The organism is Achromobacter mucicolens (genome assembly GCF_029866465.1).
Classification (GTDB): Bacteria; Pseudomonadota; Gammaproteobacteria; order Burkholderiales; family Burkholderiaceae_B; genus Achromobacter; species Achromobacter mucicolens.
In genome coordinates this window covers 2,776,650-2,888,338 of record NZ_CP123364.1, presented here as the reverse complement: position 1 = coordinate 2,888,338, position 111,689 = coordinate 2,776,650, and the positions used below count along the sequence as shown (strand labels likewise).

Sequence of the window (111,689 nt, the reverse complement as noted above, 5' to 3'; positions counted from 1 at the left end):
GGGCGTCTCCCGGCTTCAGGAAGTCGTTGTTCGCGCCCGCCTGGATGCCGTCCGCCATGACGGCGTCGATGTCCCCGGTCTTGGTCAGCACCCAGTTGTGGCCGGCCTTTTCCTTGCTGTTCTTGCCCGTGTGAATGAGCCGCACGGTGAATTCCTGGCAGCTTGCCGGCACGACGATGTGGTCAGGGCCGAACTGCTTGCCGGGCCGGCCTTCGACGTCGATGCTGCACTCGGCGGGCGCGGCATGGGCCGTGCCGGCGATCATCAGGGCCGCGAGGGTCAGCGTCAGGCGGAATTTCATCGGGGTGTCTCCTTGTGCGATGGGTGCCGTCAGGCGCGCTTGAGCGCCCGCACGACGATGGTGAGAAAGAAGGGAATGCCGACCAGCGACGTGACGATGCCCACGGGAATGAGCGCGCCGGGCAGCACGGTCTTGGAGGCGACGGACGCAAGCGACAGGATCAGCGCGCCGGCCAGGGCGCTGCCCGGCAGGTAATAGCGATGGTCTTCGCCCAGCAGCAGCCGCGCGATGTGCGGCGCAACCAGGCCGACGAAGCCGATCGTGCCCACGAACGACACGGCCAGCGCCGCCAGCGCGCTGACGCGCAGCAGGCTGACCAGGCGCAGGCGCTTGACGTCGATGCCGAAGCTGGCCGCGCGTTCCTCGCCCAGGCGCACCGCGGTGAGCTTCCAGGCGTCGCGCATCGAAAACGGGATGGCGAGCGACAGGGCCGCCGCCATGACGCCGACCGTTGTCCAGTTGGCGCGCGCAAGGCTGCCCATGGTCCAGAACACGATGCCTTGCAAGGCCTCTTCGCTGGCGACGAACTGCAGCAGCATCACCAGCGCCTGAAACGAATACACCAGCGCGATGCCAAAGAGCACCACGCCCAGTGTCGATCCGCCACGCCAGCGCGCCACGCGCTCCAGCACCAGCACCGAGAGCAGCGTGCAGGCGAAGGCCGATACGGACACCGTCATGCCGGCCGGCAGCGCCGGCAGATGCCAATCCAGCGTGATGGCAAGCGACGCGCCGAACGCTGCCGCGGCCGAGACGCCCAGCGTGTAGGGGCTGGCGAGCGGGTTGTCCAGCATGGTCTGCATCTCGGCGCCGCCCAGGCCCAACGCAACGCCGACCAGCAGCGCCATCAGCGCATAGGGCAACCGGAACTGCCAGACGATGACGCGCGTGCCGGTGTCCGACACATCGGGGTGCAGCAGCGTGCGTAGCAACTCAGGCAGGGACAGCGATGCGGGTCCGCTCGCGATGTCGGCCAGCAGGCTGGCCACGATGGCCAGCACCAGCGCGGCGGTCAACAAGAGGCGCTTGCGCACCGCGCGCCGATACGTGGCGATGGGGTCGCCGGGGACGGAAGCCGTGCGTAGTGGCGTCGCTGTGACAATATCGGTCATGTCGGTCTACTTCGCAGGCGCGGCCGGGGTCGTCCAGAAGGCACCGGTGCTGTCCAGGTCCAGGAACTGTCTATACAGCGCGTCCAGCGTGCCTTGCGGATCGAGCGCCGCCGCGCGCTCGGGGTAGAGCCACTTGGCCATCGCCTCGATGGCGGCGATGTTGTAGGGCGAGTTGTAGAAGGCGTGCCAGATGCCGAAGGCGCGATGTTGCGTGACAGCATCCAGGTCGCGGATGCCGTCGCGGGCCAGCAGCGTGGACAGGCTGCCGGCAGAGACCTTGGGATCTGCGCCGGGCCCGGCCAAGAGGCCTGGACGGCCCGGCTCCGACCGGCTGCCCGTGGCGATGTAGACGTCGGGCTTGGCGTCGATGACGAACTCCAGGCTGACGTCGCCGATGGCGCCGGGCAGCACGGGCGCGGCCACATTGACGCCACCGGCTGCTTCCAGCAGGTCGCCAAAGCTGCCGTTGCCGGTGGTGTGGCAGCACGCGGGCCACACGCCCGCCAGCATTTCCACGAAGACGCGCGGCCGCTGCGCCTGCGGCACCGCGTCCACCACCTTGCGCACGCGGGCCAGGCGATCTTCGTAGAACGCGATGTAGGCCTCGGCCTGCGCTTGCCGGTCGAGGGCTTGGCCCAGGATGCGCAGGCTGGGCACCGTGTTGCGTACCGGGTGCTGGCGGAAATCGATGAACACGATCGGGATGCCGGCTTCCTGCAGCGCGGGAATCATGGGATTGTTGCGGCCCGGACCGTGGCCGCTGACGCTGAAGATCGCCACGTCGGGCCGCAGCGAAACGATTTTCTCCGGGCTGACGCTGGCTTCCGACGTCTTGCCGATCAAGGGAATCTGGGCCGCTTGCGGGAAGCGCTTGACGAGCTGGTTCCAGGAATAGGGATCCTGCTGCTTGAGCTCGCCTTGCCAGCCGACCACGCGCGCGACGGGATCGTGCCGGTCCAGCAGCGCCATCGCGAAGACAAAGCGGCCTTCACCCAGCAGAATGCGCCGCGGGTGGTCGGGCACCGTCACGACGCGGCCGGCCAGGTCGGTGACCTCGCGTGCATGGGAGGCGGGCAGGGCGCAGAACAGGGCGGCGGCGGTCACGGCCGCACGGAAGAGGGCAATCGGGCGCATGGCGAATCCTTATGGGGCATTGGCCGCGCGTTGCGGGTAACGCGAACCATTCTTATCGCCGGGCAGTGTCCGACAACCTGTCTCAAGAATTCGTTAAGACGCGCCGAGCCTGTGGTGCAGGCGCTGCACACCCGGCATCCGATGCCCGGCATCCCACGCCTCGGCCTCTACAATGTGAGATTGATTGTTGTTCTCCGAGCTGTCTCGCCATGCGCGTTCTCGTCATCGAAGACGACCCCGACATTCTTGCCAATATCACGCATCACCTGACGCGCCGCGGCTACATCGTGGATTGCGCCGAGGATGGCCAGCGCGGCTATGCGATGGCGGCCACGGGCGAATTCGACCTGATCGTGCTGGACCTGATGCTGCCGCGGCTGGACGGTTACGCGCTTTGCCGCCGGTTGCGCACCGAGGCGGCGTGCAACACGCCCGTCATCATGGTCACCGCGCGCGACACGCTGGACAACCGCCTGACGGGATTCGACGCGGGTGCCGACGATTACCTCGTCAAGCCATTCGCGCTGGCCGAACTGGCGGCACGGGTCAAGGCGCTGCTGCATCGCGCCAGCGGGGCGGGCGCGTCCCGAATCCTGCGCGTGGGCGACCTGACGCTGGATACCGGCACCCTGGCGCTGGCGCGCGCGGGTCAGGCGCTGCGCCTGCCTCCGTCGCCGCTGCAATTGCTGACCTTGCTGATGCGCGCCAGTCCGGCGGTGGTCCATCGCACCCGGCTCGAAGAGGCGCTGTGGCGCGACTCCCCGCCCGACAGCGACAGCCTGCGCACCCACATCCACCAGATCCGCCACGTGGTCGACAAGCCCTACGACACGCCGCTGCTGCACACCGTGCATGGCATCGGCTACCAGTTGCGGCCCCCCAGCGATGGCTAGCCGCGGCGCACGCCCGGTGCGGCGCGGGCTGGCCCGCCACCTCGTGCTGACTTACCTTGCGCTGGCGCTGCTGGTGGCGGGACTGTTGACCTGGCTGTCGGTCTGGAGCGTGGGCAAGCTGGAGGCCCACCTGCAACGCATCGACATGGGCATGGCGGTGGAGCGCGTGCGGGGCGATTTCCTGGCCGGCATCGACCCGGGCCGGCCGAACCGGTTCTTTTATGGCGATCCAGGCGGTGCGGCGTTTCCCGACTGGCTGCGTCCGCTGGCGCCGGGCTTTCACAAGATCGAGCGCAATGGCCGCGTGTGGCACGTGATGGTCGACGACCTGGACGGACAGCGCTATATGCTGCTGCGCGACTACACCGAGTACGAGCAGAACCAGTCGGCCTCGCACCTGACCGCGGTGACGGGGCTGGCGGCCAGTCTGGCGCTGGCGTTCGTGCTGGGCATCGTGGCCACCCGCCGCCTGCTGCGCCCGCTTGCGCGGCTGGCCGCGCAGGTCAACACACGCGGCGCGCAGCCGCCGCAGACCCGGCTGGCCGAAGACTATCCGCCGGACGAGATCGGCCAGCTCGCGGCCGCGTTCGACTCGACCTATAACCAGCTTGAGCAGGCGCTGCGGCGCGAGCAGCTCTTTACCGCCGATGTGGGGCATGAGTTGCGCACGCCGCTGATGGTGATTTCCAGTTCGTGCGAACTGCTGCGCGAAGAACATGGTCTGGACGCGGCGGGCCGGGCGCGGCTGGCGCGCATCGAAGCGGCCGCCGCCGACATGGGTGAACGGCTGGACACGTATCTGATGCTGGCGCGCGGGGGAGATGCCGCCGGCCTGTTTCCGCGCGAAAGCGCCGCGGATACTGCGCGCGGCCAATTGGCAGCCTGGTCGCCCGTGGCGCAGCGGCGCGGCATGCAGTTGACGCTGGAGACCGCCGGCGGCGACGAGCCCGCCTTGCTGTTTCCGGCGCCGCTCTTGCGCGCCGTGCTGTCCAATCTGATCCGCAATTCGCTGCAATATGCCGGGCCGCAGGCACGCGTCGCCATCACGGCGGGGCCTGATTTCGTGCAAGTCAAGGACGACGGTCCGGGAATTCCCGTGGAACGGCAGGCGTCGCTCTTCCAGCCATTCGTGCGCGGCGGACAGCCTGACGATGGCAACCTGGGGCTGGGGTTGTCGCTCGTCCAACGCATCTGCGAGCACCAGGGCTGGCGCGTGTCGCTGCATTCGCGGCCCGGGCAAGGTAGCCAGTTCCGCGTGGACTTGGCAGGACCCGCACCCACCCCGGCCCGCTAAACGGCGGCGCCGGCCTGCGCGAGGGAGCGGGCAACACGCCAGCGCGTCAAACAGGGACAAAAAGTCTTGGAATAGTAATGTTATTACATTACTATTCTGGCTTTTTTCGCCCGCCGCGCGTTGCCGCGAGTTCCGCATTCCCCATGACTTCTTTCATTTCCCAACCCGCGGCCGCCCGGCTGCGCTCCATCGACGCGCTACGCGGCCTGGTCATCGTCATCATGCTGCTCGACCACGTGCGCGAGACCTTCTTCCTGCACCACCAGGTCGGCGACCCGATGGATGTATCGGCCACGCCGCCCGACCTGTTCTTCTCGCGCCTGCTTGCGCATCTGTGCGCGCCGGTGTTCGTCTTTCTGACGGGCCTGTCGGCCTGGCTGTATGGCGCCAAGGCCGGCAACCGAAGCGCCACCGCGGCGTTTCTGGCCAAGCGGGGCGCGTTTCTCATTGCGCTCGAAGTCATCGTCGTGAACTTCGCGTGGACCTTTCAGTTTCCGCCCGCCGTTGTGTACCTGCAGGTGATCTGGGTGATCGGCCTGTCCATGTTGTCGCTGGCGGCCTTGCTGTGGCTGCCGCGCTGGGCGCTGGTGTTGACCGGCGTGGCGCTGGTTGCCGGCCATAACGCGCTCGATGCCGTTCACTTCGCGGCAGGTCACGCCCTGCACGTGCCGTGGGCGGTGCTGCATGACCGCGGCTGGATCGAGGTAAGCGACACGCTGCGCCTGCGCACGTCGTACCCGTTGCTGCCGTGGATCGGCGTGATTGCGCTGGGCTATGCCGCGGGACCGTGGTTCCAGCCGGGCGCCGATGCGGCCGTTCGTCAGCGCCGTTTGTGGGCGGCGGGGCTGGCGGCCGTGGCGGGTTTCGTGGTCCTGCGGGCAATCAACGGGTATGGGCAGTCGCAGAAATGGTCGATGCAGGACGACGCGCTGCATACCGCCATGAGCTTCCTGAACATCACCAAGTACCCGCCGTCGCTGATGTTCCTGCTGCTGACGCTGGGCCTGGGACTGTGCCTGCTGGTGCTGATCGAGCGCGCGCAGTCGGCGGCGTGGGTCCGCGCGCTTTGCGTCTTCGGCGCCGCGCCCATGTTCTTCTATCTGCTGCACCTGTATGTGCTCAAGGCGCTGTATCTGGGCGGCGAAGCCATCTGGGGCCTGAACCAGGGCAAGTACTTTGGCGTGGACGGCGTGGGCGCGGTGTGGCTGATCTCGATCCTGCTGGCGGTGGCGCTGTTCTGGCCCGTGCGCTGGTTCGGACGCTTGAAGGCGGCGCGCCGCGATATCGCCTGGCTCAAGTACCTGTGAGGCCGGCGATGGCGGTACGCAAGTGGGCCGCAGGCATCGTGGCATTGATGGCGCCGTGGGCTGCGCACGCCCAGCAGAACGCCGTGACGCTGTATGGCGTCGTGGACCTGAGCATCGCGGGCTTTTCCACGCAGGAGCGCGGCACGGCCATCAACATGCAGTCCGGCGTGCAGTCCGGATCGCGCTGGGGCCTGCGCGGCAGCGAAGACCTGGGCAATGGCCTGCGGGCCAACTTCCAGCTTGAAAGCGGCTTTCTTGCCAACAACGGCAACTCGGCGCAGGGCAGGCGCCTGTTCGGGCGTGCGGCGTGGATGGGCGTGTCCGGCGGTTTTGGCGATCTTCGGCTTGGCCGGCAGACCTCTGTGTCGTCGGCCACGCTGGCCGACTACGATGCGTTCCTGGCGTCCTACCTGATCACCGGCGCGCAGACCGCGCTGCTGCCGTACAACGCCAATCGCGCAGACAACATGGTGGCCTACTGGAGCCCCTCTGTCGGCGGGCTGCGCGCGGGCGTCGATGCCAGCCTGGACTACGACGGCGGGGGCGGGTTCCAGACCGCGTCCACCAACAAGCTATACAGCGCCGCCGTGGTGTTCGACCAGCCGGGCTATTCGATCGCCGCCACCTACGAAGGCGCAAGCTGGGCGGACGGCACGGCGCAATCGGCCGCCATGACCCGGGCAGGCGCCGACCGCCGGCCCTACGCCTACACGCTGGCCGGTCGCGCCACGGTGGATGCGTTCACGCTTTATGCCGGCTGGTCGGTGATGCGCAACGGCTCAACCATCCCGGCGGTACAGTCACCCGGTCAGCGGGTGTACTTCCCGGGCAGCACGGTGCACGGCGTGATGGCGGGCGCTGCCTGGCGCAATGGTGCGAGCACCGTGATGGCGTCGTGGCAGGGCAGCCTGCCGGGCGGCGGGTCGCTCGAGCGCGATGGCGCCACGCATACCCAGCAGATCTATTCGGCGGGCTACGTCTACGACCTGTCCAAGCGCACCAACGTGTACGCCATCTACGGCTACATGCGCGGCGCCTGGGACGATCCGTCCTGGCATCAGTCCCAGTACGCGGTGGGCATGCGCCACCGCTTCTGATCGCGCCCGGCGCACGTCCACGAAAAAGCCGCCTGATGAAGGCGGCTTGAGGATCTGACGGAGCGACTATCCGTCGCCTCAGTGCAGGATCTGACTCAGGAACAGCTTGGTCCGCTCGCTCTGCGGATGATCGAAGAAGTCGTCGGGGTTGTTCTCTTCGATGATCTCGCCGCGGTCCATGAAGATGACGCGGTTGGCAACCTTGCGCGCAAAGCCCATCTCGTGCGTCACGCAGATCATCGTCATGCCGCTCTCCTGCGCCAGCGTCACCATCACGTCCAGCACTTCCTTGACCATTTCCGGGTCCAGCGCCGACGTGGGCTCGTCAAACAGCATGACCTTCGGGTTCATGCATAGCGAGCGCGCGATCGCCACGCGCTGCTGCTGGCCGCCCGAGAGCTGGCCGGGGAACTTGGCGGCCTGATCCGGGATGCGCACGCGCTCCAGATACTTCATGGCGGTGGCCTCGGCCTGGGCGCGCGACTGCTTGAGCACCCACATAGGCCCCAGCGTCAGGTTTTCCAGCACGGTCAGGTGCGGGAACAGGTTGAAGTGCTGGAACACCATGCCGACCTCGCGGCGGATGGTCTCGATGTGCTTCAGATCGCTGGTCAGCTCGGTGCCGTCGACGATGATCTGGCCCTTCTGGTGCTCTTCCAGCCGGTTGATGCAGCGGATCATCGTGGACTTGCCCGAGCCCGACGGGCCGCACACCACGATGCGCTCGCCCTGGGCGACGTTCAGGTTGATGTTGCGCAGCACGTGGAACTGGCCGTACCACTTGTTCACGTCATGCAGACGAATGATGGCATCGGACATGCCTGTTCTCCTTCGGATTTACCGGGCGTGCCCGGTGGCCAGGCGCTGCTCGAGCGCGCGGCTGTATTTGGACATGGAATAGCAGAAGACGAAGTAGATGAGCGAGATGAAGAGATAGGCCTCCACCCCGAAACCTCGCCATGCCGCGTCGGACAGGGCCGCCTTGGCCGCCAGCGTCAGGTCGAAAATGCCAATGATGACGACCAGCGACGTGTCCTTGAACAGGCTGATGAAGATGCCCACCAGCGGCGGGATCACGATCTTGAGCGCCTGCGGCAGGATGATCTTGCGCATCTGCTGCCAGTAGTTCAGGCCCAGCGAATCCGCGCCTTCGTACTGGCCCTTCGGAATGGCCTGCAGGCCGCCGCGCACCGTTTCCGCGATGTAGGCCGCGGCGAACATGATGATCGCGATCTGCGCGCGCAACAGCTTGTCGATGGTGAAGCCTTCCGGCAGAAAAAGCGGCAGCATGACCGACGACATGAACAGCAGGCTGATGAGCGGCACGCCGCGGATCAGCTCGATGTACACGACGCACAGCGCCTTGATCGCCGGCATCTTGGACCGGCGGCCCAACGCCAGCAGCACGCCGACCGGAAACGCGAAGGCGATGCCGAAGGTGGCCAGGATCAGGGTCAGCGGCAGGCCGCCCCAGCGGGCGTTTTCGACGTAGGTCAGGCCAAACACGCCACCCCACATCAGCACGGCGACGGCCGCCAGGCCCAGCGTCCAGATGAGCGCCAGCTTGCCGTTCCAGAAACGGCGCATGCCGCTTGCCACGATCACCGCGATCAGGATACCGGTGGCGATCAGCGGCCGCCATTGCTCGTCGAACGGATAGGTGCCGAACAGGATGAGGCGGTGCTTCTCGATGATGAACGCCCAGCACGCGCCGCCGGCCGCGCGGCATTCCTGCGCATTGGTGGCGTCAAAACTGGCCTTGATGAAGGCCCATTCCACCAGCGCCGGCAGCGCCATCAAGAGGCACCATGCCAGCAGCACAGTGATCAGGATGTTGAGCGGCGAGGAGAACAGGCGCGACCGCATCCAGGCCCAGGCGCCGCTTTGCGCGCCGGGCGGGGCGAGGTCGGCGCCCAGGGTTTGCGTAGTGCTGCTCATCTCAACGCTCCACCAGCGCGATGCGCTTGTTGTACCAATTCATGAATATCGAGATCGACAGGCTGACCGTGAGGTAGGCGGCCATGATGATGAGGATGCCTTCGATGGCCTGACCGGTCTGGTTCAGCGTGGTGTTCACGACAGACACGATGTCCGGATAGCCGATCGCCACTGCCAGCGAACTGTTCTTCAACAGGTTCAGGTACTGGCTCGTCATCGGGGGGATGATGACGCGCAGCGCCTGCGGCAGGATCACCAGGCGCAGCACCAGCCGGCGCGGCAGGCCCAACGATCCGGCGGCTTCCCACTGGCCGTTGTTGACGGCCTGGATGCCGGAACGCACGACTTCGGCGATGAAGGCGGACGTATAGACGGTCAGGCCCAGGAAGAGGGCGACGAACTCGGGCGTCAGCGTCAGGCCGCCGACAAAGTTGAAGCCCTTGAGCGCCGGCATGTCCAGCGTCAGCGATGCGCCGCTGGCCAGCCACCCGATGACGGGAAACCCGATCAAGAGACCGATGGCCACGCGGCCCAGCCGGAAAGGCTGCCCCGTCGCTTCCTGGCGCTTCGTGGCCCAGTGGCTCACGGCGATGATTGCCACGATGGCCAGCGCCAGTCCGCCCAGCACCCAGTCCAGCGAGGCGCCTTCCAGCCCCGGCACCTTCAGGCCGCGATTGGAGATGAAGACGCCCGGCAATGGGTTGTGCGCCTGGCGCGGCCCGGGCATGTTCTCGGTGATGAGCGCATACCAGAAGAAGAGCTGCAGCAAGAGCGGCACGTTGCGCATCACCTCGACGTAGACCGAGGTGATCTTGTTGACCAGCCAGTTCTTGGACAGCCGGCCGATGCCGATGAACACGCCCAGGATGGTCGCGGCCACCAGCGCCAGCAGCCCCACGCGCAGCGTGTTCAGGATGCCGGCGAAGATGGCGCGCCCATAAGTATCGGCGGGCGAGTAGGCGATGACGGTTTCGCCGATGGCAAAACCGGCCTCGCGATTCAGAAAGCCGAATCCTGTCGCAATGTTGCGCAGCGACAGGTTGTGCAGCGTGTTGTGCACCAGGAACCAGACGGCGGCCCCGACCAGCGCGAGGGCCAGCGCCTGGTAGACGACCGCCCGCGTGGCTGGATCGTTCCAGGAAACCCGGCGGGGCGGGCGCCGCACCGGGTGTTGAGCGGAGTGCTGCGCCACGGTTCAGCCCGCCATCAATGCGCCGACGGCGGCGGCAAGGCGGTCCATGCCCTGTTCGATGACCTCGGTGGAGGTCGCGAACGAGAAGCGCACGTACGGCGACAGCCCATACGAACCGCCGTCGATCACGGCCACGCCGGCCTCGCGCAGGAAGAACAGGCTGACGTCCAGGTCGGTCTTAAGTTCGCCATCGGGGCCTTGACGGCCGATCAGGCCCTGCACGTTGGCGTACACGTAGAACGCGCCGTCCGGCATGGCGCACGAGATGCCGGGGATGGCATTCAGCCGGCTCACGATGAGATCCCGGCGCTTCTTGAAGATCTCGACCATTTCCGTGACGCTGGACTGGTCGCCTTCCAGGGCTGCCTGCGCGGCCGCCTGCGAAATCGCGCTGGGGCACGACGTGCTTTGCGACATGACGGTGCTCATGGCCTTGATCAGCTCGGCCGGGCCGGCGCCGTAGCCGACGCGCCAGCCGGTCATTGCGTAGGACTTGGACATGCCGTTCACGATGAGCGTGCGGCCGATGAGGTGCGGTTCGACCTGCACGGGCGAAGCGTGCGCCTGGCCGCTGTAGGTGAAGGGCGCGTAGATCTCGTCGCTCAGGATCCACACTTGGGGATGGCGCACCAGCACGTCGGTCAGCGCGCGCAGTTCGTCCGCGCTGTAGACGGCGCCGCTGGGGTTGCTGGGCGAATTCAGGATCAGCCAGCGCGTGCGCGGCGTGATGGCCGCTTCCAGCGTGGCCGCGTCCAGCTTGAAGCCTTGCGATTCGGGGCCGGTCACCACGACCGGCTTGCCTTCGCCCAGCAGCACCATGTCGGGGTAGGACACCCAATACGGCGCGCAGACGATGACTTCGTCGCCCGGTTCCAGGCTGGCCGTCAGCGCGGCCGCGATGATCTGCTTGGCGCCCGCGCCCACGGTGATCTGGTCCATGCCGTAGCGCACGCCCAGGGTCTGTTCGAGGCTGTTGGCAATGGCGGTGCGCAGGCCCACGGTGCCGTTCGGGCTGGTGTAGCGGATGTCGCCGCCCGCGATGGCTTCCTGGCCGGCGCGCGCGATATGCGCGGGCGTGGGCATGTCGGGCTCGCCCAGCGTGAAGTCGGCGATCTCGCGGCCCTGGCGGCGGAGTTCGTCCACGACGATCTTGGCGGCCATGCTGGGCGAGGGTTTGATCTGTTTGAGTCGGGCGTTGACGATGCTGTTCATGGTGATGCTGCGTAAAGAGTGATCTGGCGCGGGGCGGGCCCGCGCGCCGGGGAAATGAAAGACGGCTCCGCGCAAGGCGGAGCCGGGTAGGCCGCGGGTTAGCGCACCGGCCAGCCGTACATCAGGCCGCCTTGCGTCCACAGCTTGTTCAGCCCGCGGTCCAGCTTGAGCGGGCTTTCCTTGCCCATCGCGCGGTCATAGCTTTCGCCATAGTTGCCGACCTGCTTGATGATGTTGTAGGCCCACTTGTCGTCCAGGCCCAGGTTCTTGCCCATGCCGGGCGTCACGCCCAGGATGCGTTGAACATTGGGGTTGGTGCTCTTCAACATTTCATCGACGTTCTTGGACGTGATGCCGTATTCCTCGGCTTCCAGCATCGCGTTCAGCGACCAGCGCACGATGTTGAACCACTGCTCGTCGCCCTGGCGGACCATGGGGCCCAGCGGTTCCTTGGACAGGTTCTCGGTCAGGATTTCCCAATCGTCGGGGTTGGCCAGGCGCGTGCGCATGTTGGCGGCGGTGTTGGACTTGTCGTTGGTGTAGGCATCGCAACGGCCCGATTCCAGCAGACGGAAGTTTTCGTCGTAGTTCTCGACCAGCACCGGCTTGAAGATCAGGCCGCGGCTGCGGAAGTAGTCGGCCAGGTTCAGTTCGGTGGTGGTGCCGGGCTGCACGCAGATGGTGGCGCCGTCCAGTTCCTTCACGCTCTTGACGTTCATTGCCTTCTTCACGATCAGGCCCTGGGCGTCATAGAAATTCACGCCCACGCCGATCAGGCCCAGCGTCGTGTCGCGGGTCAGCGTCTGCGTGGTGTTGCGCGACAGCATGTCGATCTCGCCGGACTGCAGCGCCGTGAACTTCGCCTGGGCGGTCAGCACATTGCCCTTCACCTTGGAGGCGTCGCCGAACATGGCGGCGGCGACCGCACGGCACATATCTACGTCCAGGCCGGTCCATTCGCCCTTGCTGTCGAGCACCGAGAATCCGGGGATGCCGGCAAAGCCGCACTGCAGGAAGCCCTTTTTCTTGACGGCGTCAAAGGTCACGCCGGCTTGCGCGCCGGAAGCAACGCACAGCAGGGTCGCCGCAATGGCGGAGCTCAGAAACTTGCGCATGGAGATTTCTCCTGGAGATCGAAAAAAGTTAGGAAAAGCGGAAGGGACGGAAACGGCCAAGCGTGCGGGGGCCGCCCCGGCAGGCCGGGGAGGGCGCGTCGCGCATTCGGACGGGGTAAGGCAATAAGGAGGAAGGGTGGCCGACGGGGCCGGTCAGGCGGTGCGCCGGTGGATGCGCGTGGCGTAAGGGAGATACGTACTGCGGAGGGTAGGAATCGGGCTCATCGGCGGCACTGGCACGGCAGGTCTTACAGTCGCGGAAGACGCCGGCGGTCACGAGGCCAACGTCGTATTACGTTATGCAATAAGACGTATGATGGCAGCCGTCATACAAGTAAACAAGTAAGGGGATTCCCGTAATTGGCATTACGGGCAGGGACTAAACGTCGGGCTTACGCCGCCGGAGGATGCGACAGCAGCTTGCGGTAGCGCGCAATGCTGTCGCCCAGATGGCGGGCCATGGCGGCCCGCGCGGCGCCGGGATCGCGGCGCATGATGGCGGTCAGGATGGCTTCGTGCTCGCGCACGTTGCGGGTTTCGTACGTTTCAAGTTCTTCGGGCGTCTTGCCGCCGTGCTTGATGTTCAGATCCAGCATCACGTCGCGCACCGCAGCCTTGAGCAGCGCCGGAAAGTGCGGGTTGTTCGACGCGCGGGCGATCGACAGGTGGAATTCGTAGTCGGCCTTCACGGCCGCTTCCATGTCGCGCGTGGCGCGATTGAAGGCATCGAAGGCTTCGACGATGCTGCTCAGGTCCGAGGCGCTGCGGCGCTCGGCCGCCAGGCCACAGGCTTCCACTTCGAGGCCCGCGCGCAATTCCATGATGTGCAGTGCCCAGCGCGGATCCGTCGCGGGTTCGACGACGAAATCGATGGGTTTTTCACGGTCTTCGGTGACGAAGACGCCGATGCCGGGTTTGCTGACCAGGCGCCCGCTCAGGCGCATGGAGGCCACGGCTTCACGAATGACGGTGCGGCTGACTTCGAATTCGTCGCAGAGCGCGTGTTCGGAAGGCAGCTTGTCGCCGGCGCGGTACTGGCGCGCATCAAGGCGCTTGGTCAGTTCCTCGATGACGAAATCGGTCAGGCGCGAGCGGGGAGGCCGGGCGGGAGTTTGCATTGTCTCTCTTATGGGAAATCGCTGCGGGCAAGGCGTGGCAGCCTTGGCGCAGCCGCAAGTTTACGCGTTCCTGGAATGCCTCGCGGGTGTCCGGCCCAGCGGGATTGGCCGCGCGCAAGGTCGCGGCCATAGGAAAACGAGAGGGCCATATGACAACATACGGGGCGCATTCCGCCAACTTTTCTTTGCATCAATAAGCAAAACGCCCTCCATGGGAGGGCGTTTGGGCAATCAGGCAAGCATGGGCTTACTCGGCGCCGGACTTCTTGATCAGGGCGGCGAGCATTTCCATTTCTTCGCCGGTCAGGTCGGTCAGCGGCGCGCGCACGGGGCCCGCGTCATGGCCCACCAGCTTGGCGCCGGCCTTGACGATGCTGACGGCGTAGCCGGCCTTGCGGTTACGGATTTCCAGGTACGGCAGGAAGAAATCGTCCAGCAGGCGGTTGGTGGTGTCGCTGTCGCCGGCGGCGATGGCGTTGTAGAACTCCATGGCCATCTTGGGCACGAAGTTGAAGACGGCCGACGAGTAGACCGGCACGCCCAGCGCGCGGTAGGCGGCGGCGTAGACTTCGGCGGTGGGCAGGCCGCCCAGGTACGAGAAGCGGTCGCCCATCTTGCGGCGGATGCGGACCATGGACTCGATGTCGCCGATGCCGTCCTTGAAGCCGACCAGGTTGGGGCAGCGGTCCGCCAGGCGGGCCAGGCTGTCGGCCGACAGGCGCGATTGGGCGCGGTTGTAGACGATGACGCCGATGTTGACCGACTTGCAGACCTGTTCGACGTGGGCGGCGATGCCATCCTGCGAGGCTTCGGTCAGGTAGTGGGGCAGCAGCAGCACGCCCTTGGCGCCTTGGCGCTCGGCTTCCTGGGCGTAGGCGATGGCGGTGCGGGTGGGGCCGCCGGCACCGGCCAGGATGGGCACCTTGCCCTTGCAGGTCTGGACGGCGGTGCGGATGACGTCCGAGTATTCCTCGGGGGCCAGCGAGAAGAACTCACCGGTGCCGCCAGCCGCGAACAGGGCGGTGGCACCGTAGGGCGCCAGCCATTCCAGACGAGCCGCGTAGCTCTTGGCGTTGAAATCGCCGTTTTGGTCGAAGTCGGTCACGGGGAAGGAAAGCAATCCTTCCGAGACGATGGCTTTGAGTTCCTGGGGAGTCGTCATGGCTGTCTTCCAAATAAGAGAAAGGGGTATGAAAAGGCGGTGATGCCGTGGCCGCGGCGTTATCGAACCCGCGATGTATGTCATCGTACAACATACAAGGTCGTACTACAACGGCTTCGTGGAGAAGATGTTGTCGTACAACAAGTCTACCGTTCACACCGGATATAGGAATTTCCCTAGATTGATCGCCAAAAGCCGCCAAGCTATCCTCGCGATTAATTGTTGTACGACAACGTACAAGAACGACGACAATTCCATATCTCTAGGAGACAAGTTTGAAGGCATTTCCCCTGTTGAGCCGCCTGTCGGCCGTCCTGGCCGTCGCCACCGCGTTTGCCGCACCCGTCCACGCCGCCGATGACTGGCCGTCCGCCAAGGCCATCACGCTGGTCGTTCCGTTTGCGGCCGGGGGCACGTCCGACATCCTGGGCCGCCTGATCGCGCAGGAACTGGGCACGACGCTCAAGCAGACCGTCGTCGTTGAAAACAAGGGTGGCGCCGGCGGCGTGCTGGGCGCCGACGCGGTTGCGCGGGCCAAGCCGGACGGCTACACGCTGCTGTTGGGCACGATCGCCACGCATGCAATCAACCCGTCGCTGCTGCCCAGCATCAACTACAACGCCGCCAAGGATTTCTCGCCGGTCATTCTGCTGGGCAGCATCTCCAATGTGCTGCTGGTGGGCGCCAACCAGCCGTATAAGTCCGTGCAGGACGTCGTGGCCGACGCCAAGGCCAATCCCGACACGATCGCGTTCGGCTCGGCCGGGCAGGGCACGTCGCAGCATCTGTCGGGCGAAGTGTTCAAGCAGCTGACGGGCGCGCACCTGACGCACGTGCCATACCGCGGCAGCGCGCCGGCCATTTCGGACCTGATCGGCGGCCAGATCCCCAGCTCGTTTGAAACCGCCCTGGTCGCGCTGCCTTACGTGCAAAGCGGCAAGGTGCGCGCGCTGGCCGTGACGTCGGCCAAGCGCACCGCCGTGCTGCCCGATGTGCCCACCATGCAGGAAGCCGGGGTGCCGGGCTTCGACGTGAGCAGCTGGCAGGCCATCTACGCCCCGGCCAACACGCCGCCCGCCGTGGTCGACAAGCTGAACAAGACCATCGCCGAGATCGTGGCCAAGCCGGAAGTGGCTGCCAAGATGCAAGGCCTGGGCCTGGCCTACACGCCGAACACGCCCGCCGAGTTCACCGCGTTCCAGACGGCCGAGCAGGCCAAGTGGGCAAAGATCATCGCCGACGGAAAACTCAAGCCGCAGTGATCGCGTGGCGTGTCCCGAAGGCCTGGTGCCGGGAGAGATCCGTCACCAGGCTTTTTTTGCGCTGCGCGACGCCGCAGCATCTCTTTGCGCTCAGCACTTACCGAGACCCGCTGGCCGCCGCCAGCAGCACGCCAAACGCGACCAGCAGCCCGCCAAAGATCCGGTCTATCCAATGGCGCACGGCCAGCAGGCGTTGGCGCACGCCGTCCGACGAAAAGCACATCGCCACCAGGCAGAACCACGTCACGTGCGCCAGCGAAATGAAGGCGCCATAGCCAACCTGCACCGCCAGCGGCGTATCGGGCCGCACGACTTGCATGAAGAGACTCACGATGAAAACCGTGGTCTTGGGATTCAGCGCGTTGGTCAGAAAGCCCGTGCGCAGCGCCGCCAGGTCCGACATTGCCGCCGCGGGACGGCTACTGTTGCCGATGCCCGGCCGCGTGCGCAGCATTTTCATGCCCAGATACACCAGATAGGCCGCACCCGCCAGTTTGATGGCGTTGAACAACCATAGCGATTGCTGGATCAGCAGCCCCACGCCGACCAGCGTGTAGCCGACGTGCACCAGCACGCCCATGCCGATGCCCAGCGCCGTCAGCACGCCGGCGCGCCGGGACAGCATCAGGCTGTTGCGGGTGACCATCGCAAAGTCCGGCCCCGGACTGATGACGGCAAGCACCGTGATTGTGATGACAGCTATCAGTTCGGTCATGGCGTATCCTGTCGCGAAATATCAATGGCGAGCATCCTAGCAACGCGACTCAAGGACGTATAACGATGGTTTCTGACAGCAATGGTGAGCTGGAATCACCATCCTTAGACGCGCGCCTGCCGTCGCTGCTGGCGCTGCGTTGCTTTGAGGCCGCGGCGCGCCACGAAAACTTCAGCCGTGCGGCCGCGGAGCTGCATCTGACGCACGGCGCGGTCAGCCGGGCGGTGCGGTTGCTGGAGGACGACCTGGGCGTGGCGCTGTTCGAGCGGCGTAGCCGCCGCGTGTTCCTGACGGACGCCGGGCGCACCCTGTCCGGCGCAGTGGGCAGCGGCCTGGACTTGATGCGGCAGGCGGTGGGCGAACTGCGCGCCCGCGCCCGCAGCGGGCGTCGTTGGGTGCTGTCATGCGAGCCGACCTTGCTGATGCGCTGGCTGATCCCGCGCTGGCCCGATTTCCAGGCCCGGCATCCGGACATGGAAGTGCACCTGGTCGCGGGCGGCGGGCCGTTTTCATTTGCAAGCGGCATCGACCTGGCTATCCGCCGCGACGACTTTACCTGGCCGGTCAGCCATCACGTCGAGCCCCTGTTTGCGGAAAAGGTCGGCCCGGTGTGCCATCCCGGCAAGCTGGCGGAATGGTTCGACGACAACACAGCCGGCGGCTCGTTGAAGTCTGGCGCGCCGCTGCTGCACACACGCACGCGGCCAGACGCATGGCGCGAATGGGCGGCCGCGGCCGGTAAACCGGCGCCAGATGCGCCCGGCCAGACATTCGATCATTTCTATTTCAGCCTGCAGGCGGCGGTCGCGGGCCTGGGCGTGGCCATCGGCCCGTGGCGGCTGGTGCGCGACGATCTGGAAAGCGGCGTGCTGGCCGCGCCCATGGGGTTCGTCGAGGATGGATCGCGCTATTGTCTGTTTGCTCCGCAGCCGCTGCCGCCGGGCAGTCCGCAAGCGGCGCTGCTGGACTGGCTGCGCAAGGCGGCGTAGTGCCGAAGGGGCTGGGAATGGCGAAAGGCCCGAGGGGGACGTCCGAAAGCCGGACGTCCCCCTCGGGCCGGTGTTGTCAGTCGGACCTTGCGGTCCGGCCCAGCGTTACGGCGTCACGCGATCAGGCGTTGGCCAGCTTGCCGTCGACCATGCGCGTCAGGCCCAGCGGGTTGGCGCGCTTGATGCCGTCGGGCAGCAGGGCGTCGGGCAGATCCTGATAGCAGACCGGACGCAGGAAGCGGCGGATGGCAGTGGCGCCCACCGAGGTCGAGGCCGGGTTCGAGGTGGCCGGGAACGGGCCGCCGTGAACCATGGCGTGGCTGACTTCCACGCCGGTCGGGTAGCCGTTGGCCAGGATGCGGCCGGCCTTGCGCTCCAGCACGGGCAGCAGCGCGCGGGCGGCGTCCACGTCGGCGTCGTCCACGAACAGCGTCGCGGTAAGTTGGCCTTCAAGATGCTCGGCCACGGCGCGGACCTGCGCTGCGTCCTTGCACGCGACCACCAGCGAGGCGGGGCCGAACACTTCGGCTTCCAGTTCGTGCGAGGCCAGGAACTGGTCCGCGCTGGCGCCAAACACCACGGCGCCCGCGGCGTTGCACGCCGGGTTGGACGGCTCGCCGCGGCCGACGGTCGACACGCTGGCGTGGCGCGCCAGTGCGTCGGCGCCTTGCTCGTAGGCCGAGAAGATGCCCGGCGTCAGCATGGTGGCGGCGCCCTTGGCTTTCACGGCTTCGGCGGCGGCCTGGCGGAAACGATCCAGTGCCGGGCCTTCGATGCCGATCACCAGACCCGGGTTGGTGCAGAACTGGCCCACGCCCATCGACAGCGAATCCACGAAGCCCTTGGCGATGGTCTCCGCACGGGCTTCCAGCGCGGCCGGCAGCAGGAACACCGGGTTGATGCTGGACATTTCGGCGTAGACGGGAATCGGCACGGGGCGGGCGTTGGCGGCGGCCACGAGCGCCAGGCCGCCGCGGCGCGAGCCGGTGAAGCCGATGGCCGTGATGGCCGGATGCGTCGCCAGCGCGGTGCCGATTTCATTGCCGGCGCCGAACAGCAGCGAGAAGGTGCCTTCGGGCAAGCCGTGCTTGGCCACTGCCTGCTGGATGGCGCGGCCGACCAGTTCGGACGTGCCGGGGTGCGCGTTATGCGCCTTGACGATTACCGGGCAACCGGCAGCCAGTGCCGAGGCGGTGTCGCCGCCCGCCACCGAGAAGGCCAGCGGGAAGTTGCTGGCGCCGAACACGGCTACCGGGCCGAGCGGAACGTTGGCCAGGCGCAGGTCGGCGCGCGGCAGGGGCTGGCGTTCGGGCTGGGCCGGATCGATGGTCGCGTCCAGGAAGTAGCCGTCGCGCACCACGCGGGCGAACAGGCGAAGCTGGCCGACGGTGCGGCCGCGCTCGCCCTGCAGGCGGGCGACGGGCAGGCCGGTTTCCAGGTGCGCGCGCTCGATCAGCGCGTCGCCCAGCGCCAGGATGCCTTCGGCGATGCTTTCGAGGAATTGGGCGCGCGTCTCCAGCGGCAGCGCGCGATACGGATCGAAAGCGGCACGGGCCAATTCGGCCGCGCGGGACACGTCGTCGGCGGAGCCGGCGGGGTAGGCGGGGTCCAGGCGTTCGCCGGTGGCGGGGTTGATGGCGTGCTGGGCAGCGCCCGCGCCCAGCACGGCGGTCGAGCCGATCAACATCTGGCCGGTCAGGTTCATGGTCATCTCCAAAAATTCATAGGCGCCGATCCAGGGGATGGGCGGTTTCGCCCCCGACGGGTCCGGGGAAAAAAATGCCCCCGGACCGGGGGCAGACAGAAGGCGTCGGTGCAGACCGATTATTCGGCGCCGGACTTCTTGATCAGGGCGGCGAGCATTTCCATTTCTTCGCCGGTCAGGTCGGTCAGCGGCGCGCGCACGGGGCCCGCGTCATGGCCCACCAGCTTGGCGCCGGCCTTGACGATGCTGACAGCGTAGCCGGCCTTGCGGTTGCGGATTTCCAGGTACGGCAGGAAGAAATCGTCCAGCAGGCGATTGGTGGTGTCGCTGTCGCCGGCGGCGATGGCGTTGTAGAACTCCATGGCCATCTTGGGCACGAAGTTGAAGACGGCCGACGAGTAGACCGGCACGCCCAGCGCGCGGTAGGCGGCAGCGTAGACTTCGGCGGTGGGCAGGCCGCCCAGGTACGAGAAGCGGTCGCCCATCTTGCGGCGGATGCGGACCATCGATTCGATGTCGCCGATGCCGTCCTTGAAGCCGACCAGGTTGGGGCAGCGGTCCGCCAGGCGGGCCAGGCTGTCGGCCGACAGGCGCGATTGGGCGCGGTTGTAGACGATGACGCCGATGTTGACCGATTTGCAGACCTGCTCGACGTGGGCGGCAATGCCGTCCTGCGAGGCTTCGGTCAGGTAGTGCGGCAGCAGCAGCACGCCCTTGGCGCCTTGGCGCTCGGCTTCCTGCGCGTAGGCGATCGCAGTGCGGGTGGGGCCGCCGGCGCCGGCCAGGATGGGGACCTTGCCCTTGCAGGTCTGGACGGCGGTGCGGATGACGTCCGAGTATTCCTCGGGGGCCAGCGAGAAGAACTCACCGGTGCCGCCGGCCGCGAACAGGGCGGTGGCGCCGTAGGGGGCCAGCCATTCCAGACGAGCCGCGTAGCTCTTGGCGTTGAAATCGCCGTTCTGGTCGAAGTCGGTCACGGGGAAGGAAAGCAATCCTTCCGAAACAATGGCCTTGAGTTCCTGCGGAGTCGTCATGTTGCGCTCATCCCAAAATGGCCGTCGCAGGCGGGGAGGGTGCTTGCGAACGGGATGCGGTGGTAAAAGGTGAGTCATCGTACAACACGATTTTGCCGGATTCAAGGTGTCCACCCAGCTGAAGCGGCATTTACAAGGGGAAACCCGAAATTCCTTTCCGATGCCTTTCAGCGATATTCTCTTGGTTGTACGATAACGTACGGTGCCCGCAGCGGGGCATCCATCAGGCAAAAGGATTCAGCATGCAGGTTGCAGTCGAGCAGACGCCCGTTCTCATCAAGATTCATCCCGACGACAACGTCGCCATCGTGGCCAACGACGGCGGCTTGCCGGCCGGAACCGTTCTGCCCGACGGGCTTCAGTTGGTGGACGCCGTGCCGCAAGGCCACAAGGTGGCCCTGACCGATCTGGCCGAAGGCGATGAGGTCAGACGCTACAACGTGGTGGTGGGCTACGCCGCCAAGTCCTTGCCGCGCGGCAGCTGGATCAACGAGCGCGTCACGACGATGCCGACCGCGCGCACGCTGGAAGACCTGCCGGTGTCCACGCGCGTGACGCCCCTGCCGCCGCTGGAGGGCTATACGTTCCAGGGCTACCGCAACGCGGACGGCACCGTGGGCACGCGCAACATCCTGGCCATCAGCACCACGGTGCAGTGCGTGCAGGGCGTGGTCGAACATGCGGTCGCGCGCATCCGCCGCGAGCTGCTGCCGCTGTATCCGAACGTGGACGACGTGGTGGGCATCGAGCACACCTACGGCTGCGGCGTGGCCATCGACGCGCCTGGCGCCGCGATTCCGATCCGCACGCTGCACAACATCGCCCGCAACCCGAATTTCGGCGGCACGTCCATGGTGGTCAGCCTGGGCTGTGAAAAACTGCAGCCTGAACGCCTCTTGGCGCCCACCGCCATTCCGATCCGTGCCGGCGAAGGCATGGGCGGCAACGGCGTGGAGACGATCGTGCTGCAGGACGAAGAGAACATCGGCTTCGATTCGATGATCCAGCTCATCATGCGCACCGCCGAGCGCCACCTGCAAAAGCTCAACGCCCGCCAGCGCGAAACCTGCCCGGTATCCGACCTGACCGTCGGTGTGCAGTGCGGCGGCAGCGACGCGTTCTCCGGCGTGACCGCCAACCCGGCCGTGGGTTTTGCGACCGACCTGCTGGTGCGCGCCGGCGGCACCGTGATGTTCTCCGAAAACACCGAAGTGCGCGATGGCATCGACCAGCTCACCGCCCGCGCCGAAACGCCCGAAGTCGCCGACGCGCTGATCCGGGAGATGGCCTGGTATGACGCGTACCTGCAGCGCGGCATGGCCGACCGCAGCGCCAACACCAGTCCGGGCAACAAGAAGGGCGGTCTGTCCAACATCGTCGAAAAGGCGATGGGGTCGATCGTCAAGTCCGGTTCCTCGCCCATCCACGGCGTGCTGTCGCCCGGCGACCGCCTGACACGCAAGGGCCTGATCTTTGCGGCCACGCCTGCCAGCGACTTCATCTGCGGCACGCTGCAACTGGCCGCGGGCATGAACCTTCACATCTTCACCACCGGCCGCGGCACGCCTTATGGGCTGGCGCAGGTGCCGGTCATCAAGGTCGCCACGCGCTCCGCGCTGGCCCGCCGCTGGCACGACCTGATGGACGTGGATGCAGGCGTGATCGCCACCGGACAGGCCTCGATCGAGGAAGTGGGCTGGCAGCTCTTTCAGATGATGCTGGACGTCGCCAGCGGCAAGAAGCAGACCTGTGCGGAAAAACTCAAGCTGCACAACGCCCTGGCGCTGTTCAATCCGGGCCCCGTGACCTGATCGCGGATCCGTCCCGTCCGTAGCGCCATCGCAGAAAAAAACCACCGAGAGGAGACAGCCGATGGAAATTGACCCGCAAGTCCAGGCCGGCCGGCGCCGGCTGCTGGGCGCCGCGCTCGCACTGGGGCCCGCCAGCCTCGTGCACGCACAGTCATTCAGTTTCACCCCGCAGCAGCGCTATCCGGATCCCTCGGTCCGGATCCTGGACCCGGAATTCTCCAAGTACCGCATCTACAGCAGCAGCGTGGAGCAGCTTGCAACCGGGTTCCGCTGGCTGGAAGGGCCGGTGTGGTTCGGGGACGGGCGTTATCTGCTGGTTTCGGACATTCCCAATAACCGCATCCTGCGCTGGGACGAGACCACGGGCCAGATCAGCGTGTTCCGCCAGCCGTCCAATTTCAGCAACGGGCTTGCCCGCGACCGCCAGGGCCGCCTGCTGACCTGCGAGCATCTGACGCGCCGCGTCACGCGCACGGAGTACGACGGCAGCATCACAGTGCTGGCCGACCGCTTCGACGGCAAGCCGTTCAATTCGCCGAACGACATCGTCTGCCAGCGCAATGGCGCCATCTGGTTCACGGATCCGCCGTTTGGGATCGGCGGGCACTGGGAGGGCGACAAGGCCACGCCTGAGCTGCCGCATTCGGTCTATCGCATCGATCCGGCCAATGGCCGCGTGACGCTGGCGCTGGCGGATCTGGCCGGGCCCAATGGCCTGTGCTTCTCGCCCGACGAAAAGGTGCTCTACATCGTCGAGTCCCGCCACCAGCCCAACCGCGTGATCTGGGCCTTCGATGTGGGCACGGACGGCGCGCTGACGAACAAGCGCCTGCACGTCGATGCGCAGGGACCCGGCGCCATCGACGGCATCAAGTGCGACGAGGCCGGCAACCTGTGGTGCGGCTGGGGCAGCAACGGCTCGGCCGACGCCAAGCCCGAGGAGCTGGACGGCGTGATGGTCTTTAACCCCGCCGGCAAACCCATCGGGCACATCCGTCTGCCCGAGCGGTGCGCCAACCTGTGTTTTGGCGGCGCCAAGCGCAACCGCCTTTTCATGGCGAGCAGCCATTCGCTCTATGCCCTGTACGTGGAGACCCGCGGCGCGGCATAGGCATATCCCCACCGCGGCCTCACCTGGCCGCGGGACACTTCAACACACATACCAATCAGTGTGGAGACAGCATGAACCCGAGCAAAAGACAGTTCCTGGGCAGCGCCGCGGCGCTTTGCCTGACGCCGCTGGTGCCGGCGTGGGCCCAATCGGCGCAATGGCCGACGCGCCCCGTGCGCATCGTGGTGCCTTACCCGCCCGGCGGCTCGTCGGACATCATCGCGCGCATCCTGGCGCCCCGGCTGGCCGAAGTGCTCAAGCAGACTGTGGTCGTCGAGAACAAGCCCGGCGCCAACGGCAACCTGGGCGCCGGCCTGGTGGTGCAGTCGGCACAGGAAGGCCATACGGTGCTCCTGTGCGACGTCGGCGCGCTGGCGATCAGCCCGTCCGTCTACACCAAGCTGACCTTTGATCCGTCCAAGGACCTGCGCGCGGTGGGCATGCTGGCGTATTCGCCGCACGTGCTGGCTGTGCATCCCGACGTGAAGGCCAACACCGTGCAGGATCTGGTCGAGCTGTCCAAGAAAGAGCGCATCAACTTTGCCGTCACCGCAATCGGCAGCGCGCCGCACCTGGCGGCTGTCGCGGTTCAGCAGGCGACCGGCGCGCAGTGGGAATACGTGCCGTACAAGGGCGGTTCGCAGGCGGTCACCGACACCATCGGCGGCCAGACGCAGATCATCATGAACGGGCTTCTGGCCACGCTGCCGCACATCAAGTCCGGCAAGCTGCGCGCGATCGCGATTTCCAAGAGCGAGCGCATGAAGCTGGTGCCGGACATTCCGACCATTTCCGAGCAGGGCGTGAAGGGCTTCGAGTCGGGCACGTGGCAGGGCGTGATGGCCCCGTCCAACATGACCGACCCGGTGGCCGCACAACTGCAGACGCTGATGGCGCAGATCGTCACCCAGCCGGACGTCACGGCGCAGTTGAACGAGCAGGGCGCCGAGATCGTCACCAAGAGCCCCGCGGAACTTGCGCAGTTCTTCGGCAGCGAACGCGCCCGCTGGGCCAAGGTCGTTGCCAGCACCGACATCCGCCTGGATTGATCGGCCCGGCCCGCGCCTTGCTAGGGGCGGGCGTTCGGGGGCACACTGGGATCGTGTCCAGGCTTCGGTCTGGACCGATTCCCGTGGAGCCTGACGATGAAATCCCTGTTCGCCGCAGCGGCCTTGGGGTCGTTGACGGCGCTGTCCGCCTTGGCAAGCGCGCCCGCAATCGCGCGCGATCCGCTGCCCACGGCGCCAAAGCCGCCCGCGTCGGCGCGCACCATACCAGACGCGTGTCTGGGCACCGACTGCCCGCGCATCGTGGACCCGGGCAAACTCAACCGGGACTGCCTGGGCACGTCATGCCCGGGCTCTCGCTATCCTCCCGCGACGGAATCGCCGGTGCGGCCTCAGAATCAACCGGGGCTGAAACCTCCCACGCGGACATGGCTGCCGCCCATGCCGCCGCGGCCTGGCCAAGCCCCCGTGGGCCCGCTGACGCCCGCGCCGGCATTGCCTCGATAGATCCGAAAAGGCCACACGCCGCAGGTATGATGGCTTCCTTGCACCTGATCCACTTCGCCTTGGCCAACGCACGCCGGGCTTCCTGACAACGACATCCCATGAACGACCGCCTGCAGCAGACCCTGCGCCGCTTCGACGAGTACAACGCCGCCGATCCCAATGTGTTCACGTGGGAAGGCCAATCCTGTCCACAGGAGCTGTTTCTTGCGCAGAAGCTGCACGAATGGGTGATGAAGCTGGCGCCTCACGCGTCCGAGCCGCTGGTCCTGGCGTCCCGGTGCCAGCACATCGGCCGTTGGGAAATCGCGCGCGCCAGCTATCCTGAAGGCCGCATCGGTTACCTGACGTGGCGCAAGGCGTTGGCCAGGCATCACGCGGCAATCGCGCAACAGATCATGCAGGAAGCCGGCTATCCGCAAGAGGACTGCGACCGCGTGGCGGCGATCCTGATGAAGCAGGGAATCAAGCAGGACCCGGACGTGCAGGTGATGGAGAACGCGCTGTGCCTGGTGTTTTTGCAATACCAGTACGAGTCGTTTTATCCCGCCCACGAAGACAAGATCGTCGAGATCCTGCGCAAGTCGCTGCTGAAGATGGATGGCGCGGGGCATCAACAGGCCATGACGCTGACCTATTCGGACCAGGGCATGGGATACATCAAGCAGGCGCTCGCCGCGCTGGAAGCGGCGGCCTAGCAGCCTTTAGCCAAACGCGATACAGGCCTGCGGCAGGCCGGGAATGGATTTCCCGGCCTGCCGCAGGCCTGTATCGCGTTTGGCGGGCTTATTCGGACGCTTGGGGCGTGACGTCGGAGGACGAGGCGTCCGCGGGCGTCGCACCTGCGGCCTTCGTATCTACGGCCTTCGTATCTGCAGAAGTCGCGTCGGCGGATTGCACGTCGGCAGGCTTCACGTCGGCAGGCGCGGCGTCACCGGCGGGTGCCGGCGTTTGTTCGGCGGACGCCTGGGCCTTTTTCTCGGCGCGGGCGCGCGCGGCGTTGCGCGACGCATTGCGCGATGCCATGCGCTTGGCGTGGCGCGCTTCGTTCGCAGTCACGGCGCCGGCGGGTTCGCCGTTCAGGTCCACGCGCGGCGCGTCTTCGACCATGCTGGCCCAGTAGCGGCGGCCATCGCACCACGTCTTGACGGCTTCCTTGATCTGCGCTTCGTCGAGCTGCAATTGCTCGGCGTGCTGCACCAGGTCGGCCAGCACACCCAGCTTGAGCGGAACCTTGGGCGCGGGGTTCTTGGGAAACGCCTTGGGAAAGTGCCGTTGCAGGCGCGAAATGGCGACGACCACGGGATCGACCGGCGACTCGCGCTTTTCGGGACGCGGCGCACGCTGGCCCTTGTCACCGCCTTGCGCGCGCTTGGCCTTGTCGCCGGTCTGCGGACGCGGACCCTTGGCGGCGCCCTGCGGGCGGCGCGGCTTGTCGGTGCCTTGCGGACGCGATTCGTTTTTCGAGCCTGCCTTGTCAGGCGACTGCTTGATAAGCAATTCCCGGATCGCGGCTAATTGTTCTAGTCCCATGTGCTACACAAAAAAAGGGTTGAGGCGGCGAGCGTGTCCCTGCGTCGTGAAATCCGCTACCCGGAGACGACCACGAGCAGCGCCAGCGACAGCAGGATGCCGAACGCGGCCAGGGCAAACGGCAGTAGTAGAACATACACGCCGCGTTCCTGCCCCCGGCCATGCGCCAAACCGGCCGCAATCGACATCCGAACCGGCGAAAAAATCCCCATCGACGTGCCCGAAACGTGCAGCAGCGCGGCAGCTGCGGGCACGCTCAGGCCAGCCTGAAGCGCTAATGATAGCTGGGATGGCATGAACAGGCTGTTTGGCGCGTTGCCGCTGTTGGCCAGGATGCCGAACGCGCCGGCCAGCAGCGGCGTGATCAGGATAGTCCAGTCGCGCAGGCTCGCAAAGAGGCCGTCGGCGTAGGCCCGCGATATGCCCGCGCCAGCCAGCACCTCGGCCATCATGGCAAACAGGAATACGGACATGACGGCGTGCCGTCCGGTCAGCCAGGCGGCGCGCGCCTGTGTCCGCACGGCGCCCGGATGTCGCTGCCAGGCGGCCAGGAGCAGGGCGCCGGCGATCAGCCAGCTTCCGGCATGCAGAAATGGCATCCACGGCGGCAGGTCCGCATACGGGCGCAAAGCCGCAAGGTCGGCAAGGCCGCGATTCAGGCCGGGCACAAGCCGCGTGGCGACCAGCCAGGCGATGAGGGCGATATAGGGCAAGGCGCGGCGCGTTGCCCGCAGCGCCTCGCTGCGACCGGGCCGGCGGTCCGCCAGAAAACGCAGCACGATCAGCGGTCCGTATGCGGCGAGCAGTGCCGTTTCCGGTCCCAATAGCGCGGTCGCCGCGGCCAGCAAGGCCAGGCTCGCGGCCATCCAGCCAGCCTCGCGGACCCGCTCGGCGGCCGGCGCAGACAACCCCGCGCGCGTCGCGGTGCGCCAGTACAGCGTCAGCCACACGCCCATCAGCAGCGCGATGGGCACCATGCTGTAAAGCGCAAGTTGCGTGGGCGGCACGCGGGCATAGGCCGAAGCCAGCAGCGTGCCGCTGCCCATCGCGCCCCACGGAATCAGCGTCTGGCTGAGCAGCGCAAACACCATGACCTCGCGGGCGCCGAGGCCGAGCGGACGGATCAGCATCACGGTGCCCAGCATGCCCACGCCGAAACCCGTTGCCGATTCGGCGAAAGGGCCGATCAGGAAACAGGCAAAGAACAGCAGTCGGCGCTTCGCCAGCGCATCGCGGCGCCCCGCGTCCGGCGCGCCGCCAGCCGTGGCGTCGTTAGCCGAGGCGTGCCCCTGCGCCGCCATCTGCCAGAACAGCAGGCCGCCCAGGATGTAGGGGGTGATGATCCATCCGATCCAGAGCCCGCGTTCCAGCGCAATGGCCAGTTGCGAAGGCGCAAAAGGGGCAGGCGCCGCAAACAGCGCGATAGGCAGGGCCCCCAACAGGCCCATCGCCGCCGCAATGGTGGTGTTGACGCGCCCGCTCGCGATCGCGGCGATCACGGTCAGCGCCGGCAGGGACCACAGCAGGTACATCATTGAGGGAACATCCGCATCGCCCGGGTGAAGTCGCGGCGCAAAGCGTAGCAGCCTCTGGCCGCCGCGGGTAGCCATGCGTGCGGCGGACGGGGACGAGGGCGGGAGAGGGCGCGGCGCCCACACGCAGGAACGCCGGCTGGCGCTTGCACGCGAGCCGGCGTTCGGGACCTGGAAGATCAGGCCGGTGACGCTCGGATTACTGGTTCGCGCCGCGGATATTGCCCGCGATGCCGCCAGCCGCGCCGCCGATGGCGGCGCCGGTCCAGGCGCTGCCGCCCGCGATCGCGGCAATGCCGGCGCCCGCCGCGGCGCCCATCAAGCCGCCCGTGACGGTGCCTTGCTGTTCCTTGGTCATATTGGTGCATGCGGCCAGCGATGCCATCGCAATGGCCAGACCTATCGTGCGGATCGTCTTCATGGCGGCTCCTAGGGGGTGCGTTTCGTCTTCGTGGCGGGCATGACGATCTCAAACCAGATCGTCTCCACGACAGGGCGATCCAATCGGCTCGGATTGGCGGCATACCAGCGGTCGACGGTATCGCGCACGGAGTCCAGCGTCTGGTTCTGAAGACCCATGGAGAACTTGGGCACCAGGGTCTGGGTATCCGGCACGGCACGGCGTTGCTGATAGGCCCTTTCGACCTCAAGGACGTTGGCCATGCCCAGCAGATAGGCCTTCTTGAGATTGGCGTCGGATTCGGTCCAGTGCTTGCCCGTGACGATCGGGGCAGGCTCCGCGGGTGCGGCCGTGACAGCCGACCCGAACAGCATCGAGAGGGCTACGGTCGCTGGGCCAAGCAGGTGTTTTACTCGCATCGCATCGCTCCTTTGGGGAACAAAAGATAGAAAACAACCTTCGCGCGCGATTCGGGCGGACGAACCGTGATGGCCGATCGAAAAGCGTACCGATCAATTTATGCCTGAATGCGTGGGCACGCAAGATCAGATTGGCGGGTGGATCGGACCGATTTGCGTCTTCAGTACGCGGCCGATGGCGCTGCGGCGGCAGCGCTGGGTGCGCCGCGGTCAAAGCTGGCCGCCAGCCGGCGGGCGCTGTTGGCATAGAGCAGGACATCCACGCCAACCGCCACGAACGTGCAGCCCAGCTCCAGGTAGCGGCGCGCCAGGGCGGGGTCCGAGGTCAAGGTGCCGGCGGCTTTGCCGCGCGCGATGATGACCTGCATGGCGCGTTCGATCGCGGCCTGTACATCGGGGTGGCCGGGGCGGCCGCGATAACCCATCGACGCAGCCAGATCCGCCGGCCCGATGAAGACCCCATCCACGCCCGGCACCTCGCAGATTGCCTCCAGGTTCGACAGCGCTTGAACGGTTTCTGCCTGCACGAGCAGGCAGACTTCATCGTCGGCGACTTCCAGGTAGTCCTCGCGGGCGCTCCAGCGCGACGCGCGTCCCACGGCACTGCCGACCCCGCGGATGCCGTGCGGCGGATAGCGCGTGGCGGCGACCAAGGCGCGCGCCTGGTCGGCCGTGTCCACCATCGGCACCAGCAGGGTTTTCGCGCCAATGTCCAGCATCTGCTTGATGAGGGCCGTGTCAGCCGCCACCACGCGCACCACGGGATGCGAACGGTAGGGCGCCACGGTCTGCAACGCCGCAAGTGTTCCGCGCAAGTCGTTCGGGGCGTGCTCGCCATCGATCAGCAGCCAGTCAAAGCCGGCGGTGGCGGAGACCTCGGCCAGATAGGGATCGGCCATGGAGAGCCATAGCCCGACCTGGGCCTGGCGCGCCGCGAGGGCGGCCTTGAAGGGGTTGTGTGCGGGCATGCGGAAAGACTCCAGAAAGGGGGCGGATCAGCTGACGATGCCCAGGTGCCAGGGCACGAATTCGTGGTTGCCCAGGCCCAGGGCTTCGCTCTTGGTGGGTGCACCCGAGGCCGCGCGCAGGATGTGGTCGAAGATGCGCTGACCCATCTGCGCGATGTCCACCTCGCCGTCCAGCACCGCGCCGCAGTTGATGTCCATGTCCTGCTCAAGCCGGGCGTACATGCTGCTGTTGCTGGCAAGCTTGAGGGTGGGCGCCGGCTTGGAACCGAACATCGACCCGCGTCCCGTCGTGAAGCAGATCAGGTTGGCCCCGCTGGCGATCTGTCCGGTGACGGCGACCGGGTCGTAGCCGGGCGAATCCATGAACACCAGGCCCGGGCGGTCGATGGGTTCGGCGTATTCGTACACGGCTTGCAGCGGCGTCGTGCCGCCCTTCATGGCGGAACCCAGCGATTTTTCGAAGATGTTGGCCAGGCCGCCTTGCTGGTTGCCGTGGCCGACGACGCCATTGAACTGCGCGTTGTGCCCGGCCGTGTAGGCTTCCCACCAGGCCAGCCGGTCCAGCAGCTTCTGTCCCACTTCCGGCGTGACGGCGCGGCGCGTCAGCAGGTATTCCACGCCGTGGATTTCGGGGGTTTCCGACAGGATCGCCGTGCCGCCATGGCGCACCAGAATGTCCATGGCCGCGCCCAGCGCCGGATTGGCCGTGATCGCCGAATAACCGTCGGACCCGCCGCATTCGAGGCCGATCTTCAGATGGCTGGCCGGCACGCTGCTGCGGCGCGCGGCGTTCGCGTGCGGCAGCATTTCCTCCACGGCGCGGATGCCCGCGTCGATGGTGGCGCGCGTGCCGCCAGAGTCCTGCATCACCAGGGAGCGTACCCGCGGATCGCCGGCCAGGTTCTGCGAGTCGATCAAGGCGGACACCTGATTGCGCTCGCATCCGAGACCCACGATCAGCACACCGGCCAGGTTCGGATGCCGCGCATAGCCGGCCAGCGTGCGCCGCAGGACGTCGAAATGCTCGCTGGGCGAGGACATCCCGCAACCACTGGTCTGTGCAAACGCGGCCACGCCATCCACGTTGGGATAGGCGGCAAGCCGCTCGGGCGTGAAATGCTGCGCAATGTGGTGGATGACCGTGGCGGAACAGTTCACCGACGCGATGATGCCGACAAAATTGCGCGTGCCCACCCGACCGTCGGCGCGCACATAGCCCTGAAACGTGGCGCGTTGCGCCTCGGGCACCATCGCGACGGGGCGAACGTCGCGGCAGAACGCCGGGTCCCGCTCGAAGTCGGCCAACGCAAGGTTGTGGGCGTGCACGTGGTCGCCCGCCTCGATGTCCCGGGCAGCCACGCCAATGACGGCGTCGTACTTGCGCACCGGTGTGCCCGCGGCAATGCGGCAGGCGGCAATCTTGTGCCCGCCAGGCACCTGCGCGCGCACACGCAGACCCAGGTCGGGCACGACCATGCCCAGGGCCAGGGCCTCCCGGGCGACGAGGACATTGTCGTTGGGGTGAAGCCGGATCAAGGGGTTGGAGTTCACCGTGAATCAGCCTTTCTGCAGCATTTCTTTCAATTTCAGCCGTGCGATCAATGCGGTCTCCTGCTGATAGACCGAGGCGACATACGCCTGGTAATCCGGACCGTCCAGGTACATCACCGGCGCGTCGATGCGGTCGGCAACCTGCTTGAAGGCGTCGCTCTTGACGGCGGTGCGGAACGCATCGCGCAGCTTGCGCTCGACGGCGGGGTCCAGGCCCTTGGGCGCGCCGATGCCGTTGGGCGCCTCGACCACGACGACGTAACCCAATTCCTTCAAGGTTGGCGCGTCCTTGAAGCGCGAGGCGCGCGATTCGCCCCAGGTCGCCAGCAGGCGCAGTTTGCCTGCCTCGACATGCGGCGCCCACGAGCTGGAATCGGCCAGGAGATCGACCTGGCCGCCCAGCACATCCTGCAGCGCGGCCGCGCCGCCCTTGTACGCGATGGCGTTAAACCGCACGCCGGCCGCCATGGCGAACTCTTCCATGCCCACGTGCGTCGCGCCGCCGATGCCGGCGTGCCCGTATGTCAATTTGCCCGGGTTGGCCTTGGCGTACGCCACGACTTCCTTGAGCGTCTTGAATGGCGAGGAGGCCAGCACGGCAATGCCGAACGTCTGGCCCGACGTGCGCGCCAGGTAGGTCAGTTCGCTACGCGGGTCCAGCTGCAACAGGCCAAGTTGCGAAAAGCGCGCGACCGAGATGGGAATCTGACCGATGGTGTAGCCGTCCGGTTGCGCCTGCGACAGCGACTTCGTGCCGATCATTCCTGACGCGCCGGCGCGGTTCTCGACCACGATGGACTGGCCCAGCACCCCCGAGGCCACCTGGCAAAGCGCGCGCATGGATTGGTCCGCCGTGCCGCCCACGGGCCAGGGGCAGATGAAGGTGATGGGACGCTGGGGATAGTCGGCGGCGCGGGCCGTGGCGGGCGCCAGCAGGCCGACCGCGCCAGCGCCGGCGGCCGCGCCCAGATAGGCGGCGCCGGCCAGGAACCTGCGCCTGTCCAGATCGGGGGTAGGGATGTGCCTCATGATTTGTCTCCGGATGTCGTTCTTATGGGTCTCGCTTTTATATTCGGGCCCCGGCAAGGCTACGCGGGGGCCCGGACTTATTCTCGTGAGCTTAACCATAACTATCCAATAGAATTGGCGCATCGTTAGATAACGCCGGTGATATGTATCGGCGCCCTGGTATCGGAGTCCTCGATGGCGCATTTGGATCGCGTTTTCCGCTCAAACCTGAAGCTGCGTCACCTCCAACTGGTCGTGGCGCTGGATGAATTCCGGCATTTGGGACGCACGGCCGAGTTCATGACCGTCAGCCAGCCGGCGGTGTCGCGCATGCTGTCGGAGGTCGAATCGATGCTGGGTCTGGCGCTGTTTGCGCGGTCCGTGCGCGGCACGGAGCCCACGGAGGCCGGCGCCTCGGTCGTGCGCTTTGCGCGCGGCGTGCTGGCGCAATACGCGCGAACCCGCGACGAGATCGACGCCGCCGCAAGCGGCGCGGCGGGCAAGACGAGAGTCGGCGCGATGGCCGTCGCGCTGCCGGTGCTGCTGGCGCGGGCGGTGCACGCCTTGAAGGCGCGGTCGGCGCGCGCGACCGTGCTGATCGAAGAGGGCGACCTGACGCACCTGCTGCCCAAGCTTCGGCTGGGCGAACTGGACCTTTTCGTGGGCAGGTTGGAGCCGGGCTATGCCGCGCCAGATCTGCAGACCGAAGCGTTGTTCGAGGAGCCGATGGTGGTGGTGGCCGCGCCGGGCAGCAAGGTCGCGGGACTGGCACATCCCGGCTGGGAAGATCTGGCGGCATTGCCGTGCGTCATGCCACCGCCGTGGGCGTCATTGCGCGTCAAGCTGGAGCAGCAGTTCCACCAGCACGGGCTGGAACCGTCGTCCGATCTGATGGAAACGTCGTCCTACCTGGCGACGTTGACTTTCATCCGCGAACGCCACGGCGTCGGGTTTCTAGCCCGCTCGGCGGCGAGAAGCTTCCAAGCCCAGGGGCTGTGCCGGATTCTTGCGGTGCCGCTCGCGTTGCCGCTGCCGCCCGTCGGCATCATTACGATGCGCGAAGCCGGCCTGCCGGCCACCAGCGCGCAACTGATCGATTGCTTGAAGGAGGCTGCAACGGCGCTGTCGGCCGAAGCGGCAGACGGCGCCGGATAAGCCGGCGCGCGTTCGTGATGGCACTGCTGGTGGCGATTTACTTGGCCGCCGTGGCAGCGGCGGGCGCCAGCGCTTGCAGCAGGCGCTGCGCGTTGCCCTGCAGGTCCGCGACCGGGTCGGCGCCATCAGTGGCCAGCACGACGGCCTTGGCGCCGCCGGCTTCAATGGCCTGCGAAAGTGCTGGGGTCGGCTCGCGGTGCAACAGGGCGGCGGCCACGCCGTTGTCCTTCAGCGTGGCGGTCAGCGCAGCCAGCGCGTCGGGCGTCCAGTCCTTGTCGTCACGTGCCATCGTGTCGACCAGATCCAGATTGAATTCCGCAATCAGGTAGGGCAGGCGTTCGGACAGGCTGACGACCGCGACGTTCTCGGCCTGCGCCAGCCCCGCCTGGCTTTTTGCATTCAGTTCGACCAGCGTGCGCTTGATGTGCGCCAGGTTGTCGCCGATGCGCTTTTCGTCGGACGGGGACAGGCGGCCCAGGTCGGCGGCTACGATGTCGGCCATGCGGCCCAGGTTGACGATGCTGAGCCACGGATAGGCGGCGAACTGGCCGCCGGGGCGCGTGTCGCTTTGCAGCGCGATGCCGTTCAGCGCGCCGTCGAGCGGACGCGCCGCATCGATCTCGACGATGCGGATGTTGGTGCGGCGCGCGTTGGCGTAGAGCGGATCGTCTGGCCAGATGGAACGCAGGCCCACGGCCGCGTCGGCGGAGGCGGCGGCCTTTTTCAGCGCCGCGCCGCCGCGGCCGCTGAAGTAGGACGTCAGCCGCGTGGCCGGCAGGTTGGCGGGCGCCGCACGTTCGACGCGGATGCTGCTGTCCTTGGCCAGACTGTCGGTCAGGGCGAACACGACCGGGTGGGCGGCCAGCACGGTGACTGCTGCAGGCGCGGTGCTGGCGGTTTCGGGTTGCGGGGCGCGGGCGGCGCGGCCGGACTTGGCGGCTTCCTGGGCATGCGCCGTAACGGCGGCGCCCAGGGCGGATGCCATCGCCACCGCCAGGGCGGCGCGGCGCAAGGTGACATAACCTGACTTCAGACTCATGCTGCGTTTCCTTTCAGACCGGGGACCAGGCTGCGCGCCAGGGCCGCGATCGCAAACAAGATTCCCGCGACCAGAATGATGGCCGCGCCGGAGGGCACCGGCAGTTCCAGTTCGATGGGCAACATGATGCCGGCGAGCGTGGCGATCATCGCAAACAGCACCGACATCGTGAAAAACCCCTTGAGCGATTGCGCCAGCATCCGCGCCGCGGCGGCCGGAATCACCAGCAGCGCGCCGACCAGGATGGCGCCGATCACCTTGACCGAAGCCACGGTGACCAGCGTCACCAGGATCACGAACAGGTAGTCCATCGCCTTGACGGGTACACCGCGCACGGCGGCAAGCTGCGGATTGAAACTGGCCAGCATCAGCCGGTTGTAGTTGGGCAGCGCCAGCGCCAACGCCAGCACCGCCACGCACGTCAGCACCGACAGGTCGTTGCTGTTGACGGTGAGCACCGAGCCGAACAGCACGTTCTCCAGGATGTGGATGTTGATGCGCCCGGCCAGCACCAGCAGCAGGCTTGCACCCAGCGCCAGCGACACCGACAGGAACACGCCGATCAAGGTGTCCGGCGTGAGGCGCGTGCGGTTGCTCAGGAAATTGAGCAGGATGCCGAAGATGAGGCAATAGCTGAACAGGCTGCCATACGGGCCGGTGTAGGGCTCGCCCAGCAGAATGCCGATCGCCACGCCGGTCAGCGCGGCATGGCCCACCGCTTCCGAGAAGAACGCAAAGCGCTTGACCACGACCAGCGTGCCCAGGCCGCCCAACACCGGCCCGATGATCAGGCCGGCGAGCAGGGCGTTGATGACGAAGCCATAGGCCAGCGAATCGGGCAGCGCGCCGGATTCCGCCGCGCGCTGGATGAGTTGGCGCAGGTTATCGAAAAAGGCGTTCATGCGGCGCGCTCCTGCGGTTGGCCGCCCACGCGCGGACGGGTGGAAAAGAGCGTCAGCAGCCGGTCGGGCGTCAGCACTTGCTTAGGAGGACCGTCGCAAAGCACCTGGCGGTTCAGCCCGGTGACGCGGTCGGCCAGGCGGCCAACGGCCTCCAGGTCATGCTCGATCCAGAGCACGGTCACGCGCTGCGCGCGCCAGTTGTCCAGCAATTGTTCGAACACGCGCACGCCGGCTTCGTCCAGCGCCGACATGGGCTCGTCCAGGACCACCATCGATGGGCTGGGCACCAGGCCCTGGGCCAGCAGTACGCGCTGGCGCTCGCCGCCCGACAGCGCGCCCATGCGGCGGTTGCGCTTGTCCTGCATGCCCACGCGTTCCAGCGCGGCGGAAATCTCTGCCGACTTTGCGCGCGACAAGCCCAGGAATGCCGGCTTGCGCTGGCACATCGCGGCCATGAAATCGTTGACGGTCATGGGCAGGCCGCGATCGAACTCCAGCGCCTGCGGGATGTAGCCGATGACGCCCGGCCGATCGCCGGGCCACGTCACGCTGAGCTTGCCTCGATGCGGCATCTGGCCCAGCAGCGTCTTGACCAGGGAACTCTTGCCGCCGCCGTTGGGGCCCACCAGCGCGTGCACGCTGCCCGCCGTCACGCTAAAGGCGACATCGCTGAGGATCTCGGTGCGGCCCAGCGTCAGCGAGATCTGCTCGAAGGTCAGCGTGGGGCCGGGCGCGCCCGCCGGGTGCGGGCTCACCGGGCCGGTCACGCGCCGGCCTCTTCAATGGCGCGCACGACGGTAGCCAGGTTTTGCGTCATTTCCTTCTCGAACTGCTCGGCGCTGTATTCGCCGTAAGAGATGTGCGACAGCGCGTACAGCTTCACGCCGGTTTCACGCTGGATCGTTTCGACGTACGAGGACGGGAAGTTCAGTTCCGAAAAGATCACCTTGACGTCGGCCGCGCGCAATTGCTCGATGGTGCCCTTGAGCTGGGCCGGGCTGGGCTCGATGCCGTGCGCCGGCTCCACGACGGCCGTGACTTCCAGGCCGAATTCGCGCAGCAGGTAGTCGTACGCGCCGTGAATGGTGGCCACGCGCAGGTCGGCGTTGGGCGCGGAGGCCAACTTGCCCAGCGCATCGGCGCGCAGCTTGCGCAGGCGCTGGCCATAGGCGCGCGCGTTGGCGGTGTACGCCTGCGCGTTCGCGGGATCGATACGGCCCAGTTCGCGGGCGATGGTGTTGATCTGCGCGATCGAGGCGGTGATCGACAGGAAGGTGTGCGGATTGACGACCTTGCCCGAATCGCCGCCCCCGCGCGCGGCCATGCCGACTGCGGCCAGCAGCGGCACCTGCGCGTTTGCCTCGATCACCGGGATCTTGGGCTTTTCGCTGGCGGCGATCATGCGGTCCGCGAAGTCATCGTGGCCGATCCCGTTGAGCACGACGACGTCCAACGTGCCGATGCGCTTGATGTCCTCGGCGCGAGGCTCGTAGGCATGCGGATTGAAGCCCACCGGAATCAGCGGCACGACCTCGGCCTTGTCTCCCACGATGTTGGCGACGTAGCTGAAATAAGGGTGCAGCGTCACGCCGATCTTCAGACGCTTGGCGTCTTCGGCGTGGGCGGGCGCGGTGAGCGCGCCGGCCAGCAGCGCCAGCGCGGCGAGCGGCGCGGCGCAGCGGCGCAGGATCTGGGAGAAAGACGAAAAGGCAGACATAAATCCGTAGGCTCGTGTCGGAAGGCGAAGGGGGAGGGCCCGGTCAGGGCTTGTTCTGGCGGGTAACGCCGGCATCGAACTGGGCGGCGACCTGCAGCCAGCCCGCCGCCGCCAACGCGGCATCGTCGGCGCTTTCCGGGACGCGGATTGCCGCATTCCGGGCCAGCCAGACATCGGCCTGGGCGGGCGCACTGCCGTCATGGCCATGGCCGTCCTTGGCGTGGCCGTCTTCGGCGCGCATCAGGAACGATCCGGCGAGCTTGGCATCCGCCGTCTGCCCTACATACAAGGCTTTGCCCGCCTGACGCTCCAAGCGCCACACGTGGCCGCCGCGCGCGGCGGTGCTGTTGTCGGTGACGAAAGGCGGCAGTCCCTGCGCAGCCAGATCGGCGACAGAGGGCAGCGGCTCGCCGGCTTGCAGGGCAAATCCGATTTCCTCGTAGGCGACGCGCAGGTCGGCGTAGATGCCCTGTTCGGCGGGCGTCAGATCGCGTCGTGCGTCGATCTGGGTGGCGGCGAGCGGCGCGCTTTCGGGCGGCGCTTCGCGCAGTCCGATATACCCTGCGGCGGCGGCGACGATGACCACGCAGGCGCCCAGCACCGCAAGGGTTTCGTGGCCGGCGCCCGCGGGGCGGATGACTTGTGTGTGCATGCTGCGGTTGGCCGGGGCTTACTGGATGTCGACGTGGTCGATCTCGACCACGTGGCCGGGACCCGCGTCAAACAGGACGTAGAACTCGCCGTTCGGCCGCTTGAACGACATCTTGGAATCCGCGTCCAGCTTGCCGGGCACGAGGATCTGTTCGTCGTAGGAGATGACGTCCATGGTGACGCCGGCCGCGCCGCTGCCGTCGGAGAATCCGCCGGTGCACTGGATCTGTTCCTTGCCCTCGGCCTTGCATTCGGCCATCGGATTGTGCGCCAGGGCCGAAGCGCTGGCGGTCAACAGCGCGCCAAGCAGGGCGGCGCGAAAGCGGTTCGCGAAAACTGCGTTCATCGGGATGCTCCTTGTTTCTTCAGCCACTCGACGGTGGCGGGGGAGGCGGTGGCGATGGGCCACGCCGCCTGGTGCACCGAACCGTCCCAGCCTTCCGCCGTGATCCAGAGATCGGCGTCCGGGGTGGTGCGCGGCGGAATCGGCACGGTGGCAAAGGCCCGGTGCGGGCTGCCAAAGAAGATCGAGCCCGCGGCGCGCAGGCTGCGCGGCTTGCCCACGCGCACGTAGACTGCGCGGATCTGGTCCTTGCAGCCTTCGCATTGCGCCATGGTGAAGGTCTTGACCATGCCGGCCGGATCGGACTTGGGCGGTTCGATCTGCCATTCGGCAAGCTGCAGCTTCCACGGGCCGACCTGCAGGTCGCCGGCGGGGCGCTGGCCCAGGCCCATCGCCCCTCGCGACAACGCCAGGTTATCGAAATACTTCGGAACGTAGAGGATCGGCAGGATAAGCAGCAGCGCGCTCAGGTGAAAGCGCCAGCGGCGCCAGAGTCTGGGCTTGGACGCGGCGGCGAGGGTGGCGGTCTTGCTCATTCGGTCACCTCACGGGCGTCGGTGCGGGCTGCGCGGGCAGGGCGCAGCGCCTTGGCGGTGGCTTGCGCGGTGCGCTTGGTCCAGATCAGCAGGCCGCTCAGCGACATCATCGTCAGCAGCAGGCCAAACAGGAACCACACCAGCTTCAGCCAGAACCCGCCGAAGTCGCCGGTGTGCAGCGGCCGCATGGATTCGGTGAAAAATTCCAGACCGCTGCGATCGGACAGGCGGCGCACTTCCTCGACGGCGCCGTTGTACGGATTGATCTTGGCGTATTGGTACATCAGCGGATAGGCGCCGCGGCCCGAGATGGTGATCGGGTCGTAGGCATTGCCGGGGAAAAACACCTGCTGCGTCTCCAGGCCGGGCAGCTCGCGCTCGGCAATACCGACGATCTGGTCGAGCGGCAGGCGTTTGACGGTGTCGCCGGGCGCGACGGTCGGCACCTGGTCGCGCGCCACGACGGCGGGGACGCCCTGCGTTGAGATCGTGGTGGCCGTATCGAACAGCACGGCCTGGACCAGGAACCAGATCGCGCTGACCGAGATCAGCAGGATGAACCAGACGGACCACAACCCCGACAGGCGGTGGAAGTCGCCCCAGAAAATGCGGGCGCCCTGGCCGACGCGCAGGCGCGGCTTCTGGAAATAGGCGCGCCAGAACCGTTTGTAGACGACGAGACCCGTGATGAGCGAGAGCAGCATCGGCACGGACAGCAGCGACACCAGGTACCAGCCCCAGCTATAGCCATTCGTGAACGGAATCAACAGCCAGCCGTGCAACGCGCGCATGAACTGGCGCAGGTCAAAGTTCAGGGCAGGGCCTTGAACATCACCGGTATAGGGGTTGACGTAAATGGAGGTGAATCGCGCGCCCGGATATCCGACCGAGGCCGTCAGGGCGAATTGGGATTCCTCGGGCCAGGACAGCCGCTGCACGGAAGCGTCGGGCTCCTGCTTGGCGATGGCGTCCATCAAATCCTGGTAGCCCATGCGCGGGGTATCGGCATCGGGCGCCTGGGCGCGAACGGCGGGATTGATGAGCCAGACGATTTCCTGGCTGATGACGGCGATGGTTCCGGTCGCACAGATGAAGAACAGGAAAATCCAGATCGGCAAGGCCAGCCAACTGTGGACGAGAAACCATAATTTGGAGCGCGATGGCTTGGCCATTCGAGAACTGTCCGAAGAACGTGAGAAGTGGATCTGGTCCCATTTAAGGGAGGTGTCAGGCGGAATTCTAGCAATAATCGTTCTCAATTGTCTTAGCGACTGGCTTTGGATCCGTCCTGCACCGTCAGCCGCTCTCGCGGCGTAATGACGCCACCGGTGTTTAAAATGCCCCCTCGGCGCCCAAATCGGCCGCCGCCCGGAACCTCCGCATGCACGCCTTTCCGTCCTCGCCGTCCTTGCGCCCAGCCGCTGCCGTCGCCCTTGCGCGGCTGTTGCTGCTGGTGTTGCTGGCCGCGCGGGCGCTGGTGCCCACCGGCTACATGCCAGATGTGCAGGCGCTCAAGCAGGGCCGTTTCGCGCTGGGCTTCTGCGCGGCCGGGGGTGGCGTTTTTCCCGGCATGCCGGGTCTGGCCGACCCGCACGCGCATGCCGGCGACTCGCATGGCCATCACGGGCACCCGGATTCCTCCGGACACGTCGGCGCCGGTCAGGAATGTCCGTTTGGGCTGAGCGCGCACCCGGCACTGCTGACGCCGCCAGCCTTGGCGCTGATCCCCATGCTGCTTGGCTGGCGGGTGCAGCCAGCGCCGCAAGCCGACAGTCCGCGGCCCCCCATGCCGGCCGCCGGCCCGCCGCTGGGCCAGCGCGCGCCGCCTCGAACCATCGGATGACATTTCCCGCCGTGCGCCTTGCGCGCACGCTGGCCGCCCCTTGCGGGCGGCGTCCGTTGTTGTCGAGACCCTTATGACCACTGACACTCTGGTTAGCCCTGCCGAGTCCGCGCGGCCGCGGGCCGCGAGCGGCAGCGCGTTTCTCGCGCTGCTCACCCGGCTGCATTTCTATATCGGCCTGTTCGTCGGCCCCTTCATTCTGGTGGCGGCAGTGACCGGCACCCTGTTCGTCCTGACGCCGCAACTGGAAAGCGTCATCTATGCCGACCAATTGCGTACGGACTCCACCGGCACCGCGCAGCCCTTGGCCGCGCAGGTCGAGGCGGCCCGGGCGCGCATCGGCCCGGATCCGCGCCTCTTTGCCGTCCGGCCCTCACCCGGACCGGGCGAGACCACGCGCGTCATGTTCACGCAGCCCGGCATGGGCGACTCCGAATCCCGTGCGCTATTCGTCGATCCCATCACCCTGGCCATCAAGGGCGACATGGTCGTCTACGGGACCAGCGGCACGCTGCCTTTCCGGACCAAACTGGACTACCTGCACCGCAATCTGATGCTGGGCGACCTGGGCCGCAACTACAGCGAGCTGGCGGCGTCGTGGTTGTGGGTGGCCACGCTTGGGGGCCTTGTGCTGTGGTTTGCACGCCGGAGCCGCGACAAGGCTGCGGCAGCGCGCAGTCCGCGCCTGCGCGCGCGGCGCTGGCACGGGCTGTTGGGGCTGTGGATCGGGATCGGCCTGGTGTTCTTCTCGGCCACGGGGCTGACCTGGTCGAACTGGGCGGGCGCGCGCGTGGACCAACTGCGGGCCCAATTGGGATGGATTACACCGGCGGTGTCGCTGAAACTGCCGGCCGCCGGAATGCCGGCCGCCGGTTCGCCGGCCGTGCCCGAGGGCGGCGAGCACGCGCATCATCATGGCGGCCAGCATGACCACGCCGCCATGATGATGGCGCCGGACAACGTGGCCTCCGGCTTTGACCGCGTGCTGCAGTCGGCCCGGCAGGGCGGCATCGACAGCAGCCAGCTCGAAATCCGCCCGCCGCGCGGTGAAGGCCAGGCCTGGATGGTGCGCGAGGTGGACCGCTCCTGGCCCACGCAAGTCGACACCATTGCGGTGGATCCGTCGACCTACGCCATCACGAGCCGCGCGGACTTCGACACCTTTCCGCTCATCGCCAAGCTGATCCGGTGGGGCGTGGACATGCACATGGGGATCCTGTTCGGCTGGCCCAATCAGCTCTTGATGGCCGCGATGGGCATCGCGCTGACCGCGATGATCGTCCTGGGTTACCGGATGTGGTGGCTGCGCCGGCCGGCAGCCCCGGCAGGGCAGACGCTGACGCAGGCGTGGCGCGATCTGTCCTGGCCGGGCCGCATCGCGACGGCGGCTCTCGCGCTCGCGCTAGGCTGGTGCCTGCCGGTCATGGGCGTGAGCCTCGCCGTGTTCCTCGTGATCGACGTGTTGCGGTGGATGGTGGCCAAACGCGCTTGATATGCGTCAACGGGCGGCGCAGATCGCGGGCGGCGGGCCGGATTCGGGGCCGGATCCGCGCTACCATCTGCGCCGTCAAGGGGATCCGATGTACCGATGCGCCACGGCTGCAAGACGATGGGTTTCGCTGTTCGCAGCGGCCCTGTTCGTCTTTCAGGCGCTGATTGCCTCGGCGGCGCTCGCCGGATCCGGCGGCGCCGGCGGGGCAGGGGGATCCCCAGTCTTCGGTGCCACCACCATCATCTGCACGGCCAGCGGGCCGCGCGTGGTCACCCTTGGCCAGGAAGGCGCCATACCAGGCGACACCCCAGGCGCGTATCAAGACGCCACCTCGGACGCCGCGCAACATAGCGGCGCCATGCCGCACTGCTGCGTCGCGGGGTGCGCCATGCTGGGCGGCGCCTCGCTGCCGGCCTTGTGGCTGCTTGCATGGCTGCTGCCCTCCTTGGCCCAGCCTGACGCGCCGCCCGCCACCCACGATCCTCACTTCTCCAGTGCGCTCGCGCGGCTGCCGCAGCAGCCGCGTGCGCCGCCATCCGCCGCCTGACGGCTTTCCTCCCTGCATTTCCGGCTTGCATCGCGCCGCCCACCGCTAGCGGGTGCGGCGCCGACCGCTGACGCCTGTCCGCCTGTCCGCTCGTGGCATGGCCCCTGATCCGTGGGGCAGCCGCCGGGGCGTGCCTGCGCGCGGCCTTGGCGCACCAGACGGCAAGCCATGACTCCCCATTCCACGTTGGACTCGATTCCGATATGTGCAAGCAACAGCAATTTCTACGCATGACCTGCCTGGCCGCCGCCATGGCCGCCACGTTCTCCGCCGGGGCACAATCCGCTCCCGACGGCGTGACCACGCTTGATCCCGTCGTCATCACGGGCGTTGCGCCCAGCGCGCCCCTGACATTCACGACCGATCCCAAGCTGCCGCGCCAACCGCTGCCGGCCAGCGACGGCACCGACTATCTCAAGACCATTCCGGGGTTTTCGGCCATCCGCAATGGCGGCACCAATGGCGATCCGGTGCTGCGCGGCATGTTCGGTTCGCGCCTGAACATCCTGACGAACGGCACCGCCATGCCCGGCGCCTGCCCCTCGCGCATGGACGCGCCCAGTTCCTACATTTCCCCCGAGAACTTCGACCAGCTCACCGTCATCAAGGGACCGCAGACCGTGCTGTGGGGGCCGGGCGCGTCGGCCGGCACCGTCCGCTTCGATCGGGATACGCCGCCGTTCACCGAGCCGGGCGTGCGCTTTGACGGCAGCCTGACGGGCGGCTCGTTTGGACGCAACGACCAGACGGCGGACCTGACCGCCGGCAACGAGAAGGTCTACACCCGATTCACCGCCAACCACTCGCATTCGCAGGACTACAAGGACGGCGACGGCAACACCGTGCCGTCGCGCTGGGACAAATGGAACGCGGATGTGGCGCTGGGATTCACGCCGGACGCGGACACCCTCTATGAGTTGACCGCCGGCACCGGCGATGGCGAGGCCCGCTATGCCGGCCGCGGCATGGACGGTTCGCAGTTCAAGCGGGAAAGCTTTGGACTGCGGTTTGAAAAACGTAACCTCGGCGAGGTGCTGAATCGGGTGCAGGCGCAGCTCTATTACAACTACGCCGACCACGTCATGGACAACTACACCCTGCGCGCGCCCGACCCCTCAAGTTCCATGGCGATGCCCATGGCGTCGGACGTGGACCGGGCCACCTGGGGCGGGCGCTTCGCCAGCACCTGGACCCTGTCGCCGGACGTCAATCTGGAGGCGGGGATGGACTTCCAGCAGAGCCGCCACCGCGCCCGCAGCGGCACGGGCACGGTGTCGTACCGCAGCCAACCGTGGGTCAAGGATGCAGATTCTTCCAACACGGGTGTTTTTGGCGAATTGACCTGGCGCGCCGCCCCTGACAGCCGCGTGATTGGCGGAGCCCGCGTGGATTGGGCGTCGGCCAAGGATTTCCGCCAGACCACGGGCGGCCAGATGATGCCCATGCCCAATCCGACGGCGGGCGAGCGCCGCGACGACACGCTGCCCAGCGGCTTTCTGCGCTATGAACGGGATCTGGCGTCGCTGCCCGCCACGGTGTACATCGGCCTGGGCCACGTCGAGCGGTTTCCCGACTACTGGGAATTGTTCTCGCCCAAGCGCGGGCCGGCCGGTTCGGTCAACGCCTTCCAGGGTGTCAAGCCGGAAAAGACCACCCAGCTGGACTTCGGCGCGCAGTACAAGACCGAGACGCTCGATGCCTGGTTCTCCGGGTACGCGGGTTACGTGGACGACTTCATTCTTTTCAACTACACGTCCGGCGGGATGATGGGCGCCACCTCACAGGCGACCAACGTGGATGCCCGCATCTTTGGCGGGGAGTTCGGCGCCACGTACGCCGTGTCGCCGCGCTGGAAACTGGGTGCGACGCTGGCCTACGCCTGGGGCCAGAACCGCAGCGACGGCAGGCCGCTGCCGCAGATCCCCCCGCTGGAAGCCAAGCTCAGCGCCGCGTACGACGACGGCACCTGGTCGGCCGGCGCCTTGTGGCGCATCGTCGCGCCGCAAAAGCGCTACGCGCTCAACGAAGGCAATGTCGTCGGCAAGGATTTCGGCCCCAGCGCCGGTTTTGGCGTTTTCTCCGTCAACGCGGGGTATGTGGTCAACCCGCAGGTCCGGCTGTCCCTGGGCGTGGACAATGTGTTCAACAAAACCTACAGCGAACACCTGAACCTGGCCGGAAACGCGGGTTTCGGATATCCAGCGGGGACAGCCGTGAACGAACCCGGACGTAGCGTCTGGGCCCGGGTCAGTATCCGATACTGACAACGGAAATGGGTTGGGCACGCTACTTGCTGAAAGGGGGGGGAGGGTCATTCCTTGTCTTATGGAGAAGCATCATGGAAGCTTTCAAGTACACGCCCACCCTGTCCACCCCCCAGCCGATGACCAACGGCGAACGCTGCGCGCTGCGCACCCTGGCCGCCGCGCAGCAACTTTTGCACCCGGAACGTCCGCCCGCCGTCATGATGTCGACGGTCGAGGCCGAGCTGGCGAAATATGTAAAAGAGACTTACCGTCCGCGCACGGCGTGGTGACCCGCGGGGGCAGGGCGCCGCTGCCCTCGGGCGCCCGTCACTCGATCGGCGCCCGCATGACCAGCGCCGAAACGGTATGGTTTTTCCAGAACACCTGATGGATTCGGGGCAGCAAGGCTTGCAGCTCCGGTTCCGTCGCGCCTGTAAAGGTCACCAGCACTGCGGGCCGGTTGCCTTCGCTGGGGACGCGTTTGACGTGATCCGGCGATGGAAACCCGTACTTCGTCAGGAAGGTGCGAATCTCGTCGTCGGTGGTGGTTTCCTCAACCTGATTGATGAGCAGCGCTGCCATGGCTGAACCTCCGGGGAAGGGGCGCTTCGGGCGTCAGGACGTGTCGCGTCAGAACTTTTCGGGCACGAACCGGAACGGATGCTCCGGCTGCTCGTATCCCTTGGCCTTTTGCCGCTTGGGTAGCGCAATCTTTTCCCTGGGCCCGACCTTGTAGGGAATGTGTTCCAGCAGATGGCTGATGATGTTGAGCCGCGCCCGCTTCTTGTCATCGGATCCGCACACATACCAAGGCGAGATGGCCGTGTCCGAGGCCTTGAACATGTCGTCACGCGCCCGTGAATAGTCGTACCAGCGGCTGTACGAATCCAGGTCCATCTTGGTCAGCTTCCAGGTCTTGCGCGGGTCATTGATGCGCGACTGCAACCTGCGCGTCTGCTCCGCCTCGCTCACTTCCAGCCAATACTTGAAGAGCAGGATGCCGGAGTCAATCATCACCCGCTCCACCAGCGGCACGGCCTTCAGGAAGGTGTCGACCTGCGCCTGGGAGCAGAACCCCATGACGCGTTCCACGCCCGCCCGGTTGTACCAACTGCGGTCGAAGATCACGACTTCGCCGGCGGCGGGCAGGTGGGGAAGATAACGCTGCATGTACATCTGGGACTTCTCGCGCTCGGTGGGCGCGGGCAAGGCCACGATGCGGAAAACGCGGGGGCTGACGCGCTCGGTCAGGGCCTTGATCGTGCCGCCTTTGCCTGCGCCGTCACGGCCTTCGAAGACGATGCACACCTTGGCGCCGGTCTCCTGCACCCATTGCTGCAGCTTGACCAGTTCGGCGTGCAATTGCGCCAATTCCTTTTCGTACTGCTTCTTGGACAATCCGGCCTCTTCGGCCGCCTCGGGGGTGTCCTTCTGCTTTTTTTTGCCGGCCATCGTCGCACTCCGAAAAGTTAAGCCACGAATCAAGGCGCATCACGGCGCCGCCCGTGAAGTGAATATATTGCCGATTCGATGCCATTTGGGAGCGCGTTACCAATGGTTTTATGGTGCCGCAACGTAACCCGTCATTGGAGGCATGCGAAATCAGGCACAGTCCGGGCACGCCATTTGCTGTTTGCGTCCTTGGCCACGCTTCGCTGGCCGCCGCATATTCCAAGGTGACGAAAATGGAACCAAGACATTCCGTTGTGCAGGCATCTTCCCAGGACAACGCCGTGGAAGCGACGTCGACGCCAGACGATCTGCCCGTCAAGCCTTCCGACGGCAAGGCCGGCGCCCAGCCGGTCAAGCCTTCCGACGCTAGCGAGAACGCGCAGGGCAACGAAATTCGCAATGAGGATATGGAGCCGTCGGATGCGTCCGAATCCAATCCCGACCCCGCCGGCTCGCAGCGCTCGTCCTGACCCCGAGGAGAACCGATCATGACCATAAAGACCACAGTGTTGGGTTTGGCCGTCCTCCTGGGCGCCGCGGGCGGCGCTTGCGTGGCGCAGGCGCAGGGCGCGCCGCAGTCCGTGACCGAAGTCCGGGTCGATGTCGCCAAGGTTGACGCCGGCTACCGCGCCTCGAAGATGATCGGGGCGACGGTCTACAACGGCAAGAAAGAAAAGCTCGGCACCGTGGATGATCTGATCCTCGGGCCGCCCGACTGGGCGCCTTATGCGGTGTTGTCGGTGGGTGGCCTGCTGGGCGTGGGTAACCACCTGGTGACGGTTCCGCTGTCACAGATGCAGGTCGCGGGCGATCAGTTCCAGTTGCCGGGGGCCACCAAAGATACGCTCAAGGCGCTGCCCGAATTCAAGTACGCGAAGTAGACGGCGCGGGGCATGCCGCCCCGCACCGCATGACCATCCATGCAACGAGGAGGCTCCATGCAGATTGAACCCGTCCCCGATACCCGCCCCGCGCCGCGCTCGCGGTCACTGGTCGCGCAGCTCAAGGATATCGATGCCCGCCGGCCGGATTTTCCGGGCGAGCATCTGATCGTGCTGGGCGTGGGTGTTCTGCTCATGCTGTCGGGCATGCGCAGCCGCACCATCCTGCGGCGCACGCTGATCACTGCAGCCGGGACCGCCCTGATCGGTCGCGCGGCAAGCGGAACCGGGGGCGTTGCCCGCGTCGCCCGGATCGTCAAGCGCTTGGGCTGATCGCGGCGCAGGAGAACCGTCATGGCAGCAAGAACCATATGGAAAGGGGCCATTTCCTTCGGTCTGGTTCACATCCCCGTGGGCCTGCACACGGCCACCACCGAGTCGGGCGTGGATTTCGACTGGCTGGACAAGCGCTCGATGGACCCGGTGGGCTACAAGCGCATCAACAAGCGGACCGGCAAGGAAATCGACAAGGACAACATCGTGAAGGGCGTCGAGTACGAGGACGGCAAGTGCGTCATCGTATCGCCCGACGAAATCGCCGATGCGTATCCCCGGACCACGCAGACCATCGAGATTCAGCAGTTCGTGGACGCCACGGACGTGTCCTTCGTCTATCTGGAGCGGCCGTATTACGTTGCGCCCATCAACAAGGGGCACAAGGTATATGCCTTGCTGCGCGACACCCTGGCCAAGACCGGCAAGATCGGTATTGCCAAGGTCGTGATCCAGACCAAACAGCACCTGGCCGCGCTGATCCCGTCGGGCGACGCGCTGGTGCTGAACCTGATGCGTTGGGGCGATGAGGTCAAGTCTGTCGATGGGCTGGATCTTCCCAAGGCTGGGGCCAAGAACATGACGCCCAGCGCCAGCGAGTTGAAGATGGCCAAGATGCTGGTGGAGGACATGTCCGGCCAATGGGATCCGGAACAGTACCAGGACGAATTCAAGGCCGCGGTGATGGAGCTGGTGGAGAAGAAGGCGCGCGCCGGCAAGACGGAGACGGTCATCGAGCCGCAGGAAGAGTCGCCCACCTACGCCGACAACGTCATCGACCTGACGGAGCTGCTGCAACGCAGCCTGAAGGGCGGCAAGGGCGGAGCCAAGGCCGCGTCATCGGCGGGCAAGGCCGGAAATGGCGCCGCAAAAAAGGCGGCCAAATCTGCGGCCAAAAAGACGGCTGCAAAGAAGACAACGGCCAAAACCACGGGCAGCGCCGGCAAGGCGTCCGGTAAGACAGCAGCCAAGACGGCGAGCAAAGCGCGCAAGGCGGCTTGATCATGGCCGATTCGCTCAAGAAGTACCGCGAAAAGCGCAACTTTCAAGTTACCTCGGAACCGGCCGGCGGCGGCGAGGCGAACGAGGACGCTCGCGCCTTCGTCATCCAGAAGCACTGGGCGAGCCGGCTGCACTACGACTTCCGTCTGGAACTGGACGGCGCCATGAAGAGCTGGGCGGTGCCGAAGGGTCCTTGCTACGACCCGGCCGTCAAGCGCATGGCGGTTCAGGTCGAGGACCATCCCATTGCCTACAACCAGTTCGAGGGGCAGATTCCCGAAGGCCAGTACGGCGCGGGCAAGGTCATCATCTGGGACGAAGGCAAGTGGATGCCCGTGGGCGACCCGCGCAAGGGCTATCGGGACGGTCATCTGAAGTTCGACCTGCAGGGCGTGAAGATGCAGGGCAGGTGGGCGCTGATCCGCTTAAAGGGCAAGGAAAGCGACAAGCAGCCGCCCTGGTTGCTCATCAAGGATCGCGATGCGTTCGCCCGGCCGGAGCGGGAGTTCAGCGTGGTGGACGAAATGCCCGACAGCGTGGTCCCGCTGCGGGCGGCCAAAGCGCCATCCCCAGATCGGTCCGAAGACCAACCTGAACCTTCGGCCGACGGCCAACGCGCCTTGCCCGGCGTGGCCGCCGATTTGCCGGCGCATCTGAAACCTCAGCTCGCCACGCTGGTGGACGGTGTGCCCCACCACGCCCCGGACTGGCTGTACGAAATGAAGTTCGACGGCTACCGGCTGGTGGTGCGGATCGAAGGCGACGACGTGCGTCTTTATACCCGCAACGGCCACGACTGGAGCGCCAAGCTGCCTCATCTGGTCGACGCGTTTCGCGCGTTGCCTGCCAAATGGGCGTGGGTCGACGGCGAAATCGTGATGCTCGACCGCGAGGGCATTCCGAACTTCCAGGCGCTGCAGAACGCCTTCGACGGCGAGCGCACGCAAGATATCGTCTTCTATGCCTTTGATCTTCCTTTCATCGGGCAGCGGGATCTGCGCCAGGAACCCCTGACGGTGCGCCGGGCGCTGCTGCAGCAACTGATGGACACCGCCGAAGACGACCATCTGCGGTTCAGCGAGGCCCTGGAGGCCGCGCCGACGGATCTGGTGGCGACAGCCTGCAAGATGGGGCTGGAAGGCATCATGGCCAAGCGCCTGTCCTCGCCCTACGTGTCGCGCCGCACAAATACCTGGGTCAAGGTCAAATGCGCCCGGCGCCAGGAATTTGCCATCGTCGGCTACACCGCGCCGAAGGGCAGCCGCGCGGGGCTGGGGGCGCTGCTGCTTGCCGTGACCGAGCAGGATGGCAGCCTGCGCTATGCCGGCAAGGTGGGCACGGGGTTCGATGACGCCAGCCTGGTGTCGCTGCAAAAGCGCCTGGCGTCCATCGAGACCGACAAGAAGCCTGTCGCGAACGCGCCCGCCGCGGGTGGCGTACGCTGGGTCAAGCCCGAACTGATTGCAGAGGTGTCGTTTGGCGAGTGGACGGGAGGCGGACACATCCGTCATTCTGTCTTTCGAGGATTGCGGCAGGACAAGCCGGTGCGGGCCATTTCCAGGGAGAAGGCAGTGCCAGTCAAAGACATCGAGGGCGATGCGGGCGCGACCGGACGGGCCAGCAAAGCCGTGCCCGCCACCAAGGCCAGCCGCGCCAAGGGCGGCAAGCTCACCAATCCGGATCGCGTCATCGATCCGTCCACCAAGCTCACGAAGCTGGACCTGGCACGCTATTACGCGCTGGTGGCGCCGCTGATGCTGGAACACCTGAAGGGGCGCCCGGTGTCGTTTCTGCGCGCGCCGGCCGGCGTCCAGGGCGAATTCTTCTTCCAGAAGCACCTGGAAGCCGCAATGCCGGGCGTCAAATCCCTGCCGGCCAAGCTAGACCCGGACCACCCGCCGCTGCTCGAAGTGCCCACGGCCGAGGCCATCATGTCCGCGGTGCAGATGAACGTGGTCGAATTTCACACCTGGAACGCGGTCAAGACGTCCATCGGCAAGCCGGATCGGATGCTGTTCGACCTGGACCCGGGCGAGGGCGTGCAGTGGCCCGCGATGCAGCAGGCCGCGAACCTCGTGCGTGTGCTGCTGGAAGAAATCGGTCTGAAAGCGTGGCTCAAGACAAGCGGCGGCAAGGGCCTGCACGTGGTCGTGCCGCTGCGCAAACAGTACGACTGGGATACGGTGAAGCGCTTTTCCCAGGTGATCGTGCAGCATCTGGCACGGACGCTGCCGCAATTGTTTGTGGCCAAGAGCGGGCCGAAGAACCGGGTCGGCAAGATCTTTGCGGACTACCTGCGCAATGGATTTGGCGCGACCACCGTTTGCGCCTGGTCGGCGCGGGCGCGTCCTGGTCTGGGCGTATCGGTGCCCGTCAAGTGGGAAGAGCTGGACAAGCTGACGGGCGGGGCGCACTGGACGATCCAGGATATCCACACCCGGCTGGACGCGGGCAACACCCCATGGGACGATTACGCGCCGCAGTCTCTGGCGCCCGCCATGTCCGCCATGGAGTTCGAGCCATGAGCAGGATCTCCCTTGTGCTGTGCCGATCTCCCAAGGAGTCGCCCTATGCCACCGCCTGTTGCCCAATCCAGCATGATGGACCGCCCGGACGGATATGGAAGCGTCAGCCGTGTCCTGCATTGGCTAATGGCGGTGCTGCTGGCGTGGCAGTTCACCAGCGCGGCTGCGCGGCAATTTTTTCCGGACACCCCCATCGAGGACTTCTTCTGGGCGTCGCACACGTCGCTGGGCCTGTTGCTGCTGATCCTGGTTGTCGTACGCGGCGCGTGGGCCCTCGCCAACCTGGGACGCCGTCCGAACAGCGGCCTGATGGCGGGTTTCGGTCACTTGCTCCTGTACCTCATGATGATCGCCATTCCCACATTGGGATTGTTGCGGGCATATGGCCGGGGCAGGGGCTATTCGGCTTTCCGCATCCCGGTCTTCAGCCCCCGCGACCAGGAAATCGAAGCGCTGGTCGAGTTGGCCAATGCCTGGCACGGACTGCTGGGCTGGACGCTTCTCGCGGCGGCGGCGGGCCACGTCCTGATGGCCTTCCTGCACCGCGGCAGGGACGGCCGGCGCGTATTGACGCGCATGACCCGAGGGCAATGACGGCCGGCGCGCCGGCCTGCACAGGAGGCAATCATGCAGCGCGATGAGCTCTTGGCACTGATGATCTCGGTGTCCGCGCCGGCGCCCCGGCTGGACGAATGGGACCGGGTGCTTTCCATCTACGCCGGGTACCTGGAAGGCGTCGCACCCAAGCTGTCGGAGAAGGAGCTGGGCAATTTCATTGGCGCGGGCGCCATGTTCTACCGCACGCTGTGCCAGGCGGACGCCTATCGGCAGGAATCCGTGTGGGGGCGGCGCAAAAAGGAAGGATAGCCACGTCCGGGCACGCCAACCCGGGGGCGCTTCGCATGCGGCATCCGGCCGCCTTGAATGCAAACGTTTGCATGGGTACGGGGCTTGCTGGCCGTTCTGGCACGAAATTCATCCATTCGTGCCAGGAAATGGCCAGCGGCAAGGACACCACATGCGACGCAGACCGGTAAGACAACCATCAAGCCGACCCACCATCACGACACCCACGACCCTTGACGCGAACTTCACATTGGCGGATGACGCACCGCACAGACAGCTGCCCGCCATCTGGGCGATCGGCGACGTGCATGGCTGCTGCCCGTCGCTGGACGCGCTGCTGGCCAGCCCCGAAATTGCGGGGGATCCAACCTGCCGGTTCTGGTTCGTGGGCGACCTGATCAACCGCGGTCCCGCCAACGCCGAGGTCTTGCGCCGGGTCATGGCCTTGGGCGACCGCGCGACCGTGGTGCTGGGTAACCACGACCTGCGCGCCCTGGGCGTGGCCGCAGGTTGCCTGCGCCCAGACCCCCGCGACACGTTGAATGATCTGTTCGACGCGCCGGATGCGTACGAATTGCTGGATTGGCTGCGCGCGCAACCGCTGATTCACGTGCAGGACAGGCATGTCCTCGTGCATGCCGGGCTCTTTCCCGGATGGGACGTGGCCCAAGCGGTGGCGCTGGCCGGCGAGGTCCAGGACATGCTTCGCGACGATGACTGGCGCCGCCATATGCGCACGCTGACCGGCACCGCGCCGCTGGCGTGGAGCGCCAACCTGGACACGCAGCAACGCCTGCGCTTCATCGCCAGCGCATTTACGCGTATGCGGCTTTGCACCCGCAATGCGGCGCTGGCGCCCGGCGCCAAGTCCACCCCAGGGCGCTGGCCTCGCGGAACGTTGCCGTGGTACGACCTGCCGCGGCGCGCGGACGCCGGCAACACCATCGTGTTCGGGCACTGGGCGACGCTGGGGCTGCTCGTGCGCACGGACGCCGTGTGCCTGGACACGGGCTGCGTGACGGGCGGGCCGTTGACTGCCTACCGGCTCTCCGACCACAAATTGGTACAGGCCCCGCGCGAAGCGCTTGCCCAGGCGGCTTGAACGGTCACGCGAACAGCCGGTAGGCCACGCCCAGACTGAACAGAAGCGCCGTGCCAATGGCATAGAACGCCAACGACAGCCAGGCGCTCAGCGGCACGCGCGCCGGCGCTTCGGCCTGACCCGCCGATTGCGCCTCGGGCGGAATTTCATCATTGGCGGCCGTGGGGCAGGGGAGTCGGCCGTCCGCGACGTGGGCGGGTTGGGCGGCGCGCGCAAGCCCCAAGGAAATCAAGGTGTTGCCGACCGGCGTCGGCGAGAGAACGGGTTCCGGTGAGCTCATGGGAGCCTCCGCAATCAGGGTTAAGTGACGAAAGGCGAAACGCCTACAGCAAGCGGCGTGCCCATGCCCGGCCTTGCGCGCCGGACCGCCAGCCGGACGGTCCGAAGGCGGCCTACTTCCCGTCTCCCTCCCAAACACTTACGATACGGCAGGCGCCGGGCGTTTCCGCCCCGCTTGCCCGAATCGACTGACACGTGACGGCCGCATTTCAACCACGGAGCATTCATGAACGGTTACCCAGATACTCTTCTCCTGATCGACAACGAATGGCGCGAGGCCCGAGGTGGCGCGCGCATCGACGTCGTGAACCCCGCCACCGGCCAGAAGATCGGCCAGGTGGCCAGCGCCTCCCGCGAGGACCTGGACGCGGCGCTGGCGGCCGCGCAACGCGGTTTCGAGACGTGGCGCGACACGTCCGCGCATGAGCGTTGCGCGGTCATGCGCAAGGCGGCCGTCCTGCTGCGCGAGCGCGCGGACAACGTGGCGCGCCTCTTGACGCAAGAGCAGGGCAAGCCGTTGGCCGAGGCGCGCGGCGAAGTGCTGGCGGGCGCCGACATCATCGACTGGTTTGCCAACGAAGCCCTGCGCGTCTACGGCCGCATCGTACCGTCGCGCAACCCGGCCGCCCAGCAATTGGTCATCAAGGAACCCGTCGGCCCCGTCGCCGCGTTCACGCCTTGGAACTTCCCGGTCAACCAGATCGTGCGCAAGCTGGGCGCCGCGCTGGCCACGGGCTGCTCCTTCCTGGTGAAGGCGCCCGAGGAAACCCCGGCGTCGCCTGCCGCGCTGCTCAACTGCTTTGTCGACGCCGGCATCCCGAAGGGCGTGCTGGGCCTGGTGTTCGGCTCGCCGGCCGAAATCTCCAGCTACCTGATTCCGCACCCGATCATCCGCAAGGTCACCTTCACCGGCTCCACCCCGGTCGGCAAGGAACTGGCCGCGCTGGCTGGCCGCCACATGAAGCGCGTCACGATGGAACTGGGCGGTCACGCCCCGGTCATCGTGGCCGAGGACGCCGACGTCGAACTGGCCGTCAAGGCCTCGGGCGGCGCGAAATTCCGCAACGCCGGCCAGGTCTGCATTTCGCCGACCCGTTTCCTGGTGCACAAGAACGTCAAGGCGGCATTCGAGCAGGCTTTCATCGCGCACGCCGAAAAGCTCAAGCTGGGCGATGGCCTGACCGAAGGCACCACGCTGGGCCCGCTGGCCAACGACCGCCGCCTGGCGGCCATGGACAAGATCGTCAAGAACGCGGCAGAGAAGGGCGCACGCGTGGCCACCGGTGGGCAGCGCGTGGGTGGCGCCGGTAATTTCTTCGCCCCGACGATCCTGACCGACGTGCCGCTCGAGGCCGATATTTTCAACGAAGAGCCGTTTGGTCCCATCGCGGCGATCCGCAGCTTCGAAACCCTGGACGAAGCCATCCGCGAAGCCAACCGCCTGCCGTTCGGCTTGGCGGCTTATGGTTTCACCCGGTCGATCAAGACGGTGCACGAGCTGTCGCGCCGCCTCGAAGTGGGCATGCTCTGGGTCAACCAGCCCGCAACGCCCTCGGCCGAGCTGCCCTTTGGCGGCGTTAAGGATTCCGGCTACGGTTCCGAAGGCGGTCCCGAAGCGCTTGAGGCGTATCTGGTCACGAAGGCCGTGTCGGTCGTGGGGGTCTAAGCCCGGGGTCTAAGCCCGCCCTCTGACCCCGCTGGTTTGGCAACAGGCCGTATCCGAGAAATCGGATACGGCTTGTTCGTTTCCGGGTTCGATGCTCTCCAAATGAAAGGCGTGCTTACGCACCGTTGCCGGTCGGGCCCGCCGACCGAAGGTAAGGTCTGTCTGACAATGACGTCCCCCGGAGATAGACGCATCGATGTTTTCCTTGCCGCCCATCAAGACCCTAGCCCGCCACAAGCCGGCCGGCTCGGCCATGAATTGGTTTTTGGAGCGCAAGCAGTTTGTCAAGGCGCTGCTTTCCAACCCCTCGGCGGTCGGCGCGGTTGCGCCTTCCAGTGCAGCGCTGGCCGCGGCCATCACCGAATCGATCCCGCCGCGCGGCGGCAAGGTCCTCGAACTGGGCTGCGGGACTGGCGTGTTCACCCGAGAGATGCTGCGCCGGGGCGTTGCGCCATCCAATCTGGTACTGGTGGAGCAGGACTCGGACATGAGCTCCAGCTTGCGCAGCCAGTTTCCAGAGGCGGCCGTGCTGCAGGTGCCTGCCCAGGACCTGTCGCGTGACAGCCATCCTGAACTGCACGGGATCGGCGCGGCGATTTGCGGCCTGCCGCTACGCAACATGAGCGGCGCGCATCACCACAAGCTGCTTACCGCCGTCTTCGAGGCAATGCCGCCGGGCGCATCCATGCACTTCTTCACGTATGGCGTGAAATGCCCGATCTCGGCGCGCGTGCTCGATGACTGCGGGCTTCACGCCCGGCGCGTGCGATTCGTGCCGATGAACCTGCCGCCTGCCTCTGTGTACAGCCTGAGCCGCACGCCCTGAGGGCACGGGCGGGACGGGCGCGGCCCATTGATAGGCACGCCCGCCCGCGGTACGGCGACGTCGGGGAAAGGGCTATGCCATGAAGGTCAGCATGCCGTTGGTGAGGTCGTACATCGACCCGACGATCTTGATCTTTCCTTCCTTTTCCAGCCCCGCAAGAATGGGGCTGTTCTTGCGGATGGCCTCGACGGTGAGCTGAACGTTGGTCCGCGCCACCGCGTCCACGAATTGCGCGTTCTTGCCGCTGCGGTCGCCCGTGTACTGGGTGGCCTCGACCGCTGGCTTGATGACGTCGAGCAATCCGGTCAGATGGCCGAGCTGAACATTGTCGATCGCGCCGGCCACCGCGCCGCAAGCCGTATGCCCCATGACGAGGATCACCTTGGCGCCCGCCGCCGCGCAGGCAAACTCCATGCTGCCGAGCAGGTCGTTGTTGGAAATGTTGCCGGCGATCCGCCCGTTGAAGGTTTCGCCGATGCCCGTGTCCAGAATGATCTCGGCGGGCGCGCGCGAGTCGATGCAGCTCAGGATGACCGCCGCCGGGTATTGGCCCAGGGCGCTGGACCGCTTCTGCGCAAGGTAATCGTGCTTCTGGGGCTTGCCCGCGCGAAAGCGCGCATTGCCCCGCTTCATCATGTCAATCACCTGGTCCGGCGTCATTGCGTCGCGCTGTGCCTGCGATAACGACGCCGCCTGCGCGTCGTTCGGGGCGACTGCCACGCCTGCCATCACCGCAGCCGTTCCGGCGGCAACGCCCGCCTTCAACCAGCCGCGCCGGTCCAGGTTCAGAGGGTGCCCAGCCATGCAACAATCCTTGATCGCTTCCATGAAGTGTCCCCAAAAAGCAGCCCAAAACGATAGACCGCGGGACGCGGCTATTCGATGATGGGCCGGCCACACTTGCCGTTTTCACGGCGACAGCCATTCTGTTCCTGTTTGCGGCGGTGAACAATGTTTCTTGTTTTCCCGACCGATGAGTGGCATAGTTTTTCGCACGACAGGCCCCCGGGCGGGTTCGGGGCGGTTAAGACAGCGAATACGAAAGGTGCCCCATGAGATACCTGTACATCGTATTGATTGTGTTGCTCACGGCGATGGTTCTGTCGTTCAAGGTCCAGAATTTCGATTCCGTCACCCTGACGCTCTGGACATCCACCATCACTTTGCCGACGTCGGTTCTCGTCGTCGGCGTCTACATCCTGGGCATGCTGACGGGCGGCTTTCTGCTCAGCCTGTTGCGCACCGCCTTCCGGGGCGCGGCCAGCCGTCCCGCCGGTCCCACCCCCTGAAGATTCCCCAAGCGCTACCCGGCTAGCCGCCGTGCGTCCGCAATCAGGGCGCGAACGCGTACTTAGGAGCAATCCCGATGAAAAGGCTATTCCTTGTCTTGTCCACGTGCGTGCTGGCCGGTTGCGCCGGCACGGTCGCGACGAAGAACGATCTGGCCAAGTACGGCACGCCGCCCAGCGATGAAGACCTGTACCAGTACATGTCGACGCTGCGCGATTCCATGCCGCCCACCCGGTATGTCAGCTATCGCGACAAGGGATATGCGGAATCCGTGAAGAAGACCACGTTTGCGGGCGAGGACGGCAAGCCGATGTCGGGTTGGGAGTACGACTTTGACGTGGCTGCCTACGACCAGCTTGGCCCCGACCAGCCGCAGTGGACTGCGCGGCGCGTCGTGTTCTTCAATGGCCGCGCCATAGGCGGCTTCGATGCGAATGGGAAGTTCATGCGCGCCAGCGCCCAGCCATCCGCGGCTGCGCCTGCGCCCGCACCGGCGCCCGCGCCTGCGGCCTCGCCGGCGCGTCCGCGCTAGGCCTGGTTTTCCCATTTCCGCCGTTCCGGAGACCCCATCATGCAAAAGCCTCAGCAGGCCGCCCCGCGTAGCCGCCTGACCCTTCTCGCCGCAGGCGGCATCCTTGGCCTTGCCGCCATCCTTGCTGGCTGCGCCAATCCCTCCGCGTCCTCACGCGTCTACACCTTCGACCAGGCGCAGCGCGCCCAGACCGTCACCCTCGGCTACGTCATTGGCGTGCGGCCCGTCACCATCCAGGCCAGCCAGACCTCGGGCATGGGCATGATCGCGGGTGGCGCGCTGGGCGCCGTCGCCGGCAACGCCGTGGGCGGCGGCTCCGGACGACGCATCACCACCGTCGGCGGCGCAGTCGGCGGCGCCATGGCGGGCAACGCAGTCGAAAACGCCAGCATGCGCCGCGCGGGCCTGGAAATCACCGTGCGCCTGGATTCAGGCGACGTGCGCGTCATCACACAGGAAGCGGATGTGCCAATCTCGACCGGCCAGCGCGTTCAGGTGGTCACACAGGGCGGCGTGAGCCGCGTCGGCGGCATCTGAAGCCGCCCGGGATCCGCATCCGGACTGCGATTCGGGCCGGCTGCGGAGAATATGGCATCTAATCTCCGCATGGCGGCATGCGGAGATTAATTGCTCGCGCCGAGAAAGCGCGCCATGGGCGGGCGCAGCACCAGCGATGAATTGGCGGATTGACCGCGCCATGAGCGTCTTAAGATTCTCTTCATCCTGTCGCGTATAGTCGGCGCATGCGTATCCTACTGGCCGAAGACGATGTATCCCTGGGCGAGTCGATCGAATCCTGGCTGGAGCTCGACGGCTATGTGGTCGACCGCGTGACACGCGGCGACCTTGCCGAAACGGCGCTGGCCGCCCACGACTACCACTGCGTGTTGATCGACCGCGGGCTGCCCGGCGTCTCGGGGGACGACCTGCTGCGGCGGCTGCGCGCGCGCCGCGACAACGTGCCGGCCATCATGATCACCGCCCGCGACGCAGTGCCCGACCGTATCGAAGGCCTGGACCTCGGCGCGGACGACTACCTCGTCAAGCCTTTCGACCTGGACGAACTGTCCGCGCGCATCCGCGCTGCGCTGCGCCGCCGCGACGGCCACGCCACCCCTGCGCTCAAGCATGGTGGCGTCTTGCTGGACGTGGCGGCCAAGCAGGTGCGCTTCAACGGGACGCCGGTCGAGCTGACGGCGCGCGAATTCGCCATCCTGCACGCGCTCATCCGGCGGCCGGGCCATATCGTGTCCCGCGCGCAACTGGAAGAGGCGCTGTATGGCTGGGGCGACGAAGTCGAAAGCAACACGATCGAAGTCCACATCTACAACCTGCGGCGCAAGCTGTCTTCGGACCTGATCAAGACGGTGCGCCGCCAGGGCTATCGGCTGGCGGACTGAGATGCGCTGGCGCAACAAGACTCCCCGGGCCGAGCGCGGCTATTCCCTGCGCCGGCGCCTGATCGGCACGACGCTCGGTTCCAGCATCCTGGTGGGGCTGGTCAGCACCGTGATCGTGCTGGCCATCGCACGCAAGGAGGTCAACGACGCCTATGACGACTGGCTGGAAGAGGGCGCGCGGCTGGTCCTGGCACTGGGCGAGGGCAGCATCGGCCGGACGGCGGGCCAGCCCGCCGCGGGCGACACGCAGCCGGCGCTTCGGCTGGACTATCAGCTGGTCTCGCGCACGGGAGACGTTCTGCTGCGGGGCGAAGACGCGCCCAAGCGGCCGTTCGTGCCGCCGGACCGGCGCGGCGACCGCTATTACGACGTGCGTGCCGACGGCGAGGACTGGCGCGTCTATGTGCGCCATCATGACTCCCTGGGTTTTTCGGCGCAGGTCGGCCAGGAGATGGACGAACGCACCGATCTCATCTGGGACATGCTCGAATCGTTGGCGTGGCCGCTGGTTGGCTTGTGGGTCCTGCTTGGACTGATCAACTGGTTCCTGATCTGGCGTCTGCTCAAACCGCTCGCGCGCATGGCGCGCGGCATCGAGACCAAATCGCCGTCCGACCTGTCGCCGGTGGCCGAAGAGAGCAGGGCGCATGAAGTGCAGTCCATCACGGCAGCCTTGAACCGTCTGCTTGGCCGGTTGGACCACGCGCTTGAAGCCGAAAGGCGCTTCACGGCGGATGCGGCGCATGAGCTGCGCACGCCGCTCGCGGCGCTGGCGTCGCGCATCCAGGTCCTGCAACGCAGCCATCCGGCCGAACAGGCGCCGGCGCTGGCCGCGCAATTGCAGCGCCTGCGCGCCGACATGATGCGCACGACGAGCCTGGTCGAAAACCTGCTGCAACTTGCCCGGCTGGATCCGCAATCGGCCGACGCCATGCCGCGCGAGCGCATCGACGTCCCCAGCCTGCTGCAGGATGCGGTGGACGCCTGCGCGCCCGCTGCGGCGGCGCGCGGCGCCACGATCACGATTGCGGCGCGCGAAAAGGAACTGGTCGGCAACCGGGACGCGCTCTTTACCGCCTTGCGCAACCTCATCCATAACGCGGTGTCGTACGGCCGCGAGGGCGGACAGGTGCGGGTCGCGGCCGAACGCGCCGGGCAGCACGTCGCGCTCAGCGTGAAGGACGACGGGGAGGGCGTGGCCCCAGCCGATCTGGAGCGGCTGACGCAGCGCTTTTACCGCGTCCTGGGCACAAACGTGCCGGGCAACGGCCTGGGACTGTCCATTGTGGCGCGCGTGGCCACCATGCATCGCGCAGAACTACGCTTCGGTCCGGGCCTGGACGGCCGGGGGTTGGGCGTCACGCTGCTGCTGCCGCTAGACATGAACGGGTGACGCAAGAATCCGCGTCCCCGCGCAGGGATAAGGTCTGCTTCATCTTCGGGGCGTCAAATGGCGCCATGTTCAACAGCGAAGCGCAATCCGCGCAAGGAGCCGCACCATGACCCAGATCTCTCGTCGTTCCTCATTCCTCCGCACGTTCCTGGCCAGCGCCGTCCTCGCTGGCGCCACCGTGGCGGGCGTGGCGCACGCCCAGGGCTACACGGGCCCCAGCACCGGCAAACCCGCTGCCCAAGGCTACAGCGGCCCCAGCACGGTTGCCGTCACGACGGTCAAGGAACTCCTGGCCAATGGCCGCGACGACCAGAACGCCATCCTGCGCGGCCGCATCGTGTCGCACGACGGTGACGATCACTACACCTTCGACGACGGCACGGGCCAGATTCGGGTCGAAATCGATCACGAGGACTTCCCGGCGGGCCAGAAAATCGACGACAAGACCCAGGTCGAGTTGCGTGGCGAACTGGACCGTGACCGCAACAACGTCGAGTTCGACGTCGACAGCGTCCGCGTGATGTAAAGCGCGCGCGGCGGGCGCATACGTTATCCTGTCGACCTCCGTTTCGATACCCGTGCCCGTTTGTCGTGAATCCCGTAACGTCCCCCGCCGCGGTCCAACTGCCCGAAGCCTCCATCCGCGCCACCGTCCGGTTGCCCATCCGCCTTGCCGATGGCACCGAGGCGCTGGCGCTGGCTTACAGCTTTCATGGCCTGGCTGACGCCCGCGACCATCTGGCCCTCAAGTTCGGGCAGCCTGGCCCGCAACCGCTCGTCCGGCTGCACTCCGAGTGCATGACCGGCGATGTCTTCGGATCGCTGCGCTGCGACTGCGGCCCCCAACTGCAGGAAGCGTTGCGCCTCATGAGCCAGGAGGGCGGCTATCTGCTGTACCTGCGCCAGGAAGGGCGCGGCATCGGCCTGTATTCCAAGCTTGACGCCTACCGGCTGCAGGAACTGGGCTACGACACCTACACCGCCAACCTGGAACTGGGGCACGGCCTGGACGACCGCGACTACACGCCGGCCGCCCAGATGCTGCGAGCATTGGGCGTCGACAATCTTGAACTGCTGACAAACAATCCCGACAAGCGCACCCAGCTCGAACGCATGGGCATCCGGGTCAGCGGTTGCCGCCTGACGGGCGTATTTCCGAACGAACACAACAAAGGCTATCTGCTGGCCAAGGCGCTGCGCACGCAGCACCGCATCGAACTCGGTCAGACCGAGGAGTGACGAAGCGATACGTCCGGCAGCCCCGCCCGGCATAAGGAGAAACCCTTATACTCTGGGCCGGTCGTTGGGCCGCATTGCCGGCTGCATGGCCGTATCGTTTTGGAATCCCCTATGAATCAACAACATAAAGACCTGTCCGCGCTCGCAAAAGCGTGGCTGTTCGTGCTGGGCGCCTGCATTCTGGCGGCCGGACTCTTTTTCGGCTACCAAGGTGGGCGCCTCGTGGCGCTGAACGGTAGCTGGTATTTCGTGATTTGCGGCGTTGTGCTGGCCATCTCCGGCATCCAGATCGCACGCCGCCGCGCCAGTGGCGGTCTGCTGTACGCGTTGGCGCTGATCGGCACCGCCATCTGGGCGGTGGCAGAGGTCGGCCTGCAATTCTGGCCGCTCGTGTCGCGTGTCCTGGTGTTTGCAGGCTTTGGCATCCTGGTAGCGCTGTCGCAGCCGCTGCTGCGCCGCGCACAGCACGAGCCCGCCAACCCCGCACCGTCCCGCATCGCTGCCGCCGTGCTCGCGCTGGCCTTCATTGCGACAGTTGCCGGCATGTTCGTGCCGCACGCGCCGCTCTCGCAGGGCGAGACCCTCGCGCTCAAGCCCGTTGCTCCGGGCCAGGAGCAGAAGGACTGGGCGCATTACGGTAATACCGCCGGCGGGACGCGCTTCGCGGCGCTGGACCAGATCACCCGTGACAACGTCAAGGACCTGCAGGTCGCCTGGACCTACCGCACGGGCGATACGCCCGTCAGCCCCGGCGGCGGCGGCGCCGAAGACCAGCAGACCCCGCTGCAGATCGGCAACCGCGTGTTCCTGTGCACCCCGCACAACAACGTGATCGCGCTGGACGCGACCACGGGCAAGGAACTCTGGAAGGTCGAGATCAACGCCAAGCAGAAGAAGTGGATGCGTTGCCGCGGCCTGGCTTATTTCGACATCGATGCGCCCCTGGAGCAGCCGACCGTCGAAGACGCGACGCCCGTCAAGGCCGTCAGCCTGGACGCGGGCGCCACCTGCCGCCGCCGCATCCTGATGAACAGCGTGACGCCCGAACTGATCGCGCTGGACGCCGACACGGGCGCGTTCTGCGCCGATTTCGGCAAAGCGGGCCGCGTGGACCTGCGCGCCGGCATGGGCAAGGGCGCCGACAAGGGCGAGTACTACCCGACATCGGCCCCGACGCTGGCCGGCACGACCATCGTGATCGGCGGCCGCGTCGCGGACAACGTCAGCACCGACATGCCTGGCGGCGTGGTGCGTGGCTTTGATGTCATCACCGGCGAGCTGCGCTGGGCGTTCGACCCCGGCAATCCGCAAGACAAGGCCGCGCCGGCCGACGGCCAGACGTACGCACGCTCGACCCCGAACGTGTGGGCGCCGATGTCGTATGACGCACAGTCCAACACGGTCTTCATGCCCGTGGGCAGCGCCGCCGTGGACCTGTGGGGCGTCAAGCACACCGCGCTGGACCGCAAGTACGGCGCGTCGGTCCTGGCGGTCGACGCCAGCACCGGCCAGGAAAAGTGGGTCTACCAGACCGTGCATGACGACCTCTGGGACTTCGACGTGCCCATGCAGCCGACTTTCGCGGACTTCCCCGTGGACGGCAAGAACGTGCCCGCGCTCGTCTTCGGCACCAAGGCTGGCCAGATCTTCGTGCTGGACCGCCAGACCGGCAAGCCGCTCACTCGCGTCGAAGAACGCAAGGTGCCGGCCGGCAACATTCCCGGCGAAACCTACTCGCCGACCCAACCCTTTTCGGTCGGCATGCCTTCGATCGGCGCCAACGACCTGAAGGAATCGGACATGTGGGGCGCCACGCCGTTCGATCAGCTGCTGTGCCGCATTCACTTCAAGTCCAAGCGCTACACAGGCCTGTTCACCCCGCCGGGCACCGACGCGTCGCTCAACCTGCCCGGATCGCTGGGCGGCATGAACTGGGGCGGCATTTCGATCGACCCGGTCAACGGCTACCTGTTCATCAACGACATGCGCGTCGGCCTGGAAGTGCAGCTGGTCGAAGCCGGCGCCAACGCCAAGAAGGGCGACGGCAATGAAGCCGCCGCAATCCAGGGCCCCGTGGCCCTGGCCGGCACGCCTTACGCGATCAACGCCAAGGTGCGATTCATGTCGCCGCTGGAAATCCCGTGCCAGGCGCCGCCGTTCGGCACGCTGACCGCCGTGGATCTGAAGACGCAGAAGATGGTCTGGCAGGTGCCGGTCGGCACCGTGCAGGACACCGGCCCCTTCGGCATGAAGCTGGGCCTGCCGATCCCCATCGGCATGCCGACCATCGGCGGCACGCTCGCTACGCAAGGCGGCCTTGTGTTCATCGCCGCCACGCAGGACTACTACCTGCGCGCGTACGACGCCGGCACCGGCAAGGAAGTGTGGAAGGTCCGTCTGCCTGTCGGCAGCCAAGGCACGCCCATCAGCTACAAGTCGACCGTCGACGGCAAGCAATACCTCGTCATCTCGGCCGGCGGGGCGCGCAACTCGCCCGACCGCGGCGACTACGTGATCGCCTACGCATTGCCCGGCAAGCTGTAAGCCGCGCGGCAACGCAAGTATCTGGGCGCTCCGCGGAGCGCCCATTTTTTTGCAATCTAACCGCTGTGGCGATGCTTGCCGGTCTTGATGAACAAGTCGGAGAATGCCTCCCAGTCGGTTTCTGGCGAAACCCGGAACCAACCGCCATCGAGCGCAATCGCCGGCATATGGCCACGCCGGTGCCGCCCGCTGCGCTTAGTCGTGCGTTGGGCTGCAGATCCTTGTCCGGATCGCAGGGCAGGGAAGGGAGCAAATCGCAATGCCTTTTTCCTTCATTTCTTGCAGAAGAGTTCTGCGGAATATCGCGGAGATCGGCGGCTGGGCGATCGATACACTTTCAGGCGGAGACAACTGAAAAAGAGCAACACATGCCTATCGTCACACGCCGCCGCATATTGCTGGGCAGCGTAGTCCTCAGCGCACTGTTTTCGTTCGGGGCTGCCGCGCAAACCGCTTATCCGTCGAAACCTGTCCGCCTCGTCGTCCCGTATCCACCGGGCGCCGCCACCGACGCCATCTCGCGCGCGTTCGCCCAACAACTGGGCACGATCATGGGCCAACCGGTCGTCGTCGAAAACCGGCCAGGCGCTGGCTCTGCCATCGGCATCATGGCCGTCAAGAACAGGCCCGCGGACGGATACACCTTGCTGGTCCACGCCGAAGGCTTCTACAGCGCAAAGATCACGACACCCGCCGCGGATTATGCGTTCTCCGACTTTGAAATCCTGGCGCCGCTGGGCCAAAGCAGCTACGCCTTCATCGTGCCGTCCGACCGAGGCTGGAACCGCCTGGAAGACTTGAAGGGCATTAACCTGGAATTGGACATTGGCGTCGCCGACCTCGGCGTGGGCACGTACTCCACGCTTGCGGCGAGGCTGGCTTCAGGGCTGAGGACGCAATACCGTCCAATTCCGTTCAAGGGCGGCGCGGAAGGGCTGACGGCCATCCTTGGCGGGCAGATCGACGGCTACTTCACCACAATTGGCACCACCCAAAGCGTCAAGGACAATCCGCACGTAAAGGTGCTGGCCTATACCGGCCGCAAAGGAAGCGTCAGTCATTTGCCCGGCGTGAAGACGTTCGCCGAGCTTGGCGTGCCGAACATGGTGTTCCACAGCAGCTACAGCGTTGCCGTGCGCAGCGAAACGCCAGAGCCCGTCAGGACGAAGCTGGCGGAGTTTGTACGGCAGGCTGCCACTTCAGGGGCGATGGAAAAGGCGCGGCGGGATTTGTATTTGGAGGGATATGAGGGGTCGTTGGACGACTACAAGCGAGAGCTCAAGGGGTTGGCCGATGAGTTCGCGGCAAGCGCCAAGGGGCTGAAAAAGGAGTAGCCGGTGGTTGCTCTGGATGGGTTGGCGACGATAATGGCTCCGAGCTGCGGGGGTCCGTAACCGATGTGGTGCTCGCCCCAGGCTAAGTTCGCATAATGTGTATTATGTAAAATAGAGGATCCGGGTGGATAGCATGCTTGGCTCCCCTAAATAGCCACACCGCCCCAATCAATCGCCTGTTCTCATGTCTTTCCGGTCTGCCACCCCTGCGTTAGCCGCCGCGCTCCTGTTCGGCGCCAGCACGCCTTTCGCAAAAGCCTTGGTCGAAGGTGTGCCGCCGCTGTTGCTGGCCGGGCTGCTCTACCTGGGCAGTGGCTTGGGTCTCGGCATCCTCCTGGCATCGCGCCACCTCTTGCATGCCCGGGAGTCGAAGCTTCCGTCCGCCTGGCGCATTCCTCGGGCCGATCTGCCGTGGTTGGCCGGCGCAATCGTTGCGGGCGGCGTGCTTGGCCCAGTCCTGTTGATGCTGGGATTGACCCAGACCAGCGGCGCGTCGGCGTCCCTGTTGCTCAATGTCGAGGGCGTGCTCACGGCGGTCATTGCCTGGTGCTTGTTCAAGGAAAACGCCGACCGCCAGATCGTGATGGGCATGGTTGCCATCGTTCTGGGCGGCGTCTTGCTGTCCTGGGAGCCCGGCGGCGCAACGCTGTCGACCGGGGCGCTGCTGATCGTGGGCGCCTGTCTGTGCTGGGCGGTGGACAACAACCTGACCCGGCGAGTCGCCTGCAATGACGCCATGCTGATTGCGGGCATCAAAGGCCTGGCAGCGGGCATTGTCAGCACAACCCTGGCACTGCTCGGCGGCGCCGGGTTTCCGTCCGGCGCGGTGGCGGGCGCCAGTCTTGCCGTGGGATTTTTCGGTTATGGATTGAGCCTCACGTTGTTCGTGGTGGCGCTCCGGACGCTGGGAACCGCCAGGACTGGCGCGTACTTCTCCGTGGCGCCGCTTTTTGGGGTGGCGATATCTTTTGTTCTGTGGCCAGAAAGCCCCGGTCTGCTCTTTTGGCCGGCCGCGGCCTTGATGGCGCTTGGCGTTTGGCTGCACGTGCGCGAACGGCATGCGCACGAGCACACCCACGAACCGCTTGAGCACAGCCACCGGCATGTGCACGACGATCACCACCAGCACACGCACCCATTCGCCTGGGACGGCGTGGAACCACACACCCATCCTCATCGTCACGAACCTCTGACGCACACCCATCCGCACTACCCGGATATTCATCACAGACATCCTCACGTTCGCGCAAGCAAGAAAGGAAGTTCACAGGGCTCTCGCTAATAGTTCAACAATCGTTGTATGATCGAACAATGAACGAAGAGCAAGCCATCTCCGCGCTAGGCGCCCTCGCCCATCCTCAACGGCTGCGGACCTTCCGCGCACTGGTCGTGGCGGGTCCGCCGGGACTGATGCCCAGTGTCCTCGCAGACCAACTGGGCGTTGCGCGCAATACCCTGTCCTTTCACCTGAAAGAACTGTCCACGTCGGGCCTGGTCACCGTCGAGCAACAGGGGCGCAACCTGATCTACCGAGCCGACTTCTCGAAGATGAGCGGATTGCTCGGCTATCTGACTGAGCACTGCTGCGCGGGCACGGCCTGCGAACCTTCCCTGCGTGCGGCTTGCACGACCTGCTGATTCACCCCCGGAGTAAACCCGATGTCGTCCACCACACAGGCCGCGCCCGCTCAGCGCCCGCGGCCCGGGATGAATGTTTTCGAGCGCTATCTCACCCTATGGGTGTTTCTCTGCATCATGCTCGGCGTGACGCTTGGGCAACTGATGCCCGCGTTGTTCCAGACGATTGGCCGCCTCGAAGTCGCTCAGGTCAACTTGCCGGTCGGGATTCTGATCTGGGTAATGATCATTCCCATGCTGCTCAAGGTGGACTTCGGTGCGCTCGGTCAGGTCAAGCAGCACTGGCGCGGCATTGGCGTGACGCTGTTCATCAACTGGGCCGTCAAGCCGTTTTCGATGGCCTTTCTGGGCTGGCTTTTCATCCGCCAGATTTTTTCGGCCTGGTTACCCGCCGACCAGCTGGATAGCTACATTGCCGGCTTGATCCTGCTGGCGGCGGCGCCGTGCACCGCCATGGTGTTCGTCTGGAGCCGCCTGACCGGAGGCGATCCGGTGTTCACGTTGTCCCAGGTCGCATTGAACGACACCATCATGGTGTTTGCCTTCGCGCCCATGGTGGGCTTGCTGCTCGGGCTGTCGGCCATCACCGTGCCTTGGGACACGCTGCTGGTGTCCGTCGGGCTGTACATCGTGATTCCGGTGGTGCTTGCACAGCTCTGGCGCCGCGCCCTGCTTCGCCGCGGTCAGGCGGCATTTGACGCCGCCCTGGCGCGCATCGGGCCGTTCTCGATGGCGGCGCTGCTGCTGACGCTGGTTCTGCTGTTCGCATTTCAGGGCGAAGCCATCATTGGCCAACCTTTGATCATTGCGATGCTGGCGGTGCCGATTCTCATCCAGGTGTTTTTCAATTCGGGCCTGGCGTACTGGCTTAACCGCCGCGCGGGAGAAAAGCACAGCATTGCCTGCCCTTCTGCGCTGATCGGCGCATCCAACTTCTTCGAACTGGCCGTGGCGGCCGCGATCAGCCTGTTCGGATTCCACTCTGGCGCGGCATTGGCCACGGTGGTGGGCGTGCTTATCGAAGTGCCCGTAATGCTGCTTGTCGTGCGGATCGTCAATCGGACCAAGGGTTGGTACGAGGCCGGCGCCCTCCGGCGCTGAGTGGTGGCCACCGGCCTGCCCGACATTCCTTAGACAGAGGTTTTCATGAGTTCCATCACGATTTATCACAACCCGGCCTGCGGCACGTCTCGCAACGTCCTCGGGTTGATTCGCAATAGCGGCGAAACGCCCACGATCATTGAGTACCTGAAGACGCCGCCGGACGCCGCCACGCTGCGGTCGTTGATTGCCGATATGGGCATCTCCGCTCGCGAGCTGCTGCGCCAGAAAGGCACGCCTTACGACGAATTGGGGCTGTCCGATCCGAAGTGGACAGACGACCAACTGATCGGCTTCATGCTTGAGCACCCGATCCTGATAAATCGGCCGATCGTCGTGACCCCGCTGGGTACGCGGCTGTGCCGGCCGTCGGAGGCCGTGCTGGACATTCTGCCTCAGGCTCAACGCGGCGCCTTCACCAAAGAGGATGGAGAACCGCTGATCGATGCGGAGGGCAACCGTGTCTGACGTGTTTGCGGATCTGCCGAATATCGATCCCGCGTACTTCAAGGCGCCGGCTCCGGCCGCGCTGTTCCCGCCGGCGCGGGCCACGCATGCGCCGCGGTTCCTGCTCTTGTATGGATCGCTGCGCGAGCGCTCGTACAGCCGGTTGGTCGCCGAAGAAGCGGCGCGCTTGCTCCAAGCCCTGGGCGGCGAAACCCGGCTCTTCAATCCCACCGGGCTGCCGCTGGTCGATGACGCCACGGAGAATCATCCCAAGGTCCGAGAGCTTCACGAGCTTGTCCAGTGGGCCGAAGGCATGATCTGGAGCTCGCCCGAGCGTCACGGCGCGATGACGGGATTGATGAAGACGCAGATCGACTGGATCCCGTTGTCGGTGGGCGCCGTGCGGCCCACCCAGGGCAAGACGCTGGCGATCATGCAGGTTTCGGGCGGATCGCAGTCGTTCAACGCGGTGAACCAGATGCGTATCCTGGGCCGTTGGATGCGGATGTTGACCATTCCCAATCAATCGTCCGTCGCCAAGGCCTACCAGGAGTTCGACGATCGCGGGCGCATGAAGCCCTCCCCTTACTACGATCGGATCGTCGACGTGGTCGAGGAGCTTATGAAGTTCACGTTGCTCACGCGGGACACAAGCCCTTATCTGGTGGATCGCTACAGCGAACGCAAGGAAGCCGGCATGAAGAGCCGTCTTCCTTCCGTCGCTTAGAGCCGAATTGCAGGCGTTACCCCTTCTTCGACGCCGCGTACTTCGCCTTGTTGGCTTCGTTCGGCGGATACAAGCCCGGCAGCACGGCGCCGTTGTTGACTTCGTCCATGATCCAGCCTTCAAAGCGTTCCTGCTCCACCGCTGCGTCGACCACGTCGGCCAGCAGCGCGGCTGGAATGACGACGGCGCCGTCCTGGTCGGCGACGATCACGTCATTGGGAAAGACGGCCACGCCGCCGCAGGCGACGGGCTGCTGCCAGTCCACGAAGGTCAGGCCGGCCACCGAGGGCGGCGCTGCCGCCCCGCTCGCCCACACGGGCAGCTTGGTTCCCAGTACACCGGCCAGGTCGCGCACGACCCCGTCGGTCACCAGGCCAGCCACGCCGCGCTTTGCCATGCGGGCGCACAGGATGTCGCCCCAGATACCGGCGTCTTTCACGCCCATGGCGTCGACCACCGCGATGCAGCCGGAGGGCATCTGCTCGATGGCGCCGCGGCTGGATTTGGGCGAGGACCAGGATTCCGGCGTGGCAAGGTCTTCGCGGGCGGGCACGAAGCGCACGGTGAACGCGCGGCCGACGATGCGGTCCAGGCCCTGGGCCAGCGGGAATGCGCCGCGAATCCAGACGTTGCGCAGCCCTTTCTTCAATAGGATGGTGGTCAGCGTGGCCGTCGTGACGCCAGAAAGCGCCTTGAAATAAACCTCATCGGAAACCGTCATGTATTTCTCCAGGTGAAATTGGAACTGGCGCTCAGCTTGAGCGCGCGCTTTCCCGTGATGCTCAAATCCATTGTTCCAGCCTCTTTAGTCAAGGGTGTCGCAAGTATCGCGCAGACGTTTGCACGCCTGCGCCAGCCGCTCGTCCGACGTCGCAAATGAAATGCGGAAGTAGCCTTCGGCGCCAAATGCGCTGCCCGGCACGACGGCAACATGCGCTGCTTCGAGAAAGAACTGGCTGACATCCACGTCGCTTTTGAGCACCCTGCCCTGCGGCGTCGTGCGGCCAATCAGCCCTTCGCAGGACGGAAACAGGTAAATCGCGCCTTCTGGAGTGCGGCAGTGAACGCCCTCGATCGCATTGAGCGCGTCCAGGCAGTCGTCGCGCCGGCGCTGGAACGCCTGATTGCGCGGTAACAGAAATTCCATCGGGCCATCCAGCGCTGCGGTTGCCGCCGCCTGAGCGACCGAGCATGGGTTGCTTGTGCTCTGCGATTGAATCGTGGCCGTGGCCTGGATCAGCGGCTGGGGTCCCGCGGCATAACCGATGCGCCAACCCGTCATGGCATAGGCCTTGGAAACGCCATTGACGGTTAACGTGCGGGGGTGGAGTTCGCCTCTTTCGCGGCAACGCAGATGTGCTCCGGGGTCGGGAAATCAGGCTCGCCTTGCGATAGGCCGATGACGTCGATGCCGCGCCGCCGCATGTCCCCCGCTATTTTGGTGATGACCAGTGTGGGGGAAGGCTTTACTGCGCCAAGGAGGTGGGAAAGCATCATCGTCTCGCGGGGCTGGATCGATCAATGCAGGAAGTCTAGAACTGCGATTAGTCCATAAAAAGCGATATATTTCACAGCTGAGTATCAATTATTTCGATTAAATGCGGGCGGCGAGAGACAACATCGCAGGCACGATACGCGCTGTCGCTGCCCCGTGTCTGTGTCACGGGCGAGATCGCACCGCGTGCGGCGCCCCAGAGGCAGTGTCGACCCCTTCGGATATCCGCTGGCGTCACACAACTTGACCGGAATCAATATTCTCGCCGCGCGTCCGCTGATACTGGTTTCGTGCCCAATTTTCCCGGAGACCAGCATGTATGAGCGAATCCTTGTTCCCATCGACGGCAGCGCCACCTCGCAGATCGGCTTGAACGAGGCCATCCGGCTAGCCAAGCTGACCGGGGCGCGCATCCGTCTGATACACGTCATCGACGAGCTGTCCTTTGCCCTGACCACCGATGCCTACAGTTATCGCGCGGGCGAACTGCTGGATCTGATGCGCCGCAACGGCGCGAAGATGCTGGAGACGGCGCAAGGCACCGTCCGCGATGCAGGCATCGAAGCGGATACCGCGCTCTACGAGAATCTGGACCGGACCGTCCAGCAGCGGGTGCTGGATGAAGCGACAGCCTGGAAAGCCGATCTGATCGTGATCGGCACGCACGGCCGCCGCGGCGCGCGGCGTCTGCTTCTGGGCAGCAGCGCCGAAGGCATCCTGCGCGGGGCATCGGTGCCGGTCTTGCTGCTGCGGGCTCCCGAAGGCGTTTCCTGATCCGGGGCGTTTCATGCTCCTGCCGCAGCCGGCGTGCGTGAATGTGCTGCTTGACCGGTACGCGGCGTGCGCAGAGCACGATGCCGCGCAGGTGTACGCGCGCGTCGCCCTGGCGCTCGCCCAGGCGGAGACGCCGGCACGGCGGGCGTCCGCCGCCGCGGCGTTTCTTCAGAACATGCGGGACGGCGCGATCGGTGCGGGGCGGATCATGGCAAACGCCGGCACGCAGGCACACGCGACCATGGTCAATTGCTTCGTGCAGCCGGTGGGAGGCCATGATGCCTCACTCTCCTTCCAGGCCGGTCTGCAGCAGGCGCTTGAGACATTGGCCATGGGCGGCGGGGTCGGGTACGATTTTTCATCGCTGCCCCCGCTGGCGGCGGGATCCCCCGGGCGGGCAGACGCCCCGACGGTCCACGAAGCCATCGACCAGTACGACGCGGCGTGCGCCCGCCTGGCATTCGAGGGCAGCCGCCGCGGCGCCCAAATGGCGGTTCTATCCTGTGCGCATCCCGACATCCTTGACTTTGCCCAGGCCAAGCACGGCCGCCGGCGCTGGCGCACCTTCAATATTTCGGTCGCGGTCAGCGACGCGTTTCTTGCCGCGGTGCAGCGCGACGAGCCCTGGCCGCTGGTTCATCACACCCCGCCCGGCCAAGCGGCGATCGACGCGGGCGCATTCCAGCGAACCGACGGCCTTTGGCAGTATCGCCAGGATTCGGCACGGCGCTTATGGGATGCCATCGCGCGCGAGGCCGTCCACAGCGCCGAACCGGGGTTGCTGTTCATTGACACCATCGCGCGCGCCGACAACCTGCGCGCGCTCGAGACGATCCGGGCCACCAATCCGTGTGGCGAGCAGCCGCTGCCCGACTATGGATGCTGCGTGCTCGGCCCCATCAACCTGACACGCTTGGTCGAGCACCCATTTGGACTGGGCGGCCCCGCCAGCGTGAACCTGGCAAAGCTGGCCGGCATGGTCCGCATACAGGTGCGCATGCTCGATAACGTGATCGCGTTGACGCATTGGCCCCTGCCCGCCCAACAGGCGCAGGCATTGTCCACGCGCAGGATCGGCGTGGGGGTGACCGGGCTGGCGGACATGCTAGCGATGCTGCAATTGCGATACGACAGCGACGCCGGCCGCCAGGCCGCAAGCGAAGTGGCCCGGTGCATCCGGGACAGCGCCTACGCGGCGTCGGCGGCACTGGCCCGGGAACGCGGGCCGTTCCCCCTTTACCGCGCAGCGGACTACCTGTCGGACGGCGCCATCGGCGATGCGCTTGCCGCCGAGGTACGCGTTGCCGTGCGCCGGCATGGATTGCGAAACAGCCATCTGGTGTCGTATGCGCCCACCGGCAGCGTCAGCCTCGCCTTTGCGGACAATTGCTCCAGCGGGATCGAACCGGCTTTCGGCTGGACTTACCGTCGCCGCGACGTGCTGGGCGCCGCTCCGGTTGACGTGCCGGTTGAGAACCATGCGTGGCGCCAATGGAACCTGCATTTTCCCCACGAACCTTTGCCCGACTATTTCCGCACCGCGCAGCAGGTAGCGCCTGAAGACCAGGTGGCGATGGTGGGCGTCTTGCAACCTTTCGTGGACGCCTCCATTTCCAAGACGGTGCCCGTGCCGTCCGACTGCAGCGTCGAACGCGCGCAGGCGTTGTTCATGTCAGCGTTCAAGCTCGGGCTCAAGGGGATTACCCTCTTTCGGCCAGACCCCGCACTTGCGGCGGTGCTGGACTCGGCAACCGCGGGGGCTGACGCCCTGGCAACGCCAAGCGCGTGCGAAGGGTGCGCATGAGAGACCGCCCGGCACCGGGGATCCGCCGCGCCTCAGGGCAGCAGCACGGCCGTCGCCTGAATGCGCCCCGCCCGCAGGTCGTCCAACGCGCGATTTGCGTCCTCAAGCCGATACGTGCGGACATCGGCACCCAGATCCCACGCGTGCGCCTTGCCCAGAAATTCCCTTCCGTCCTCACGCGTCAGGTTGGCGACGGACGAGAGCGAACGTTCGCCCCAAAGCAGCCGGTAGGGAAATGCCGGGATGTCCGACATGTGGATGCCCGCGCACACCACGCATCCGCCCGGCCGCACCGCGCCAAGCGCTGACGGCACCAGCGCGCCGACCGGCGCGAACAGGATCGCCCCATCCAGGGGTACTGGCGCGGGTTCGCTGCTGTTGCCAGCCCAGGTCGCGCCCATCGCAAGCGCATGCGCTTGCGCTGCCACATCGCCGGTGCGGGTAAAGGCGTACACCTCGCGGTTCAGGTGACGGCAGGCCTGTGTGAGGAGGCGCGCCGCAGAACCGAAACCATAAAGTCCCAGCCGCCGGGCATCGCCGGTTGCCCGCAGCGCCCGCCAGCCAATCAGGCCAGCGCAGAGCCATGGCGCCATCCGCGCCGGGGCTCTGGCCGCTGGCAAGGGAAACAGATAGTCAGCATGCGCCAGCATGTGCGTGGCAAAGCCGCCGTCCAGTGTGTACCCGGTAAACAGGGCCTCGCTACATAGATTTTCCAGATCGGCGCGGCAGAACGAGCATTGTCCGCACGTGCGCGCCAGCCAGGCCGCACCCATGCGGCGCCCCAGCATCGCCGTGTCGACGCCAGCCCCGACCGATTCCACGACGCCTACGACTTCATGGCCCGGAATGATGGGATACCTGAGGTTGGGCAGCTCGCCGTCCAGGACATGCAGATCCGTGCGGCAGACCGCGCATGCCAACACGCGTAATCTGACCTGGCCGGGGCCGGGCTGCGGCGTCTCGCGTGTTTCCAGCGTCAGGGGCAGCCCCGGCGCTTGCAGGACCATCGCCTTCATGGGGTGCGGACCAGCAAGACGGGGACAGGCGCCATCCGCACGACGCCTTCCGCGCTGCTGCCCAGCATCGCGCGGCGCAGGCCATGGTGGCCATGTGTGCCCAACACGATCAGGTCCGCGTTGAAGGCCTGCGCGGCCCGCAGGATGCGCGCGGGCGTCGGCATGGCGTCCTCATCCAGAAGCGTCGCCTCTGCGTTGACGCCGGCCGCCGCGGCGTCAGCCTTGGCGCGCTTGAGCAGGTTGGCGCCCGCTTCTTCTCGGCTGGCCTTCAGCGTGCGCAGGGCATCCTCGGCGTAGGGGTTGTCCTCCAGGACTGCCGGCGGATCCTCCAGCGCATGCACGACAAGGAGCGAGGCGCCGGCTTCCCGGCTGATCCGGACCGCCTCCTCCAATGCCCGGTCGGATGCGTGCGAGCCGTCGATGGCGGCAAGGATACGGCGGTACATGGGCTATCCAGATCGGCGACGCAGCAATCGCCTAATGGGACAGAAGGACGGGAACCGTCATTGCGCTGAGCAGCGACCGGGTGGCCCCGCCCATCACCAGCTGCCGCATCCGGCTGTGCCCATATCCGCCCATCACGATGAGATCCGCACTGAAATCCGCGGCCGCCGTCAGAATTGCATCGCCGATGTCTCCGTGGCGGACGTCGCGCATCTGGTGGACGGGCTGGGGAAACCCGTGGCAGATGCAGTAGGCGACGAGGTCCTCGAAGGGAACGTCCGAAGGCTGCTGCAAGGGGAATCCCTCGTCCAGGGACAACACCTGCAAAGCCGCAGCATTGCGCAGCAGCGGCGCGGCGTCGGCGATGGCCCGCGCCGCCTCGCGGCCGCGGTCCCAGCAGTACAGCACCCGGCCGCCGATCGTGCTGAACGTCCCGGCAATGGGCAGCACGATGACGGGCCGGCCCGAGGTGAGGATCACCTGCTCGACGAAATCGTTGCCCGTGGCCGCTTCGAGATCCTTCAGGTTGTTCTGCCCCACCACGACGACATCCGAGGAACGCGCGTGCCGGGAAACGCACTCCGCGGGCGTGCCCCACTCGCCTTGCCGCCATGCCGCCGCAACGCCGGCGTGCTCGGCCGCCTCGCTGAACGCCTTCTGGACGGCAGTGCGCGCCTTTTCGTGGATCTGGACCGCCCGATCCATCCCCCTCACCCACAACCCGGCTTCGTCATAGAAATAGCCCGGCGCGACGTAGCTGGCGTATATCCCTGTCAGGTGGGCGTCATGGGCCTTGGCCAGACGCAGACAGAAATCGAGCCGGCGCGAACAATCGGCGCCCTGGTCCAGATGGACAGCGATTCGACGGAACATGGTGACCTCCGGTGGCAGTAAGTGGCTGAGGACTGCCTGCACGCGTCTCGCACCCTGCGGCGCTCTCTTGACTGGCTGGCGGGGCCACGTCCTCTTGCATAGGCTTCATCTTGCGCGGGTGCGGCCGGCAAATATTGACCTTCGTCAACGCGCGAGCGGGGACGCCGCCGTCAGGATGCGCCTCAAACCTTGATTCCAGTCAATGGCCGGAGCATCATTCGCGTCATGATGGTTGCAGGCAGCCGAGGCTGCGCCTTTCCTACCCCCAAACGTTGAGGCCACTGTGAAGAACGTACTCATTCCCATCGACGGCTCCGAAAACGCCTTGCGTGCCGTGAAGTACATGATCGATCACATCCGTGAGCATGGCGACTGCGCGATCCACCTGCTGAACGTGCAAATACCCATTGTGTCGGGCGCCGTCCGCGCGTTCGTCACGCCGGAAATGATCCGGGACTACTACGAGGATGAATCCAGCGCCGCGCTCGCCGAGGCGCGGTCGGTCCTGGATGCCGCCGGTGTCAGCTATCAAACGCAGATGCGCGTGGGGCCCGTGGCCGCAACGATCACCGCCTATGCGGCCGAACAGCACTGCGACCACATCGTCATGGGTTCGCGGGGGCTAGGCGCCGCAGGCAGCCTGCTGCTCGGATCGGTGGCGCTGAAAGTGCTGCACACCGCCCACATACCGGTCGTCATGATCAATTGACCACGCGCGCCCCGCCTTGCCCGCCCGCTGCCCGGGCGGCCTGGGCGGGCGCGCCCTTGCCTGCCCCTGCGCCGCGCCGGATCAGTTCAACACGGCGGTTTCGGACGGCTCGACAGGATGGCAGCGCCAGCCAAGCTCGTCCTTGATGCGCAGGCGCAGCGCGTCGGCTGCCGCGGGTTCTCCGTGCACGATGTAGGTATGCCGGGGCGCGCTTGAGAATCCACGAAGCCAGCGCAGGATCTCGTCGGCGTCCGCATGCGCCGACAACATCGACAGGTTGTCGACCTCGGCGCGAATCGGCACATATTCTCCATGTATCTTGACTTGTCGGGCGCCATCCAGCATGGCGGCCCCGCGCGTTCCCATCGCCTGGAAGCCGGCAAAGAGGATCGTGTTTCTAGGGTCTCTGGCGTAGTGCTTGAGATGGTGAATGACCCGTCCGCCGGTGGCCATGCCGCTGGCCGAAAGAATGATCTTGGGCATCGGCGAGCGGTCCAGCGCCTTGGATTGTTCGACGTCAGTGACGCAGGTGGCTACGCCGAACGCGGCCCTGGCATCCGCACGCGGCAATCGCTGATCGGCGGTATGCCGTAGATAGACGTCGACCGCGCTGCTGGCCATCGGACTATCCAGGTAGATGGGCAGGTCGCGAGGGATGCTTCCGGCCAGCCTGAGCCGCCACAGGTGAAACAACAGGAGCTGGGCGCGGCCGACGGCAAACGCCGGAATCACAAGAGAGCCCCCTCGCCGGATGGTGCGCTGGATGATTCCGGCCAGCGTGTCCGGCACGCTTTGCGTGCCGTGGCTGCGATTGCCGTAGGTGGATTCGACAATAAGATGATCCGCCTGCGTCACGGACGCGGGCGGCGGCATCAGCGGGTCGTCATAGCGGCCAAGATCGCCGGAAAACACCAGTCGGCCTCCCGGGTAGTCGAGTTCGACGATGGCGGCGCCCAGGATGTGGCCGGCGCGCGAGAACCGGACCTGCATTCCCCCCGGGAGCGGCATCGGCGCATCGAACGGGACCGGGCGGAGCGCGGCGATCGCTCTGCGCGCGTCGGCGACCGTGTACAGGGGCAACGCGGGACGATGGCGCGACAGGCCGTGGCGGTTCAGGTAATCGGCATCGGCTTCCTGCAAGTGGGCGCTATCCAGCAATAGCAATTCGCACAGGTCGCGCGTCCCTTCGGAACAATAGATCGGGCCGGCGAAACCCTCCCGCACGAGCCTGGGCAAATACCCCGAATGGTCCAGGTGCGCGTGCGACAGCAGCACGGCTTCGATCTTCGAGGGCGCCACGGGAAACGGCGCCCAGTTGAGCAGCCGTAGCGGCTTGAGTCCCTGGAACAACCCGCAATCCATCAGGATCAGCCGCCCGGACGCATCCAGCAGATGACGCGAGCCGGTCACGGTGCCGGCGGCCCCGCAAAAGTGTATGCGCAGCTTCTGTGTCATGGATCGACTCCTGACTGTCTGACCAAGTTTTCGCTAATAAGCAGCATTGATGTGGCAGGCCCATCCTTGCTTGACCAATATCAAGATAACCGCCGGGCGCGAGATCAACATAGGACCGACAAGCAAACAGGCGTGGGGCGTGCCCCCGCCACCCAGGAGAAATGCCATGAAAGCGCGCGACCTCATGACCGCGACCCCATACTGCGTATCCCCGCGTACCCCGGTTTCGCAGATTATGCGTGCCATGCTGGATCGAGACATCAGCGCCGTGATGGTGACGGGCGATGACGGCGCGTTGATCGGCGTGGTCAGCGAAGGCGATCTGGTGCGACGCCAGGACAGCGCGCATCAGAGAAAGGTGAACCACTGGCTGTCGCTCCTGGCAGAAGGCGAGGCACTGAATCTGGAGTTTCTGCACAGCCTTCAACTGGGCGAGCAGACGGCATCGGCCGTGATGAGCAGCCCTGCCATCACGGTGGATGAGTCCGCCGACCTGTCCGAAATTGCAGATGTGCTGCTCAAGCGCGGGATCAAGCGGGTTCCCGTGGTCCGGCAGGGAAAACTGGTCGGCGTGGTCAGCCGCCGGGACATTCTTCAGGCGCTGCTGGCCCAGGAAGTCTGAGGCCGTCGTTGCGGCCAGGAGTGAACGCCATGCGGATCGGCATCGTCTTTTATTCACGCACCGGCACAGGACGCATCGTGGCCGAGCGGCTGGCATCGATCACGGGATGGGAGGTCCACGAAGTGCGGGATGCATCGTCACGCATCGGGTTGGCTGGCGACCTTCGCTGCGTCACCGATTGCCTCTTCAAGCGCCAACCCGAGATTCGCTATGCCGGCCCTGCCCTGGACCAGTTCGACCACGTGATCCTGATCGCGCCAGTCTGGCTTCGAGCGCTCGCGGCCCCCATGCGCTCGTTCCTGATGACGCAGGGGCGGCTGATCAAGACCTACTCCGTCATTTGCGTGATGTCGGGCTATGGCGGATTCCGGGCTGTCGATGATATCGCCGCCGTCGTGGGCGCAAAGCCCCGCGGCATTCTCCTGCTCAAGCAGTACGACGTGTTGGCCGAAGAGTGCGACGCGTCCCTTTGCCGGTTCAAGGAAAGGACGCTCGCGGCCTGGGAATCGGGCGGGAGCGACTCGCTGCTGTCGGCCGTTGACTAAGCGGCGCTCGGGCACAAGTCCGAGCCCCGCTGACCAGATCCGCCGCCTGCACTAGTGCACGTGGCGGTAGCCCACGCGCGGCGCTCGCCGCTTGCGGAATTGTGTGTTGCAATGGACAAGTTCCCCCTGGAAGGGCGATCCCGGCACCCACATATCAAGCAATGAAGCTCTCCTCTGGCGCGCCTCCGCTGCTCGATATCATCCAGTCCGCCACAGAACCGATCATCACGATCGACGCGTTGCAACACATCGTGATGTTTAACGCTGCGGCGGAACGCGTGTTCATGCTCTCCGCCGACCAAGCCATCGGCGCCAGCGTGGACATCCTGATCCCGTTGCGCTTTCGCGCCGTGCATGCCAAGCATGTCGGCCGCTTCATGACCACCGGAATTTCCGATCGCCAGATGGGCCTGGGCGCGCCGTTATGGGGTCTTCGGTCCAACGGCGAAGAGTTTCCGATGGAGGCTTCGATCTCGCAGACCTGCACCAGCGCCGGCGTGTACCTGTCGATCTTTCTGCGCGACATCACCGAGCGCCAGCGTATCGACCAGGCCTTGAGAGCGTCCCGGGACGAGCTGACCCGTCTGTCCAATGCCCTGCTTCACGTGCGCGAGCAGGAAAAGAAGCACATTGCGCGCGAGCTCCATGACGACCTGGGCCAAAGCCTGACGGCGCTGACGATGGAGCTGTCCCAACTTGAACCGATCCTGGCGTCCGACAACGTCGAGGCACGCGAGCGCGTGCGGTCCATGCGGCAGCTTATCAAAGCCTCGTTCAAGTCGCTGCGGCGCATCGCCTCTGACCTGCGGCCCGTCATGCTCGACGACCTTGGACTGGCGGCGGCGGTCGAATGGCTGGTGGCCAATTTCGTTTCGCGCTATGGCGTCGATACGGAATCGGACATCCGGATCGGCCCCGCCGAACCGGCAAAGCAGGTCGCCACCACCCTGTTTCGCGTCGTGCAGGAGGCGCTGACCAACATCGCCAAGCATGCGCAGGCCAGCGCCGTCCAGGTGCGCCTTGTCTGTGACAACTCGCATTGCGCGCTGACCGTGTCCGACAACGGCGTTGGCGCCACACCAGAGAGTCTGGCCAAGAAGCTGCCGCTTTCGCTTGGCCTGCAGGGCATTCGCGAACGGGTCCGCCTGCTGGGCGGCGATGTCTCCGTTCACACCCGCAGGAAAGGCGGGTTTCGCCTGGAAGTGCGCATCCCGGTCCGCCCGCCCGACTCGCAATGGGAGGCGACATGATCAACGTCATGCTTGCCGACGACCATACATTGCTGCGCGAAGGCCTGAGGCGGCTGCTCGAGCAGGCCGCAGATATCCGCGTCGGCGGCGAAGCCGGCAACGGCAACGAAGCGCTGAACCTTCTGGCCGAGGGGCAATGGGATCTTCTGGTGCTGGACATGTCGATGCCCGGGCGCGACGGCGTCGACCTGATCCGGCACATCAAAAACTCCCACCCGGACGTTCCCATCCTGGTGCTCACGATGCACGGCGAGCAGCAGTACGCCGTCCAGGCGATCAAGGCGGGTGCGGCGGGCTACCTGACCAAGGACAGCGCCAGCGAAGAGCTGGTGCAGGCGGTGCGCAAGGTGGCCGGTGGCGGGCGGTATCTGAGCCAGTCGCTGGCCGAAAGCATTGCATTTGACCGGTACGGCCATGCGGAATCGCTGCCCCACGCCCTGCTGTCCGACCGGGAATTGTCGGTTTTCCGCCATCTGGCGTCGGGGATGAATAATTCGGACATCGCGCAACTGCTGTTCGTGAGCGTCAAGACGGTCAGCACGTATAAAAGCCGGATATTGATCAAGCTGCACTTGCGCAATCAGGCGGATCTGGTCCGTTACGCGATACGGCACCGGCTCGTCGACGATGACGACGCCCCTCCGCGCTGAGCACGCTGTAGGAATTTGCCTACATCTGTAGGCGTCGTCGGCCAAAACGTGGCGATCTGCGCTGATAGCGCACGGCAGCGCGGCATCCGATACTAGCCCCCATCGCGATACCAACAAAGCGATACGGACAAAGCGATACCGACAAGGCGATCGGCCTGCTGCCGCGTCACCGCCACATGCCCCCGAGGAGCCGCGGCCATGGACTCACCCATCGTTGTCACGAACTACACGGACAGTGCGACAGGCGTGTCCGCCGATTGCGACCGTTGCGCCCTGGCCCGGATCTGCCGCGCAGGATTGGACGCGGCCCGGCCTCCCCCGAGCGACATGGTCCGCTGCCGGCGGCTGATTCACCGCGGCGAATCTGTCTACCGCGCGGGGGACGCGTTGCAGAACCTGTATGTGCTGCGGTCAGGGTCGGTGAAGCTGCGCGCGACCAACCGCGCCGGCCTCGAGCAGATCATGGGCTTTCCGTCTGCGGGCGCGTTGCTGGGCCTGGATGCCATCGAGAGCGGCACCCATCGCTGCGATGCCATCGCGCTGGAGGATTCGCTCGTCTGCGTACTGCCGTTCTCGGACATCATGGGCAGATGCCGGGAGGATTTCTCGTGCGCGCAGCAGTTCCATCGCTTGATCGCTCACGATATCGATCAGTACCGGCGGCTGTTGCTGACCCTGGGGTGCATGAAGACCGAGCAGCGGGTCGCCGATTTCCTGGTGGGAATGTCGGACCAGATGTCGGCCAATGGTTACTCTCCCCTCGCCTTCACCTTGAAGATGACGCGCGAGGACATCGCCAATCATCTGGGCATGAAAGTCGAGACGGTCTGCCGCGTGCTGGGCCGCCTGCAGGAGGCCGCGCTGGTCAACGTATCCCGGCGACAGCTCCAGATCCGCGATGTGGATGCGCTGCGGCAGATGAGCAGCGGGTAGGCGTGCCTGCGCCTAGCAGGATGTCGTTCGGAACTTGAGTTTGGTCAACATCCCGGTCGCGGGCAGGCCTATTCTGGCTGGAGCAAGCCGGTCGGCCGCCGAAGTGCCGCGTCGAGCGGTTACACGTGACCTGGAGGATGACCTTATGCAACCCGACTATGAACCCTACGTGGCGCTATACAAATACGGAATTCATTCTGCGCTGGCCGCGGCCACCGGTTATTTCGAATTCGCGCGGCAACTGCGCTCGCTGCAGCTCAAGACCGACAAGGAAATGCTGGCATTCGCTCAGGAAGCCAATGCGCAGGTCAACGCTGCGACGTCTCTGACCGCCATGTGCGCCCTGCACCAGAAATTGATGACGGATCTGATGGGCCGCGAGTTCAGTTATCTGAAGGAAATGGAGAAAATCGCGCGCGAGACATCCACCATGACCGCCGCAGCTCTGCGTGAGAGCAAGAATCCCTGGCAAGAAAGAATGTCGCAGATCGCGGAAAGCACGGCCAAATTCCTGGCCGACGGCAATGCCGTGGCCGCAATGACGCGCGCCAGCCAATGACGCATGTGAGGGCCGCGAAGGCGCATCCGGCCGCGGAATCCGTTACCGACCCGTCGGCATCGTCGCCGCGTGGCGCGGACAACGCGCTGGCGGCGCTGGACTACTTCAAGGCGGCGCTCATCGCGCAGCTGACGGGCGGCATTTCACCAAGCGCCCTTGCGCTCGCGATGGCCGACTGGTTGATCCACCTGGGGGCCGCGCCTGGCAAGCAGATCGGATTGGCGCTGCAGGCGGGAAACGCCATCCAGGCGCTCGGCGCGCATGCCGCGATGGCCCTGGCGGGACACCCTCACGTCTGTCCCGAGGCTGCCCTTGACCGCAGGTGCGCCGCGCCGGCCTGGCGGGCTGAACCCTTCCAATATTGGCAGCATTGTTTTTCCGAAGCGCGCAAGTGGTGGGCCGAGGCCACGACGCGTGTGCCGGGAGTCTCCGCCCATCACGCCGACGTCGTTTCCTTCTGCGCAAGCCAATGGTGCGACGTCTTTGCGCCGGCCAACTTTCCCTGGTCCAACCCCGAAGTGATTGAGCGTACGGTGACCGACAAGGGCCTGAACCTGGTTCAAGGGATGGGACATCTGGCAGAGGACGTGCGGCACAGGCTGTTGGGCCTGCCGGAGCCCGGCCTGGAACGGTTCGAGGTGGGCGTCAACGTGGCGGTGACCCCCGGCACGGTGGTGTACCGCAATCACTTGATCGAACTGATCCAGTACGCGCCCTCCACGCCGCAGGTCCGTCCGGAGCCCATTTTGATCACGCCGGCGTGGATCATGAAGTACTACGTGCTGGATCTGTCGCCCGAAAATTCCCTGATCCGCTACCTGGTGGCGCAAGGGTTCACGGTGTTCTGCATCTCATGGCGCAACGTCGATGCGCGCGACCGCGACCTCTGCCTGGACGACTACCGGCGCCTGGGCTTCATGGCGGCAATGGCGGCGGTCAATCGATGCGTGCCCGGCCAGCGCGTGCATGCGGTTGGGTACTGCCTGGGCGGCACGCTGCTGGCCATCGCGGCCGCGACCATGGCAGGCGACGCGGACGACCGCCTTGCCACGATCTCCCTGCTGGCGGCACAGACCGACTTTACCGAGCCCGGTGGCCTGGGCTTGTACATCGACGCGAGCGAGGTGCACATGCTGGAAAGCGTCATGTGGGCGCAAGGCTACCTGTCCGCCGGGCAAATGGCTGCGGCCTTCCAGTCCTTGCGGCCCATCGAGGATGTCGCCAGCCGCGCGGTGCAGACCTATTTTCTGGGTCAGCGCATCCTTCCGAACGACCTCGTCGCCTGGAATGCCGATTCGACGCGCATGCCGTACCGGATGCATGCGGAGTATCTGCGCAAACTGTTTCTGAACAACGAACTGGCGGCCGGACGATTCGAGGTGAACGGCCGCACGATTGCCTTGCGCAACATCCGCACGCCCATCTTTGCGCTGGGTGCGGTCAACGATCACATCGCGCCCTGGCGTTCCGTATTCAAGATCCATTACCTGACGGACGCGGACATACGCTACGTCTTGACCAGCGGCGGCCATAATGCCGGCGTCGTGAGCGAGCCGGGGCATCCGGGCCGCTGGCACCGGCTTTCCGCGGGGCCGAAGGATGATCTGCGCGCGGGTCCGGACGAATGGCTGGCCGCGACCATGCAATGCGGGGGATCGTGGTGGCCGACGTGGACCGAGTGGCTGGCGCATCGCTCAGGGCCCTTGCGGCCCGCACCGTCCGGCGTTGCCGGGCGGCGGCCCGACGACGATCCTGGCGCGCCGATGGCCGCGCCGGGCAGCTATGTCATGCAGAAATGACGCGTCTCAAGGCCACGGTTGCGCGTAGATCCGTTTCCACTCCTTCTCCATGTCCACGACCGTCCAGCCTCGGGCGGGCGCCTCGTCCAGCGCCTTGTCGAGCCGGCCCACGCTGGAGTGCCGGTCGTAGGCCCACTCGCGCTTGGCGTCGGTGTGGTGCACGATGCCTCCGAAGCGTCTGCCTGGCCCGGTCGTCGTCCACTGCAGCATCTGCAAGTCGCCGTCGGAATTGCCGAACGCCATGATCGGACGCTTGCCGATATGGCGCTGGATCGCCACGGGCTTGCCCGGGCCGTCGTTGTTGAAGTCCAGCTTGGGCAGCCGCATGAGTTCGAATCCACTGCCGCTCGTCACGAATTCGCTGCCAAACAGGGTGCCAATCACCTGTTCGGGCGGGATGCCGTAGGCCTGCGCGGTCCAGGCGCGCATGAACTCCGTTTCCCCGCCCGACACAATGTAAGTCGTGAAACCGTTGGCGCGCAGGTAGTCCAGCAGTTCGCGCATCGGCACGTACGTCATGCTGTCGTAGGGCAGCTTGGTGCGCGGGTGGCGGGCGGTGTCCAGCCACTGGTCCACGCGCTGCGTGTACTGGCCCACCGGCATGCCGGTGTTGGTGGCCAGCAAGATCTCCATCATGCCGTGCACGCCCGATCTGGCCACGGCCTCGTGGTCGCCCTGCAGCACTGCCATGAAAGGCTGGCGGGTATACCAGTCCGGATGTGACGGCGCCAACGCATGCACTTCATCCATCGAGAACATGACCTGGAAGTAGATGGGCTTCTCGCTCCACAGCGTGCCGTCGTTGTCGAACACCGCGATGCGGTCCTCGGCGGGCACGAATTCCGCGCTGGCCGGGTCGGTGACCGCCTTCACGAACGCCACGATCGCCGTGCGGGAGGGGCCATCGGTCCAGGACGGCAACCCGGCTTGGCTCTCGCGGCCGGATGACGCGCACCCGGCTAGCAGGAAAAGGACCCACAGCCAGATCCAGGCCAGCCGCCGCGCATATTGGTGTTCGAATGAAGCGTGCATGATCTTCCCCCTGGAATGCGCGCAACGCGCGCGGGCCCTGCCAGACCAGCGGCAACTGCCTGCCCTGCCCGCCTCCTGCCTGGCCCACAATCAACGGCTGGCGATGCTGCCCTGCGCTGCCTGCGCCATCTCCCATTGCTGCGGCGTCATGACGGTTCGGAACCCGATGTGGGACATGGGATTGAGCGGGTCGGTGCCGCGCCGTGCGCTGGCGCGGTAGCTGATGCAATAGGTATCGCTGCACAGAAAGGACCCGCCCCGGGTCACGCGCTTGGGCGCCGATGCGGGCATGCCGGGTTCGTCAGGGTCGAAGCTGTTCGCAGGCCCGGCGGGGTCTTGCGGCGGCTGGCGATATTGCGCCTGAATCCTGAAAGCGTCCGCGCGGTACCAGTCCGACGTCCATTGCCAGACGTTCCCGGCCATGTCGTACAAGCCATAGCCATTGGGCGAAAAACTGCCCACGGGCGTGGTGCCGACCTGCACTTTTTCATCTTTCACGACCGGAAACGGTTGCGCCTGGCGCGTGTCCCAGATGTTTGCCATGGCCCGGCCTTGCGGCGACAGCTCGTTGCCCCACGTGTAGGTCGCCTGCGCAAGGCCGCCTCGCGCGGCGAACTCCCATTCGGCTTCGGTCGCAAGGCGCTTGCCCGCCCACTTGGCGTAGGCCTGCGCATCTTCATAAGACACCTGCACCACCGGATGGTCGTCCTTGCCGGCGATGGTGCTGTGCGGCCCCTCGGGATGCCGCCAATTCGCGCCGGGAACAAAACGCCACCAGCGCGAGTAGTCCCGCAGCGACACCTCGGTCTGCGTGCCGACGAACACCATGGCGCCCGCCTGCAATGCACTGTCGTCCGGACGTGGCGTCCCCGCGGGAAGCTGGGCGCGCAGGTCTTCCCAGCGCGGCTTTTTCTCGGCGGTCGTGACATAGCCGGTCGCCTCGACAAAGCGGCGGAATTGCGCGTTGGTGACATCATGAACGTCCATCCAGAACCCGCTCACGCGCACCTTGTGCGCCGGCCGCTCATTCGGTTGCGACATCTGATGATCGTTGCCCATCAGGAACTCATGGCCGGGGATCCACGCCATTCCTGCCGGGCCTTGCTTGCCGTCTCCCAACTTGACGACGGGAACGTCCTGCGCGGGCGCGGAGACCGCGACATAGGCGCCGATGGCGCCTGCCGTGCACAGGATGGCTGCCACTGCAATTCCAATACTGGCTCGTCTTTTCATGCGCTTTCTCCGTCAGGCGCGCATAGCCGGCACCAGGCCGCCGTGCGTGCCGCCACCTACAGCGCTGCGGCCCGCGCGGCAAGCGCGCGGTTGCCCGCGCTGCCGGGCTTGAGGGCCATGCGTTCGGCAGTCAGCACCTTGGCCAGAGAGCGCGCGCCGTCTCGCAACGCCGCTTCCACCAATGTCAGCGCCAGCACGTCGCGCTGCGCGTGGCTGCCGCCGAATCGATGCGCAATAAGGCGCACGTCCCGCAGCAGGTTGACGGCAAGCGCGTAGTCTTGCCGGGCGAACGCGGCCAGCGCGTGCGCCACCGGCAATCCCACATCCCGGGTCATCATCGCGTTCGTGCCCGTGCCGTCCGCGGCCGTTTCCATCGACTCGATGAGCGCCTGGGCGGCAGCGCCGTCACCCGCGCCCAGATAGGCCATCAGCGCATGCACGTCATTGAAGGCGTAGAACCCCGCGCCGCCACGCGTCTGCCAGACATCGGCAAGTTGGCGCCATCGCGAGCCGGCATCCACGCCTCGCAAATGCAGACGCCACAGCATGGCGGAGGCGTCGATCAGATCCAGCACCTGGCCCGTGGAAGCTTCGCGCAGCCTGCTGTCGTACAACGCCAGCACGTCGCCAATCTCGTCGCGATCCAGCTGAAACAGAGCCAGATGCCACCAGTTGTGGATGGCCAGCATGTTGTCCTCGGACCAGTCGCCCCGTCTTCCCTTCAGCCAGGCGATACCCTCGTCGATCCGGCCCTGCATTTCCAGGACGTGGGCGACGGCGTGCACGGCCCAGGGATCGCGCGGGTTGAGCTCTAGCGCGCGGCGCCCTTGCGCCTCGGCCGGGCCGTAGAGATTCGTCTCTTCCAAGCCGAACGCATGCATGCCCAAGACATAGCCGTAGTCGGGCATCGAGCGGTCCCAGGCGGGCAGGATGCCGGCGACGCGGTCGCGCAGCATGGTCGAGCGGCCGAGCAGGAAATCGCCAATGTGGCCAACCTGCAGCGCCAGCGTGTCGTGCGGATAGTCGGCAAGGATGTCGGCATAGCGCCGCAAGGATCGGGAGAACTCCCCGTCGAGCCAGGCGCGGGCCGCGGCGGCGTGGCGGCGTTCGCGATCGTTGGCAATGTCGTAGAGCGCTTCGGCGGCTTGCACGCTTTCGCGCAGCAGCGGTTCGACGCATTTGTCGCTGGCGGTGATCATCATTCCCGCGCGCAGCAGATGGCCCATCACGAAAACGGGGTCATCGGCCAAGGCCTCGTCAATGACGCCCAGCGGATCGCCGTAGTAGCCATGAAACAGGCTTTGCGCCCGCTCGTAGGCGGCCATTGATGCCGGTTCATCGCTGGAAACCGGGTTGCCCCGTACATCGCTCAGCGCCATGGTGGTCTCCCAGAGGCCGGCCCGCGACGGGCTTGGAAAATCTTCAAAAATATAAGCATGGTTGCGGCGTTCCGGCAAAACGCAGTTGCGCTAGTGCGATTGCACCGGACGCGCGGGCGCCCGCCACCCGATGTCAGTGACTGCCGTCCGGATTGCCCATGCTTGCGCGCTGCGCGACCAGCAAGGCGTCGCTCTGGTCGATGCGTATCGTGCCGATCCGCGGAAATTCGAAGTCGACGATGATGTAGAGCGCCGCGGTCATCACCACGGCATAGATGCACTGATGCAGCAACGTTTGCCGTTTGGCGGCCGCCAGGTTCACGCCCACCAGGAACGCGCCGGTCAGCGCCAGAAAGCCCAGGAACACGTACGCCGCGAGCGGTGGATGCACCTTCTGGGCGGCGGAGAGCGAGGTCGCGGCGTCGAACATGTCGTTCACGGCGTCGACGTACGACGCGGCCAGCGGCGGCGGTACGCCGTTTTTCGCCGCAGCGATCGACGCGCGCCAGATAACCTGCTGCAGCGCGGACGCCTTGGCCGCGATGCCTGCGCGCGCGGTCATATCCGCGACATGGCGCTCATACAGGATCCGCTGGTCGACGTAATCGCGGAGGTGTCCTCGCACGGCGGATTGGTCGGCTGCATCCAGCAGGTCGATGCGCAGCCAGGCTGTGCCGATGGCATTGACTTCCTGAATCACCAGATTGCGCCGCTCGGCCATGCGCTGCGCGGCGCCCGAAAAGGTAAACGCCACCAGCAGTCCCAGCAACGCAAACACCGACGCCTCGATGGCGGCCACGCCCGCCCCACCCTTCTCCTGCTGCCTTGCGCCCAGTCGTTTTCCAACCGCAATGGCGCAAAAGAGCGCCAAGAAAAAACCCAACGCCAGTCCCGCCAGGAGAAACGAGTAGCTCATGAGAACCCCGCACGTCCGGTCACCGCGATGCGCCCGCCGCGCGCTTGCCCACGCGCGCCGGGACGCAATAACGATACGGGCTACGTGCCTCGTCTGGCAACGCTGCGGCGCAGCCGCCGGCCGTGCCCGCCACGCCAGATCCGAAGGAGTGGTGCGCGCGCGCTGGTCCGCGCGGATCAGCGGCGCGGCATTCTGCGCGCGCGGCCAAGAATTCCGTTGACATCCGTGGACGTAGGATGAAAATTATTGCGGTTCAGCCATGCGAATCGCGCATCCCGGCATGAACGCTCCCCCCAAGTACGTAGGCCAATGTGAACCGCACGGTTTGCAGCGTCGTGCGGTTGGTTTCACTCTCAAACAGCGGAGTTGAAAATGGCGACCAAACGAACTTTCACTTGCGGTGCCGCAGCGCTTTTCCTGGCCAGCGCGGCACTTTGCGCACCGGCTGTCGCGCAGGACCCGCGCAAACCCAACATCATCCTTCTCGTGTCGGACGACACCGGACTTGGCGATCTCGGTCCGTATGGCGGCGGCATCGGGCGCGGCATTCCGACGCCCAACATCGACCGGCTGTCGAGCGAAGGAATGACCTTCTTTTCGTTCTATGCGCAGCCCAGTTGCACCCCCGGCCGCGCGGCCATGCAGACCGGCCGCATTCCCAACCGCAGCGGCATGACGACCGTGGCGTTCCAAGGCCAGGGCGGCGGTTTGCCCGCAGCGGAGTGGACGCTGGGATCGGTGCTCAAGACCGCGGGCTACAAGACGTTCTTCACCGGCAAGTGGCACCTGGGCGAAGCCGACTATGCCCTGCCCAACGCGCAGGGCTATGACGAGATGAAGTACGCCGGCCTCTATCACTTGAATGCCTACACCTACGCCGATCCCACCTGGTTTCCTGACATGCCCGCCGACGTGCGGGAAATGTTCCAGCGGGTCACCAAGGGTGCGCTGTCCGGCAACGCGGGAGAGAAAGCGCGCGAGGAATTCAAGATCAACGGCCAGTACGTCGACACGCCCATGGTGAACGGCCGTGAAGGCGTCGTCGGGATTCCGTTCTTCGACCGCTACGTGGAGAAGGCATCGCTCGACTACCTGGAGCGCAACGCCAAGTCCGAGCAGCCGTTCTTCATGAGCATCAACTTCATGAAGGTGCACCAGCCCAACATGCCGGATCCGGACTACATCCACAAGTCGCTGTCCAAGAGCAAGTACGCGGACTCGGTTGTGGAGCTGGATTCTCGCATCGGCCGCATCATGGACAAGATCCGCGAGCTGGGCTTGGACAAGAACACGCTGGTGTTCTACACGACGGACAACGGCGCCTGGCAGGATGTCTATCCCGACGCGGGCTACACGCCGCTGCGCGGCACCAAGGGCACGGTGCGGGAAGGCGGCAACCGGGTGCCAGCCATCGCCTGGATGCCGGGCAAGATCGCGGCGGGCGTCAAGGATCACAGCCTGGTGGGCGGCCTGGACCTGATGGCAACCTTTGCCGCGGTGGCGGGCGTGAAACTGCCCACGAATGACCGCGAGGACAAGCCGATCATCTTCGACAGCTACGACATGTCGCCCGTGCTCTTCGGCACCGGAAAGTGCGATCGCAAGGCGTGGTTCTATTTCACGGAAAACGAACTGTCGCCGGGCGCCGTGCGCGTGGCCAACTACAAGGCGGTGTTCAACCTGCGCGGCGACGACGGCGCGGTGACCGGCGGACTGGCCGTGGACACGAACCTGGGCTGGAAAGGCGCCGAGTCCTACGTCGCGACGGTGCCCCAGGTATTCGATTTGTGGGCCGATCCGCAGGAGCGCTACGACATTTTCATGAGCAACGTCACCGAACGGACGTGGACGATGGTCATGATCAACGACGCCGTTGCCCCGCTGATGAAGACCTACATCGACTATCCGCCCCGCAAGATGCAGAGCGAAGGCTATACCGGTCCGCTGACGCTGTCGGCCTACGAGCGGTTCCAATACATGCGCGAAAGCCTGGCCAAGGACGGCTTCACCCTGTCATTGCCCAGCGGAAACTGACGCCCGGCGCGTCCCGCGCTCGGACGATGGGCAGTCCAGGCAGGCGGCTTGCTGCTGACGATGGATGGGCACGGCGGCGCCACCCCGGCAAGCTGCCGCCTGCCTGAACAGGAGGCTATATGTGGGAACCCACCGAGCGCTATCCCGATCCGGCCATTGAGGTCCTGGATCCCCGATTCCAGACGATCCGGCTCACCAACGCCGGCGTCGAACGATTGGCGACCGGCATCCGGTACGGCGAAGGCCCGGTGTGGTTCGGTGACGCGAGGTGCCTGGTCTGGAGCGACATCCCCAATAACCGCCTGATGCGCTGGGACGAGGAAACGGGCGCCGTATCGGTACACCGCAAGCCCTCCGGCTACATCAATGGCAACACGCGTGACCGTCAAGGCCGGCTGGTCAGCTGCGAACATGGCGGTCGACGCGTGGTCCGCACCGAATACGATGGCTCGCTGACCGTGCTGGCCGACCGTTTCGAGGGCAAGCGCTTGAACGCGCCGAACGACGTTGTCGTGCACAGCGATGGGTCGGTCTGGTTCTCCGACCCACTATTCGGGATTCTCTCCAACTACGAAGGCTTTCAGGCGCAACCCGAGCTGCCGACGCATGTTTACCGTCTGGAGCCGGACTCCGGCCGGCTGGACGCCGTGGTAAGCAGCATCCACAACCCTAACGGCTTGTGTTTTTCTCCGGACGAGCGACTGCTGTATGTCGTGGACAACGGTTCGACGCCGAATCGCATCCTGGTGTACGCGGTGGGACAGGACGGGTCGCTGGACGACGGCCGCACCTTTGTCGAGGCAAGCACCGACGCGATTCCCGACGGCATACGCTGTGACACCGACGGCAATGTCTGGGCGGGCTGGGGCCCGGGCCCGGCGTTGAGCGGGGTGATGGTATTTGCGCCCGACGCCACGGCTATCGGCCGCGTCGCCCTGCCCGATCGGTGCGCCAACCTGTGTTTTGGCGGGGCGCGCCGCAACCGGCTGTTCATGGTCACCGGGCAGTGTCTCTTCGCGCTGTATGTGAATGCGCAGGGGGTCGGATACTGCTGACGCCGGCCTACAGAAAGCCGATCCAGCGCCCCGCCACCAGGCAGCCCAGCCACAGCACCAGAGAGGCCGCCGCCTGAATGCGCAGCGCGGGTGACGGCGGGCTTCCATTTGCCACGCTTGCCCAAGCCCTGCCCCGATTCACCAGCCAGGCGTTGACCGCGCCCGCCGCCAGCAAGCCCATCTTGGTCAGGAATGCCGGGTTGTACAGGTAGTCGAGCGGCCGCACCGAAAACAGCAGCGCCCCCGTCAACACCGCCAATGCCAAGCCCGTTGCGGCCGTGCGCGCCAAGACGGGCGCCAGGACGGCCAGCGCACCCGGCTTGAGTACGCCGAGCAGGCGCAGATCCAGCGGAATGATCGAACCGATCAGTAGACCCATGGCGACGATATGGGCGGCGTTGACGAGCAGATAGAGAACGCCGGACCGGCGCAGCCACAGCGCTGGCGGCACGGATTGAAGCTGTTCAAGCGCAAGTCGCAGCAGGTCAGGCATCCACGGCCCGCGGTCAGGGCTTCTTGATGCGGCTGGGATAGATATCGTAGGTCTTGCCGCCAACGGTCACCTGGACCGCCTTCATGCGCTTGGCGGCGGCGTCCTGGTCTCGGTTGCCGACGGCGGTGATGGCGTCTCCAGGTTTGGCGGAGCCTTCCACGAAACCGGCTTCCTTCGTCTGATTCGGATTGCCAAGCTCGACGGTCCAGACGCCATCCTTGGCCCGCACCTTGAGCGAGGGATGCGGTGGCGCGATCTGCACCTGCTCGACCGTGCCCTGCAGCGTCATCTGTTCGGATTCGGCCCACGACCAGCCGTGATGCGCCAAGGCCGATGGGGCAGCGCCGGTCATGGCGGACAGCGCCAAGGCGGCAAATAACGCGTGTCGGGAAAGCTTCATGTCGATGCTCCTGTGGTTGCGGTGGCATGCCATTCCCCGCGCCGCGACGCAGGGTTGAGCGCACGAAAAAGCAGGATAGCAGCGCGTTTCCAACGTGCGGGGGAATTTATTGAACGCGCGCGGACAGAAAAACGTCGGCAGTACTTAAGAAATTACTTTAGATATTTAACTTCAACTATGAATTTTTAATCGGATGTATTTTCCTTAAACATCAATAGTTTGGACACCGAATATAAGACATTGCATGAATTTCGAAATCTGCTGATCTCGGTTTTTGGATGACGCCAGGACCCAGGAAAACCCTGCGGAACTTTCCGCCGCCGGTCACGGTCGCTTTATGTTCAGGCAATTGTCAGCATATGCCGACATTTGCCCTGAGCATCCGTCCGCGTGTCCACCCCGGGAGAATTGCATGTCCTCGCTCCGCTCGCGTTTGCCCGCGAATTTGTCCAAGACTCTCACCACGCGCCCCCCGGATTTCCCGCTTGTTCCCCGCCTGCCGATACGCGCCAATCCATGTCTGCGGCGCGCTCTCCCATGAGCGCCGTCCCTGATACGGTAAACGGCCGCGCGCCCACTGGCCTGTCGGTCATGGACGCGACCGTGGTGCTTGTCGGTGTGGTCATCGGGATCGGCATCTTCGGTTTTCCCCCTCTGGTCGCGCAGCACGCGCATTCGGAAGCGGTGTATATCGGCCTCTGGTGCGCGGGCGGACTCGTCATGCTGGTCGGGGCGCTTTGCTACGCGGAACTCGGCTCGGCGTATCCCGGCGCGGGCGGCGAATACCTTTATCTGACCCGCGCTTGGGGACGGCGCGTCGGGCTGATGTTCGCCTGGGCGCGATGCTCCGTCATCCAGACCGGCGCAATCGCAGTTGTGGCATTCATCTACGGGGATTACGCGCAGCGGCTTCTGCCCCTGGGATCCCTGGGCCCTGCTGTGCACGCCGCCATCTCCGTCGTCGTTCTGACGGGCCTGAACATGATCGGCACGCGTTATTCCAAACGGCTGCAGTGGGTTTTCACGGTGCTGACCCTGATTGCGCTGGCCGCGGTGCTGATCGCCAGCCTGACCGCGTCGGGCGGCGAGTCTGTCACTGCTGCTTCACCGGCCCCGCTGTCGGGCAATACCGCCGGGCTGCTCGGCATGGGGATGGTCTTCGTGCTGCTGACCTACGGCGGCTGGAACGAGGCCGCGTATCTCAGCGGCGAACTGCGCGATCCCGGGCGCAACATGAGCCGGGTGCTGCTCATCGGCACGGCGGTGGTCACCGCCGCCTACGTGCTGACCAACATCGCGCTGCTTGAGATCTTCGGGCTACAGGGACTGCGGGACACGCCCGCCCTGGGTGCCGAGGTCATGCAGCTGGCCGCAGGACCCTATGCGGCGGCGCTGCTCAGCCTGACCATCTGCGCCACGGCGCTCAGCACCATCAACGGCACCATCATTACCGGCGCGCGGGTGTACTACGCGCTGGGCCGCGACGTGCCCCGGCTGCAGGCACTGGCGGGCTGGAGCGCGCGCAACGAGACGCCTGTCAGCGCGCTAGTCGTTCAAGGCGTGATCACCCTTGCGCTGGTGGCGCTGGGCGCGTTCAGCCAGAACAGCGTGCAGACCATGGTGGCCTACACGGCGCCGGTGTTCTGGCTTTTCATGATGCTGGTCGCCGCCTCCGTCTGGCGCCTGCGCCGCCTGGACCCGGACCGCCCTCGTCCTTTTCGCGTTCCGCTCTTTCCGCTGCCCCCCTTGCTGCTGGCGCTGACTTGCGCCGGACTGGTGGTGTCCAGCGCCATGTATGCCGGCGCGGGCGCCCTGATCGGGCTGGCGGTGCTAGCGGCCGGCGCGCCACTGCTGCGCCTGCTCAAGCCCGCCCAGGCCGCAAGCTGACTGGCTCTTCCCCTATCCTCCACCGTCCAAGGAACCTTCACCATGCCACGCTCCCTCGACCATTCGAAAACCGCGTCCCAGGTATTCACCCCGCGCCTGCGCCTTGCGATGCTGGCCTCGGCGATGGCGTTCACGCTGCTGAGCGCGGGCGCCGCCATAGCGCAGACTGCCACTGCGCCCGCCAAGGCCGGCGTCCAGAAAGCCTACGTGCCCGACGTCGGCCAGGAAGGCAAGGACGTCATTTGGGTCCCTACCCCGCAGACCCTGGTGGACAAGATGCTGGACATTGCCAAGGTCACACCCAAGGACCGGCTGATGGACCTGGGCTCGGGCGACGGTCGCACGGTCATCACGGCCGCACAGCGCGGGCTGACCGCGCAAGGCATCGAATACAACCCCGACCTGGTCGAGCTGTCGCGCCAAAATGCCCAGCGCGCGGGCGTGGCCGACCGCGCCACGTTCGTGGCGCAAGACCTTTTCACCACAGATCTGTCCAAGGCCGATGTGATCACGATGTTCCTGCTCTCGACCATCAACGAGAAGCTGCGGCCCAAACTACTGGAGCTGCCAGCCGGCACGCGCGTGGTGTCAAACACCTTCCGCATGGGCGACTGGGAGCCGGATGCCTCGGAAACCGTTACCGATAACTGCCAGACCTATTGCACGGCGCTCCTGTGGATCGTGCCGGCCAAGGTGCAGGGCAAATGGGATCTGGGCGGGCAGACGCTGCAGCTTGACCAGCACTACCAGATGCTCTCGGGCAAGCTGGGGTCCGTGCCGATCTCCGACGCCCGGATGGACGGCAAGTCGATCACCTTCACCGCCAATGGCGTGCGCTACGCGGGCGAGGTAAACGGCCGCAGCATGAGCGGAAGCGCGGCCGGCAAGGGGGAATGGCAGGCCAAGCGGATCTGATCGATGCCCTTGCCGCGGGGCGCGGCCTTTCGAATGCCGCGTCGCGTTGACCATGGCTGCCGTCATGCAATAGCATCTGTTGCATGAGAAGAGACAGCAAGCTTTCCGGCGTACTGCACGTTCTGCTGCATATGGCCGAGCGCACCGGTCCCATGACCTCCGATGACCTGGGCCGCGTCATGCAGACCAATCCTGTCGTCATCCGCCGCATCATGGGCGGCCTGCGGCAGCAGGGCCTGGTCCGATCCGAAAAAGGTCATGGCGGCGGGTGGACGATTTCGTGCGATTTCAAATCGGTCACGCTGCGCGATATCTACGAAGCGCTGGGCGCGCCAGAGATCTTCGCCATGGGCAACCGCAGCGAATCGCCCGGATGCCTGGTCGAAGAGGCGGTCAATGCGTCGCTGGACGACGTGTTCGAACAGGCCCAACAGCTGCTTCTGGACCGGCTCGGCAAGGTCACGCTGGCCGAACTGAGCCGAGATTTTCACGCGCGCATGGTCGAGCGCGGTCAGGCTTACGATCCGCACGCCGTTCACGAGGTTTGAGCCGCCCTATTCCCACGGCTGGCGCCACGCCATCAATGAGGCCTCGACGTGTTCGATTTCGGCCTGCGACATGCCAGCTTCTTCGTAGAAACGCCTGCGCTCGCCGACCACGTCCCGCACGCGGTCGATGATCGACCTGGCGGCCGCTTCCGACCGGAGTCCGAAACGCCGGTACTCGGTCAGGCAATTGGCAAACGTGCTGTCGCGGCCGGCGGAGCCAATGTGAAGGTAGTGCCGCGCCGAACCTTCCTGGGTCACCACATCAAAAAGCGGCGACAGCCGGTAGGTGCGCGCATCTTCGTCTTTCAGAAATCCGACATTCTTCAGATGGTCGTCGGTGTTGTGGACCGCGACGTTCAGGATCATGCGCGCGTATAGTTCGAGCAGATCCTGCACGGGATTTGACGAGATACGGCGCGCCACGTCGGCCAGGCGCGCATAGGAATACGTGGCCTTGCCGCGCGGGCCGTCAAGCTCGCGTTTGCCGATATGCACGGACGGGCTGATGAGCGACGCGCCGCTAAGGAAGTGCCGCCGCGCGATGACCGGGTCCGCGCCCTGCCGGACCGGCAGCAGCTCGCGATCGAACCGGTGCGTCAGCAGCACGGCGCCCAGATGCGTTTGCGCCAGGCGGATCTGCGGCACGTTCAAGCCGATGGCCTTGGCCATCTGCAGGTTCGCGTATTCCACGCGCTGACGGTCGTAGGATTCGCCCTTGCGCGGAAACTTGGCAATCCACATTTCGCCCGCCTCGTCCCGCACGATCGTCTTGGGCCGCGCCCCGCCGATATCCCATGAGCTGCCCAGGATGTCGCGATACAGCCCCTTGGGCTTGATGCCCTGGTCGATGTCGGTCAGCAGGTCGGCCAACGAATCCAGCTGGCTGACTTCGGGCAGCCGATAGGTCTTGCGCATGTTGGGTGTCAATTGCCGGGCGCTGAAAAAAAGCGCCCCCACGCCCATGCCCCGCCCCTTGAGCAGCACTTCGTTCTCCGTCACGCGGGCGCCCGCGTTGTCCACGCGCATCACGTTGCGGCCCCAGGCATCCGGCGCGGCGTCAAAAATGGCGCCCAGCGTCTGGTACCGGCTTTCGGTCCGGTAGGTGGTGGCGGAGTCGGTCAGTGGCAGATTGAGCGGATCCAGCGAAAACGCCCGCGGATCGTTCACGTAGGACTGCACGTAGGTGAATTCAGCGAAGAAGTGATTCTCGTCGCTGTCATCCAGGGTCAGCACGCCAGCCAGCACGGCTTCGCCCCGGATGTCCACATAGACGAAAAGCTCGCTTTCGACAGTTTTGGTTTTCTTGGCAGGCACGATGTCGACCGCCGGATTACAGGCTGGACGGATCGGCGCGATGCGAATGCTGCGCCTTGCCGCTGCCCCGAGCGGGACGGCGCATGGCGTCAAGCCGTTTGCCCACGCCATCGAAATCCGGGTCGCCCAATGCGAACACCTGGTCGCCAAAGCCGTACAGCAACAACGCTTCAACGGCGAGCGCCAGGGAAACGCCGCCATCCCCGCGTTCCAGCCGGTTGATGGTGGCGCGCGACACGCCCATGCGGCTGGCCAGCATGGCTTCGGTTTCATTGCGGCGAAGGCGCGCGGTGCGGATGTGCGCGCCCAGGCGAGCTAAAGCCTCGGCGGCCTCGAAACTGGGTTCGATTTTCTTTTTCATGCCGCAATAATAGCGCCATGATTGGCTTTATGCACTATTAATGAGGCAATCTGTGACCAGCTGGTGATCTATTAATGGCGCATAAATATAACTTATGCGCCATTAATGAGGCATTTGAGCGCTTTAGCCAGCGGCTGCACGGATCACTGCCTGATCCAGCCGCAACCCTGCCCGTGCGGTGTCCAACGTGACGCGCGCCCCGAGCGGCAGGGTCAGGTTCGGATCGCCGTGTCCACTAGGCCAGCCAGCCAGCACCGGAATGCCTCGAGCGCCGAACTGTTCGAGTATCAGCGGATACAGCAGGCTCTGCGCCTGCGCATCGTCCAGATTCGTCCCGATGATGCGAGTGAAATTGCCCACGATCACACCTTGGACGCCGTCGAACTTGCCTGCGGCTGCAAGTTGGCTCAAGAGCCGGTCCACGCGCGGCAGCGCCTCGTTGACGTCTTCGAAAAACAGAATCGAATCGCGCGTGTCGATCTCGTGCCGGGAACCGATCAGCGCGGCAATAAGCGCCAGGTTGCCGCCCACCAGCCGCCCGCTTGCGGTGCCAGCCACCAGTTCCATGGCCCGGCTGTCCGGCGGCGGCTGGATCCACGCGCCCTCCCCGATCTGGCCGCTCAGCATCGCCAGCAGATGCGACTCGGTGGGTTCGCCCTTGCCTGCCACCAGATCCTGCGCCAGCATCGGCCCATGGAACGTGACAAAACCGGCGTGGCGCTGCATGGCCAGATGCAAGGCCGTGATGTCGCTGTAACCGATGAAGGGCTTGGGATGTTGGCGCAGCAGCCCGTAATCGAGCCTGTCCAGCAAGCGCCATGAGCCAAAACCGCCTTGCAGGCACCACACCGCGCCGATGTCCGGCGCGGCGAACGCCGCGTGCAGGTCATCCAGGCGCTGTACGTCGGTGCCCGCCAGGTATTCATACGGAGCGTCGAGCCGGGTGCGCGACGCCGGCATGATCACCGGAAAATAACCCCGGTCTTCGAGCCATTGCGCGGCAAGGTCGCTGGCGTTGGGCGCGGCGGATGCGGGCGCCACGATGGCGACCTTCGCGCCCGGCCGCAACGCCGGCACGGGGGCGGCCGAGGGTTTCGCGTGCGACGGCGGCGGCGCGGGAGGGCGGTTCAGAGCACCCGGCGAGGACGTTTTCCGGCCGCCGGCGCAGCCCGCCAGGCCAAGCCCCGACAGAAACAGGGCGCCAGCATTGAACAGCATCCGCCGGCGTCTGGCATCAAGCAGACCGGCATCCTGGTGCGAGCCGGATTCCGGACTGGGCCGGTTCAGGAGATTGGCGAACGGGGTGCTGGTCGGTCCGCGCATCAGAATCGCTCGTACTCCAGCCGGTAGCGCCATTGCCCGGCCGCAAGGCCTGCCATCGGCAAGCGCCCGATCCGCAGCCGCCGCAGGGCCAGCAGGCGCAGGCCTGCCGCTTCGCACACCGCTTCAATAAACCCGGGCATCGGCGACTTCAGCGCAAAGCGCAGATGGGTTTCGTTTTGCCAGCTCACCTTCATCGGGGTGGCCGGGCGGCCCTCATAGGCCATGCCGCGCTGCATGCGGGCCAGATCGGCCTCGCTGAGCTGGCCTTCGACCTGGGCGACGTACTCCTGCTCGACGTGTCGGCCTTCGTCCACCAGCTTGCGCGCCACCGCGAACTCCTGCGTGTACACGACCAGACCGCTTGCCGCGCGCTCAAGCGGCGTCACCAGCTTGAGTCCATTGAACATGCGCTTCAAGTAGCGCTGGCCGGAACGGTCGCCAGGCATCAGGTTCTCGGGCAGGATCAGGTCGCGTGCCGAACCAGGCTGGTCGTCAGCGTACATGCCCGCTGGCTTGTGGATCAGGATGGTGACCGGACGGCCCTCTTCCAGCTTGGCGCCGGGCAGCAGGCTGACCGTCTGCGAGGCCGTGACCCGCAAACCGGGCTCTTCCTGCACCTTGCCGTTGACCGTGACCCAGCCTCCTTCGATGTAGCGCTCGGCATCTGCGCGTGAACACGGCAGCTCCGTGGCCAGCCGCTTGGCCAGCCGCTCGGAGTTCGCGGCAGCGGGGGCTTGGGCGGGACGCTGGCCACGCGATGGCCTCGCGCTGGCTTGAGGCGAACGATCTTTAGGCGCACGATCTTTAGGCGTGCGATCTTGGGGCGAACGACCTTGAGGTGCACGATCCGGTCGGCTGCCTTGCCGGCTATCCGCGCCGCCGGTGCCGGGCTTTGCGGCGCGGCGCTTCATCCCTGGCTCGACCGGCAGTTGCGCTCTGCCGGTCCCGCCGCTTGGGGCAGAACGAGCCGGCTTGGCCGGCGGGCTGGCGCGGCCGGTTGTGCCGGTTGTGGCAGGACGGGCCGATGCGTTGCTTGCGGAACGCGCTGGCCGCGTTGACGCCGCCGGACGGGCGGGCCGATCGGCGGCACGTTTCACGCCGGATTTGGCCTCGCTGGGGCTTGGGACGGAAGGCTCGCGGCGGGGTGTTCCCGCCGCGGGGGCGGAAGGCCCGGACCTGGGCGGACGAGCACTGCGGGTTCCCGTGGCGCGCTTGGCCGGACGGGACGACAGGCTGAGCGTGCCGGGTTTGGTGGGACGCAAGGTGCTGCTCATCGTCCCTCCTCCTGGCACAGCGGATTGAAGCGGTAAAGGAATGGGTCAGAAGCGCCTTTGGGCGCCGCGATCAGAAGCTTGGTCATCGGTATTGCCGGGTATTGCGAAAAGCGGGCCACATGGCCCGCACCTTGAGACGGATGTTACGCCCTTTTCTGCCCAAGGCCCTCGGGCGGCTCCGGCTCCAAGTCTGCCGTCCGCGCACCGGCCTGCACCGGCGGCGGCACCTCGTCGATCCAGGCCTTCAACAGCGTCGACGTCACCGCCAGGATGACCGGGCCAATGAACAACCCGACGATGCCGAAGGCGAACATGCCCCCCAGCACGCCGGACAGGATGAGCAGCATCGACAGATTCACGCCGCGCTTGATGAGCAGCGGACGCAGCAGGTTGTCCAAGGTGCCCACCACGATGGCCCAGACCAGCAGCACGGCGGCAGCCAGCTTCATGTCGTTCTGGAACAGCCAGGCGACGCCGCCCAGCATGGGCAGGAAAGGTCCCAGTTGGGCCAGGCACAGCATCACCATGAGGGCAGTCAGAATGCCAGCCGCCGGCACCCCGGCAATCCACAGGCCAATGCCGCCCAGCGCCGATTGCACCACCGCCGTGACCACGATGCCCAGCGCCACCGCGCGGATCGCGGACGCGGCCAGCTTGATCGCCGCCACGCCACGCGGGCCGGCCAGCCGGTTGGAAAACCGCAGCGCAAAGTCCGCTGCGGCATCGCCCTTGCTGTACAGAATGCCGGCGATGATCACCGTGATCAGCATGTGCATCACGAACACGCCGACGATCGCCGCGTGACCCAGCAACCAGTGCGCCGCGGTGGTCAGGTAAGGTTCGATACGCGCCAGCAAGCCGCCGGCGCCGGCGTCGGAAAGCACCTGCCACTCCTGAGCGATCCGCGGGCCCGCCAGCGGAATGCCACGTACCCACGACGGAGGCGCCAGCAACGCATAATCGGGCAGGCGCTTGACCGCCGCCATGATGGTGCCGCCGTGCAGCGCCAGCGTCGAAATCGCCTGGTACAACGGCAGCACGATCACGAACAGCAGGATGAGAAGCATCGCCACCGTTGCCAGCCAGCGCCGGCCGCCGCAATGCCGCTGGATGGAGAGCAGCACCGGCCAAGTAGCGACCACGATGGTCGTGGCCCAGATGAGGCCCGGCAGGAAGGGCCTAAGGACGTACAGGCTGCCGATCATCAAAGCCAGCAGCATGACGATGACGAGCAGGATGCGGGCTATGTCGACGGACTGGCGTGGTATCACCCGAACCTCCTGGCAAGGCTGTCGCCCCGGTTGCGGTGGATGAGGACCGGCGGCGCCCGTCCGTGCCAGCCAACGCGCTGAATCGAATGTATTCGAAAACGCGCAGAATCTGAATGGAAACGTGGGTAGACGCTACGAGGCCCCTAGCATCGCGCGAAACCGGCTGCGGATTGCGCCGGAGTATGCCCAGCACCAGACCGCGAGGGCCAGCATCGCCACCGTGAAATAGGCGCGAGCGCCCTCGGGTACGGGATTCAGTTGCGACAGCGTGGGGAATGGCTCGAAGCCGATGAAGTCGGTGGCGGCCAGGGTGCTGAAGATAAGCGCCAGCACGGGTCCGGTAAACCGGGGGCGCTCTCCCCGTGTGTCGGGAGCGGCAAGAAAGCACCAATGAATCCAGCGCGCGAACTGGATGGCCACGGCAACCAGGGGAATGAGTAGCGCAAGCTGTAGCACCAGCAGCGCCAGAATGACTTGAGTGGGAAGCATGCGCGGATTTTATCGGATCCGCCGTGGGCTTGAGACCGGATCCGTCTGGGGCTTGAGAACGGATCCGCGGGGTATGAATCCCCCTGCTCTAGGGCAGAACCATGGGGCGCGACTATGTCCCTAATTGAAATTCGCGCCAGTTGGAACCGGCGCTGGTCAGCCAATCCTGCACGTACTGCAGGCTTAGCGCGATGGACAGCGCCTCTCCCTGGAACAGCACGTCGGGCTGCGCGCGCAGCCAGTTGAAGTCTTCGATTCTGCGGATGTCCTGCGCCAGGACCTTCAGGCCTTGGCGGGACGCTTGCCCAAGCAGGCTGAAGAAGCGCTCTTGCAGAGGACGGCGGGTGCAGATGCCTTCGGGAATGCCGACGCGCAGCCCCGTGGCGCGAAGCGTGCCGAACGATGCTTGCGCCGACGGCAGCAAACGCACGCGCAGCGCGGGCCGCAATTCCTGGTAACCGTGAAAAAGCGTGGCGCCGTGCGCCAGGCGGTCGCTAAGGGGAACGTTGTATGTGACTTTGCCGCAGGGGTAGATCGGCAGGCTGGGATGCGATTCTTGTGGGGTTTCGCGCAGTTGATCGCCCGCGACGGCACCAATGCGCAGGTCTTCGCATAGCTGGCGGGGCAGCAGAATGTCAGAGTTGACGTTCAGCGGATGGTCGATCGACAGTGGCGCCATGCAGCCTGCAGCCCGGAAGACCCGACCTGCGCGGCGCAGGGCGTCGGCCGAGGCGGCGTTGGCAAGCAGCGCGGGACCGTGCCAGCTTTGGCCGCCGACCAGCGCCATTTCGCGAACGACGCCTTTGGCGTCCAGGACAGGTTGGATACGTAACGGCTCGCTGACGAGGATGGCGGATTCGGCCAGGTTGATAGCGTTCATAAGTCGATGAGTCTATGGATGGCAAATTCATAAACCAATCGAAAAAGTACGATTCAGGCGGCGAGTGCGCCCCAGGGTTGGCGTATTTTCAAAATATTCTTATATCCGCCGTCTAGCGCGATGCCTACGATGGCCGCATGCCAATCAAGGATCCAAAGACCCCCGCGCCAGACGTCCAGCCAGTCCCCCGAGCTCCCACGCTGCTCTTGCATCTCTTCGCCGCTGCGCTGCTGGCCTGCATCGCGGCGGCGGCCGTATTTCTGCTGTACTGGTCCTTTACCAGCACCGCTTCCACGTACCGCCGGCAAATGAACGCCGCCGCGTACAACGCGCAGATCTTCTTCGACCAGCGCGAGGCGCTGCTCCGGTCGCTGGCTTCCAGCCTGGTGCGCAACACCGATGCCGCGCCCGCCTCCGACACCCCAGCGCACTTCGGCAACACGGGTCAGATCAAGGTGTTTCCGCTACACGAAGCCCCAAACGTCTACGATTGGGCGTTGATCCTCACGCCCCGCGTCCTTGACGACATCGCCTTCGCACATACCCGTCTGCTGTTCACCTCCGGCCGCAACGGCCAGACCACGTACGTCGCGCCGCGCCCTGCCCGGCCCCCGGCGCACGGGCCTGCCCGCATCCCCCAGCTGGGTGCCGACGAACAAACCTGGATCGCTCGGGCGCTGGCGGCGGCCGATCCCGGCGCGGCGCACGACCGGCGCACCGCCATCACCTGGTTGAAGCCATCCACGCACAACGCCAACCCGCTCTACCTGTACACCCCCATCGACCCCAACACGCCGCGCGCCGGATGGATCGGCCTGGAACTCGGCGACCTCGACGAGGCCATCGACCTGTCCTCGCTTCGCGGGGGCAACTACATCCTGCACGACCAGCACGACGCGCCTGTCCTGCACAGCCCCGCCGACCCGCAGGTGCTGGCCGGCCTTAGCCGTTACGGCGGCCGGGAAGACGCATTCGGCTGGTGGGGGCCGGGTCTTTTGCCCCGCTTCGTCGTCCTCAGCAAGTCCGTGGGTGAAGCGGGCTGGCGGCTTGTCTACTACACGCCCATCAGCCGCATCCTGGGCGACATGGCGTTCGCCATCCAGGCAATACTTGGCGGCGCCTGTCTGCTCTTTGCTGTCGTCATTCTCGGCATCCGGCACATCCGCAAGAAACTCGTCGCCCCGGCCCTGCGGCAATACGAAGCCCTTGCCGATAGCGTCTCGCTGAATCGCAAGCTGGTCGAAGTCGCGCCCGTGGGACTGTGCCTGTTGCGCCGCGCCGATGGCAGACCGCTGCTGGCGAACGAACTTGCCAAGGACTGGCTGCTGGGCGATGCCGGGCTGCTGTCCCGCCTGCTCTCAGAAAACGACTTCAGCGCCGACCGCGAATACGTCCTGAACGACGGGCGTTGCCTGTACCTGACATTCGCGCCAATCACTTATCACGCCGAGGACGTCATCCTCTGCGGCATCAACGATGTCACCGCATTCAAGCGGGTCGAGCAGTCCATCACCCAGGCCAAGCTGCACGCAGACGCCGCCAATCACGCCAAGACGGTATTCCTGACCACCATGAGCCACGAGATCCGAACGCCCCTGTTCGGTATTCTCGGCACCCTCGAACTGCTGGGCCTGACCGCCATGGACAGACAGCAGCAGCAATACCTGGAAACCATGCAGCAGTCCTCGGCAAGCCTGCTGAGCTCCATCAACGACACGCTCGACCTGTCGCGCATCGAGGCCGGCTACCTGACGCTCGAAACCGCGGAATTCTCGCCCGTTCAGATGCTGGACAGCGTCATCGGCACCTACGGGGCGCGCGCCGAAGCCAAGGGTCTGCACCTGTATGCCCTGGCCGACGTGACATCCCCGCCGCGGGTCCTGGGCGACGCGATGCGCGTACGGCAAATCCTGAACAACCTCGTCAACAACGCCATCAAGTACACCAGTTCTGGGCAGGTGGTGTTGCGCCTTCAGACGCTCAGCCAGGACGCGCAGTGTGCGACCCTGAAGTTCCAGGTGGCCGATACCGGCATGGGCATCTCTGCAAAGCACCACGCGCGGCTCTTCGAACCCTACTTCCGCGCCGAAGGCGGACCCAACCAGAACGTGCCCGGCACCGGCCTTGGGCTAGCCATATGCCGGCGGCTGTCAGAGATGATGAACGGCACGCTCAGCGCGGTCAGCGAGCCAGGCCTGGGCACCAGCATGTCGCTCGTCCTGACCCTGCCGCGCGTCGGCGGCGCGCAACCGGAAATGGGCGTCCGGCTGGATCCCCGGCCCGTATTCGTAAGGGGCGCCAACAACGAGGTGGTCACCAATCTGTGCCAGTGGCTGCGGCATTGCGGCGCCCTGGCCATGCCGTTCAAGGACGCGCTGCATGGCCGGCGCGAAGGCAGCGTGCTGGTGGAAACATGGACCCGGGACTTCATTCCAGCAGCCTGGCGAGGAGCCCGGGTCATTGCGCACCCGCCGGGCATCAAGCCGCAGCCGGCGATCAACAGCTGGACCGCCGACAGTCATAGTCTGGCCAGCATCGTCGGCGCCGTCCGCCTTGCACAGGACAGCGCCGCCACGAAGGCGCCCCCTGCCCCCCCGGCATCCTGCGATTCGCTCGACATGCACCTGCTGGTCGTCGAGGACAACCCGGTCAGCCGGCAAATCCTTCGAGAACAGCTGGAACATCTGGGCTGCACCGTCGTCCTGGCGGCAGACGGCAACGACGCATTGGCGCTGCCCGAACTTCCCGATTTCGACGCCATCCTGACGGACCTGCAGATGCCCGAACTGGACGGCTACGCGCTCACCCGCACGCTGCGCAGCCAGGGCTACACCCGGCCGATCGTAGGCATCACCGCCAGCGCATTCACCGAAGACCTGCGGCGCAGCGCTGAAGCCGGCATGACGACCGTGCTGCTCAAGCCGCTGCCCATTTCGGCGCTGTGCAAGGCGTTGATGACCCTGAAGGAAGCCGCATGACCAAAACGCTGTCCCAGTACAGGGTCCTGATCGTGGACGACCATCCGCTGCAATGCGTCCATCTGGCAGATCAGCTGGCAGCGGCCGGATTCGGGCAGGCGGACGTGGCATCGTGTGCCGAGACCGCCCTGGCCAAGACCGAGCTGCAGGCATATCACCTGGTCCTGATCGACCTGAACATGGCCGGCATGGATGGCGTGCAATTCATAGACCGGCTCGCCAGGCAGCACCGCGCGCCCGCGCTGGCAATCGTATCGGCCTGCCTGCGGCGCCTCATCGAAAGTGTCGCCTTGATGGCACGGGAAAAGGGGCTGGACGTGCTGGGCACCTTTTGCAAGCCTTTCACCTTGCAAGACGCCAGCCAATTGGCCAGCCAACTGTGCCGGGACCGTCAGCAGTCGATGCCGGGCCGCCCCGGGACCGGGCCCGCCTCGGACCGCACTGCCCTGGAACACGCGCTGCACCACGGACAGTTGCAGGCCTGGTTTCAGCCCAAGCAGTCGCTGGCCACCGGGCGCTTCGTGGGGGCCGAGGCGCTGGCGCGATGGCTGCACCCCGAACTGGGATGCCTGTCGCCCGGCGCCTTTCTTCCCGCCATCCGCCGCCTGGGGCTGGACAAGGCGCTGCTGCGGCAAATCCTGCAAGACGCGCTGCACGGGCACTTGCAGTGGGGGCAGCAAGGCTTTCGCGTCCCGGTCTCGGTCAACCTGCCCACGCAGTTCCTGGACGACCCGGATCTACCCGACGAATTAGAAGACATGGTGTTGACCCACGGGGTGGCGCCGACGGAAGTCACATTCGAATTGCTCGAGAACGAGACAACGACGGCACAAGGCCAATACTATATGGGCGCCAGCCGGTTACGCCTGAAAGGTTTCGGGTTGGCACAAGACGACTTTGGCCGAGGTTACAGCTCCATGTACAGCCTGATTTCGACCCCGTTCACTGAACTGAAGATCGATCGCGCCTTTGTCAGCGGCGCCGCCAGCGACGAAAGCCAGGCGGCGGCCCTCAGGTCGTCCGTGCAGTTGGGCCGGCAATTGGGGCTTCAGGTCACGGCCGAGGGCGTCGAAACGGCCTCCGACCTCGAGTTCCTGCGCCAGATCGGTTGCCACTGCGCCCAAGGATTCCTCATTTCGGTCGCGGTGGACACTGACGGCTTCAGCCAGCTTCTCGCCCGAGAGCAGCGCGCCATGACTCCGCCCGCGCGGTAAGGCCGACCATGCGTAAGCCGGACACTCCGTTTGCCCGAATCACCCGCACCTCGCGCTGGTTGAACTTCGCGCTCTTCGGCATCCTTCCCTTTGCGCTGATCCTGATCGGCGCGCTCTATTGGGGTTTGAATCGCATCGTCGACCAGGAGCGTGACCGCCTGAAGCTCGATTTCTCCATCCTGGTCGGGTACATCCAGGCGCAGGAGCAATTCCTGGGCAGGCTGCGCGCGCATAACGCATCCCTTCCCGAAGAAAGCCTATCGACCACCATCAATCTGCACGCGACCGAGGTGCCGGAACGCTTCGGCATGCAGATCTTCGAAGGCCAGCACACCTATGCGGAAATGGCGTTTTCGCTGGCGTGCGAGCAGGCCACGGACTGTCCCACGGCGGGCCGGCGGCTCGCCAACCTGGGCGAATTCCTGGCCGACTTCTACTCCAGCTTCTGGGCCGCATCCTACTACCCGGCTTCCACGGTATTTCTGGTCAACCAGGCGGACAGCATCAGCATGAGCGTGCCTGCCGTGGACGCCGTGTCGGGGTATGACCGGCTGAGCGCCGCCGCATTCCTGGCGGTGACGGACGCCGTCAGGACCGAACTGCGCCGCCTGCAGACAGTGCGACAACGCCTTATCGACCAGGACCTTCCCAGCCACCGCGAACTGCCAGGCACCGGCCGCGTGCATTGGTTCCGGTCGGAAGCGCTGTCCGGCAGCATGCTGGGCATCATTTATGCCGACATGCCGCAGTCGGTCTGGTCCACGGCACAAGGCAGGACGTCGGCTGTGTACGCCACCACGCAATTCAACCACCAGCGGATCAACATCTTCGAAAAGACGCTGCGCAAGCCGCTGCATGGCGGATTTTGGCTGACCCACCGCGATGAAGGCCTGCTGCTGGGCGAGGCGCCGGGCCCGGCAGCGTCCCGGGATGGGCTCGAATACACAGCAGACGGCATCGTGCTGCGTGTCACGGATCCCTCCGGCGTGTGGACGGGCACATATCGCATCAGCTATGGCGCGTTTTTCCAGGACAACCTGTGGCTGCCGGCCATCGCGGGCCTGCTGCTCTTGCTCAGTCTTGGCGCCGGCATCGTGTCCTCGCGCTGGTACAGTCGTCATGTCATTGCGCCGGCGTCCAATGCGCAGCGCGACATCGTCGAAAAGGAAGAATTCAGCCGTACATTGATTGAAACCGCACCCGTGGCGCTGTGCGTGCTGGCGCGGCCGATGGGACAGGTGGTGTTCGGCAATAGTCTCGCGCTTCAATGGCTGGGCGCCGAGCCCGGCCGCGAACTGGACAATTCACCCAAGACCAACCTCTTTCTGCGGCAAGTCCTGGGCGCGACGGGACCGGGCACCATCGCCAGTTTCGAGGCCACGGACGGACGTCCGTTGTACGTCGCCTACGCACCCACGCGCTACAACAACCAGGACGTCGTGCTGTGCGCCTTTTCCGACATCAGCGCCCGGGCCGTGATCGAGCAGGCCCTGACGGACGCCAAGCGCGAGGCGGACAAGGCCAACGAAGCCAAATCGACTTTCCTGGCCACGATGAGCCACGAGATCCGGACGCCGCTGTATGGCGTGCTGGGCACGCTGCAGCTCATGAGCCTCACCGCGCTGGACGAAGAACAGCGGCAGCACCTGGAACGCATGCAAAGCTCGTCCGCGATCCTCTTGCAGCTCATCAGCGATGTCCTGGACATCACCAAGATCGAAGCCGGGCAGCTAGCGCTGGAGTATTCGGACTTCAACCCGCGCGAACTGGTCGAGGAATGCACCAACGCCTACGCGGCGATGGCCGAACAGAAGGGGCTGCTGCTGTTTTGCAGCGTGGACGTTGACGTGCCCGACTGGATGACCGGTGACCCCGTGCGCATCCGCCAGATCCTCAGCAACCTGCTCAGCAACGCCATCAAGTTCAGCGACTCCGGACACGTGATCGTCCGCCTGACGGTGGGTCACGTGCTGGACGGCAAGACGCATCTGCGGCTGCAAGTGGTCGACACGGGCATCGGAATCCCCAAGGAGGGCCAGGCGCAGCTGTTCGTTCCCTTCTATCAGATCGACAGCGGCTCGCACACGGTGCGCGGCGCCGGCATCGGCCTGTCGATATGCGCGCGGCTGGCCGGTCTGATGGGCACCAGCATCCGCGTCACCAGCGAACTTGGCCTGGGCAGCAGTTTTTCGCTGGATTTGCCTTTGTCAGTGGCCGCCGGCCAGGCTGCCAGCCCGCCCGACCTGAGCGGCATGAACGCATACGTTCGCAGCCCGCACCACGAACTGTCCGACAACGTCTGCCAATGGCTCAAGCGCTGGGGCGCCGCCGCGGCCCCCGTGAGCGCTCCCTTGCCCGCCGGCACGCCGGACGACATCCTGGTCGACGTGCTTTACACCGGAGGCGCCAACCTGGCGGACTGGCCCGGCCACCATGTGCTGGCCAGCGCAAGCGGCAAGCCGCCCACCGCGCGGACCGTCAAGGTGATCGCCAGCGTCGAACACATCGCCGCCGGCATGTTGGCGGCGGTTCGCGGTGAAGTCGCCTTGTCTGGGGACGCCGACAGCGGCGCGTATACCCCGCTGGGATTGTCCATTCTCGTCGCCGAAGACAACCCGATCAACCAGGCCACCCTGCAACATCAGCTGGAGCAACTGGGCTGCGAGGTCACGCTGGCGTCCGACGGCGCCGAGGCGCTGATGCTGTGGGGGCTTGCCCGCTACGACGTCGTGCTGACCGACGTGAACATGCCGCGCATGAATGGCTATGAGCTCGTCCAGGCGTTGCGGGCCCAGGGCGCCACCGTTCCCGTCATCGGCGTGACCGCCAATGCCATGCGCGAAGAAGAGGAACGATGCCTCGCGGCCGGCATGACGTCGTGGCTCGTCAAGCCCATCAGCCTTTCCACGCTTAGGCGGCATCTGCAGGGAAGCGGCGCGCAGCCGGCCGACGCGGCCGAAGCCGCAGCGCAGCCGCGCGCAACACGCCAACCCGAACCCGAGCCTGCCGTGCCGGAAAAGTACCGCGCATTGTTCATCAGCACGATGGAAGCGGACGTCACGCAGATGGTGCGGGCCCTTGAAATCAACGACCAGCGCCTGCTTGGCCGCACCTTGCACCGCATGCGAGGCGCGCTGAGCGTCATGCAGATGACGGCGATCACGGAACGGCTGGAGGCGCTGGAAGACTTGCTGCGCGGCACGGGTCTGGATGCCGTGGCGCAGGCCGAGGGTCACGCGGTGGTGCAACTGCTGCGCAACACCTTGGCGGAAATCTAGCCTTCATTCCGTCCGCTTATTGGCCTTGCGCAGGCTTGCTTTCGAAGCTTATCGATGTATCGATTGACGATCCGAAGGTAGATTCAGCGGCTTTATCTCTTTCCCCGCCCGCCTGCCTCACGCCCATTCACCCTGCAGCCCAACCGCTTCTGCTCGCCTTTTCAGTGGAGTTTGAACATAAAATGGTCACCGACGGAAGTATCGAAAATCCTGGCGCCCTTAGCCTGGTGGGGCCAGCCAAGGAACGGCTTCCCCCTGCGGCATCGCAAGCCGGACACGAGGAATCACCAGGTGCATTCGAACATCAACGCGATGGCGGGTCCATGATGAAGCTTTCGTCTGACCAGGATGTGCGAATCATCGTCGCCGACGATCATCCGATCATTTCTCTTGCGCTTGCGGATTCCCTGAACGAGGTGCCCGGTTTCACGGTCGTCGCCACCGCGCGCTCGGGACTCGAACTGGTCACTGCGGTGCAGGACCATCCCTGCCATCTCATCGTCACCGACTTTTCAATGGCCGCCCGGTCCGGTGATGAAGACGGATTGCGGCTCATCGAACGTCTGCAACGCCTGTTTCCGGAAATCCCCATCGTCGTCTTCACGATGCTGTCCAACAGCGGCATCCTGAACCAGCTTCGCCAGGTGGGCGTAACGGGCATCGTCAGCAAGGAAGAGCCCATCGACGAGCTGGTGTCGATATGCATCCGCGCGCTGACTGAAAGCGGCCCCATCCTGTCCAACAGCATCGGCCAGCGGCTCAGCCAGAATGACGTGACGATGGGACGCGCCGGCAGAACAAAAGGGCTGTCGCCCAAAGAACTTGAAGTGGTCCGAATGTTTGCGCAAGGCCTGTCCGTGACAGAGATCGCAAAGCGCCTTCACCGGTCGGTAGCCACCATCGGCACGCAAAAGCAATCGGCCATGCGCAAGCTGAACATCGAAACCAACGCCGAACTGCTCAGGTACGCGGACGAACAAGGGTTCTCTTGATGGGGTCGCCCCAAGCGGTGCGCCATGAATTACTTGGGTTGAG

The 111,689-nt window shown here is 65.7% G+C and carries 111 protein-coding genes (2 of these 111 cut by a window edge); 59 read left to right on the top strand and 52 right to left on the bottom strand.

Going from position 1 to position 111,689, the window contains the following annotated elements; genetic code table 11:
• The 3 genes in view from azu to QEP15_RS13240 are tightly spaced (at most 29 nt apart) and all read right to left on the bottom strand, a layout consistent with a single transcriptional unit that may run on beyond the window.
• Nucleotides 1-301: the 5' portion of an azurin gene (azu, locus tag QEP15_RS13250; RefSeq protein WP_175155534.1), read on the bottom strand. 155 nt of this gene lie to the left of the window's left edge; only the first 301 of its 456 coding nucleotides appear in the window; the start codon lies at nt 299-301; the stop codon falls past the left edge of the window.
• Nucleotides 302-330: 29 nt separating this feature from the next.
• Complete coding sequence (locus QEP15_RS13245; RefSeq protein WP_175155533.1) at nt 331-1,413, bottom strand: FecCD family ABC transporter permease; 1,083 nt, start codon at nt 1,411-1,413, stop codon at nt 331-333.
• Nucleotides 1,414-1,419: 6 nt separating this feature from the next.
• On the bottom strand, nt 1,420-2,547 hold the full coding sequence (locus QEP15_RS13240; protein ID WP_280147537.1) for an ABC transporter substrate-binding protein: 1,128 nt from the start codon (nt 2,545-2,547) through the stop codon (nt 1,420-1,422).
• Nucleotides 2,548-2,756: 209 nt separating this feature from the next.
• Between QEP15_RS13240 and QEP15_RS13235 the strand changes: the two genes are divergently transcribed.
• The 4 genes from QEP15_RS13235 to QEP15_RS13220 all read left to right on the top strand — a co-directional run bounded on the left by QEP15_RS13235 (nt 2,757) and on the right by QEP15_RS13220 (nt 7,138).
• Nucleotides 2,757-3,440, top strand: coding sequence for a response regulator transcription factor (locus QEP15_RS13235; RefSeq protein WP_152384511.1), 684 nt, complete (start codon nt 2,757-2,759; stop codon nt 3,438-3,440).
• Entirely contained in the window at nt 3,433-4,734 is a 1,302-nt protein-coding gene (locus QEP15_RS13230; RefSeq protein WP_175155532.1) for a sensor histidine kinase, read from the top strand. Before QEP15_RS13235 ends, QEP15_RS13230 begins: the two co-directional genes overlap by 8 nt.
• A 143-nt stretch (nt 4,735-4,877) precedes the next feature.
• A complete protein-coding gene (locus QEP15_RS13225; RefSeq protein ID WP_152384509.1) occupies nt 4,878-6,041 on the top strand; it encodes an acetyltransferase domain-containing protein in 1,164 nt (387 codons plus the stop codon).
• Nucleotides 6,042-6,049: 8 nt separating this feature from the next.
• Nucleotides 6,050-7,138: a porin gene (locus tag QEP15_RS13220; protein ID WP_175155531.1), complete on the top strand. Its 1,089-nt coding sequence runs from the start codon at nt 6,050-6,052 to the stop codon at nt 7,136-7,138.
• Between the two features lie 78 nt (nt 7,139-7,216).
• On the opposite strand, the gene QEP15_RS13215 is transcribed toward QEP15_RS13220, so the two are convergent.
• From QEP15_RS13215 to kdgD (QEP15_RS13185), 7 genes are all read right to left on the bottom strand, one after another.
• Nucleotides 7,217-7,957 (bottom strand): amino acid ABC transporter ATP-binding protein, encoded by a 741-nt coding sequence (locus QEP15_RS13215; protein WP_152384507.1) that lies wholly within the window; start codon nt 7,955-7,957, stop codon nt 7,217-7,219.
• 18 nt (nt 7,958-7,975) lie between these two features.
• Nucleotides 7,976-9,076 carry an amino acid ABC transporter permease gene (locus QEP15_RS13210; RefSeq protein ID WP_056318045.1) on the bottom strand — a complete coding sequence of 367 codons (1,101 nt, stop codon included), beginning with the start codon at nt 9,074-9,076 and terminating at the stop codon, nt 7,976-7,978.
• A gap of 1 nt (nt 9,077) precedes the next feature.
• Complete coding sequence (locus QEP15_RS13205) at nt 9,078-10,241, bottom strand: amino acid ABC transporter permease (RefSeq protein WP_217618060.1); 1,164 nt, start codon at nt 10,239-10,241, stop codon at nt 9,078-9,080.
• A 30-nt stretch (nt 10,242-10,271) separates the two neighbouring features.
• The gene (locus tag QEP15_RS13200) at nt 10,272-11,480 is read right to left on the bottom strand and encodes an aminotransferase class I/II-fold pyridoxal phosphate-dependent enzyme (protein WP_280147536.1); all 1,209 of its coding nucleotides are present in this window, start codon (nt 11,478-11,480) and stop codon (nt 10,272-10,274) included.
• Nucleotides 11,481-11,578: 98 nt separating this feature from the next.
• Nucleotides 11,579-12,595 (bottom strand): amino acid ABC transporter substrate-binding protein, encoded by a 1,017-nt coding sequence (locus QEP15_RS13195; protein WP_280147535.1) that lies wholly within the window; start codon nt 12,593-12,595, stop codon nt 11,579-11,581.
• A 392-nt stretch (nt 12,596-12,987) separates the two neighbouring features.
• The gene (locus QEP15_RS13190) at nt 12,988-13,713 is read right to left on the bottom strand and encodes a FadR/GntR family transcriptional regulator (protein ID WP_056318037.1); all 726 of its coding nucleotides are present in this window, start codon (nt 13,711-13,713) and stop codon (nt 12,988-12,990) included.
• A 247-nt stretch (nt 13,714-13,960) separates the two neighbouring features.
• Nucleotides 13,961-14,875 carry a 5-dehydro-4-deoxyglucarate dehydratase gene (kdgD, locus tag QEP15_RS13185; protein WP_062839421.1) on the bottom strand — a complete coding sequence of 305 codons (915 nt, stop codon included), beginning with the start codon at nt 14,873-14,875 and terminating at the stop codon, nt 13,961-13,963.
• A 275-nt stretch (nt 14,876-15,150) separates the two neighbouring features.
• Here kdgD (QEP15_RS13185) and QEP15_RS13180 point away from each other — a divergent pair, with 275 nt between their 5' ends.
• Nucleotides 15,151-16,137 carry a Bug family tripartite tricarboxylate transporter substrate binding protein gene (locus QEP15_RS13180; RefSeq protein WP_152384504.1) on the top strand — a complete coding sequence of 329 codons (987 nt, stop codon included), beginning with the start codon at nt 15,151-15,153 and terminating at the stop codon, nt 16,135-16,137.
• Between the two features lie 97 nt (nt 16,138-16,234).
• On the opposite strand, the gene QEP15_RS13175 is transcribed toward QEP15_RS13180, so the two are convergent.
• Nucleotides 16,235-16,852: a LysE family translocator gene (locus tag QEP15_RS13175; protein ID WP_280147534.1), complete on the bottom strand. Its 618-nt coding sequence runs from the start codon at nt 16,850-16,852 to the stop codon at nt 16,235-16,237.
• A 65-nt stretch (nt 16,853-16,917) separates the two neighbouring features.
• Here QEP15_RS13175 and QEP15_RS13170 point away from each other — a divergent pair, with 65 nt between their 5' ends.
• The gene (locus QEP15_RS13170; RefSeq protein ID WP_280147533.1) at nt 16,918-17,841 is read left to right on the top strand and encodes a LysR family transcriptional regulator; all 924 of its coding nucleotides are present in this window, start codon (nt 16,918-16,920) and stop codon (nt 17,839-17,841) included.
• Between the two features lie 121 nt (nt 17,842-17,962).
• Here the strand turns inward: QEP15_RS13170 and QEP15_RS13165 are convergent, their stop codons facing one another.
• The gene (locus QEP15_RS13165; protein ID WP_142055162.1) at nt 17,963-19,546 is read right to left on the bottom strand and encodes an aldehyde dehydrogenase (NADP(+)); all 1,584 of its coding nucleotides are present in this window, start codon (nt 19,544-19,546) and stop codon (nt 17,963-17,965) included.
• A 119-nt stretch (nt 19,547-19,665) separates the two neighbouring features.
• On the bottom strand, nt 19,666-20,580 hold the full coding sequence (kdgD, locus tag QEP15_RS13160; RefSeq protein WP_062839421.1) for a 5-dehydro-4-deoxyglucarate dehydratase: 915 nt from the start codon (nt 20,578-20,580) through the stop codon (nt 19,666-19,668).
• 242 nt (nt 20,581-20,822) lie between these two features.
• On the opposite strand from kdgD (QEP15_RS13160), the gene garD reads away from it, so the two are divergent.
• From garD to QEP15_RS13140, 4 genes are all read left to right on the top strand, one after another.
• Nucleotides 20,823-22,391, top strand: a complete 1,569-nt coding sequence (garD, locus tag QEP15_RS13155; protein WP_056318035.1) for a galactarate dehydratase — start codon at nt 20,823-20,825, stop codon at nt 22,389-22,391.
• Between the two features lie 61 nt (nt 22,392-22,452).
• Nucleotides 22,453-23,502 (top strand): SMP-30/gluconolactonase/LRE family protein, encoded by a 1,050-nt coding sequence (locus QEP15_RS13150; protein WP_262760245.1) that lies wholly within the window; start codon nt 22,453-22,455, stop codon nt 23,500-23,502.
• Between the two features lie 71 nt (nt 23,503-23,573).
• Complete coding sequence (locus QEP15_RS13145; protein ID WP_062839424.1) at nt 23,574-24,551, top strand: Bug family tripartite tricarboxylate transporter substrate binding protein; 978 nt, start codon at nt 23,574-23,576, stop codon at nt 24,549-24,551.
• A gap of 563 nt (nt 24,552-25,114) precedes the next feature.
• Nucleotides 25,115-25,711: a DUF4202 domain-containing protein gene (locus tag QEP15_RS13140; RefSeq protein ID WP_175155525.1), complete on the top strand. Its 597-nt coding sequence runs from the start codon at nt 25,115-25,117 to the stop codon at nt 25,709-25,711.
• An 88-nt stretch (nt 25,712-25,799) separates the two neighbouring features.
• Here the strand turns inward: QEP15_RS13140 and QEP15_RS13135 are convergent, their stop codons facing one another.
• The 7 genes from QEP15_RS13135 to QEP15_RS13105 all read right to left on the bottom strand — a co-directional run bounded on the left by QEP15_RS13135 (nt 25,800) and on the right by QEP15_RS13105 (nt 32,445).
• On the bottom strand, nt 25,800-26,546 hold the full coding sequence (locus QEP15_RS13135; protein ID WP_254607118.1) for a ProQ/FinO family protein: 747 nt from the start codon (nt 26,544-26,546) through the stop codon (nt 25,800-25,802).
• Between the two features lie 56 nt (nt 26,547-26,602).
• Entirely contained in the window at nt 26,603-28,081 is a 1,479-nt protein-coding gene (locus tag QEP15_RS13130) for a hypothetical protein (RefSeq protein ID WP_217617955.1), read from the bottom strand.
• Between the two features lie 196 nt (nt 28,082-28,277).
• Nucleotides 28,278-28,499 (bottom strand): hypothetical protein, encoded by a 222-nt coding sequence (locus tag QEP15_RS13125; RefSeq protein ID WP_056318016.1) that lies wholly within the window; start codon nt 28,497-28,499, stop codon nt 28,278-28,280.
• A gap of 8 nt (nt 28,500-28,507) precedes the next feature.
• Nucleotides 28,508-28,897 carry a hypothetical protein gene (locus tag QEP15_RS13120; RefSeq protein ID WP_056318013.1) on the bottom strand — a complete coding sequence of 130 codons (390 nt, stop codon included), beginning with the start codon at nt 28,895-28,897 and terminating at the stop codon, nt 28,508-28,510.
• A 161-nt stretch (nt 28,898-29,058) separates the two neighbouring features.
• Nucleotides 29,059-29,865, bottom strand: coding sequence for a 4-hydroxy-2-oxoheptanedioate aldolase (gene hpaI, locus QEP15_RS13115; RefSeq protein WP_217617956.1), 807 nt, complete (start codon nt 29,863-29,865; stop codon nt 29,059-29,061).
• Between the two features lie 27 nt (nt 29,866-29,892).
• Nucleotides 29,893-31,416 carry a UxaA family hydrolase gene (locus QEP15_RS13110; RefSeq protein WP_280147532.1) on the bottom strand — a complete coding sequence of 508 codons (1,524 nt, stop codon included), beginning with the start codon at nt 31,414-31,416 and terminating at the stop codon, nt 29,893-29,895.
• Nucleotides 31,417-31,422: 6 nt separating this feature from the next.
• Nucleotides 31,423-32,445: a tripartite tricarboxylate transporter substrate binding protein gene (locus QEP15_RS13105; protein ID WP_152384496.1), complete on the bottom strand. Its 1,023-nt coding sequence runs from the start codon at nt 32,443-32,445 to the stop codon at nt 31,423-31,425.
• 174 nt (nt 32,446-32,619) lie between these two features.
• Between QEP15_RS13105 and QEP15_RS13100 the strand changes: the two genes are divergently transcribed.
• Nucleotides 32,620-33,579, top strand: coding sequence for a LysR substrate-binding domain-containing protein (locus tag QEP15_RS13100; RefSeq protein ID WP_175155521.1), 960 nt, complete (start codon nt 32,620-32,622; stop codon nt 33,577-33,579).
• 37 nt (nt 33,580-33,616) lie between these two features.
• On the opposite strand, the gene QEP15_RS13095 is transcribed toward QEP15_RS13100, so the two are convergent.
• Genes QEP15_RS13095 through QEP15_RS13060 form a run of 8 tightly spaced genes read right to left on the bottom strand, consistent with a single transcriptional unit; the run spans nt 33,617 to nt 39,939 of the window.
• Nucleotides 33,617-34,618: a metal ABC transporter solute-binding protein, Zn/Mn family gene (locus tag QEP15_RS13095; RefSeq protein ID WP_279992266.1), complete on the bottom strand. Its 1,002-nt coding sequence runs from the start codon at nt 34,616-34,618 to the stop codon at nt 33,617-33,619.
• A complete protein-coding gene (locus QEP15_RS13090; RefSeq protein WP_175155519.1) occupies nt 34,615-35,520 on the bottom strand; it encodes a metal ABC transporter permease in 906 nt (301 codons plus the stop codon). Before QEP15_RS13090 ends, QEP15_RS13095 begins: the two co-directional genes overlap by 4 nt.
• A complete protein-coding gene (locus QEP15_RS13085) occupies nt 35,517-36,287 on the bottom strand; it encodes a metal ABC transporter ATP-binding protein (RefSeq protein ID WP_217617961.1) in 771 nt (256 codons plus the stop codon). Before QEP15_RS13085 ends, QEP15_RS13090 begins: the two co-directional genes overlap by 4 nt.
• Nucleotides 36,284-37,237 carry a metal ABC transporter solute-binding protein, Zn/Mn family gene (locus tag QEP15_RS13080; RefSeq protein ID WP_217469981.1) on the bottom strand — a complete coding sequence of 318 codons (954 nt, stop codon included), beginning with the start codon at nt 37,235-37,237 and terminating at the stop codon, nt 36,284-36,286. The genes QEP15_RS13085 and QEP15_RS13080 overlap by 4 nt, the downstream gene beginning before the upstream one ends.
• Nucleotides 37,238-37,280: 43 nt before the next feature.
• Complete coding sequence (locus QEP15_RS13075) at nt 37,281-37,889, bottom strand: DUF6162 family protein (protein WP_175155518.1); 609 nt, start codon at nt 37,887-37,889, stop codon at nt 37,281-37,283.
• 18 nt (nt 37,890-37,907) lie between these two features.
• On the bottom strand, nt 37,908-38,234 hold the full coding sequence (locus QEP15_RS13070) for a hypothetical protein (RefSeq protein ID WP_056317990.1): 327 nt from the start codon (nt 38,232-38,234) through the stop codon (nt 37,908-37,910).
• Nucleotides 38,231-38,767 carry a thiamine pyrophosphate-binding protein gene (locus QEP15_RS13065; RefSeq protein ID WP_175155517.1) on the bottom strand — a complete coding sequence of 179 codons (537 nt, stop codon included), beginning with the start codon at nt 38,765-38,767 and terminating at the stop codon, nt 38,231-38,233. The genes QEP15_RS13070 and QEP15_RS13065 overlap by 4 nt, the downstream gene beginning before the upstream one ends.
• Nucleotides 38,764-39,939 (bottom strand): PepSY-associated TM helix domain-containing protein, encoded by a 1,176-nt coding sequence (locus QEP15_RS13060; protein ID WP_056317985.1) that lies wholly within the window; start codon nt 39,937-39,939, stop codon nt 38,764-38,766. The genes QEP15_RS13065 and QEP15_RS13060 overlap by 4 nt, the downstream gene beginning before the upstream one ends.
• A gap of 209 nt (nt 39,940-40,148) precedes the next feature.
• On the opposite strand from QEP15_RS13060, the gene QEP15_RS13055 reads away from it, so the two are divergent.
• From QEP15_RS13055 to QEP15_RS13035, 5 genes are all read left to right on the top strand, one after another.
• On the top strand, nt 40,149-40,610 hold the full coding sequence (locus QEP15_RS13055; RefSeq protein WP_175155515.1) for a DUF2946 family protein: 462 nt from the start codon (nt 40,149-40,151) through the stop codon (nt 40,608-40,610).
• A gap of 73 nt (nt 40,611-40,683) precedes the next feature.
• Nucleotides 40,684-42,102, top strand: coding sequence for a PepSY-associated TM helix domain-containing protein (locus QEP15_RS13050; RefSeq protein WP_280147531.1), 1,419 nt, complete (start codon nt 40,684-40,686; stop codon nt 42,100-42,102).
• A gap of 1 nt (nt 42,103) precedes the next feature.
• Nucleotides 42,104-42,649 carry a DUF2946 family protein gene (locus QEP15_RS13045; RefSeq protein WP_280147530.1) on the top strand — a complete coding sequence of 182 codons (546 nt, stop codon included), beginning with the start codon at nt 42,104-42,106 and terminating at the stop codon, nt 42,647-42,649.
• 203 nt (nt 42,650-42,852) lie between these two features.
• A complete protein-coding gene (locus QEP15_RS13040) occupies nt 42,853-44,913 on the top strand; it encodes a TonB-dependent copper receptor (protein ID WP_280147529.1) in 2,061 nt (686 codons plus the stop codon).
• Between the two features lie 74 nt (nt 44,914-44,987).
• On the top strand, nt 44,988-45,185 hold the full coding sequence (locus tag QEP15_RS13035; RefSeq protein WP_056317974.1) for a hypothetical protein: 198 nt from the start codon (nt 44,988-44,990) through the stop codon (nt 45,183-45,185).
• A gap of 37 nt (nt 45,186-45,222) precedes the next feature.
• Here QEP15_RS13035 and QEP15_RS13030 read toward each other — a convergent pair whose 3' ends face one another.
• Both QEP15_RS13030 and ppk2 read right to left on the bottom strand, forming a co-directional pair.
• Nucleotides 45,223-45,477 carry an RNA-binding protein gene (locus tag QEP15_RS13030; RefSeq protein WP_152384488.1) on the bottom strand — a complete coding sequence of 85 codons (255 nt, stop codon included), beginning with the start codon at nt 45,475-45,477 and terminating at the stop codon, nt 45,223-45,225.
• A 48-nt stretch (nt 45,478-45,525) separates the two neighbouring features.
• Complete coding sequence (gene ppk2, locus QEP15_RS13025) at nt 45,526-46,347, bottom strand: polyphosphate kinase 2 (protein WP_056317970.1); 822 nt, start codon at nt 46,345-46,347, stop codon at nt 45,526-45,528.
• Nucleotides 46,348-46,580: 233 nt separating this feature from the next.
• Here ppk2 and QEP15_RS13020 point away from each other — a divergent pair, with 233 nt between their 5' ends.
• From QEP15_RS13020 to QEP15_RS12985, 8 genes are all read left to right on the top strand, one after another.
• Entirely contained in the window at nt 46,581-46,817 is a 237-nt protein-coding gene (locus tag QEP15_RS13020) for a hypothetical protein (protein ID WP_280147528.1), read from the top strand.
• A gap of 18 nt (nt 46,818-46,835) precedes the next feature.
• Nucleotides 46,836-47,228 carry a PRC-barrel domain-containing protein gene (locus QEP15_RS13015; protein ID WP_280148876.1) on the top strand — a complete coding sequence of 131 codons (393 nt, stop codon included), beginning with the start codon at nt 46,836-46,838 and terminating at the stop codon, nt 47,226-47,228.
• A gap of 57 nt (nt 47,229-47,285) precedes the next feature.
• Nucleotides 47,286-47,561: a hypothetical protein gene (locus QEP15_RS13010; RefSeq protein ID WP_056317962.1), complete on the top strand. Its 276-nt coding sequence runs from the start codon at nt 47,286-47,288 to the stop codon at nt 47,559-47,561.
• Between the two features lie 21 nt (nt 47,562-47,582).
• Entirely contained in the window at nt 47,583-48,563 is a 981-nt protein-coding gene (ku, locus tag QEP15_RS13005; RefSeq protein WP_280148875.1) for a non-homologous end joining protein Ku, read from the top strand.
• A 2-nt stretch (nt 48,564-48,565) separates the two neighbouring features.
• Nucleotides 48,566-51,088 carry a DNA ligase D gene (gene ligD, locus QEP15_RS13000; RefSeq protein WP_280148874.1) on the top strand — a complete coding sequence of 841 codons (2,523 nt, stop codon included), beginning with the start codon at nt 48,566-48,568 and terminating at the stop codon, nt 51,086-51,088.
• Between the two features lie 45 nt (nt 51,089-51,133).
• Nucleotides 51,134-51,682 carry a cytochrome b gene (locus QEP15_RS12995; RefSeq protein WP_280148873.1) on the top strand — a complete coding sequence of 183 codons (549 nt, stop codon included), beginning with the start codon at nt 51,134-51,136 and terminating at the stop codon, nt 51,680-51,682.
• Between the two features lie 33 nt (nt 51,683-51,715).
• Nucleotides 51,716-51,955: a hypothetical protein gene (locus QEP15_RS12990; protein ID WP_056317950.1), complete on the top strand. Its 240-nt coding sequence runs from the start codon at nt 51,716-51,718 to the stop codon at nt 51,953-51,955.
• 151 nt (nt 51,956-52,106) lie between these two features.
• Complete coding sequence (locus QEP15_RS12985) at nt 52,107-53,036, top strand: symmetrical bis(5'-nucleosyl)-tetraphosphatase (protein ID WP_217617970.1); 930 nt, start codon at nt 52,107-52,109, stop codon at nt 53,034-53,036.
• A 4-nt stretch (nt 53,037-53,040) separates the two neighbouring features.
• Here the strand turns inward: QEP15_RS12985 and QEP15_RS12980 are convergent, their stop codons facing one another.
• Nucleotides 53,041-53,316, bottom strand: a complete 276-nt coding sequence (locus QEP15_RS12980; protein ID WP_142055208.1) for a hypothetical protein — start codon at nt 53,314-53,316, stop codon at nt 53,041-53,043.
• Nucleotides 53,317-53,541: 225 nt separating this feature from the next.
• Here QEP15_RS12980 and QEP15_RS12975 point away from each other — a divergent pair, with 225 nt between their 5' ends.
• Nucleotides 53,542-54,981, top strand: coding sequence for an NAD-dependent succinate-semialdehyde dehydrogenase (locus tag QEP15_RS12975; RefSeq protein WP_056317945.1), 1,440 nt, complete (start codon nt 53,542-53,544; stop codon nt 54,979-54,981).
• Between the two features lie 253 nt (nt 54,982-55,234).
• On the top strand, nt 55,235-55,807 hold the full coding sequence (locus QEP15_RS12970; RefSeq protein WP_280148872.1) for a class I SAM-dependent methyltransferase: 573 nt from the start codon (nt 55,235-55,237) through the stop codon (nt 55,805-55,807).
• Nucleotides 55,808-55,879: 72 nt separating this feature from the next.
• On the opposite strand, the gene QEP15_RS12965 is transcribed toward QEP15_RS12970, so the two are convergent.
• Nucleotides 55,880-56,611, bottom strand: coding sequence for a carbonic anhydrase family protein (locus QEP15_RS12965; RefSeq protein ID WP_254636811.1), 732 nt, complete (start codon nt 56,609-56,611; stop codon nt 55,880-55,882).
• A 248-nt stretch (nt 56,612-56,859) separates the two neighbouring features.
• Between QEP15_RS12965 and QEP15_RS12960 the strand changes: the two genes are divergently transcribed.
• The 14 genes from QEP15_RS12960 (at nt 56,860) to arsH (ending at nt 69,452) form a co-directional block, all read left to right on the top strand.
• Entirely contained in the window at nt 56,860-57,096 is a 237-nt protein-coding gene (locus QEP15_RS12960) for a LapA family protein (protein WP_056317937.1), read from the top strand.
• Nucleotides 57,097-57,173: 77 nt separating this feature from the next.
• The gene (locus QEP15_RS12955) at nt 57,174-57,629 is read left to right on the top strand and encodes a hypothetical protein (RefSeq protein ID WP_175155506.1); all 456 of its coding nucleotides are present in this window, start codon (nt 57,174-57,176) and stop codon (nt 57,627-57,629) included.
• 39 nt (nt 57,630-57,668) lie between these two features.
• Nucleotides 57,669-58,166, top strand: coding sequence for an outer membrane lipoprotein (locus tag QEP15_RS12950; RefSeq protein ID WP_152384482.1), 498 nt, complete (start codon nt 57,669-57,671; stop codon nt 58,164-58,166).
• Between the two features lie 206 nt (nt 58,167-58,372).
• A complete protein-coding gene (locus tag QEP15_RS12945) occupies nt 58,373-59,029 on the top strand; it encodes a response regulator transcription factor (RefSeq protein ID WP_217617973.1) in 657 nt (218 codons plus the stop codon).
• A gap of 1 nt (nt 59,030) precedes the next feature.
• A complete protein-coding gene (locus tag QEP15_RS12940) occupies nt 59,031-60,422 on the top strand; it encodes an ATP-binding protein (protein WP_280148871.1) in 1,392 nt (463 codons plus the stop codon).
• Between the two features lie 106 nt (nt 60,423-60,528).
• Complete coding sequence (locus QEP15_RS12935; protein WP_175155503.1) at nt 60,529-60,948, top strand: YgiW/YdeI family stress tolerance OB fold protein; 420 nt, start codon at nt 60,529-60,531, stop codon at nt 60,946-60,948.
• Between the two features lie 131 nt (nt 60,949-61,079).
• Nucleotides 61,080-61,661 carry a GTP cyclohydrolase II RibA gene (gene ribA, locus QEP15_RS12930; RefSeq protein ID WP_254636822.1) on the top strand — a complete coding sequence of 194 codons (582 nt, stop codon included), beginning with the start codon at nt 61,080-61,082 and terminating at the stop codon, nt 61,659-61,661.
• 111 nt (nt 61,662-61,772) lie between these two features.
• Nucleotides 61,773-64,205 carry a membrane-bound PQQ-dependent dehydrogenase, glucose/quinate/shikimate family gene (locus QEP15_RS12925; RefSeq protein WP_280148870.1) on the top strand — a complete coding sequence of 811 codons (2,433 nt, stop codon included), beginning with the start codon at nt 61,773-61,775 and terminating at the stop codon, nt 64,203-64,205.
• A 368-nt stretch (nt 64,206-64,573) separates the two neighbouring features.
• Nucleotides 64,574-65,539, top strand: coding sequence for a Bug family tripartite tricarboxylate transporter substrate binding protein (locus QEP15_RS12920; RefSeq protein WP_280148869.1), 966 nt, complete (start codon nt 64,574-64,576; stop codon nt 65,537-65,539).
• A 184-nt stretch (nt 65,540-65,723) separates the two neighbouring features.
• Complete coding sequence (locus QEP15_RS12915; RefSeq protein ID WP_280148868.1) at nt 65,724-66,821, top strand: DMT family transporter; 1,098 nt, start codon at nt 65,724-65,726, stop codon at nt 66,819-66,821.
• Nucleotides 66,822-66,850: 29 nt separating this feature from the next.
• Nucleotides 66,851-67,177 carry an ArsR/SmtB family transcription factor gene (locus QEP15_RS12910; RefSeq protein WP_056317918.1) on the top strand — a complete coding sequence of 109 codons (327 nt, stop codon included), beginning with the start codon at nt 66,851-66,853 and terminating at the stop codon, nt 67,175-67,177.
• Nucleotides 67,178-67,198: 21 nt separating this feature from the next.
• Nucleotides 67,199-68,278 (top strand): ACR3 family arsenite efflux transporter, encoded by a 1,080-nt coding sequence (gene arsB, locus QEP15_RS12905; RefSeq protein WP_280148867.1) that lies wholly within the window; start codon nt 67,199-67,201, stop codon nt 68,276-68,278.
• A 45-nt stretch (nt 68,279-68,323) separates the two neighbouring features.
• A complete protein-coding gene (gene arsC / locus QEP15_RS12900) occupies nt 68,324-68,746 on the top strand; it encodes an arsenate reductase (glutaredoxin) (protein ID WP_280148866.1) in 423 nt (140 codons plus the stop codon).
• Complete coding sequence (gene arsH, locus QEP15_RS12895) at nt 68,739-69,452, top strand: arsenical resistance protein ArsH (protein ID WP_280148865.1); 714 nt, start codon at nt 68,739-68,741, stop codon at nt 69,450-69,452. The genes arsC and arsH overlap by 8 nt, the downstream gene beginning before the upstream one ends.
• 16 nt (nt 69,453-69,468) lie before the next feature.
• Here the strand turns inward: arsH and QEP15_RS12890 are convergent, their stop codons facing one another.
• Both QEP15_RS12890 and QEP15_RS12885 read right to left on the bottom strand, forming a co-directional pair.
• On the bottom strand, nt 69,469-70,173 hold the full coding sequence (locus QEP15_RS12890; RefSeq protein ID WP_152384472.1) for a ribonuclease activity regulator RraA: 705 nt from the start codon (nt 70,171-70,173) through the stop codon (nt 69,469-69,471).
• A gap of 84 nt (nt 70,174-70,257) precedes the next feature.
• Complete coding sequence (locus QEP15_RS12885) at nt 70,258-70,734, bottom strand: aminotransferase class I/II-fold pyridoxal phosphate-dependent enzyme (RefSeq protein WP_280148864.1); 477 nt, start codon at nt 70,732-70,734, stop codon at nt 70,258-70,260.
• Between the two features lie 528 nt (nt 70,735-71,262).
• Here QEP15_RS12885 and QEP15_RS12880 point away from each other — a divergent pair.
• On the top strand, nt 71,263-71,721 hold the full coding sequence (locus tag QEP15_RS12880) for a universal stress protein (RefSeq protein WP_152384470.1): 459 nt from the start codon (nt 71,263-71,265) through the stop codon (nt 71,719-71,721).
• A gap of 13 nt (nt 71,722-71,734) precedes the next feature.
• Nucleotides 71,735-73,525 carry an adenosylcobalamin-dependent ribonucleoside-diphosphate reductase gene (locus tag QEP15_RS12875; RefSeq protein ID WP_280148863.1) on the top strand — a complete coding sequence of 597 codons (1,791 nt, stop codon included), beginning with the start codon at nt 71,735-71,737 and terminating at the stop codon, nt 73,523-73,525.
• A gap of 32 nt (nt 73,526-73,557) precedes the next feature.
• Here QEP15_RS12875 and QEP15_RS12870 read toward each other — a convergent pair whose 3' ends face one another.
• The 3 genes from QEP15_RS12870 to QEP15_RS12860 are packed head-to-tail and all read right to left on the bottom strand — an operon-like array spanning nt 73,558 to nt 75,858.
• Nucleotides 73,558-74,541, bottom strand: coding sequence for a zinc-binding alcohol dehydrogenase family protein (locus tag QEP15_RS12870; RefSeq protein ID WP_175155494.1), 984 nt, complete (start codon nt 74,539-74,541; stop codon nt 73,558-73,560).
• Nucleotides 74,538-74,987 carry a universal stress protein gene (locus tag QEP15_RS12865; RefSeq protein WP_175155493.1) on the bottom strand — a complete coding sequence of 150 codons (450 nt, stop codon included), beginning with the start codon at nt 74,985-74,987 and terminating at the stop codon, nt 74,538-74,540. The genes QEP15_RS12870 and QEP15_RS12865 overlap by 4 nt, the downstream gene beginning before the upstream one ends.
• A 31-nt stretch (nt 74,988-75,018) precedes the next feature.
• Complete coding sequence (locus QEP15_RS12860) at nt 75,019-75,858, bottom strand: universal stress protein (RefSeq protein WP_180098764.1); 840 nt, start codon at nt 75,856-75,858, stop codon at nt 75,019-75,021.
• 283 nt (nt 75,859-76,141) lie between these two features.
• On the opposite strand from QEP15_RS12860, the gene QEP15_RS12855 reads away from it, so the two are divergent.
• Entirely contained in the window at nt 76,142-76,567 is a 426-nt protein-coding gene (locus tag QEP15_RS12855) for a universal stress protein (RefSeq protein ID WP_081100913.1), read from the top strand.
• An 81-nt stretch (nt 76,568-76,648) separates the two neighbouring features.
• On the opposite strand, the gene QEP15_RS12850 is transcribed toward QEP15_RS12855, so the two are convergent.
• Nucleotides 76,649-78,022, bottom strand: coding sequence for an MBL fold metallo-hydrolase RNA specificity domain-containing protein (locus QEP15_RS12850; protein ID WP_152384466.1), 1,374 nt, complete (start codon nt 78,020-78,022; stop codon nt 76,649-76,651).
• Between the two features lie 166 nt (nt 78,023-78,188).
• Here QEP15_RS12850 and QEP15_RS12845 point away from each other — a divergent pair, with 166 nt between their 5' ends.
• The 7 genes from QEP15_RS12845 (at nt 78,189) to QEP15_RS12815 (ending at nt 84,380) form a co-directional block, all read left to right on the top strand.
• Nucleotides 78,189-78,644, top strand: a complete 456-nt coding sequence (locus tag QEP15_RS12845) for a CBS domain-containing protein (RefSeq protein WP_056317885.1) — start codon at nt 78,189-78,191, stop codon at nt 78,642-78,644.
• A 29-nt stretch (nt 78,645-78,673) separates the two neighbouring features.
• On the top strand, nt 78,674-79,189 hold the full coding sequence (locus QEP15_RS12840; RefSeq protein WP_217617980.1) for a flavodoxin family protein: 516 nt from the start codon (nt 78,674-78,676) through the stop codon (nt 79,187-79,189).
• Nucleotides 79,190-79,350: 161 nt separating this feature from the next.
• Nucleotides 79,351-80,439, top strand: a complete 1,089-nt coding sequence (locus tag QEP15_RS12835; protein WP_280148862.1) for a PAS domain-containing sensor histidine kinase — start codon at nt 79,351-79,353, stop codon at nt 80,437-80,439.
• Nucleotides 80,436-81,089, top strand: coding sequence for a response regulator (locus QEP15_RS12830; RefSeq protein ID WP_175155489.1), 654 nt, complete (start codon nt 80,436-80,438; stop codon nt 81,087-81,089). The genes QEP15_RS12835 and QEP15_RS12830 overlap by 4 nt, the downstream gene beginning before the upstream one ends.
• 198 nt (nt 81,090-81,287) lie before the next feature.
• On the top strand, nt 81,288-82,022 hold the full coding sequence (locus tag QEP15_RS12825; protein ID WP_280148861.1) for a helix-turn-helix domain-containing protein: 735 nt from the start codon (nt 81,288-81,290) through the stop codon (nt 82,020-82,022).
• A gap of 40 nt (nt 82,023-82,062) precedes the next feature.
• Nucleotides 82,063-82,581: a hypothetical protein gene (locus QEP15_RS12820; RefSeq protein WP_217617983.1), complete on the top strand. Its 519-nt coding sequence runs from the start codon at nt 82,063-82,065 to the stop codon at nt 82,579-82,581.
• A complete protein-coding gene (locus QEP15_RS12815) occupies nt 82,578-84,380 on the top strand; it encodes a PHA/PHB synthase family protein (RefSeq protein WP_280148860.1) in 1,803 nt (600 codons plus the stop codon). The genes QEP15_RS12820 and QEP15_RS12815 overlap by 4 nt, the downstream gene beginning before the upstream one ends.
• 6 nt (nt 84,381-84,386) lie before the next feature.
• On the opposite strand, the gene QEP15_RS12810 is transcribed toward QEP15_RS12815, so the two are convergent.
• From QEP15_RS12810 to QEP15_RS12795, 4 genes are all read right to left on the bottom strand, one after another.
• Nucleotides 84,387-85,412, bottom strand: coding sequence for an HAD family hydrolase (locus QEP15_RS12810; protein WP_280148859.1), 1,026 nt, complete (start codon nt 85,410-85,412; stop codon nt 84,387-84,389).
• A gap of 90 nt (nt 85,413-85,502) precedes the next feature.
• On the bottom strand, nt 85,503-86,645 hold the full coding sequence (locus tag QEP15_RS12805) for a formylglycine-generating enzyme family protein (RefSeq protein WP_280148858.1): 1,143 nt from the start codon (nt 86,643-86,645) through the stop codon (nt 85,503-85,505).
• A 56-nt stretch (nt 86,646-86,701) separates the two neighbouring features.
• Entirely contained in the window at nt 86,702-88,024 is a 1,323-nt protein-coding gene (locus QEP15_RS12800) for a tetratricopeptide repeat protein (RefSeq protein WP_280148857.1), read from the bottom strand.
• 133 nt (nt 88,025-88,157) lie between these two features.
• Nucleotides 88,158-88,940 carry a bestrophin-like domain gene (locus tag QEP15_RS12795; protein WP_280148856.1) on the bottom strand — a complete coding sequence of 261 codons (783 nt, stop codon included), beginning with the start codon at nt 88,938-88,940 and terminating at the stop codon, nt 88,158-88,160.
• 372 nt (nt 88,941-89,312) lie between these two features.
• On the opposite strand from QEP15_RS12795, the gene QEP15_RS12790 reads away from it, so the two are divergent.
• Nucleotides 89,313-90,974 (top strand): arylsulfatase, encoded by a 1,662-nt coding sequence (locus QEP15_RS12790; protein ID WP_280148855.1) that lies wholly within the window; start codon nt 89,313-89,315, stop codon nt 90,972-90,974.
• A 119-nt stretch (nt 90,975-91,093) separates the two neighbouring features.
• Nucleotides 91,094-92,029: an SMP-30/gluconolactonase/LRE family protein gene (locus tag QEP15_RS12785; RefSeq protein ID WP_280148854.1), complete on the top strand. Its 936-nt coding sequence runs from the start codon at nt 91,094-91,096 to the stop codon at nt 92,027-92,029.
• Between the two features lie 7 nt (nt 92,030-92,036).
• Here the strand turns inward: QEP15_RS12785 and QEP15_RS12780 are convergent, their stop codons facing one another.
• Together QEP15_RS12780 and QEP15_RS12775 are read right to left on the bottom strand one after the other, a co-directional pair.
• Entirely contained in the window at nt 92,037-92,522 is a 486-nt protein-coding gene (locus tag QEP15_RS12780) for a DUF6644 family protein (protein ID WP_175155480.1), read from the bottom strand.
• 13 nt (nt 92,523-92,535) lie between these two features.
• The gene (locus tag QEP15_RS12775) at nt 92,536-92,922 is read right to left on the bottom strand and encodes a DUF6152 family protein (RefSeq protein WP_128830281.1); all 387 of its coding nucleotides are present in this window, start codon (nt 92,920-92,922) and stop codon (nt 92,536-92,538) included.
• 537 nt (nt 92,923-93,459) lie between these two features.
• Between QEP15_RS12775 and QEP15_RS12770 the strand changes: the two genes are divergently transcribed.
• From QEP15_RS12770 to QEP15_RS12760, 3 genes are all read left to right on the top strand, one after another.
• Nucleotides 93,460-94,809 carry an APC family permease gene (locus QEP15_RS12770; protein WP_280148853.1) on the top strand — a complete coding sequence of 450 codons (1,350 nt, stop codon included), beginning with the start codon at nt 93,460-93,462 and terminating at the stop codon, nt 94,807-94,809.
• A 42-nt stretch (nt 94,810-94,851) separates the two neighbouring features.
• On the top strand, nt 94,852-95,724 hold the full coding sequence (locus tag QEP15_RS12765) for a methyltransferase domain-containing protein (RefSeq protein ID WP_217617990.1): 873 nt from the start codon (nt 94,852-94,854) through the stop codon (nt 95,722-95,724).
• 83 nt (nt 95,725-95,807) lie between these two features.
• Entirely contained in the window at nt 95,808-96,272 is a 465-nt protein-coding gene (locus QEP15_RS12760) for an Rrf2 family transcriptional regulator (protein WP_280148852.1), read from the top strand.
• A gap of 6 nt (nt 96,273-96,278) precedes the next feature.
• Here QEP15_RS12760 and QEP15_RS12755 read toward each other — a convergent pair whose 3' ends face one another.
• From QEP15_RS12755 to QEP15_RS12725, 7 genes are all read right to left on the bottom strand, one after another.
• Nucleotides 96,279-97,586, bottom strand: coding sequence for a type II toxin-antitoxin system HipA family toxin (locus tag QEP15_RS12755; protein ID WP_227741226.1), 1,308 nt, complete (start codon nt 97,584-97,586; stop codon nt 96,279-96,281).
• Between the two features lie 16 nt (nt 97,587-97,602).
• The gene (locus QEP15_RS12750; protein WP_152384453.1) at nt 97,603-97,947 is read right to left on the bottom strand and encodes a helix-turn-helix domain-containing protein; all 345 of its coding nucleotides are present in this window, start codon (nt 97,945-97,947) and stop codon (nt 97,603-97,605) included.
• Between the two features lie 123 nt (nt 97,948-98,070).
• Nucleotides 98,071-99,024, bottom strand: coding sequence for a S66 peptidase family protein (locus QEP15_RS12745; RefSeq protein ID WP_175155668.1), 954 nt, complete (start codon nt 99,022-99,024; stop codon nt 98,071-98,073).
• Between the two features lie 245 nt (nt 99,025-99,269).
• Nucleotides 99,270-99,977 carry an RNA pseudouridine synthase gene (locus QEP15_RS12740; protein WP_142056222.1) on the bottom strand — a complete coding sequence of 236 codons (708 nt, stop codon included), beginning with the start codon at nt 99,975-99,977 and terminating at the stop codon, nt 99,270-99,272.
• 710 nt (nt 99,978-100,687) lie between these two features.
• The gene (gene ydiK, locus QEP15_RS12735) at nt 100,688-101,764 is read right to left on the bottom strand and encodes an AI-2E family transporter YdiK (RefSeq protein WP_280148907.1); all 1,077 of its coding nucleotides are present in this window, start codon (nt 101,762-101,764) and stop codon (nt 100,688-100,690) included.
• A gap of 183 nt (nt 101,765-101,947) precedes the next feature.
• Nucleotides 101,948-102,304: a hypothetical protein gene (locus tag QEP15_RS12730; protein ID WP_152384452.1), complete on the bottom strand. Its 357-nt coding sequence runs from the start codon at nt 102,302-102,304 to the stop codon at nt 101,948-101,950.
• Nucleotides 102,305-102,416: 112 nt separating this feature from the next.
• Nucleotides 102,417-103,184, bottom strand: coding sequence for a hypothetical protein (locus QEP15_RS12725; RefSeq protein WP_152384451.1), 768 nt, complete (start codon nt 103,182-103,184; stop codon nt 102,417-102,419).
• A gap of 206 nt (nt 103,185-103,390) precedes the next feature.
• Between QEP15_RS12725 and QEP15_RS12720 the strand changes: the two genes are divergently transcribed.
• Genes QEP15_RS12720 through QEP15_RS12705 form a run of 4 tightly spaced genes read left to right on the top strand, consistent with a single transcriptional unit; the run spans nt 103,391 to nt 111,646 of the window.
• Entirely contained in the window at nt 103,391-106,162 is a 2,772-nt protein-coding gene (locus QEP15_RS12720; RefSeq protein WP_280148851.1) for an ATP-binding protein, read from the top strand.
• Nucleotides 106,159-107,376 carry an EAL domain-containing response regulator gene (locus QEP15_RS12715; protein WP_280148850.1) on the top strand — a complete coding sequence of 406 codons (1,218 nt, stop codon included), beginning with the start codon at nt 106,159-106,161 and terminating at the stop codon, nt 107,374-107,376. The genes QEP15_RS12720 and QEP15_RS12715 overlap by 4 nt, the downstream gene beginning before the upstream one ends.
• 8 nt (nt 107,377-107,384) lie before the next feature.
• Nucleotides 107,385-110,654, top strand: coding sequence for a hybrid sensor histidine kinase/response regulator (locus QEP15_RS12710; RefSeq protein WP_217617994.1), 3,270 nt, complete (start codon nt 107,385-107,387; stop codon nt 110,652-110,654).
• A 35-nt stretch (nt 110,655-110,689) separates the two neighbouring features.
• Complete coding sequence (locus tag QEP15_RS12705; protein ID WP_227741224.1) at nt 110,690-111,646, top strand: response regulator; 957 nt, start codon at nt 110,690-110,692, stop codon at nt 111,644-111,646.
• A gap of 29 nt (nt 111,647-111,675) precedes the next feature.
• On the opposite strand, the gene QEP15_RS12700 is transcribed toward QEP15_RS12705, so the two are convergent.
• On the bottom strand, nt 111,676-111,689 hold the end of the coding sequence (locus QEP15_RS12700) for a DNA-binding protein (RefSeq protein ID WP_175155475.1). It continues 1,030 nt past the right edge of the window; 14 of the gene's 1,044 nt are visible here — the last part of the coding sequence; its start codon lies beyond the right edge, outside the window; it ends in the stop codon at nt 111,676-111,678.

Excerpts from the sequence above, each read along its gene's own strand:
- QEP15_RS13245 (WP_175155533.1), bottom strand. The coding sequence starts at position 1,413 with ATGACCGATATTGTCACAGCGACGCCACTACGCACGGCTTCCGTCCCC.
- QEP15_RS13240 (WP_280147537.1), bottom strand. The coding sequence starts at position 2,547 with ATGCGCCCGATTGCCCTCTTCCGTGCGGCCGTGACCGCCGCCGCCCTG.
- QEP15_RS13235 (WP_152384511.1), top strand. The coding sequence starts at position 2,757 with ATGCGCGTTCTCGTCATCGAAGACGACCCCGACATTCTTGCCAATATC.
- QEP15_RS13230 (WP_175155532.1), top strand. The coding sequence starts at position 3,433 with ATGGCTAGCCGCGGCGCACGCCCGGTGCGGCGCGGGCTGGCCCGCCAC.
- QEP15_RS13225 (WP_152384509.1), top strand. The coding sequence starts at position 4,878 with ATGACTTCTTTCATTTCCCAACCCGCGGCCGCCCGGCTGCGCTCCATC.
- QEP15_RS13220 (WP_175155531.1), top strand. The coding sequence starts at position 6,050 with ATGGCGGTACGCAAGTGGGCCGCAGGCATCGTGGCATTGATGGCGCCG.
- QEP15_RS13215 (WP_152384507.1), bottom strand. The coding sequence starts at position 7,957 with ATGTCCGATGCCATCATTCGTCTGCATGACGTGAACAAGTGGTACGGC.
- QEP15_RS13210 (WP_056318045.1), bottom strand. The coding sequence starts at position 9,076 with ATGAGCAGCACTACGCAAACCCTGGGCGCCGACCTCGCCCCGCCCGGC.
- QEP15_RS13200 (WP_280147536.1), bottom strand. The coding sequence starts at position 11,480 with ATGAACAGCATCGTCAACGCCCGACTCAAACAGATCAAACCCTCGCCC.
- QEP15_RS13195 (WP_280147535.1), bottom strand. The coding sequence starts at position 12,595 with ATGCGCAAGTTTCTGAGCTCCGCCATTGCGGCGACCCTGCTGTGCGTT.
- QEP15_RS13190 (WP_056318037.1), bottom strand. The coding sequence starts at position 13,713 with ATGCAAACTCCCGCCCGGCCTCCCCGCTCGCGCCTGACCGATTTCGTC.
- kdgD (WP_062839421.1), bottom strand. The coding sequence starts at position 14,875 with ATGACGACTCCCCAGGAACTCAAAGCCATCGTCTCGGAAGGATTGCTT.
- QEP15_RS13175 (WP_280147534.1), bottom strand. The coding sequence starts at position 16,852 with ATGACCGAACTGATAGCTGTCATCACAATCACGGTGCTTGCCGTCATC.
- QEP15_RS13170 (WP_280147533.1), top strand. The coding sequence starts at position 16,918 with ATGGTTTCTGACAGCAATGGTGAGCTGGAATCACCATCCTTAGACGCG.
- QEP15_RS13165 (WP_142055162.1), bottom strand. The coding sequence starts at position 19,546 with ATGAACCTGACCGGCCAGATGTTGATCGGCTCGACCGCCGTGCTGGGC.
- kdgD (WP_062839421.1), bottom strand. The coding sequence starts at position 20,580 with ATGACGACTCCGCAGGAACTCAAGGCCATTGTTTCGGAAGGATTGCTT.
- garD (WP_056318035.1), top strand. The coding sequence starts at position 20,823 with ATGCAGGTTGCAGTCGAGCAGACGCCCGTTCTCATCAAGATTCATCCC.
- QEP15_RS13150 (WP_262760245.1), top strand. The coding sequence starts at position 22,453 with ATGGAAATTGACCCGCAAGTCCAGGCCGGCCGGCGCCGGCTGCTGGGC.
- QEP15_RS13145 (WP_062839424.1), top strand. The coding sequence starts at position 23,574 with ATGAACCCGAGCAAAAGACAGTTCCTGGGCAGCGCCGCGGCGCTTTGC.
- QEP15_RS13140 (WP_175155525.1), top strand. The coding sequence starts at position 25,115 with ATGAACGACCGCCTGCAGCAGACCCTGCGCCGCTTCGACGAGTACAAC.
- QEP15_RS13135 (WP_254607118.1), bottom strand. The coding sequence starts at position 26,546 with ATGGGACTAGAACAATTAGCCGCGATCCGGGAATTGCTTATCAAGCAG.
- QEP15_RS13130 (WP_217617955.1), bottom strand. The coding sequence starts at position 28,081 with ATGATGTACCTGCTGTGGTCCCTGCCGGCGCTGACCGTGATCGCCGCG.
- QEP15_RS13125 (WP_056318016.1), bottom strand. The coding sequence starts at position 28,499 with ATGAAGACGATCCGCACGATAGGTCTGGCCATTGCGATGGCATCGCTG.
- QEP15_RS13120 (WP_056318013.1), bottom strand. The coding sequence starts at position 28,897 with ATGCGAGTAAAACACCTGCTTGGCCCAGCGACCGTAGCCCTCTCGATG.
- hpaI (WP_217617956.1), bottom strand. The coding sequence starts at position 29,865 with ATGCCCGCACACAACCCCTTCAAGGCCGCCCTCGCGGCGCGCCAGGCC.
- QEP15_RS13105 (WP_152384496.1), bottom strand. The coding sequence starts at position 32,445 with ATGAGGCACATCCCTACCCCCGATCTGGACAGGCGCAGGTTCCTGGCC.
- QEP15_RS13100 (WP_175155521.1), top strand. The coding sequence starts at position 32,620 with ATGGCGCATTTGGATCGCGTTTTCCGCTCAAACCTGAAGCTGCGTCAC.
- QEP15_RS13095 (WP_279992266.1), bottom strand. The coding sequence starts at position 34,618 with ATGAGTCTGAAGTCAGGTTATGTCACCTTGCGCCGCGCCGCCCTGGCG.
- QEP15_RS13090 (WP_175155519.1), bottom strand. The coding sequence starts at position 35,520 with ATGAACGCCTTTTTCGATAACCTGCGCCAACTCATCCAGCGCGCGGCG.
- QEP15_RS13080 (WP_217469981.1), bottom strand. The coding sequence starts at position 37,237 with ATGTCTGCCTTTTCGTCTTTCTCCCAGATCCTGCGCCGCTGCGCCGCG.
- QEP15_RS13075 (WP_175155518.1), bottom strand. The coding sequence starts at position 37,889 with ATGCACACACAAGTCATCCGCCCCGCGGGCGCCGGCCACGAAACCCTT.
- QEP15_RS13070 (WP_056317990.1), bottom strand. The coding sequence starts at position 38,234 with ATGAACGCAGTTTTCGCGAACCGCTTTCGCGCCGCCCTGCTTGGCGCG.
- QEP15_RS13065 (WP_175155517.1), bottom strand. The coding sequence starts at position 38,767 with ATGAGCAAGACCGCCACCCTCGCCGCCGCGTCCAAGCCCAGACTCTGG.
- QEP15_RS13060 (WP_056317985.1), bottom strand. The coding sequence starts at position 39,939 with ATGGCCAAGCCATCGCGCTCCAAATTATGGTTTCTCGTCCACAGTTGG.
- QEP15_RS13055 (WP_175155515.1), top strand. The coding sequence starts at position 40,149 with ATGCACGCCTTTCCGTCCTCGCCGTCCTTGCGCCCAGCCGCTGCCGTC.
- QEP15_RS13050 (WP_280147531.1), top strand. The coding sequence starts at position 40,684 with ATGACCACTGACACTCTGGTTAGCCCTGCCGAGTCCGCGCGGCCGCGG.
- QEP15_RS13045 (WP_280147530.1), top strand. The coding sequence starts at position 42,104 with ATGCGTCAACGGGCGGCGCAGATCGCGGGCGGCGGGCCGGATTCGGGG.
- QEP15_RS13040 (WP_280147529.1), top strand. The coding sequence starts at position 42,853 with ATGTGCAAGCAACAGCAATTTCTACGCATGACCTGCCTGGCCGCCGCC.
- QEP15_RS13035 (WP_056317974.1), top strand. The coding sequence starts at position 44,988 with ATGGAAGCTTTCAAGTACACGCCCACCCTGTCCACCCCCCAGCCGATG.
- QEP15_RS13030 (WP_152384488.1), bottom strand. The coding sequence starts at position 45,477 with ATGGCAGCGCTGCTCATCAATCAGGTTGAGGAAACCACCACCGACGAC.
- ppk2 (WP_056317970.1), bottom strand. The coding sequence starts at position 46,347 with ATGGCCGGCAAAAAAAAGCAGAAGGACACCCCCGAGGCGGCCGAAGAG.
- QEP15_RS13020 (WP_280147528.1), top strand. The coding sequence starts at position 46,581 with ATGGAACCAAGACATTCCGTTGTGCAGGCATCTTCCCAGGACAACGCC.
- QEP15_RS13015 (WP_280148876.1), top strand. The coding sequence starts at position 46,836 with ATGACCATAAAGACCACAGTGTTGGGTTTGGCCGTCCTCCTGGGCGCC.
- QEP15_RS13010 (WP_056317962.1), top strand. The coding sequence starts at position 47,286 with ATGCAGATTGAACCCGTCCCCGATACCCGCCCCGCGCCGCGCTCGCGG.
- ku (WP_280148875.1), top strand. The coding sequence starts at position 47,583 with ATGGCAGCAAGAACCATATGGAAAGGGGCCATTTCCTTCGGTCTGGTT.
- ligD (WP_280148874.1), top strand. The coding sequence starts at position 48,566 with ATGGCCGATTCGCTCAAGAAGTACCGCGAAAAGCGCAACTTTCAAGTT.
- QEP15_RS12995 (WP_280148873.1), top strand. The coding sequence starts at position 51,134 with ATGCCACCGCCTGTTGCCCAATCCAGCATGATGGACCGCCCGGACGGA.
- QEP15_RS12990 (WP_056317950.1), top strand. The coding sequence starts at position 51,716 with ATGCAGCGCGATGAGCTCTTGGCACTGATGATCTCGGTGTCCGCGCCG.
- QEP15_RS12985 (WP_217617970.1), top strand. The coding sequence starts at position 52,107 with ATGCGACGCAGACCGGTAAGACAACCATCAAGCCGACCCACCATCACG.
- QEP15_RS12980 (WP_142055208.1), bottom strand. The coding sequence starts at position 53,316 with ATGAGCTCACCGGAACCCGTTCTCTCGCCGACGCCGGTCGGCAACACC.
- QEP15_RS12975 (WP_056317945.1), top strand. The coding sequence starts at position 53,542 with ATGAACGGTTACCCAGATACTCTTCTCCTGATCGACAACGAATGGCGC.
- QEP15_RS12970 (WP_280148872.1), top strand. The coding sequence starts at position 55,235 with ATGAATTGGTTTTTGGAGCGCAAGCAGTTTGTCAAGGCGCTGCTTTCC.
- QEP15_RS12965 (WP_254636811.1), bottom strand. The coding sequence starts at position 56,611 with ATGGCTGGGCACCCTCTGAACCTGGACCGGCGCGGCTGGTTGAAGGCG.
- QEP15_RS12960 (WP_056317937.1), top strand. The coding sequence starts at position 56,860 with ATGAGATACCTGTACATCGTATTGATTGTGTTGCTCACGGCGATGGTT.
- QEP15_RS12955 (WP_175155506.1), top strand. The coding sequence starts at position 57,174 with ATGAAAAGGCTATTCCTTGTCTTGTCCACGTGCGTGCTGGCCGGTTGC.
- QEP15_RS12950 (WP_152384482.1), top strand. The coding sequence starts at position 57,669 with ATGCAAAAGCCTCAGCAGGCCGCCCCGCGTAGCCGCCTGACCCTTCTC.
- QEP15_RS12945 (WP_217617973.1), top strand. The coding sequence starts at position 58,373 with ATGCGTATCCTACTGGCCGAAGACGATGTATCCCTGGGCGAGTCGATC.
- QEP15_RS12940 (WP_280148871.1), top strand. The coding sequence starts at position 59,031 with ATGCGCTGGCGCAACAAGACTCCCCGGGCCGAGCGCGGCTATTCCCTG.
- QEP15_RS12935 (WP_175155503.1), top strand. The coding sequence starts at position 60,529 with ATGACCCAGATCTCTCGTCGTTCCTCATTCCTCCGCACGTTCCTGGCC.
- QEP15_RS12925 (WP_280148870.1), top strand. The coding sequence starts at position 61,773 with ATGAATCAACAACATAAAGACCTGTCCGCGCTCGCAAAAGCGTGGCTG.
- QEP15_RS12920 (WP_280148869.1), top strand. The coding sequence starts at position 64,574 with ATGCCTATCGTCACACGCCGCCGCATATTGCTGGGCAGCGTAGTCCTC.
- QEP15_RS12915 (WP_280148868.1), top strand. The coding sequence starts at position 65,724 with ATGTCTTTCCGGTCTGCCACCCCTGCGTTAGCCGCCGCGCTCCTGTTC.
- QEP15_RS12910 (WP_056317918.1), top strand. The coding sequence starts at position 66,851 with ATGAACGAAGAGCAAGCCATCTCCGCGCTAGGCGCCCTCGCCCATCCT.
- arsB (WP_280148867.1), top strand. The coding sequence starts at position 67,199 with ATGTCGTCCACCACACAGGCCGCGCCCGCTCAGCGCCCGCGGCCCGGG.
- arsC (WP_280148866.1), top strand. The coding sequence starts at position 68,324 with ATGAGTTCCATCACGATTTATCACAACCCGGCCTGCGGCACGTCTCGC.
- QEP15_RS12890 (WP_152384472.1), bottom strand. The coding sequence starts at position 70,173 with ATGACGGTTTCCGATGAGGTTTATTTCAAGGCGCTTTCTGGCGTCACG.
- QEP15_RS12885 (WP_280148864.1), bottom strand. The coding sequence starts at position 70,734 with ATGACGGGTTGGCGCATCGGTTATGCCGCGGGACCCCAGCCGCTGATC.
- QEP15_RS12880 (WP_152384470.1), top strand. The coding sequence starts at position 71,263 with ATGTATGAGCGAATCCTTGTTCCCATCGACGGCAGCGCCACCTCGCAG.
- QEP15_RS12875 (WP_280148863.1), top strand. The coding sequence starts at position 71,735 with ATGCTCCTGCCGCAGCCGGCGTGCGTGAATGTGCTGCTTGACCGGTAC.
- QEP15_RS12870 (WP_175155494.1), bottom strand. The coding sequence starts at position 74,541 with ATGAAGGCGATGGTCCTGCAAGCGCCGGGGCTGCCCCTGACGCTGGAA.
- QEP15_RS12865 (WP_175155493.1), bottom strand. The coding sequence starts at position 74,987 with ATGTACCGCCGTATCCTTGCCGCCATCGACGGCTCGCACGCATCCGAC.
- QEP15_RS12860 (WP_180098764.1), bottom strand. The coding sequence starts at position 75,858 with ATGTTCCGTCGAATCGCTGTCCATCTGGACCAGGGCGCCGATTGTTCG.
- QEP15_RS12850 (WP_152384466.1), bottom strand. The coding sequence starts at position 78,022 with ATGACACAGAAGCTGCGCATACACTTTTGCGGGGCCGCCGGCACCGTG.
- QEP15_RS12845 (WP_056317885.1), top strand. The coding sequence starts at position 78,189 with ATGAAAGCGCGCGACCTCATGACCGCGACCCCATACTGCGTATCCCCG.
- QEP15_RS12840 (WP_217617980.1), top strand. The coding sequence starts at position 78,674 with ATGCGGATCGGCATCGTCTTTTATTCACGCACCGGCACAGGACGCATC.
- QEP15_RS12835 (WP_280148862.1), top strand. The coding sequence starts at position 79,351 with ATGAAGCTCTCCTCTGGCGCGCCTCCGCTGCTCGATATCATCCAGTCC.
- QEP15_RS12830 (WP_175155489.1), top strand. The coding sequence starts at position 80,436 with ATGATCAACGTCATGCTTGCCGACGACCATACATTGCTGCGCGAAGGC.
- QEP15_RS12825 (WP_280148861.1), top strand. The coding sequence starts at position 81,288 with ATGGACTCACCCATCGTTGTCACGAACTACACGGACAGTGCGACAGGC.
- QEP15_RS12815 (WP_280148860.1), top strand. The coding sequence starts at position 82,578 with ATGACGCATGTGAGGGCCGCGAAGGCGCATCCGGCCGCGGAATCCGTT.
- QEP15_RS12810 (WP_280148859.1), bottom strand. The coding sequence starts at position 85,412 with ATGCACGCTTCATTCGAACACCAATATGCGCGGCGGCTGGCCTGGATC.
- QEP15_RS12805 (WP_280148858.1), bottom strand. The coding sequence starts at position 86,645 with ATGAAAAGACGAGCCAGTATTGGAATTGCAGTGGCAGCCATCCTGTGC.
- QEP15_RS12800 (WP_280148857.1), bottom strand. The coding sequence starts at position 88,024 with ATGGCGCTGAGCGATGTACGGGGCAACCCGGTTTCCAGCGATGAACCG.
- QEP15_RS12795 (WP_280148856.1), bottom strand. The coding sequence starts at position 88,940 with ATGAGCTACTCGTTTCTCCTGGCGGGACTGGCGTTGGGTTTTTTCTTG.
- QEP15_RS12790 (WP_280148855.1), top strand. The coding sequence starts at position 89,313 with ATGGCGACCAAACGAACTTTCACTTGCGGTGCCGCAGCGCTTTTCCTG.
- QEP15_RS12785 (WP_280148854.1), top strand. The coding sequence starts at position 91,094 with ATGTGGGAACCCACCGAGCGCTATCCCGATCCGGCCATTGAGGTCCTG.
- QEP15_RS12780 (WP_175155480.1), bottom strand. The coding sequence starts at position 92,522 with ATGCCTGACCTGCTGCGACTTGCGCTTGAACAGCTTCAATCCGTGCCG.
- QEP15_RS12775 (WP_128830281.1), bottom strand. The coding sequence starts at position 92,922 with ATGAAGCTTTCCCGACACGCGTTATTTGCCGCCTTGGCGCTGTCCGCC.
- QEP15_RS12770 (WP_280148853.1), top strand. The coding sequence starts at position 93,460 with ATGAGCGCCGTCCCTGATACGGTAAACGGCCGCGCGCCCACTGGCCTG.
- QEP15_RS12765 (WP_217617990.1), top strand. The coding sequence starts at position 94,852 with ATGCCACGCTCCCTCGACCATTCGAAAACCGCGTCCCAGGTATTCACC.
- QEP15_RS12760 (WP_280148852.1), top strand. The coding sequence starts at position 95,808 with ATGAGAAGAGACAGCAAGCTTTCCGGCGTACTGCACGTTCTGCTGCAT.
- QEP15_RS12750 (WP_152384453.1), bottom strand. The coding sequence starts at position 97,947 with ATGAAAAAGAAAATCGAACCCAGTTTCGAGGCCGCCGAGGCTTTAGCT.
- ydiK (WP_280148907.1), bottom strand. The coding sequence starts at position 101,764 with ATGCTGCTGGCTTTGATGATCGGCAGCCTGTACGTCCTTAGGCCCTTC.
- QEP15_RS12730 (WP_152384452.1), bottom strand. The coding sequence starts at position 102,304 with ATGCTTCCCACTCAAGTCATTCTGGCGCTGCTGGTGCTACAGCTTGCG.
- QEP15_RS12725 (WP_152384451.1), bottom strand. The coding sequence starts at position 103,184 with ATGAACGCTATCAACCTGGCCGAATCCGCCATCCTCGTCAGCGAGCCG.
- QEP15_RS12715 (WP_280148850.1), top strand. The coding sequence starts at position 106,159 with ATGACCAAAACGCTGTCCCAGTACAGGGTCCTGATCGTGGACGACCAT.
- QEP15_RS12710 (WP_217617994.1), top strand. The coding sequence starts at position 107,385 with ATGCGTAAGCCGGACACTCCGTTTGCCCGAATCACCCGCACCTCGCGC.